At 68.1% G+C, this 111559-nt stretch carries 116 protein-coding genes, 2 tRNA genes and 2 pseudogenes (2 of these 120 only partly in view); 36 read left to right on the top strand and 84 right to left on the bottom strand.

Annotated elements, in window-relative coordinates:
- The 4 genes in view from GSI01S_RS20080 to GSI01S_RS07980 are tightly spaced (each overlapping or abutting the next) and all read right to left on the bottom strand, a layout consistent with a single transcriptional unit that may run on beyond the window.
- Nucleotides 1–713, bottom strand: the 5' portion of a protein-coding gene (locus GSI01S_RS20080; protein ID WP_006896010.1) for a hypothetical protein. It extends 103 nt beyond the left edge of the window; 713 of the gene's 816 nt are visible here — the first part of the coding sequence; its start codon is at nt 711–713; the stop codon falls past the left edge of the window.
- Nucleotides 713–1015 carry a hypothetical protein gene (locus GSI01S_RS07990; protein WP_006896009.1) on the bottom strand — a complete coding sequence of 101 codons (303 nt, stop codon included), beginning with the start codon at nt 1013–1015 and terminating at the stop codon, nt 713–715. The genes GSI01S_RS20080 and GSI01S_RS07990 overlap by 1 nt, the downstream gene beginning before the upstream one ends.
- Complete coding sequence (locus GSI01S_RS07985) at nt 1012–3573, bottom strand: DEAD/DEAH box helicase (RefSeq protein ID WP_006896008.1); 2562 nt, start codon at nt 3571–3573, stop codon at nt 1012–1014. The genes GSI01S_RS07990 and GSI01S_RS07985 overlap by 4 nt, the downstream gene beginning before the upstream one ends.
- Nucleotides 3570–4061 (bottom strand): hypothetical protein, encoded by a 492-nt coding sequence (locus GSI01S_RS07980; RefSeq protein WP_006896007.1) that lies wholly within the window; start codon nt 4059–4061, stop codon nt 3570–3572. Before GSI01S_RS07980 ends, GSI01S_RS07985 begins: the two co-directional genes overlap by 4 nt.
- A gap of 40 nt (nt 4062–4101) precedes the next feature.
- Here GSI01S_RS07980 and GSI01S_RS20075 point away from each other — a divergent pair, with 40 nt between their 5' ends.
- Nucleotides 4102–4338 carry a zinc ribbon domain-containing protein gene (locus GSI01S_RS20075; protein WP_157225321.1) on the top strand — a complete coding sequence of 79 codons (237 nt, stop codon included), beginning with the start codon at nt 4102–4104 and terminating at the stop codon, nt 4336–4338.
- Nucleotides 4339–4680: 342 nt separating this feature from the next.
- Here GSI01S_RS20075 and GSI01S_RS19505 read toward each other — a convergent pair whose 3' ends face one another.
- From GSI01S_RS19505 to GSI01S_RS07895, 18 genes are all read right to left on the bottom strand, one after another.
- Nucleotides 4681–5208: a hypothetical protein gene (locus tag GSI01S_RS19505; protein ID WP_006896005.1), complete on the bottom strand. Its 528-nt coding sequence runs from the start codon at nt 5206–5208 to the stop codon at nt 4681–4683.
- Nucleotides 5201–5515 (bottom strand): hypothetical protein, encoded by a 315-nt coding sequence (locus GSI01S_RS07965; protein ID WP_006896004.1) that lies wholly within the window; start codon nt 5513–5515, stop codon nt 5201–5203. Before GSI01S_RS07965 ends, GSI01S_RS19505 begins: the two co-directional genes overlap by 8 nt.
- Before the next feature lie 114 nt (nt 5516–5629).
- The gene (locus tag GSI01S_RS07960) at nt 5630–6022 is read right to left on the bottom strand and encodes a hypothetical protein (protein WP_006896003.1); all 393 of its coding nucleotides are present in this window, start codon (nt 6020–6022) and stop codon (nt 5630–5632) included.
- Entirely contained in the window at nt 6019–6348 is a 330-nt protein-coding gene (locus GSI01S_RS07955; protein ID WP_006896002.1) for a hypothetical protein, read from the bottom strand. The genes GSI01S_RS07960 and GSI01S_RS07955 overlap by 4 nt, the downstream gene beginning before the upstream one ends.
- Nucleotides 6345–6929 (bottom strand): pentapeptide repeat-containing protein, encoded by a 585-nt coding sequence (locus tag GSI01S_RS19500; RefSeq protein ID WP_244874920.1) that lies wholly within the window; start codon nt 6927–6929, stop codon nt 6345–6347. Before GSI01S_RS19500 ends, GSI01S_RS07955 begins: the two co-directional genes overlap by 4 nt.
- Nucleotides 6930–6958: 29 nt before the next feature.
- Nucleotides 6959–7102: a hypothetical protein gene (locus GSI01S_RS20070; protein ID WP_157225320.1), complete on the bottom strand. Its 144-nt coding sequence runs from the start codon at nt 7100–7102 to the stop codon at nt 6959–6961.
- Nucleotides 7099–7533, bottom strand: a complete 435-nt coding sequence (gene dut, locus GSI01S_RS07945) for a dUTP diphosphatase (protein WP_006896000.1) — start codon at nt 7531–7533, stop codon at nt 7099–7101. The genes GSI01S_RS20070 and dut overlap by 4 nt, the downstream gene beginning before the upstream one ends.
- A gap of 484 nt (nt 7534–8017) precedes the next feature.
- The gene (locus GSI01S_RS19495) at nt 8018–8629 is read right to left on the bottom strand and encodes a hypothetical protein (RefSeq protein ID WP_006895999.1); all 612 of its coding nucleotides are present in this window, start codon (nt 8627–8629) and stop codon (nt 8018–8020) included.
- Nucleotides 8626–9450 (bottom strand): YqaJ viral recombinase family protein, encoded by an 825-nt coding sequence (locus GSI01S_RS07935; protein WP_039867188.1) that lies wholly within the window; start codon nt 9448–9450, stop codon nt 8626–8628. The genes GSI01S_RS19495 and GSI01S_RS07935 overlap by 4 nt, the downstream gene beginning before the upstream one ends.
- A gap of 187 nt (nt 9451–9637) precedes the next feature.
- A complete protein-coding gene (locus GSI01S_RS20065) occupies nt 9638–9784 on the bottom strand; it encodes a hypothetical protein (protein WP_157225319.1) in 147 nt (48 codons plus the stop codon).
- Between the two features lie 66 nt (nt 9785–9850).
- Nucleotides 9851–10015: a hypothetical protein gene (locus tag GSI01S_RS20305; protein ID WP_006895997.1), complete on the bottom strand. Its 165-nt coding sequence runs from the start codon at nt 10013–10015 to the stop codon at nt 9851–9853.
- Nucleotides 10012–10248: a hypothetical protein gene (locus GSI01S_RS07930; RefSeq protein WP_006895996.1), complete on the bottom strand. Its 237-nt coding sequence runs from the start codon at nt 10246–10248 to the stop codon at nt 10012–10014. Before GSI01S_RS07930 ends, GSI01S_RS20305 begins: the two co-directional genes overlap by 4 nt.
- Nucleotides 10245–10550 (bottom strand): hypothetical protein, encoded by a 306-nt coding sequence (locus GSI01S_RS07925; RefSeq protein ID WP_006895995.1) that lies wholly within the window; start codon nt 10548–10550, stop codon nt 10245–10247. Before GSI01S_RS07925 ends, GSI01S_RS07930 begins: the two co-directional genes overlap by 4 nt.
- Entirely contained in the window at nt 10547–10951 is a 405-nt protein-coding gene (locus GSI01S_RS19490) for a DUF732 domain-containing protein (RefSeq protein WP_006895994.1), read from the bottom strand. The genes GSI01S_RS07925 and GSI01S_RS19490 overlap by 4 nt, the downstream gene beginning before the upstream one ends.
- Nucleotides 10952–10953: 2 nt before the next feature.
- Complete coding sequence (locus GSI01S_RS07915; RefSeq protein WP_157225318.1) at nt 10954–11160, bottom strand: hypothetical protein; 207 nt, start codon at nt 11158–11160, stop codon at nt 10954–10956.
- Nucleotides 11157–11852: a hypothetical protein gene (locus GSI01S_RS07910; protein WP_157225317.1), complete on the bottom strand. Its 696-nt coding sequence runs from the start codon at nt 11850–11852 to the stop codon at nt 11157–11159. Before GSI01S_RS07910 ends, GSI01S_RS07915 begins: the two co-directional genes overlap by 4 nt.
- A 125-nt stretch (nt 11853–11977) precedes the next feature.
- Complete coding sequence (locus tag GSI01S_RS19485; RefSeq protein WP_157225316.1) at nt 11978–12826, bottom strand: ParB/RepB/Spo0J family partition protein; 849 nt, start codon at nt 12824–12826, stop codon at nt 11978–11980.
- A gap of 17 nt (nt 12827–12843) precedes the next feature.
- Nucleotides 12844–13080: a helix-turn-helix domain-containing protein gene (locus GSI01S_RS07895; RefSeq protein WP_006895990.1), complete on the bottom strand. Its 237-nt coding sequence runs from the start codon at nt 13078–13080 to the stop codon at nt 12844–12846.
- A 158-nt stretch (nt 13081–13238) separates the two neighbouring features.
- On the opposite strand from GSI01S_RS07895, the gene GSI01S_RS07890 reads away from it, so the two are divergent.
- From GSI01S_RS07890 to GSI01S_RS20670, 6 genes and pseudogenes are all read left to right on the top strand, one after another.
- Entirely contained in the window at nt 13239–14282 is a 1044-nt protein-coding gene (locus GSI01S_RS07890; protein WP_006895989.1) for a hypothetical protein, read from the top strand.
- A complete protein-coding gene (locus GSI01S_RS07885; protein WP_006895988.1) occupies nt 14279–15058 on the top strand; it encodes a DUF3800 domain-containing protein in 780 nt (259 codons plus the stop codon). Before GSI01S_RS07890 ends, GSI01S_RS07885 begins: the two co-directional genes overlap by 4 nt.
- A 178-nt stretch (nt 15059–15236) precedes the next feature.
- Nucleotides 15237–15641: an ImmA/IrrE family metallo-endopeptidase gene (locus tag GSI01S_RS07880; RefSeq protein WP_006895987.1), complete on the top strand. Its 405-nt coding sequence runs from the start codon at nt 15237–15239 to the stop codon at nt 15639–15641.
- Nucleotides 15638–15817, top strand: a complete 180-nt coding sequence (locus tag GSI01S_RS07875; RefSeq protein WP_006895986.1) for a virulence RhuM family protein — start codon at nt 15638–15640, stop codon at nt 15815–15817. The genes GSI01S_RS07880 and GSI01S_RS07875 overlap by 4 nt, the downstream gene beginning before the upstream one ends.
- A gap of 39 nt (nt 15818–15856) precedes the next feature.
- A pseudogene (locus GSI01S_RS20765) lies at nt 15857–15925 on the top strand (RhuM family protein); the annotation flags it as partial.
- Nucleotides 15913–16128: a DUF3263 domain-containing protein gene (locus GSI01S_RS20670; RefSeq protein ID WP_081598089.1), complete on the top strand. Its 216-nt coding sequence runs from the start codon at nt 15913–15915 to the stop codon at nt 16126–16128. The pseudogene GSI01S_RS20765 and the gene GSI01S_RS20670, both read left to right, overlap by 13 nt.
- On the opposite strand, the gene GSI01S_RS07870 is transcribed toward GSI01S_RS20670, so the two are convergent.
- The 4 genes from GSI01S_RS07870 to GSI01S_RS07855 all read right to left on the bottom strand — a co-directional run bounded on the left by GSI01S_RS07870 (nt 16115) and on the right by GSI01S_RS07855 (nt 20329).
- Nucleotides 16115–17533, bottom strand: a complete 1419-nt coding sequence (locus GSI01S_RS07870) for a recombinase family protein (protein WP_039867185.1) — start codon at nt 17531–17533, stop codon at nt 16115–16117. The two genes, GSI01S_RS20670 and GSI01S_RS07870, sit on opposite strands and share 14 nt — an antisense overlap.
- A gap of 18 nt (nt 17534–17551) precedes the next feature.
- Nucleotides 17552–18301: a ComEC/Rec2 family competence protein gene (locus tag GSI01S_RS07865; protein ID WP_006895984.1), complete on the bottom strand. Its 750-nt coding sequence runs from the start codon at nt 18299–18301 to the stop codon at nt 17552–17554.
- Between the two features lie 4 nt (nt 18302–18305).
- Nucleotides 18306–19346, bottom strand: coding sequence for a helix-hairpin-helix domain-containing protein (locus GSI01S_RS07860; RefSeq protein WP_039867183.1), 1041 nt, complete (start codon nt 19344–19346; stop codon nt 18306–18308).
- A gap of 113 nt (nt 19347–19459) precedes the next feature.
- Complete coding sequence (locus tag GSI01S_RS07855) at nt 19460–20329, bottom strand: GntR family transcriptional regulator (protein ID WP_006895982.1); 870 nt, start codon at nt 20327–20329, stop codon at nt 19460–19462.
- 94 nt (nt 20330–20423) lie between these two features.
- On the opposite strand from GSI01S_RS07855, the gene GSI01S_RS07850 reads away from it, so the two are divergent.
- A complete protein-coding gene (locus GSI01S_RS07850) occupies nt 20424–21617 on the top strand; it encodes an FAD-dependent monooxygenase (RefSeq protein ID WP_006895981.1) in 1194 nt (397 codons plus the stop codon).
- Here the strand turns inward: GSI01S_RS07850 and GSI01S_RS07845 are convergent, their stop codons facing one another.
- The 10 genes from GSI01S_RS07845 to GSI01S_RS07800 all read right to left on the bottom strand — a co-directional run bounded on the left by GSI01S_RS07845 (nt 21618) and on the right by GSI01S_RS07800 (nt 30705).
- Nucleotides 21618–22466 carry a DegV family protein gene (locus GSI01S_RS07845; protein ID WP_039867181.1) on the bottom strand — a complete coding sequence of 283 codons (849 nt, stop codon included), beginning with the start codon at nt 22464–22466 and terminating at the stop codon, nt 21618–21620.
- 42 nt (nt 22467–22508) lie between these two features.
- Nucleotides 22509–23219: a diglucosylglycerate octanoyltransferase gene (octT, locus tag GSI01S_RS07840; protein WP_006895979.1), complete on the bottom strand. Its 711-nt coding sequence runs from the start codon at nt 23217–23219 to the stop codon at nt 22509–22511.
- Between the two features lie 6 nt (nt 23220–23225).
- Nucleotides 23226–23939 (bottom strand): histidine phosphatase family protein, encoded by a 714-nt coding sequence (locus GSI01S_RS07835; RefSeq protein ID WP_006895978.1) that lies wholly within the window; start codon nt 23937–23939, stop codon nt 23226–23228.
- Nucleotides 23936–24367, bottom strand: a complete 432-nt coding sequence (gene rsfS / locus GSI01S_RS07830; protein WP_006895977.1) for a ribosome silencing factor — start codon at nt 24365–24367, stop codon at nt 23936–23938. Before rsfS ends, GSI01S_RS07835 begins: the two co-directional genes overlap by 4 nt.
- On the bottom strand, nt 24364–25017 hold the full coding sequence (nadD, locus tag GSI01S_RS07825; RefSeq protein WP_006895976.1) for a nicotinate-nucleotide adenylyltransferase: 654 nt from the start codon (nt 25015–25017) through the stop codon (nt 24364–24366). The genes rsfS and nadD overlap by 4 nt, the downstream gene beginning before the upstream one ends.
- A 212-nt stretch (nt 25018–25229) precedes the next feature.
- A complete protein-coding gene (locus GSI01S_RS07820) occupies nt 25230–26633 on the bottom strand; it encodes a vWA domain-containing protein (protein WP_006895975.1) in 1404 nt (467 codons plus the stop codon).
- 34 nt (nt 26634–26667) lie between these two features.
- Complete coding sequence (locus GSI01S_RS07815; protein WP_006895974.1) at nt 26668–27597, bottom strand: AAA family ATPase; 930 nt, start codon at nt 27595–27597, stop codon at nt 26668–26670.
- Nucleotides 27594–28883 (bottom strand): glutamate-5-semialdehyde dehydrogenase, encoded by a 1290-nt coding sequence (locus GSI01S_RS07810; protein ID WP_006895973.1) that lies wholly within the window; start codon nt 28881–28883, stop codon nt 27594–27596. Before GSI01S_RS07810 ends, GSI01S_RS07815 begins: the two co-directional genes overlap by 4 nt.
- Before the next feature lie 26 nt (nt 28884–28909).
- Entirely contained in the window at nt 28910–30019 is a 1110-nt protein-coding gene (locus GSI01S_RS07805) for a sensor histidine kinase (protein WP_006895972.1), read from the bottom strand.
- A complete protein-coding gene (locus GSI01S_RS07800; protein ID WP_039867249.1) occupies nt 30016–30705 on the bottom strand; it encodes a response regulator in 690 nt (229 codons plus the stop codon). Before GSI01S_RS07800 ends, GSI01S_RS07805 begins: the two co-directional genes overlap by 4 nt.
- A gap of 165 nt (nt 30706–30870) precedes the next feature.
- Here GSI01S_RS07800 and GSI01S_RS07795 point away from each other — a divergent pair, with 165 nt between their 5' ends.
- On the top strand, nt 30871–31485 hold the full coding sequence (locus tag GSI01S_RS07795; protein ID WP_006895970.1) for a DUF305 domain-containing protein: 615 nt from the start codon (nt 30871–30873) through the stop codon (nt 31483–31485).
- Nucleotides 31486–31892: 407 nt separating this feature from the next.
- Here GSI01S_RS07795 and GSI01S_RS07790 read toward each other — a convergent pair whose 3' ends face one another.
- The 5 genes from GSI01S_RS07790 to GSI01S_RS07770 all read right to left on the bottom strand — a co-directional run bounded on the left by GSI01S_RS07790 (nt 31893) and on the right by GSI01S_RS07770 (nt 37812).
- The gene (locus GSI01S_RS07790) at nt 31893–32294 is read right to left on the bottom strand and encodes an NUDIX hydrolase (protein WP_280512903.1); all 402 of its coding nucleotides are present in this window, start codon (nt 32292–32294) and stop codon (nt 31893–31895) included.
- Between the two features lie 15 nt (nt 32295–32309).
- A complete protein-coding gene (locus GSI01S_RS07785) occupies nt 32310–33077 on the bottom strand; it encodes an HNH endonuclease family protein (RefSeq protein WP_006895968.1) in 768 nt (255 codons plus the stop codon).
- Between the two features lie 70 nt (nt 33078–33147).
- Entirely contained in the window at nt 33148–33576 is a 429-nt protein-coding gene (locus GSI01S_RS07780) for a CBS domain-containing protein (protein ID WP_006895967.1), read from the bottom strand.
- 310 nt (nt 33577–33886) lie between these two features.
- Complete coding sequence (gene recG, locus GSI01S_RS07775) at nt 33887–36157, bottom strand: ATP-dependent DNA helicase RecG (protein ID WP_039867178.1); 2271 nt, start codon at nt 36155–36157, stop codon at nt 33887–33889.
- Entirely contained in the window at nt 36157–37812 is a 1656-nt protein-coding gene (locus GSI01S_RS07770) for a DAK2 domain-containing protein (protein WP_039867245.1), read from the bottom strand. The genes recG and GSI01S_RS07770 overlap by 1 nt, the downstream gene beginning before the upstream one ends.
- A gap of 316 nt (nt 37813–38128) precedes the next feature.
- On the opposite strand from GSI01S_RS07770, the gene rpmB reads away from it, so the two are divergent.
- Together rpmB and GSI01S_RS07760 are read left to right on the top strand one after the other, a co-directional pair.
- Nucleotides 38129–38320 (top strand): 50S ribosomal protein L28, encoded by a 192-nt coding sequence (rpmB, locus tag GSI01S_RS07765; protein ID WP_006895964.1) that lies wholly within the window; start codon nt 38129–38131, stop codon nt 38318–38320.
- Between the two features lie 141 nt (nt 38321–38461).
- Entirely contained in the window at nt 38462–39253 is a 792-nt protein-coding gene (locus GSI01S_RS07760) for an enoyl-CoA hydratase/isomerase family protein (protein WP_006895963.1), read from the top strand.
- A gap of 10 nt (nt 39254–39263) precedes the next feature.
- On the opposite strand, the gene GSI01S_RS07755 is transcribed toward GSI01S_RS07760, so the two are convergent.
- Genes GSI01S_RS07755 through thiL form a run of 3 tightly spaced genes read right to left on the bottom strand, consistent with a single transcriptional unit; the run spans nt 39264 to nt 41457 of the window.
- Nucleotides 39264–39941, bottom strand: a complete 678-nt coding sequence (locus GSI01S_RS07755) for a uracil-DNA glycosylase (RefSeq protein ID WP_006895962.1) — start codon at nt 39939–39941, stop codon at nt 39264–39266.
- On the bottom strand, nt 39938–40462 hold the full coding sequence (locus tag GSI01S_RS07750) for a gamma carbonic anhydrase family protein (RefSeq protein ID WP_006895961.1): 525 nt from the start codon (nt 40460–40462) through the stop codon (nt 39938–39940). The genes GSI01S_RS07755 and GSI01S_RS07750 overlap by 4 nt, the downstream gene beginning before the upstream one ends.
- A gap of 17 nt (nt 40463–40479) precedes the next feature.
- Complete coding sequence (thiL, locus tag GSI01S_RS07745) at nt 40480–41457, bottom strand: thiamine-phosphate kinase (RefSeq protein WP_006895960.1); 978 nt, start codon at nt 41455–41457, stop codon at nt 40480–40482.
- Between the two features lie 79 nt (nt 41458–41536).
- Here thiL and GSI01S_RS07740 point away from each other — a divergent pair, with 79 nt between their 5' ends.
- Nucleotides 41537–42112: a DUF3515 domain-containing protein gene (locus GSI01S_RS07740; protein ID WP_006895959.1), complete on the top strand. Its 576-nt coding sequence runs from the start codon at nt 41537–41539 to the stop codon at nt 42110–42112.
- Between the two features lie 7 nt (nt 42113–42119).
- On the opposite strand, the gene GSI01S_RS07735 is transcribed toward GSI01S_RS07740, so the two are convergent.
- Nucleotides 42120–43130 carry an NAD(P)H-dependent glycerol-3-phosphate dehydrogenase gene (locus GSI01S_RS07735; protein ID WP_039867243.1) on the bottom strand — a complete coding sequence of 337 codons (1011 nt, stop codon included), beginning with the start codon at nt 43128–43130 and terminating at the stop codon, nt 42120–42122.
- A 126-nt stretch (nt 43131–43256) separates the two neighbouring features.
- Here GSI01S_RS07735 and cofC point away from each other — a divergent pair, with 126 nt between their 5' ends.
- From cofC to GSI01S_RS07720, 3 genes are read left to right on the top strand one after another with little or no spacing between them, the layout of a single operon-like run.
- Nucleotides 43257–43988, top strand: a complete 732-nt coding sequence (gene cofC, locus GSI01S_RS07730) for a 2-phospho-L-lactate guanylyltransferase (protein WP_006895957.1) — start codon at nt 43257–43259, stop codon at nt 43986–43988.
- A gap of 14 nt (nt 43989–44002) precedes the next feature.
- Complete coding sequence (locus GSI01S_RS07725; protein ID WP_006895956.1) at nt 44003–46186, top strand: RNA degradosome polyphosphate kinase; 2184 nt, start codon at nt 44003–44005, stop codon at nt 46184–46186.
- Nucleotides 46186–47091, top strand: coding sequence for an NUDIX hydrolase (locus tag GSI01S_RS07720; protein WP_006895955.1), 906 nt, complete (start codon nt 46186–46188; stop codon nt 47089–47091). Before GSI01S_RS07725 ends, GSI01S_RS07720 begins: the two co-directional genes overlap by 1 nt.
- An 85-nt stretch (nt 47092–47176) precedes the next feature.
- Here GSI01S_RS07720 and GSI01S_RS07715 read toward each other — a convergent pair whose 3' ends face one another.
- From GSI01S_RS07715 to leuC, 3 genes are all read right to left on the bottom strand, one after another.
- A complete protein-coding gene (locus GSI01S_RS07715) occupies nt 47177–47923 on the bottom strand; it encodes an HU family DNA-binding protein (RefSeq protein WP_006895954.1) in 747 nt (248 codons plus the stop codon).
- Nucleotides 47924–48106: 183 nt separating this feature from the next.
- Entirely contained in the window at nt 48107–48697 is a 591-nt protein-coding gene (gene leuD / locus GSI01S_RS07710) for a 3-isopropylmalate dehydratase small subunit (protein ID WP_006895953.1), read from the bottom strand.
- A 37-nt stretch (nt 48698–48734) separates the two neighbouring features.
- A complete protein-coding gene (gene leuC, locus GSI01S_RS07705; RefSeq protein WP_006895952.1) occupies nt 48735–50171 on the bottom strand; it encodes a 3-isopropylmalate dehydratase large subunit in 1437 nt (478 codons plus the stop codon).
- Nucleotides 50172–50306: 135 nt separating this feature from the next.
- Between leuC and GSI01S_RS07700 the strand changes: the two genes are divergently transcribed.
- Nucleotides 50307–51026, top strand: a complete 720-nt coding sequence (locus tag GSI01S_RS07700) for an IclR family transcriptional regulator (RefSeq protein WP_039867175.1) — start codon at nt 50307–50309, stop codon at nt 51024–51026.
- A 43-nt stretch (nt 51027–51069) separates the two neighbouring features.
- Nucleotides 51070–51570, top strand: a complete 501-nt coding sequence (locus GSI01S_RS07695; protein ID WP_006895950.1) for a pyridoxamine 5'-phosphate oxidase family protein — start codon at nt 51070–51072, stop codon at nt 51568–51570.
- Here the strand turns inward: GSI01S_RS07695 and GSI01S_RS07690 are convergent.
- From GSI01S_RS07690 to GSI01S_RS07645, 10 genes and pseudogenes are all read right to left on the bottom strand, one after another.
- Entirely contained in the window at nt 51552–52304 is a 753-nt protein-coding gene (locus GSI01S_RS07690; protein ID WP_006895949.1) for a MerR family transcriptional regulator, read from the bottom strand. The two genes, GSI01S_RS07695 and GSI01S_RS07690, sit on opposite strands and share 19 nt — an antisense overlap.
- 9 nt (nt 52305–52313) lie before the next feature.
- Entirely contained in the window at nt 52314–53882 is a 1569-nt protein-coding gene (locus GSI01S_RS07685) for a flavin-containing monooxygenase (protein ID WP_006895948.1), read from the bottom strand.
- A 12-nt stretch (nt 53883–53894) separates the two neighbouring features.
- Nucleotides 53895–54818 carry a reductase gene (locus tag GSI01S_RS07680; protein ID WP_039867238.1) on the bottom strand — a complete coding sequence of 308 codons (924 nt, stop codon included), beginning with the start codon at nt 54816–54818 and terminating at the stop codon, nt 53895–53897.
- A gap of 39 nt (nt 54819–54857) precedes the next feature.
- Nucleotides 54858–55712 (bottom strand): annotated as a pseudogene (locus GSI01S_RS07675) (SDR family NAD(P)-dependent oxidoreductase); the annotation flags it as partial.
- Nucleotides 55713–55930: 218 nt separating this feature from the next.
- Nucleotides 55931–56003 (bottom strand) — tRNA-Glu (locus tag GSI01S_RS07670).
- Nucleotides 56004–56057: 54 nt separating this feature from the next.
- Nucleotides 56058–56129 (bottom strand) — tRNA-Gln (locus GSI01S_RS07665).
- Between the two features lie 139 nt (nt 56130–56268).
- Entirely contained in the window at nt 56269–57768 is a 1500-nt protein-coding gene (gltX, locus tag GSI01S_RS07660) for a glutamate--tRNA ligase (protein WP_006895946.1), read from the bottom strand.
- A 14-nt stretch (nt 57769–57782) separates the two neighbouring features.
- On the bottom strand, nt 57783–59615 hold the full coding sequence (locus tag GSI01S_RS07655; RefSeq protein WP_006895945.1) for a glycosyltransferase: 1833 nt from the start codon (nt 59613–59615) through the stop codon (nt 57783–57785).
- Between the two features lie 33 nt (nt 59616–59648).
- Nucleotides 59649–60482 (bottom strand): alpha/beta fold hydrolase, encoded by an 834-nt coding sequence (locus tag GSI01S_RS07650; RefSeq protein WP_006895944.1) that lies wholly within the window; start codon nt 60480–60482, stop codon nt 59649–59651.
- A complete protein-coding gene (locus GSI01S_RS07645; RefSeq protein ID WP_006895943.1) occupies nt 60479–61249 on the bottom strand; it encodes a fumarylacetoacetate hydrolase family protein in 771 nt (256 codons plus the stop codon). Before GSI01S_RS07645 ends, GSI01S_RS07650 begins: the two co-directional genes overlap by 4 nt.
- A 112-nt stretch (nt 61250–61361) precedes the next feature.
- Between GSI01S_RS07645 and GSI01S_RS07640 the strand changes: the two genes are divergently transcribed.
- A complete protein-coding gene (locus GSI01S_RS07640) occupies nt 61362–62582 on the top strand; it encodes an MFS transporter (RefSeq protein WP_233500173.1) in 1221 nt (406 codons plus the stop codon).
- Here the strand turns inward: GSI01S_RS07640 and GSI01S_RS07635 are convergent.
- From GSI01S_RS07635 to serA, 3 genes are all read right to left on the bottom strand, one after another.
- Nucleotides 62560–63507, bottom strand: a complete 948-nt coding sequence (locus GSI01S_RS07635; protein WP_051999623.1) for a hypothetical protein — start codon at nt 63505–63507, stop codon at nt 62560–62562. The two genes, GSI01S_RS07640 and GSI01S_RS07635, sit on opposite strands and share 23 nt — an antisense overlap.
- Nucleotides 63508–63611: 104 nt before the next feature.
- Complete coding sequence (locus GSI01S_RS07630) at nt 63612–64622, bottom strand: 3-isopropylmalate dehydrogenase (protein WP_039867232.1); 1011 nt, start codon at nt 64620–64622, stop codon at nt 63612–63614.
- Nucleotides 64623–64636: 14 nt separating this feature from the next.
- Entirely contained in the window at nt 64637–66232 is a 1596-nt protein-coding gene (serA, locus tag GSI01S_RS07625) for a phosphoglycerate dehydrogenase (RefSeq protein WP_006895939.1), read from the bottom strand.
- A gap of 277 nt (nt 66233–66509) precedes the next feature.
- Between serA and GSI01S_RS07620 the strand changes: the two genes are divergently transcribed.
- The gene (locus GSI01S_RS07620; RefSeq protein ID WP_006895938.1) at nt 66510–67175 is read left to right on the top strand and encodes a trypsin-like serine protease; all 666 of its coding nucleotides are present in this window, start codon (nt 66510–66512) and stop codon (nt 67173–67175) included.
- 82 nt (nt 67176–67257) lie between these two features.
- Here the strand turns inward: GSI01S_RS07620 and GSI01S_RS07615 are convergent, their stop codons facing one another.
- From GSI01S_RS07615 to GSI01S_RS07595, 5 genes are all read right to left on the bottom strand, one after another.
- Nucleotides 67258–67707: an SRPBCC family protein gene (locus tag GSI01S_RS07615; RefSeq protein ID WP_006895937.1), complete on the bottom strand. Its 450-nt coding sequence runs from the start codon at nt 67705–67707 to the stop codon at nt 67258–67260.
- Between the two features lie 122 nt (nt 67708–67829).
- A complete protein-coding gene (locus tag GSI01S_RS07610; protein ID WP_006895936.1) occupies nt 67830–68270 on the bottom strand; it encodes an SRPBCC family protein in 441 nt (146 codons plus the stop codon).
- A 149-nt stretch (nt 68271–68419) separates the two neighbouring features.
- Nucleotides 68420–69421 (bottom strand): ketol-acid reductoisomerase, encoded by a 1002-nt coding sequence (gene ilvC, locus GSI01S_RS07605; RefSeq protein ID WP_174302284.1) that lies wholly within the window; start codon nt 69419–69421, stop codon nt 68420–68422.
- A 130-nt stretch (nt 69422–69551) separates the two neighbouring features.
- Nucleotides 69552–70052, bottom strand: coding sequence for an acetolactate synthase small subunit (ilvN, locus tag GSI01S_RS07600; RefSeq protein ID WP_006895934.1), 501 nt, complete (start codon nt 70050–70052; stop codon nt 69552–69554).
- Complete coding sequence (locus tag GSI01S_RS07595) at nt 70049–71956, bottom strand: acetolactate synthase large subunit (RefSeq protein ID WP_081598085.1); 1908 nt, start codon at nt 71954–71956, stop codon at nt 70049–70051. Before GSI01S_RS07595 ends, ilvN begins: the two co-directional genes overlap by 4 nt.
- Nucleotides 71957–72264: 308 nt before the next feature.
- On the opposite strand from GSI01S_RS07595, the gene GSI01S_RS07590 reads away from it, so the two are divergent.
- From GSI01S_RS07590 to ilvD, 3 genes are all read left to right on the top strand, one after another.
- Complete coding sequence (locus GSI01S_RS07590; RefSeq protein WP_006895932.1) at nt 72265–72672, top strand: PH domain-containing protein; 408 nt, start codon at nt 72265–72267, stop codon at nt 72670–72672.
- Nucleotides 72673–72722: 50 nt separating this feature from the next.
- Nucleotides 72723–74060, top strand: a complete 1338-nt coding sequence (gene mgtE / locus GSI01S_RS07585) for a magnesium transporter (RefSeq protein WP_006895931.1) — start codon at nt 72723–72725, stop codon at nt 74058–74060.
- A gap of 99 nt (nt 74061–74159) precedes the next feature.
- On the top strand, nt 74160–76004 hold the full coding sequence (ilvD, locus tag GSI01S_RS07580; RefSeq protein WP_006895930.1) for a dihydroxy-acid dehydratase: 1845 nt from the start codon (nt 74160–74162) through the stop codon (nt 76002–76004).
- Nucleotides 76005–76086: 82 nt separating this feature from the next.
- On the opposite strand, the gene GSI01S_RS07575 is transcribed toward ilvD, so the two are convergent.
- The gene (locus GSI01S_RS07575; protein ID WP_157225315.1) at nt 76087–77247 is read right to left on the bottom strand and encodes a DoxX family protein; all 1161 of its coding nucleotides are present in this window, start codon (nt 77245–77247) and stop codon (nt 76087–76089) included.
- An 81-nt stretch (nt 77248–77328) separates the two neighbouring features.
- Between GSI01S_RS07575 and GSI01S_RS07570 the strand changes: the two genes are divergently transcribed.
- On the top strand, nt 77329–78471 hold the full coding sequence (locus GSI01S_RS07570) for a PQQ-dependent sugar dehydrogenase (protein ID WP_006895928.1): 1143 nt from the start codon (nt 77329–77331) through the stop codon (nt 78469–78471).
- Nucleotides 78472–78483: 12 nt separating this feature from the next.
- Here GSI01S_RS07570 and gatB read toward each other — a convergent pair whose 3' ends face one another.
- Complete coding sequence (gene gatB / locus GSI01S_RS07565; protein WP_006895927.1) at nt 78484–79989, bottom strand: Asp-tRNA(Asn)/Glu-tRNA(Gln) amidotransferase subunit GatB; 1506 nt, start codon at nt 79987–79989, stop codon at nt 78484–78486.
- 126 nt (nt 79990–80115) lie between these two features.
- Between gatB and GSI01S_RS07560 the strand changes: the two genes are divergently transcribed.
- The gene (locus tag GSI01S_RS07560; RefSeq protein ID WP_006895926.1) at nt 80116–80358 is read left to right on the top strand and encodes a PspC domain-containing protein; all 243 of its coding nucleotides are present in this window, start codon (nt 80116–80118) and stop codon (nt 80356–80358) included.
- A 3-nt stretch (nt 80359–80361) separates the two neighbouring features.
- On the opposite strand, the gene GSI01S_RS07555 is transcribed toward GSI01S_RS07560, so the two are convergent.
- The 3 genes from GSI01S_RS07555 to GSI01S_RS07545 all read right to left on the bottom strand — a co-directional run bounded on the left by GSI01S_RS07555 (nt 80362) and on the right by GSI01S_RS07545 (nt 83475).
- Nucleotides 80362–81393 (bottom strand): ATP-dependent 6-phosphofructokinase, encoded by a 1032-nt coding sequence (locus GSI01S_RS07555; RefSeq protein ID WP_006895925.1) that lies wholly within the window; start codon nt 81391–81393, stop codon nt 80362–80364.
- Between the two features lie 110 nt (nt 81394–81503).
- Nucleotides 81504–82145: a response regulator gene (locus tag GSI01S_RS07550; protein ID WP_006895924.1), complete on the bottom strand. Its 642-nt coding sequence runs from the start codon at nt 82143–82145 to the stop codon at nt 81504–81506.
- A 52-nt stretch (nt 82146–82197) separates the two neighbouring features.
- On the bottom strand, nt 82198–83475 hold the full coding sequence (locus GSI01S_RS07545) for a sensor histidine kinase (protein WP_006895923.1): 1278 nt from the start codon (nt 83473–83475) through the stop codon (nt 82198–82200).
- Between the two features lie 167 nt (nt 83476–83642).
- Here GSI01S_RS07545 and GSI01S_RS07540 point away from each other — a divergent pair, with 167 nt between their 5' ends.
- Complete coding sequence (locus tag GSI01S_RS07540) at nt 83643–84278, top strand: hypothetical protein (RefSeq protein ID WP_081598084.1); 636 nt, start codon at nt 83643–83645, stop codon at nt 84276–84278.
- Nucleotides 84275–85507, top strand: a complete 1233-nt coding sequence (locus tag GSI01S_RS07535; RefSeq protein WP_006895921.1) for an alpha/beta-hydrolase family protein — start codon at nt 84275–84277, stop codon at nt 85505–85507. Before GSI01S_RS07540 ends, GSI01S_RS07535 begins: the two co-directional genes overlap by 4 nt.
- Here the strand turns inward: GSI01S_RS07535 and gatA are convergent.
- Both gatA and gatC read right to left on the bottom strand, forming a co-directional pair.
- Complete coding sequence (gene gatA / locus GSI01S_RS07530) at nt 85477–86970, bottom strand: Asp-tRNA(Asn)/Glu-tRNA(Gln) amidotransferase subunit GatA (RefSeq protein ID WP_006895920.1); 1494 nt, start codon at nt 86968–86970, stop codon at nt 85477–85479. The genes GSI01S_RS07535 and gatA overlap by 31 nt on opposite strands.
- A complete protein-coding gene (gene gatC / locus GSI01S_RS07525) occupies nt 86967–87278 on the bottom strand; it encodes an Asp-tRNA(Asn)/Glu-tRNA(Gln) amidotransferase subunit GatC (RefSeq protein ID WP_006895919.1) in 312 nt (103 codons plus the stop codon). The genes gatA and gatC overlap by 4 nt, the downstream gene beginning before the upstream one ends.
- Nucleotides 87279–87448: 170 nt before the next feature.
- Between gatC and GSI01S_RS07520 the strand changes: the two genes are divergently transcribed.
- Both GSI01S_RS07520 and GSI01S_RS07515 read left to right on the top strand, forming a co-directional pair.
- Nucleotides 87449–87787 (top strand): YbjQ family protein, encoded by a 339-nt coding sequence (locus tag GSI01S_RS07520; RefSeq protein WP_006895918.1) that lies wholly within the window; start codon nt 87449–87451, stop codon nt 87785–87787.
- A gap of 5 nt (nt 87788–87792) precedes the next feature.
- On the top strand, nt 87793–88467 hold the full coding sequence (locus GSI01S_RS07515) for an ACT domain-containing protein (protein ID WP_006895917.1): 675 nt from the start codon (nt 87793–87795) through the stop codon (nt 88465–88467).
- Between the two features lie 596 nt (nt 88468–89063).
- On the opposite strand, the gene ligA is transcribed toward GSI01S_RS07515, so the two are convergent.
- Nucleotides 89064–91172 (bottom strand): NAD-dependent DNA ligase LigA, encoded by a 2109-nt coding sequence (ligA, locus tag GSI01S_RS07510; RefSeq protein WP_006895916.1) that lies wholly within the window; start codon nt 91170–91172, stop codon nt 89064–89066.
- Nucleotides 91173–91239: 67 nt separating this feature from the next.
- Here ligA and GSI01S_RS07505 point away from each other — a divergent pair, with 67 nt between their 5' ends.
- Nucleotides 91240–91629 (top strand): MmcQ/YjbR family DNA-binding protein, encoded by a 390-nt coding sequence (locus GSI01S_RS07505; protein WP_006895915.1) that lies wholly within the window; start codon nt 91240–91242, stop codon nt 91627–91629.
- 42 nt (nt 91630–91671) lie between these two features.
- On the opposite strand, the gene GSI01S_RS07500 is transcribed toward GSI01S_RS07505, so the two are convergent.
- From GSI01S_RS07500 to GSI01S_RS07455, 10 genes are all read right to left on the bottom strand, one after another.
- On the bottom strand, nt 91672–92709 hold the full coding sequence (locus GSI01S_RS07500) for a uroporphyrinogen decarboxylase/cobalamine-independent methonine synthase family protein (protein ID WP_006895914.1): 1038 nt from the start codon (nt 92707–92709) through the stop codon (nt 91672–91674).
- Entirely contained in the window at nt 92706–93797 is a 1092-nt protein-coding gene (mnmA, locus tag GSI01S_RS07495; protein ID WP_006895913.1) for a tRNA 2-thiouridine(34) synthase MnmA, read from the bottom strand. The genes GSI01S_RS07500 and mnmA overlap by 4 nt, the downstream gene beginning before the upstream one ends.
- Entirely contained in the window at nt 93797–95020 is a 1224-nt protein-coding gene (locus GSI01S_RS07490; RefSeq protein ID WP_039867229.1) for a cysteine desulfurase family protein, read from the bottom strand. The genes mnmA and GSI01S_RS07490 overlap by 1 nt, the downstream gene beginning before the upstream one ends.
- A 40-nt stretch (nt 95021–95060) precedes the next feature.
- On the bottom strand, nt 95061–96431 hold the full coding sequence (locus GSI01S_RS07485) for an FAD-binding oxidoreductase (protein ID WP_006895911.1): 1371 nt from the start codon (nt 96429–96431) through the stop codon (nt 95061–95063).
- Nucleotides 96432–96487: 56 nt separating this feature from the next.
- Nucleotides 96488–100003: an ATP-binding protein gene (locus tag GSI01S_RS07480; protein ID WP_039867170.1), complete on the bottom strand. Its 3516-nt coding sequence runs from the start codon at nt 100001–100003 to the stop codon at nt 96488–96490.
- 26 nt (nt 100004–100029) lie between these two features.
- Nucleotides 100030–101478, bottom strand: coding sequence for an MFS transporter (locus GSI01S_RS07475; protein WP_006895909.1), 1449 nt, complete (start codon nt 101476–101478; stop codon nt 100030–100032).
- Between the two features lie 126 nt (nt 101479–101604).
- Nucleotides 101605–102453 carry a lysophospholipid acyltransferase family protein gene (locus GSI01S_RS07470; protein WP_233500170.1) on the bottom strand — a complete coding sequence of 283 codons (849 nt, stop codon included), beginning with the start codon at nt 102451–102453 and terminating at the stop codon, nt 101605–101607.
- A gap of 23 nt (nt 102454–102476) precedes the next feature.
- Nucleotides 102477–103307, bottom strand: a complete 831-nt coding sequence (locus tag GSI01S_RS07465; RefSeq protein ID WP_006895907.1) for a GNAT family N-acetyltransferase — start codon at nt 103305–103307, stop codon at nt 102477–102479.
- Nucleotides 103308–103472: 165 nt separating this feature from the next.
- Nucleotides 103473–104426 carry an electron transfer flavoprotein subunit alpha/FixB family protein gene (locus tag GSI01S_RS07460; protein WP_006895905.1) on the bottom strand — a complete coding sequence of 318 codons (954 nt, stop codon included), beginning with the start codon at nt 104424–104426 and terminating at the stop codon, nt 103473–103475.
- 51 nt (nt 104427–104477) lie between these two features.
- Entirely contained in the window at nt 104478–105263 is a 786-nt protein-coding gene (locus tag GSI01S_RS07455) for an electron transfer flavoprotein subunit beta/FixA family protein (protein WP_006895904.1), read from the bottom strand.
- Nucleotides 105264–105362: 99 nt separating this feature from the next.
- Between GSI01S_RS07455 and GSI01S_RS07450 the strand changes: the two genes are divergently transcribed.
- The 7 genes from GSI01S_RS07450 to GSI01S_RS07420 all read left to right on the top strand — a co-directional run.
- Nucleotides 105363–106235 carry a class I SAM-dependent methyltransferase gene (locus GSI01S_RS07450; protein ID WP_006895899.1) on the top strand — a complete coding sequence of 291 codons (873 nt, stop codon included), beginning with the start codon at nt 105363–105365 and terminating at the stop codon, nt 106233–106235.
- Between the two features lie 22 nt (nt 106236–106257).
- Complete coding sequence (locus GSI01S_RS07445) at nt 106258–107820, top strand: 1,4-alpha-glucan branching protein domain-containing protein (protein ID WP_006895898.1); 1563 nt, start codon at nt 106258–106260, stop codon at nt 107818–107820.
- Entirely contained in the window at nt 107820–109067 is a 1248-nt protein-coding gene (locus GSI01S_RS07440) for a glycosyltransferase family 4 protein (protein ID WP_006895893.1), read from the top strand. The genes GSI01S_RS07445 and GSI01S_RS07440 overlap by 1 nt, the downstream gene beginning before the upstream one ends.
- Before the next feature lie 174 nt (nt 109068–109241).
- Nucleotides 109242–109766 (top strand): alternate-type signal peptide domain-containing protein, encoded by a 525-nt coding sequence (locus GSI01S_RS07435; protein WP_006895892.1) that lies wholly within the window; start codon nt 109242–109244, stop codon nt 109764–109766.
- Between the two features lie 29 nt (nt 109767–109795).
- Complete coding sequence (locus GSI01S_RS07430; protein WP_006895891.1) at nt 109796–110383, top strand: hypothetical protein; 588 nt, start codon at nt 109796–109798, stop codon at nt 110381–110383.
- Nucleotides 110380–111114, top strand: coding sequence for a signal peptidase I (locus GSI01S_RS07425; RefSeq protein ID WP_006895890.1), 735 nt, complete (start codon nt 110380–110382; stop codon nt 111112–111114). Before GSI01S_RS07430 ends, GSI01S_RS07425 begins: the two co-directional genes overlap by 4 nt.
- On the top strand, nt 111111–111559 hold the 5' portion of the coding sequence (locus GSI01S_RS07420) for a hypothetical protein (protein WP_006895889.1). It continues 163 nt past the right edge of the window; the window shows 449 of its 612 coding nt (coding positions 1–449); its start codon is at nt 111111–111113; the stop codon falls past the right edge of the window. Before GSI01S_RS07425 ends, GSI01S_RS07420 begins: the two co-directional genes overlap by 4 nt.

The following is a 111559-nucleotide window of genomic DNA, read 5'->3' as shown; positions in this document are numbered from 1 at the left end:
TAGCCGCGGGTGTCGCACAGGTCGCAGTCGTTGATGGCTGCGCGTTCGGCGTCGGCTTGGGTGGCGCGGTGTTCACGTTCGGCTTCGATGTCGGCGCGTCGTTTCTCGGCTTGCCACGCTTCGAGGTCGCGTCGGGCTTGGGCGCACCCGCCGCACGCCGGCGGATTCTCGACCCCGACGTGTGCCGTGCATCGATCTGAGGGGCGGCCAGTCGCGCGTGCTGGGTCAGCACTTCCCTTCCCAACTTCTATAGATAGGTCGGGTCGGGTCGGGTCGGGTCGGGAAACCGTGGACGGACGGTTTTGTCCCCGGTCTCCGTGACCAACCTGTCCACCGTGGACATTTCCCTCTTCCTGCTGGTCGGCGGCTTTCTTGCTTTTCGCTTCGCGCCACTTTGCTTTCTTGTTGCGCTCGCGTTCGCGCGCATCGAGGACGCTGCTTTTCGTCGGTTGCGATTCAATCCAGTCGTGAAACGCGAACGATTCGCTTCCCGATCGCTCGCCAATCGCCCGCCACAGGCCCGCGTCGAGGAGCCCTCGAACCTGCGCCTTGGTGCCGCCGAGTGCCCGAATCTGCCGCCACGAGATCACGCCATCGGTGAGATGCCGGGAGCAGTACGAGCCAGCAGTCACCCACAATCCGCGTGACGCCATCGACACACCGACCAGCTTCGGATGGTCGTAGAAACCGTCATCCACCTTGAACCACGTCACTACGGCTCCTCCTCTCTCGATGTGTCGAACAGCGTCGGCTCGGGTGCTACCGGCGGACCTTCGTGGTCCCGGTACGCGTTGAGCGCGAGACGCACCAACTCCATCGGCTCGAGCGAGTCCGAGTGGAGGTCGTCGACGAAGCAGATTCCTTCGGGCATCGCCTTGTCGAGCACTGTTATTCGCCAGCGGTCGCCAGTTCGCGGCTCGACGATGACTCGGTAGTCGAGGGTGGATTCCTTGTAGCCGAGCAACGCGAAGTCCAGACTGTCGCCGGCCTTGCGCATCGCCGTCTTGTCGATCACGACGCGTCCTCAAAGTCGAACAGGGTTGGGAGGTTCTGTTCGCGTTCGGCCGCTTCGAGGTGCTTCACGCCGTCGAGCCAGTATCCGGGATTGAGCTCGACGGCACGGCCGCGGCGGCCGAGTCGCAGCGCGCGGTTCGGGACAGTCGCGAGACCTCCGAACGGGTCGAACACGAGGTCCCCCGGGTTCGAGTACCGCTCGATCAACCGGTCGACGATGTCGAACTGCAGCGGGCAGACGTGCATCTGCATCGCACGCCGCTTCTGCTCCCCGTTCAGCGTCAGCATCCGGTTCACGTCGTGCCACACATCGGGATGCCATGACGCCGGCGCGAGCGACATGAATGTCGCCGGGAGCGCACCCTGCCCGTCGAGTGCCTCCCCGACCTTGATGTGAGAGGTGTAGTCGTACACCTGCTTCAGGGTGTTCTCGGTGAAGGCCTTCGACCTCTGCTCGACAGGCATCGCTACGAGCTCGTCCGGCGTCAACGGCCGGTCTCCGGACGACCGCCAGAATGCGTGCGCATCGATCTGCCACCGCGCCCGCGTATAGGTGTCCTTGTCGTGAGCCACAGGAACGTCCGCGTAGCCCTTGGTGCGGTCAGTCTGAGGCTTGTGGAACAGCAGGATGTACTCGGGAGACCCGACGCCCATCTTCGTGCCGTCCTTCGCCATCTCGGACCATCCGAGCCGGTAGGTCTGGTTGTTCTCGCGGACCACATCGGTGACGACGGTGATCATGCCGAGGTAGTCGAACCCGTGCTTGATGCCGTGCTGCAGAGCTTCGGCGTGAAACGGGGAGACGGTTGGGACGCCGGCGCCGGTGACGTTGCCGAACAAGATCCGGTCTTTGACGTGGCAGGCGTAGATCCGGCCGGGCGCGAGGATCCGAAGTAGCTCCGGGGTGAGGTAGTCCATCTGCTGCCAGAAGTGATCGTTGTTATCGGTGTGCCCGAAGTCGTTGTAGCTCGGCGTGTACTCGTAGTGATTCGAGAACGGGATCGACGTGACGATCAGGTCGACTGAACCTTCATCCATGCCGCGGGTTTCGGCGACGCAGTCGTTGTTGGCGAACACCCAGCCGTCGCCGGACGCTTCGCAGCGGTCGATGCCCATCGAGCGGGTCAGTTCGGTGACCACAGACGCGGGATCGAGTCCGTGTTCTCGGATGATGTCAGTCATGGTTCCTGCCAGGTCATCGTGCCGCGACCACTTCTCGCGGATGGTCGCGATGACCTCCGACTCGGTGTTCGCATGGATCAGGTGGGTGTAAGTCGGCCGCGTCTGCCCGAACCGATGGATCCGGTGGACGGCCTGGATGATGTTGTTGAAGCTGTAGGTGACGCCGACGAAGATCGCGGTGTTGCACTGCTGCAGGTTCATGCCCTGTCCGAGCATCACCGGCTTCCCGATCAGCGCGTACGTGTCCCCGCGCTTCCACTCCGCGAGCCGCCGCTCGACCTCGTCCGGGTCCAGCGATCCCCGCACAGACGAGAACGTGAGTCCATGCTCGGCGAGGGCGTGCTCAATGGCGTCTTGCTCGGCGTTGAGGTCGCACCACACGAGAATCTGGTCGCCCGGATTCGCGCCGCGATGTGCCGTGACGATCTCCATCAGCTTGGCGATCCGCGCATCCATCGACAGGCGCTTCTCCGCTGCCGCCTCCTTGAGCCCGAGAGCGGCGTTGCGGAACAGCCCGCCCTGTCCGTCGCGGTCGACGTTGTCGTCGGTCATGTCGACGACGACCTCGTGCGTTTCGATGTGCCGTTCGGGGAGGTTGTACCCGGTCGCATCGCGGCCGAGGTCGGCCGGCGACTGCACGAACGCCGCCCACGATGCGAGCCACAGGTAGAACTCGCGCTCCTTGTGCGGGTACAGGGTGAGGTTGTTGGCCTTCGTGGAGTCGCGCTGGAAGAACCTCGTGAGTGCCTGCCCGGTGTCCATGACGCCGAGGAATCCAGCGTAGTGGATGAGTTCCTTGAACCTGTTTGGCGAAGGAGTGGCGGTAGCGACGAATTTGTATGGAACGGCGGCGAATCCGGCGAGGAACGTCTGGTACGTCTTCGACCCGAATGACCGCAGGACTGACGCCTCATCGAGGCTGACTGCGGTGAACTCGTTGACGTCGAGACGGCCGTCCCGAACCGATTCGTAGTTCGTGATGTAGATTCCGTCGCCGTCGACCTCAGATGTGCGCCGAATGAACCGAGTCGGGATGCCGAGCATGTCGGCGTCGTGCGCGAACTCGATACGGACGCCGAGCGGCGCGATGATGAGACCGCGACCGCCGCCGTGCTTCTCGAGCGTTATCCGCAGCGTTTCCAACTGCATCACCGACTTACCAAGTCCAAACGCCGCAAAGATAGCTCGGCGCCCGCCAGTCACAGCCCAAGCGACGATGTCGCGCTGGTGTGGTTTCAGGATCGGGTTGATGTCCGACCACTCGACCTTGTGACCGTACGTGCGATCGAACGCGACTTTCCCTTCAAGGAACCGCTCGTAGTCGTCCATCGTTTCGCGGCCCATGCGGCCGGCCGCCAGCATGTCTTGTGGTCTCATGCCGCTTCCGCCTTTCGTTTGGCGGGGTGTCCGTAGCCGGGGAACCGTTTCTGGATGGTGCGGCGTGCGACACCGATACGCTCGGCTACCCGGTTGTAGGAGGCGCCCTCACGCAGCATGCGTTCGGCGGTGGCAAGGTCAGCTGCACTCCACTCGTGGCGCGGCTTCATGCGGTTCAGTCGAGCCTGGCGATCCCTCTCAGCTTTCGCACGCCGCTGCTGCTCGAGTTCGTAGTCGCGGCCACGCTGCAACTCGGGCAGACCGGTGCGCTTGTTGAAGTACTTGCGTTCGGTTTCGGTGACCATCGCCGTCAACGACTGCCACTCCTTGAGTTGGGCTTTCGTGCCTTTCGCTTCGGGGTAGTGGCGGGTGATCCAGGCGGTCGGGACGCCGATGGTGGCGGCGATTTCGCCGGGTGGGCATTCGTCGGCGATCATCGCGAGGATCCGCTGATGCTCGTCGTCGGTGAACGTTCTCTTGCTGCTCATGCGGGTGGGTCCTGTCGGTGGTGGGCGCTACCGTGCGCGAGTGAGTGAGGTGTCGTGGTGCTGGTATTCGCCGGGCCTGGTTGAGGCGCCTGGTGGTGGGTGGGTGTCGACGATGCCGCTCGACTGCCACGGTTGCGGTCTGCGGTGGTCGGATCTGGGGTTGCAGATCGTGCGCGGGAACGTGGTCCGCTCGTGGGGTGCACCGCCCGGGTATCCGTCCGCGACCGTGTTCTACGAGTGCCTCGGGTGCGGGCACCGGACGTACTGCCGGTCATGACGCATCCCCGATCTGGTGTCCGCATGGGAGTGGTCCGCCGAGGTGGTATTCGTCGAGGTCGGTGGGACGTCCGTGGCCGTCGTCGGCGAAGCAGCAGTGGTCGGCGTGGTCGGCGACTGGTCCTGTGGTGCATGGGCATCCGGTGCTCATCCCTGCGCCTCCCGTGCGAGCTGTAGGCAGTGTGCTTCGGCCGCCCACGCCGTGTTCTGCATTTCGGGTGTGGCGCCGGTGGTGTGTGCGATCCGCTCGGCCACGTCAGCAAGGCGGCGCCAGATCCATCCGGGGGTTTCGGGGCAGCGCTGCGAGTGACCTCCAAGTCCTCCGCAGCCGCCGCAGTAGATGTCACCCACGGCCGGCCTTCCCGTCAAGTGCGCGGAGCAACGAAGTCGCACCGCAGTGGAGGCACTGCGAATCCGTGTCGTTGCCGTCGGGGATGCGATAGCCGCACACGCAAGGATCAGCTTCCCAACGCTCGGCCAACTTCCGCACCCGCTCCACCTCGGCGCGCAGCTCGTCACGCTCGATCTGCAAGTCGTCCTTGGCGACGTAGTGCTTGATCGCAAGGTCCTGGTTCTCCCGCTCGGATCGCCGCGTGGCTTCCAGCTCGTCGGCCAGCTCGCGCACGAGATCCGGCGCCGCGGCGATGAAGCGGGCATCGGCTTCGCCGGGATGCAGCAGAGCGGCGCACCGGATGATCTCACGCGCATCGGTGAGTTCGTGCTTGTCGTCACCGAGTGCGATGAGCCGCGCCCGGGTCTCCGCCGTCCACCACCACCTGCCTTCGGTGATGCCGTCGAGGGCTGCCCGTGCACGCTGCACGATGTCGGTGGTGTCAGGCAACTCTTTCAAGTTCTGAAACTGTTCAGTCATCGGAGTTCTCCTTGCTGGTGTGGGTGACGCGGACTGGCCCGAACCGGCGCAGCATGGTCTCCCAGTCGATGTACGTCTTGCCGCCGAGGTAGAACTTCCAGTAGCCGTCGATCGACGGTGCACTGGTCTTGCCGAAGTTGAGTAGTTCGGCCTCGGGGTCATCGTCGGCGGATTCGTCAGCGAGCGTCGGCCCATCGCCCCACCCGTAGTCCGCCCACGCCAGCGACTCGACGCCGATGACATTCGGCGGTTCGGGCGCGCCCATGTCGAGGACGTCACCCACCTTCGCGGGGTCAGTGCCGGTCATAGCGACCACCACCGCTTCGGCCCCCGAATCTGCATGCGCCCGCAGGTGTCGCAGTGTCGGTACTGACGGTGCGAGTCCCTGAACGTGACCCAGAATCCCCAGACGTGCCGGTGCCTAGTCATCGCCCTCACCCGCCTCGGCGTGAGCGGCGATCAGAGCAGTACCGACGTCCAGGGCTCGGTCTGCATCCCACGGTCCGTAGATCGGTATGTCACTGCCGTCCGGGTACGACACACAGATCGACGATCTGCGCGAGTCGTAGTCGACCTGAATCTCGTCGTCGCGGGACAGCCAGGCGACGTCGCGGTCGCAGCGATGAATCGGCTCGGGGAGCTTCACGATCGCGAAGCCGGCCGCGGTGAGCGCGTCGAGCTGGTGTGCGGCGTGCAGCACAGTCACGTCCCGCCCTCGGATGGGCTCTTCCCACCCGCACTTGCAGGTCGCCAGGCGCATCCCGTGGACCCGCTCGTGCGCGGCGATGACGTCCCGCGCGTCCTGCCCACTCATGCCGCACCATCCTCGGGAGTCCACAAGACAACAACAGGGAAGGGAACCATCGGCGGCGCGTGTAGGCGACCGAGTGCCACCCACTGCTCGCGGATGCGTTGCCAGACACGCCACGTAGGGTCGAGAACCATCGAGTTCCGTGGCAGCGCATCGAGTTCTTCGACGGTCCGCACCGTGCGGGCCTCACGCCAGGTCGCGGCGACGTGTGCGCGATGATCACCCTCGTCGTCGAACCAGGTGCCGCAATGGCAGAGGATGAGGTGGGCGTCCTCCTCGCCGGGATTGACGGATGCGTGCGCGGCTAGGTGCTTTTCGAGCGTGATCATGCTGCACCGCCGTCCGAATGTCCCCACTTTTCGATGACCGCATCCAAAGCCCACTGCCGGTCGGCGGCCCACACCTCGCACATGTCCGCGAGGGCCGCGAGCATCGGACGCCGGACTGCGATCTGATCACCTTCCGCCTCAGGCCAGCCGTCATCCTGTGCGATCAGTGTGCGGAGGCCGTCGATGGTGCCAGTCCAGCAGCCGACACGCAGCGCCCATCCGCTCACGGTGGGTGTGAGGATTGCATGTCCAGACGGGAGGCCAGTCACAGACAGGATGGGGTCCGCGTCCCGGAGGTCCGCGTCCCGGAGGTCCGCGTCCCAGAGGTTCGCGCCCCGGAGGTTCGCGTACCGGAAGTCCGCGCCCCGGAGGTTCGCGCACCGGAGGTCCGCGCCCCCGAGGTCCGCGCCCCCGAGGTCCGCGCCCCGGAGGTCCGCGCCCCCGAGTTCCGCGCCCCCGAGGTCCGCGTACCGGAGGTTCGCGTCCCGGAGGTCCGCGCACCGGAGGTCCGCGCCCCCGAGGTCCGCGCCCCCGAGGTCCGCGCCCCGATGCCCCTGTCGTGCAGCCTCAATCTCAGCCATTGCGTGAGCAGTGCGCTCTGCCACCGTACTCATGCCGCACCGCCGTCCAACTCCGGGGCGGACAGGTCAACGACAGCGCGGAGGCCGGTCATCGACGCCTCACCACTGCCGCTACTGCGGTAGCAGTCGTACTTGAGCGCTGCCTGCTGGTACAGGTCTTCGGTGGTGGTCATCGGCCGCTCGATCCGAAACCATCAGTGCCACGCCCATCACCAGACGGCGGGAGATCTTCGACCAGCTCGACTGCCGGCGTGGCGATCGGGACGATTAGGAGCTGCGCGATCCGCTCCCCTGCGTCGATGAGTTCCGGGGTCGGCTCCCACGTGGCGAGCGCGACTCTGATCTCGCCGCGGTATCCGGCGTCGATCACGCCGATTCCGTTCGCGAGTGCCAAGGACCGGCCGTAGGCGAGCGACGATCGCAGGGCGACGATCCCGACATGCCCCGCAGGGATCGCGACCCTGGCGCCGGTCGGGACGACAGTCACCTCGCCAGGCTCGATGTGGACGCGCTTGGCGGCGTAGAGGTCGATACCGGCATCATGCGCGTGAGAGCGGGCCGGGACAGGAGCACCACGAGGGATGCTGACGGGCAAGATAGTCATGCGGAAAGTCCTTCCAGGGCAGCACTGCCAGGGCAGGCAGTGAATCGGAGTTGGGGAATCGGAGACGCCGTAGCCGGCCGCAAATGCCAGTCACGGCCACACCCATGCGGGCACTCAACCGAGAGGCGTTTCCTCGGCGACGGAGGTCGATAGTCCGGTTCCGGTGCGCCACGACGACGAGCCTCGACAGTCCGCAGAATCCAGCGGTGACAAGGCGAACAGAAGCCGTCAGCGAACCGTCGTGGACGCGTGCACCACGATGTTTCGCACCGAGGTCGGGCCAGGATGTCGTAGTGATGGTGGCAGTAGTGCTTCGCGGCTACCCTCATGGTGCAGCCGGGGATCATGCACTCCTGGCCCGGTGCGTAGGTGGCGCGCTTCGGTGCTGGTGCTGTGCCATCGCGCATGGCCTGTGAGTAGTGCTTGGAGCACAGGCCGCGGGCGAGATGCCGCTGACCGCAGCCTGGCCGGTCGCAGGTCCGCATCATGATGCGGCCTCCTCGACAGTCTCGGCGCCGGAGGATAGGTCGGCGATGCGGTCATTGACGCGGGCGATCAGACCATCCACACGCTCACGAGGCTCGCCATGCAAACCGGAGAGCCAACCGACCATCTGCCCGAGCTTCTCGACGTCGTCCATGCCGTCGATGCGTGTCTCGATGTCGGCCGGAATCTTCGACGGCGACGGAGCATCCGGGAGCGGCCTCACAGTGAACGGAGCCCGCTTGCCGCGCGTGACGGTGAGTGCGACAGTCTGAGCTTCACCGATGTGCGAGGCGTGGCTGATACGGATTCCGCCGACAGCAACGCCACCGAACTTGACGTCCGGATCGCGGTAGATCGTCAGACGCCGGCCAACGTACGCAGCACCGTCCGGCCCCCAGATCGCAACAAGGATGCGACGCATACTCTTGCCTGGCCGGAAACTCTTTCGCGGCCCGAAAACGTCAGTGAACAGGTTGATCGGCTGCTCGGCGTTGCCACGAGTGACGTCCGTAATCGTCACAGTGACAGGTCCGGCGATCAGGTCCTCCGCGTTCACCTGATCCGATCTGGCTTCAATCATCGTGGACAGGTCGATGTTCTGGTCGGTCACAGCACGATCTCCTGGTCGAAGGTTTCGAGGATGCGTTCGGTGAGCGGGAAGCCTTCGACCCCTTCGGCGTACCGGCGCACAATCTCCTGAATGTTCTGCTCGGCCTGTCTCACGGCCTGCACGATGACCTGCTGCCATGCGGGATTCGGGTAGACGCGTCTCACCCACATGTGCATGCCGGCGGTGTAGTCGATGTAGTCGATCCACTTGCGGCCGGACACGAGTAGTCCGCACTGCAGCTGAGCCATGTTCTCGGCGGGAACTTCTCCGGCGAGAACGTTGCGGACGTGCGATCTCTGCGACCGTGACTTGACCTCGATGAGTCCGTCGTCGCCGACGACACCGTCAGGGCTGTATCCGAGCTTGAAGTCGCCGAAGTCGCGGACCATGAACCCGGTCTCGCGGACCTTGGCGAACTGTGTGCGGTAGACGTCGCGGGCGATCGGCTCATCGAAGACTCCGCGGTACATGGCGGCGGTCATCGGGGTGTCGTCAGTGAATCCCGAGAACCGTTCACCAGCCAACCCGAGGAGGATGCCGCGTGAGGTGTCGTTCGATGCGGGTTCGAGGATCGGCGTCGATGAGCCGGATCGTGCGGCGGCGGCACGTTCGGTGTGCATCGTCTTGATCGAGTCGCCGGTGCGCTTCGACACGCACGCCGCGTTCGCTGGTGCCTGACAGGTGGGGCACTCGTAGTCCTTGGCGGACAGTGTTCGTTGGGTGATGAGGTGGCCGACGATGCTCGCGGTGACGATGCCGCGCCGCTGCTCAAACCACTCCTCGGACCCCTGCTCGATCTGCGGGTACTCAGTGAAAGTCATGCGATATCTCTCTCGGGTGTGACAGCCCACGGATCGGGGTCCTGTGAGCGGTCGATGAAAACAGGTTTGCGGTCGCAGTGCCCGTGCCCGCACTTCGCGTGCCAGCTGGTCTTGCGGATATCCGGGCACTGTCCGGGACGGTGGCCGCAGCACATGAGCCCGGCCGGCGCCGTGGTCGTCGTGCGGATCATCGGTTGATCCAGCGGATCACCCACCGCAGCTGCGGCGGCATACGAGACGGATCGACATCCTCGGCTTCGAGACGACCCGCAACGACCCCGCACACCAAAACAGTCAGGCCGAGGAGGATCAAGATCATGCTGTTGGTGAGCATCAGGTGCTCCTTTCGGTGGGGTCCGGTCCCTGCCCCATCCCCTCTCAGGGCAGGGACCGGAAGTGTTTAGGCGGCGGTGGTGCGCCGTTCGGGGCGGGTGAGGATGCCGGTGACCTGCTCGCGGAGCGCGGTCGACGGTTCGGGCCAGCGCGCGGCCTCGGCAGTGAGGCGCTCCTCCACTTCGGGTGACGCGTTACCGGGAGCGAGCGGCCAACGGTCGGGATCAGTCATCGCCGCTCCCCCTGTGTCGTGGCATCGGTGATGACGTGCGCGTAGTGCAGGAGCTGCTGCGCGAGAGTCCGCGCATCTTGTGCTGTCATCTGCGCGGTGATGAGCGTCTGCCCGTCCGCTGCCGTCTCGATGAGGCGAACGACGCGACCGTGCGGCCCGTATCCGGCTTCGGTGTACAGTTCCCGCCCGGATGCGGCGTCGAAGCACCTGGTGTCGTACGTCGGGGCGCTCATGCCGGCACCGGGGTTTCGGTCTTGACGAAGTCCAGGAGCGCGGTCAGGACAGCTTCGGCGGACTCTTCGCGGGTGCCGGTCACGGAGATGGATGCGACCCACCCCGCTTTCGGGTCGTCGCGGTTGGCGACACGGATGCGGTCGAACACTGTGCCCTGCTCCTGGAAGATGTCGGCGGACACCGTGTTGATGTTCGCTTCCCACCTGCCGAGGTGGAACCGGAGGCTGATCGAGCTGCAGTCGTCCGGGTTGTCGACGAGCAGTCCGACGACCTGTCTGGTTAGGGTGTCGATGCTGATCATGCGGGGTCACCGCCGATCGAACCCATCGCGTCGGAGTACTGCGGGCAGTAGGCCTGGATACCAGCGCCGAGCAGTGCACCCGCCTGGTCGGTGTCGCCGTCGAAACCGTCGAGGACAACGAGCGCGACGGCTTCGGGGGTGTTGCCGGCGTCGAGTGCGTCGCAGATGGCGTGGGCGGTGTCGATCGCCTGCTGCCCGGTGATGCCTTCCTCGGCGACGACCTGCAGGAAGATGCGGTCCTTCTGCGTCTCGGTCAGCTCGGGCGTGGTGGGCGGGGTGGTCGACTGCGGTGCGGTGACACTCACATCAGCGACCGGCGCCGGATCAGGGGTGGTGCTGCACGCCGTGAGAGGTAGGGCGAACGCGGCCACGGCGGCCAGGATGGGCTTGCGGATGGTCATGGTCAGGAGTCCTTCATGCGTGAGTACGCGTCAGCGATGGCCTTGAGGTCGTCCATGTCGAAGACGACGATCGTGGGGAAGTCGGAGTCGATGTCGTGGCGGCCAAGGATGGTCACCGCGACGCACTGGTCGTCGGGGAAGTCCTGGGTGACGAGCACGGTGCCGTCGTGGACGTTGTCCTGGTCTCGGGTGGCGGTCGCCTTCATCACTTCGGCTCCGGGAAGTGCTCAGGGTTCCGTCCGCCAGGAACGAACCTCAGATAGCCGACCGTCTCGCCAGCTCGATACGCATTCCACGACTTGACCGTCACGGCCGCCAAGTAGGTGGACGAGAGCTTTCCGGTGGTGTTGGAGCGGTTCTTCTGGAGGAGCTTCGCCAGCGTGAAGATCGGCTGATCGACGTTCTGATCGATGCCGTGCGACAGCTTTTCGAAGAAGTCCGTTGCATCGTCAGGTTCGATGTTCGAGCACGCGTGGAAGATCGCCGCCGACACCTGGATCGGCAGAAAAGCGTTGTGGCTCACCCGCGTCAGGAGCGGCACGACGTCGCGCAGCCACGGGTTCCGATCCAGCTCGTGAAGGAGGACAGAGTTTGAAACCGAACTTCTCGAACCACCACCGAACGTGCGGAATCCCTGGTTCCAGAGATAGACGCCACGAACAGCGGCAGCGAGTCCGACGTAGTGCTCTTCGCCGCGCAACTTGAGGACGTCCGAGAACTTCCGGTTCGCACCGGTGTCCATCGTGTGCTGCGTGGACTTCGGGAGGTCGCGAATGACGAGCATCTGCACGGTGATTCCGGACCTGACGATTGCGTGCAGTCGGTGCTGCCCGTCGAGGAGGGTGCCGTCTTCTGCGAACTTGATCGCTTCGCCATTCCACTTCCAGTCGCCGTTCTCCATGTCTGCGGCGTAGGCATTGACTCGGACCTCGCGAACGTTGCGGTTGTGGGTGTTCTTGGTGAGGTAGCGTTCAGCGATCTCGGGCGTGATGGTCTCGATGGAGACGTTGGGTACGTTGGACACTGCTAGACTCCTTGTGAGTTGTTGATGCGATCGAGTACGGCTTGGAGGCTTTCGATCGCGTTGGTGAGGTGGCCCCGCAATTGCGGGGCCACTTTTTCTTTGGAGGATTCGAAGCGGTCATCCGCTGCGATCCGATTGAGACGTTCGATGACCTTGGTGAGGTCGATACCGGCGTCTCTGGCCTGGTCTGCGATGGGTCGACGCTTCGGCTTTGCCGGCGTCGACTCCGGATGCACTTGCATGTCGTCGATGTCGTCAGCGGTGAAGCCGGGAACGATCTCGTCGTCGTGGCATTCGTTGAGTGCGTCGGCGTCGTATGCGGCGTCGATCCAGTCCTGATCCGACATGGTGTCTGGGTCACGGCCGTCGACGATGCCGCCGATCTCGTCGCCCGACTCGTCGGTGAATGTGGCCTGGCGGCGCGGCTGGGTCGCGGGCCGTACCCGACCATCGCCCGAGACTCGACTGTCCAAGTTGGACACTTGCCCGGACTCTTCGAGGTCGCGACGCACTGCGCCAGCCGTCGACGGACTCGCGCCAGTCCGCTTTGCGTGCTCGCGGTCCGACAGATGCGGATCGGCCTTGATCGACTCGGCGACGATCTGGCGCTTCTGCTCCCGCGTCAGGTGACGGCGGTGCAGGTTCAGGCTGAACGCGAGGCCGCGCAGCTCCTGCTCACCCTTGTCGGAAACGGTTCGCGGACAGTGCAGGTTGTACTTCCGAGCGATCTCGTCACGGTGGTGGCCGTCGACGATGGTTCCGTCCGTCGACACGAGGATCGGAACCTGCACGCCGTTGATCCGGATCGACTCTTCGAGCTCTGCGCGTTCATCAGCCGTCAATGGCGGCATGACTTGAAAGCCGACCATTAGGCGACCTCGTCAACGGGGCGGGAGGTGGTAATGGCCGCGAGGGGGACGCCGAGTGTGGTCGCAATGCGCCGCGCCATGTCTGGCGTGCACCGTTTGCGTCCAGCCTCAATGTTCGAGAGGTGAGGGTGGGTGGTTCCGACTGCGACGGCGAACTTTCCGAGTTTCCAGCCGTACGCCTCGCGGAGGGCCTTGATCGTGGCTCCGGTACGAACCGGATCGTCGTTCTCGTTCATGCATCTCACTGTAGGAACGAACAGGAACCGTGTCAAGAATGGAACGGAAACTGGTTCCGCCACAGCGCATCAGCGCAGGTCAGAGTGGAACCACATTCTTGTTCTTTCACCTATGGGTTTCTGCGATTCCGTCCTGTTCCGCAGGTGCCGAGGAGTAGATGTTTCTCTTTGATTCCTGCACGATGAACGTCATGACCAGCACGGAGTGGAAACGAGTCGCCGCCGCAGTCGTCGCACGGAGGGCTGAACTCGGAATGAAGACCGCGAAGGAACTCGCGGAGCGCGCCCAGCTGACTCCCCGAGTGATCGGCGACGTTGAGAACGCACGACGGACGAACTACGGAGCCGGGACCAAGGCGCAGATCGAGCACGCGCTCGGCTGGATCCCCGGATCTATCGACCTAGTGCTGCAGGGGGAGCAACCACTCGCTGTGGGTGCCACTGAGAATGCCTTCAAGTTCGACAGGACTGGACGACGCGCTCAGCTTGGCTACCAAGATGCAGCTGCTGACCGCATCCTGAAGCTCTACCTATCCGCAGTGGGACTGACTCAGCTGATCAAGCAAGAACCGGCAACTCCTCAATCCGTACGAGACTTCGCCGACAGCCTCGCTGAGGAGATTCTGAAGGTTTTGGGCGAGACGGTCGGACCCGACGCTTTGCGAGCCTTGTCTGCAGGGTTCCTCCGATTCGCAGACATTGCCGAGAACCACTCTGACTACAACGAAGAAGGAGCCGACCATGACACTGACACCAAACCTGCCTCTGACGCTGATCGTCCGCCGGCCTCGGGAACACCGCGCGAAACGCGCGAAGGTGAGAAGACCTCGTTCGGGCGCGTCGGCCAAGCCCTCTCCGGCGTCCAAGACAAGCCGGACGGCTTGAACGAGCAGCAATCAAGCCTAGAGGCTGGAGAAGTTGTGCACATGGTCCCGCCTCCAGCCGGAACCGCACCATACACACTCGCCGCGTCTGCACACTGGCCCGATGGCGTCGACGTCGACGCCAGCGGCACCGCAGACGAATACCAAGCCTGGCTCGACGACGGCAGCCCTGATACCTGGCGCGTGTACCGCGAACGCCGCAACGCCGGACTACGACCAGCGGCACTCGACTACGGACCCGACGATGAAGGCGAGTCCGAGCGGGCAGCACGCGAGCAAGATGAAGCGGCCGAGGGATCGCAGGATGGCGAGGAGTGACCAACTACCACTTCTGGGAGGACTCGCCAGACTACGACGAGCCTCCCGAGGATGACCCGTGGGAAGAGCCGCTCGACCCGTGGGAAGAGGCCGAACTATTCGACCTGATGGAACGAGAGCGCGAAGCTGCATCGAAGCCCTCGATGCACGTGTTCATCGACGACTCCGGCGATGGCGGGTTCAAGCTCGACAAAGGATCATCCAGCCACCTTGTGATGGCGGCCTGCGTGTTCCGCGACCCAACCGAGATTGAGCACCTGGCAGACCGGATCGAGGCATGCCGGACGAAGTGCAAGCACCGCGGCGAGTTCAAGTATTCGAAAGGCACCAAACGCCAGCGTGATCACTTCTTCGAGTACATCGAACCGGTCAAGTTCGACATCCGCACGATAGTGATCGATAAGGCGATCATCTACAGCCCGACGCTCAGAAGCTCTGCGAGCAAGCTGAAGAGCTTCGCGATCCGCATGCTGCTAACCAAGAACTACGGTCAGATCAACAACGCGAAGGTGATCATCGACGGACTCGACATCAGAGGCTTCGGGATCCCCGACGCCGAGTACCTGATGCGCAAGGTGCACGAGGAACGACCGGGCGTCATCGACTCTGTGCGATTCGGAGACTCCACTCAGAACGTCGGGCTGCAACTCGCCGACATGGTCGCCGGAGCGATCAATGCGCACGTGAAGACACACGCAAAATCCGACAGCACACATTTCGACCTGATCCGCCCGCGGACGTATCAGCCCAGAGGATCACTGTGGAGGTACAAGTGATGACATGGGTCGGCCCCCATGCCTATCGCGTGAAGCGAACGCGCACCAAAGGGAGACTATTCGGCATGAGGGCCTCGGTAGCTACAGTGTTGCACATAGAACCTTGCAAGGGAATTACATCCACGTAATTCCTGGTCAGGATCGGTTTCTGTCGGAGGCTCGTGATTTGGTGTCCGCTATGTACCACCCATGGCGACACGCGCGAGACCTCGGCCTGGCGATCGAGTTCGTCAACGGACTACGACCCCGAGGCACCTATGCAGCCGGGCTCGTCCAGATCCGCGCCGGCCTCTCCCAACGCGAACGCCGCGTCGTCCTCGCCCACGAAATCGTGCACTGCGAGCGAGGCGACGACGGCATCGCCTGCTCCCGCTGGCACCTCCAGAAGCGCGAACGCGCCGTACACCTCACCGCCGCACGCCGACTACTCCCCATCGAGGAGATCATCGCCGCCCAGCACGAACCCGACCCGGCGATCGCACTATGGGTCGACGACTACACGCTCGCGCTCCGCATGCGGCACCTCGACCCGCACGAACGCCGCCAGCTCGACCTCGCCACCGACGAATGGCGAATCGCATGACCGACGACGACCGCACACTGCTCGACTTCGCGGCACGCATCTATCGAGACCGCGGTGCCCACGCTATGGCGACCCTCTTCGGAGTCACGACCCAAGCCATCTCCTCACACATTCTGGCGGTGACGCTAGAGGGTGAACTGAACGCCGAGGCTACTTTCAAGAAACTCTTGAAATAGCCTGGTCATGACAGGTCGATTAACCACTACAGCCTCGACATGATCCTGGCTGTCGGCTACCGCATCCGCGGTCCTCTCGGTGTCGAGTTCAGGCTCTGGGCTTCAACCGTCCTGCGCGAGTACCTCGTCAAGGGCTTCGCGATGAACGACTCACGACTCAAGCGGGCATCACGTACACCGCTGTCCGCACCGAACTCGGGCTCATCGTCACCCGCTACTGGCAACGACTCGGGAGACTCCTCGACGACCCCGATGCGATCGCCTACGCGCCCGTCGTTATCAATCGGCTGCGGCGGATCACCGCCAGATAAGCTCGATACCCTCACCGTCAGGATACGAGCGGCGACCACCACCAATCCGCCAGATCCGGACGTCCACGATCGACCGCACCAGATCGCGGCGATCACGGACATCAAGCGCCTCCCACCGCTGACGGGCACCCGCACCCATCATCGATGCCACCAACGGCGACGACATCATCGACCGGGCACGCTGCTCCGCCGCCTCAATCTGCGGCAGAAGCCTCGCCTCAATCCGCGCCAACGCCGCCGGAGACAAATCACCTTCGGCTGCCGCATCCGTGAAACCGTCGAGCCGCTGCCTGAGCGCCCGCACCTCACCAGCAGCCTCCGCATACCCAGTATCAGAGGCCGCGAGATTCTGCACCAAATCCTGCCCCTCGAGACGCCTGACGACAGCCTCAGACACGAACGGATCGACCCGGTGGATGACACGGGACACACAGAATCGTCCACCACCGACAGTCGGCTGAGAACCTCGGCACATGTACGAGTCGTATCCGCGGTTCTTGATGCGAATCATCGGACTGCCGCAGTGACCGCACAAGGCGATTCCGCTCAGCAGCCACCGCGGCTCACTCCCCCTTGGACGAGTCACCCTCGACGGATCGCTCAGGATCGCGATGACCCGCTCATGGTCCTCCACTGACACCAGAGGTTCCCACACGCCCTTCCCAACGATCTTCCCCCGATGAGTCAGCAAACCCGCGTAGGTGGGGTTCTTGGCGATCGCGCGGAACGTCTGCGAAATCCACTGCCCCGGCGTCCCATCCCGTTTGGGGCGCGGCGCGGGGATACCACGTTCGTTGAAGTCACGGCAGATGCTGTAGATGCTGTCCCCGGCGATGAGTCGCCGCACGATCTCGCGCACGTGGGGCGCAGTTTCCGGGTCTGGTACACGGGTGATGGATTGGCCGGTGTCAGGGTCGCGGAGAATGCGGTACCCGTATGCGAGCTTCCCGTGTGGTCGGCCGGCCTCGCGGTTGGCGCGCATCGACCTCATGATTCGTTCCCGAGTCTGCTCGACTTCTTTCTCGGCGAGGAGTGCGTCGAGGCCGGTGGTGAAGCGGTCGTCGCCGGATGCGAGGTCGTAGGTGCGGCCGGAGTAGGACCAGAGAACGCGGCGGCGTGAGCAGAGGTCTCGGAGGTCGATGTAGGCGCGGAGGTCGCGTTGTGCGCGGGACGCTTCCCAGGTGACGAGGACGTCTCCGGGTTGGAGGATTGAGTCGAGGCGGGCGTAGGCGGTGCGTTGGCCTCGGGAGTAGCGGGAGGCGCCGATGTCGTTGTCGGTGAGGACTTCGGCGACGGTCCAGCCTTCACGGGCGGCGACAGCGCGGCACTCTTTCTCCTGTTCGGAGACGGATTTGCCGTGTCCGCTGGTGTCGGAGGAGACTCGGCAATAGATGATCGCGCGCATGCTCACGGTATACAACCCCTATCGGACAATCAGACCGGAGACAGCGATGAGGTGTGCCAGACCGGCGGCCCGGAAGTCGGCGGCCGTGCGTTCGTCGAGTCCGCTCACATCGCCGAGGACGAGTCCCGGCAGCAATCCCGCCGACCGCTCGGGCAAGGCCCGCAGCGACACATCTCGCAACCGCTCCCGGACGGTACCGGCAGCGCGCTGCCACCACGGCGGTCCCCGCAGCCCGGTCATCGGACCGGTCGCGGTCAACTGCGCGGCCTGCAACCGGTCGGCCGCACGGTCACGCGGTGGCCGGACGCGGACTCGTACGCGGTACCGCTCGCCGGGCAGCACATCCGGGCCGTCCACCGGCGCGGTCAGCTGTGCCGCGACCGGTCGCTGGCGGAGGCCGCTCAGCGCACGGACGGTGACCGGAACGCGCATGCGTCCGCCGGTGAGGAACACCGGGTCGCCGGTGGTCTCCACCTCGACGGTCGGCTTGCCCTCAGCGGTTCGGATCGGTGCGGAGTCGACGGCGATCACTCGCAGGACGACGGCCAGCGCGGACGCCGCGATCAATCCGCACGCCGCTGCGGCCGAGACGCCGATCGCGCGACGCAGGCCCGCGTTCCGCCTGCTCCACACCGCTGTGGCGATTCCGGCAGCCCCGAATCCGGCGCTTATCGACACGCTCACCGCGACCGGCGCCGCGAGCGCCGTCGCCGCGGCCGCCCAGCATCCCGCGGCCGGTGCCGCGAGCCGCAGGTCGGACGTGCGCACCTCGCTAACCGACCGTCACCAGCGGCTTGAGCTTGGCCAGCCTGCCCGGTCCGATGCCGTCCACCTCCGCGAGCCGGTCAACCGAGTCGAACCGGCCGTGAGCCTGCCGCCAGGCCAGAATCGAGGCTGCCGTCACCGGGCCCACTCCGGGCAGCGCGTCCAACTGCTCGGCGGTGGCCGTATTCAGATCGACGAGGCCGGTGCCCGCCGCCGGCGCACTGCCGCCGGGAACCGATGGCGACTCCCCCGCCGGCGCCGAACCCGCCGCCACCACCGCGCTGCGGACCGTCGCCTCCTCCCCGCCCCTGCCGATGAGGATCTGGTCTCCGTCGTGCAGCGGCTGTGCCATGTTCAGGCTCAGCAGATCGGCGCCGGGCCGGGCCCCGCCTGCTCGCTTCAGCGCGTCCGCCACTCGCGCCGCACCGGTCAGTTCCACCAGACCCGGCCGATTGACCAGACCCACGACGCTCACCACGATCCGCGGAGACGACGGCGGCGGTACCGACGCGGAATCGCCGCCGGATGCGGCCGCCGGCGCGCGCGGGCCGGCGCTCGACTCGAAGGCCACCAGCGGCGCCGTCGGCTCGTTCTGTTTCAGCAGTGAGTACCCGGCGATCGCACACGCCACCAGACCGACGACGATCAGGCCGATCGCGGCCGGCGGCAGCATCGTGAACCGGCGACGCGGCGCATCCCATTCGTCGTCCCACGGCTCCTCATCGTCACCGTGCCGGGATCGGTCGCCGTCACCGAGCGACTCGATGCCCGCCGGCTCGTAGCGCTCCGGCTCATAACCTTCCTGCTCATAGCCTTCCTGCTCGTAGTCGTCGGGGCGGTCGGCGCCGTCCTCGTCCTCCGGTTCATCCGAGAGGCAGTCGAATTCAGCCCGCTGCGACCACGCCCGTCGGCCCTGGGGCGTATCGAGCCAGTTCGGCATGCCAGTGACACCCCACGGCGTGTCGGCCCGCGGGGCCGGCCCCGCCAGGCGTGCCAGTGGATCGGCCCCGGTTGCGCGGTCGCGGGCCACCCGCTTGTTCCTCCCCATGCCGGGAAGAGTAGGCAGCGCGCCCGCCGCGCGGCGGTGCCGATCCGGCGATCCCGGTCATCTGTGGACCGCTTCGCCGAACTCCACAGACGCGGCGCACGCGTCGAGCCCGCTCAGCTCACGGACGACTCGATGCCGTCGAGGAATCTCCGCAGCGCCGACGTCAACAGCACCTCGGGATCGTACGGGTACCCCACCTCCATGATCCGGCGCATGTTCGGGAACCGATCCGGTGGCGTCAGTCTGCGCAGCTCCGCCACCTGGGTGTCCATCCACTCGTCGTTGCTCATCCCCGTCTCCGCGGCGTCGGCCAGCTCCGGCTCGAGAGTCAGACCCACCGCCCGGATCAGATTCAGCAGGCCGAGATAGTCGGTGAACGCCTGCACCGGATCGAGTCCGGTGGCGTGAAGCGCGGACAGCATCGATTCGGCGAGCGGCATCGCCTGGGGCATGGCCGCGGGCCGGGTCATCGAGAGCGCGCCCGCCAGCCACGGGTGACGGACCATCGTCGCCCACATCGACGTCGCGGCCGCCTCCAGATCGGCGCGCCACTGTCCCGACGCGTTCGGTGCCCGCACTTCGCCGAGGACCCGGTCCACCATCGCGAACTCGAGTTGTTCCCGGCTCGGCACGTACCGGTAGACGGCCATCGTCGGAATCTCGAGCGCCGAGGCCAGCCGTCGCATCGACACCGCGGCGAGCGACTCGGCGTCGGCGATCGCGACGGCCGCGCTCACCACGCCGTCCGCGGTCAGCACGGCGGGGTCGCCGCCGTCCGGTGCGAGCACCACGCTGCCCCGTCCGGGCACCGACTCGATCAGACCGTCCGCCTGCAGCAGCGAGAGCACGCGGCTCGCCGTCGCCATCGCCACGTTGTGGTCGCGCATGATCGCCCGGGTGGATGGGACGGCGTCGCCCGGGCGCAATCGCCCGGTGACGATCCGCATTCGCAACTCGTCCGCGATCTGCTCCGCTCGGCTCATCTGACCGCCCTCCCCCAGTGCTCTAGTGCACTTTTACGAAAAGTACACGTGAACACCGTATCGCAGTGCACTCGATACGGCGTACGGTCGCACCATGAAGAAGTTGGAGATTCTCATCAGCGGCGCATCGATCGCCGGCCCCGCATCCGCTCTGCTCCTGGCCCGGCAGGGGCACCGGGTCACCGTGGTCGAACGGGCTCCCCGGCTCCGCCCCGGCGGCCAGACCGTCGATCTGCGCGGGGCCGGACGGACCGTGATCGACCGAATGGGACTGACGCCGGCCACCGACGCACGCCTGCTCGACCAGCGCGGGATCGCGACGGTCGACGCCCGCGGCCGACGACGCAGCGAACTGCCCGTGGAAGCCTTCGGCGGCAACGGCATCGTCTCGACTCACGAGATCCTGCGCGGCGATCTCGCCGAGGTGCTCGTCGGGGCCGTGCCGGAGTCCGTCGAGTACCTGTGGGACGACTCGGTACGCGCCATCGAACAGCACACCGGCTCGGTGACCGTCTCCTTCGAGCGCGCCCCAGACCGCTCGTTCGACCTGGTCGTCGGTGCCGACGGGCTGAGGTCCGCGGTGCGCCGCGCCGCCTTCGGCCCCGACGACCGCCATCTGCGGCCGATCGGGCTGCGGTACGCCTGGTTCACGGCGACCATCGATCAGCCGCTCGACGGCTGGTATCTGATGCACAACAGCCGCGGCGGCCGAGTGGTGTCGGCCCGCCCGTCACGCGTCGACGGGACGGTCAAGGCCTCGCTCGCCGTCCGCGGAAGCGACCCGGAGCCGCTGCACGACCGCGAGAGCCAGTGGCGCATGCTCGAGGAAGCGTTCGACGGCGTCGGATGGGTGGCGCCCCGATTGCTCGAGCAGATGCGCTCGGCGACCGACTGGGCCTACGCCGATCTCGCTCAGGTGCGGATGGAGCGTTTCGCCTCCGGGCGGGTGGCGCTGGTCGGCGACGCCGGCTACTGCCCGACGCCGCTGACGGGTCTGGGCACCACCCTGGCTCTGGTCGGGGCATACGTCCTGGCCGGTGAGCTCGGGCGTTCCGGCGGCGAGGTCGCGCCCGCGCTCACCGAGTACCAGGCGGTGATGCGGCCGTTCATCGCGCGTACTCAGCAGCTGCCGCCCGGCGGCGCATCAGGGTACGCGCCGTCGAGCCGTGCGGCCGTCGCCCTGAGCCGCTTCTCCTACTGGTCGATGGACAAGTGGCCGATGCGGTCGTTGCTCGCCGGCCAGTTCGCCAAGGCCGACGGCATCGATCTGCCCGACTACGGCGCGTGATCAGCGCAGGGGTCCGAGTCCGTGTCCGAGGCTGATGCCGACCGCCCCCGGCCCCACGTGGCTGCCGAGCACGGCGCCGAGATCGACGACGATGGTGGAGGTGATGTTCTCCAGGCGCCTGCTGATCTGCGCGAGCACCTCGGTCGCCAGGTCGGGGTTCTGACAATGCTGGATCCCGACTGTCACGGCGTCGTCGCCCGCGAGTTCCACGGCGGCGTCGAGCATCTTCGCGACCGCCTTGGTGGACGTGCGATGCCGTTCGCGCAGCGTCAGGAGTCCGTCGGACATGTGCAGGATCGGCTTGATCGCCAACGCCGAACCGAGCAGGTGTCCGGCGGCGCTGATCCGGCCGCTGCGCCGCAGATTGTCCAGCCCCTGCACGCAGAGCAGTGATTCGGCCGTCGCGGCCGCCCGGACCGCGGCCTCGTACACCTCGTCCCGAGACGCGCCGTTCTCGGCCGCCTGAACCGCGGCCATCGTCGTCAGGCCGAGCGAGATCCCGACCGAGCGCGAGTCGACGACGCGGACCTCACCGTCGGTCTGGTCCGCCGCCAGACGCGCGGCGCCCCACGTGCCCGACAGCCTGCGCGAGATGTGCACGGCCACCACCCCGTCGCCCTGGCTGGCCTCCCACGCCTGCGCGTACGCGCGCTTGAGATCGCCGAGGTTGGCACCGGACGTGGTGACCTTCTGGGAGCCGATGACGTCGGGCGGGATCTCGTCGACGCCTTCGGCGTACTGGGCACCGTCCTCGGTGTGCAAGTACAGCGGCACCTGGCCGATCCCGTGCTCGTCGAGGAGTGTCGCGGGCAACCGCGAGGACGAATCGGTGACGACGACGACTGGCACCCCTACACGGTAGCCGGTCGGTTTGGGTGATTCGACGGTGAGTCAGCCGAGAACGGCGCGGACCGCGGGCGTCATGAGCGCGGCGATCCGTCGGTGGGCCTCGAATCCCCAGTGGATGCCGTCCGGGTTCATCTCGACCGCCGGGTCGGCGAACGCCTCCGCCGTCACCGGATAGAAGTCCACGGTCGGCAGTCGGTGGCGTCGCGCCCACTCGCTGATCGCGGCCGTGGTCGGGATCCGGCCCGGGTGGACGTTTCCGTAGTACGGGCTGTCGTGGGTCGGAGGCAGCGCGACGACGACCGGCAGATCCGGACGCAGGTGCGCGAGCGCACCCCGGATCTTCTCGAAGTAGCGTGCGGTCTCCGCCGGCGGAATGGCCATGGGCCAGCCGATCGGCGACAACCGGGGCTGCAGCCAGCCGTAGGCGCCGCGCACCGCCTGGCGCAGCTTCGCCGGCCGCACGTATCGGATCTGCTCGCGCAGCGCGGTCGGCAGCGGCGACGGCAGCGAGTCCATCCCGCCGAACGCCAGCACGAGGACCTCAGCTTCCGGCACTGCGGCCCACACCCGCGGGTCCTGCGTGATCGCCCACCAGATGTCGCGGCTGGTCCAGCCGATACGCGCGAAGAGTTCGACGTCGCGGCCGGTGTCCGCACCCACCAGGTTGGGCCAGATCCGCGGATCGTCGGCGGCGAGCCCTCCAGTGGCTCCGTAGAAGGACAGGGAGTCGCCCAGCACCATGATCGAACCCATAGCGGTCTACTGCACCGTGCTCTCGGCCGACTCCGCGGAGGCGTTCCAGACGTCCAGACGCCACACCGGTTCCTCACCCGGCAGGGCGTGGCCGGACAACTGCACCCAGCTGGTGTTGGCGAGGCCTCCGAAAATGGGCCAGTTCTCCACCGGCAGCCCGAGCAGACCCGCGGTCAGCGCGGCGATCACCCCGCCGTGCGCCACCAGAACCACCGGCGCCTCGGCGTTCTCGCCCTGCCCCCAGTCGTCGAGACGGTCGACGAGTTCGGTGACCACCGGGACCGACCTGCCCGCCACCTCGACGCGTGACTCACCGTTCGGCGGCGCCCAGTGGGCGTCGTCGCGCCAGTGCCTGCGCGCACCGGGCGCGACGGTGTCCACCTCGGTGTGGGTCATACCCTGCCAGTCGCCCAGATGCGTCTCCCGCAACCGGACGTCGGTCTCCACCTCCTGGCCGGTCACCGCGGCCAGCGCGAGCGCCGTGTCGTAGGCGCGGCGCAGGTCGGAGGAGCGGATCAACCGGGGTCCACGAGTGGCGAGAGCCCGGCCGGCGACGGCCGCCTGCGCCACCCCGACCGGCGACAGCTCGGTGTCGAGTTGACCCTGCATCCGCCGTCCCGCGTTGTACTCGGTCTGTCCGTGGCGCAGCAGGATCAGCCTGCGGACGATCGGAGTCAGCCGTTCGACACTGGTGTCGCCGGCGTCGGGTTCACTTCTCATTCGCCCGTCGCGGATTCTGCGCCGGAGGGTTCACCGTCGTCCTCGGCGGCGCGATCGCGCGACGGCGGCTCGATGCCGTCGATCTCGATCGCCGGGCAGTCCTTCCAGAGCCGTTCGAGCCCGTAGAAGTCGCGCTCGTCGTCGTGCTGGACGTGCACGACGAGATCGCCGTAGTCGAGCAGCGCCCAACGGCCCTCACGCGTCCCCTCCCGGCGCAACGCCTTGTATCCGGCTTCGCGCAGCTTGTCCTCGATCTCTTCGACGATCGAGTTAACCTGCCGTTCGTTGTCCGCAGACGCGATGAAGAAGGCGTCGGTGATGACGAGCGTGTCGGAGACGTCGAGGGCGACGATGTCGGTCGCCACCTTGTCGGCGGCGGCCAGAGCCGCGATCGTCACCATCTGGCGGGCTTCGGGAGAAGCGGTCACGCGAGGTCCTTTCGGTACAAACCGTGCTTGGCGATGTACTGGACCACTCCGTCCGGTACCAGGTACCAGACCGGGCGTCCCGCGGCGGCGCGTGCACGGCAATCGGTCGAGGAGATCGCCAGCGCGGGGATCTCCAGCATCTGCAGGGCATCGGCCGGTTTGGCCGCCAGATGCTCCATCAGATGTGTGGCATTCAGTTCGTATCCGGGTCGCGAGACTCCGATGAAGTTCGCGAGCTCGAAGAGGTCTTCCCAATCATGCCAGGAGAGAATCGTCTCCAAGGCGTCCGCACCGGTGATGAAGTACAGTTCGTCGTCCGGATAGGTCTTCCGGAGGTCGCGGAGGGTGTCGACGGTATACGTCACGCCTTCGCGATCCACGTCCACCCGACTCACCGTGAACCGCGGGTTGGAGGCGGTGGCGATGACAGTCATCAGGTACCGGTGCTCGGCGGGCGAGACCAGCCGCGACGGGTCGGGCGCGTGGTCGCCCTCCTTCTGCCACGGTCGGCCCGTCGGGACGAAGACCACCTCGTCGAGTCCGAAGCGGTGGGCCACTTCGCTGCCCGCGACGAGGTGCCCGTTGTGGATCGGATCGAACGTCCCGCCCATCACGCCGATCCGGCGGGGCGCGCGTGCGGCCTGTGACATGCCGGTTGAGTCTACCGGGAGCGGTTCGGGCGGCGGTCGCGGGCCGGGGTGCGGGGTCGGGAGGGTTTCGACTCGCTCCGCTCGCTCAACAGGCCTGGGAAGAGTCGCTCAAACAAGCCTGGGGAACGGTCGCTCAACCAGCGTGCAGAAGGGGCGCTCAGCCGGCCTGGGAAGGGTCGCTCAGCAGGCCTGGGGAAGGACGTGCGGGAGTGTCAGACCGGGAGCAGGTCGGCGATCACTCTCGACAGTTGGTCGGCGTTGCGGCACTCGAACATCTCGATCACCTCTGCATACTTGCCGGCGTCCGAGTCGCCGGAGTCCCACGACGACCGGCGTTCCGGGTTGAGCCAGTAGGCGTTGCGGACACGGTCGCGCATCGCGGCGAGGGCGTCGGCGTGCGTCGGGCGGAAGTTGTTGCGCGCATCGCCCAGAATCAGCAGCGCGCTCTTGTGCGTGAGCGAATCACCGTAGCGGGCGTTGAACCCCTTGAGCATGTGACCGTAGTCGGAGTGGCCGTCGCGCGTGCTGATCGAGGCCTCGGTCAGCATGCGGTGCATCCGCTCGCCGAACTGCTCGTCACCGCTGCCGCGGTCGAAGAACTCGGTGACCTCGTCGACCGTGTCGACGAAGGCGAACACCCGCACATGGGAGAACTGCTGGCGAAGGGCGTACACCAGTTGCAGCGTGAACTGACTGAACCCCGCGACCGAACCGGAGACGTCGCAGATCACGACCAGTTCGGGTTTGCCGGGCCGCGGCTTGCGGCGGCGCAGCTCGATCGGCACGCCGCCGGTCGACATCGAGGCTCGCAGCGTGGCCCGCACGTCCACCTGGCCGTGATGGTTGCGCCTGCGCCGGAACTCGAGCTTCGCGGCCAGCAAGCGCGCGATCGGTGCGATCGTGCGCCGCATCTTGGCCAGATCCTGCGGATTGGCCGAGAAGAAGTCGATCATCTCCGGCAGCTTCGGCACCGCGTACTGGCCGACGGCGTCGCGCCCGCGCACCTCGGCCATGCGGCGCTGCGTCTCGGTCGTCACCGCGTCCCGCAGCCGTTCGGTCGCGTCCCGAGCCGCGCGACGGCTCATCGGATCCGTGCCAGGCCGCCCGCCCGACTCCGTCGGCTCCCCGCCGGCCATCGCCGCCGCGATACGGGCGATCAACGTCTGCGGCGAGATCGCCGTCATCGCCTGATAGGTCGAGTACGCCTCACCGCGCGCGGACTCGTACTGTCCCACCTCGCCGACGATCATCGCGACCAGCTGGTCGAACCGGCCGTCGCTCATCGCCTCAGCATCGGCGAGCACATCCGCGGTCAGCTCCCGCAGGGCCTGCACGTCGACGTTGCCGTCCGCGTCGCGCGGAACCTCCATGGCCGACCGCCGCGCCGCCGAGCCGAGCGGGAACCACAGCTCGAAACACAGATCGAAGGTGTCGCGGTGAGTGTGGTCGCCCAGCAGCGTCGCAGCGAGCCCTTCCCGCAGCGAGTCGCGGTCGAGCAGATCGAGCACGCTCATCGCCTGCCCCGCGTCGATCAGACTCGACGGCCCCACCGTGATGCCGCGGCTGCGCAGGTCGTCCACGAAACCGGTCAGGGTGTCGACGAGCGGCTCCGTCATCGACTGCGTGATCCCATCAGTGACATCCCACCGCTCATCTGTCACCGAGTTTGAGTTCGCGCAGTGCGGTCTTCACATCCGGGCGGTGTTTGAGCACCACTCCCAGAGTCCGCGCCACCAGTGAGTCGTCGATCCGACCCGACGCGACGTCGGCGCCCGCGGTCATCGCCAGAAGGGTGTTGCCCCAGTCGATGGTCTCCGCCACCGACGGCTTCTTCTTGATGTCGAGGGTCCGCAGCACCCCGACGATCCGCACGATCTCCTCCGCCAGCCGGGCAGGCAGCTCCGGCACGCGGGAGGCGAGGATCTCCCGTTCGAGTTGTGCGTCCGGGAAGTCGATGTACAGGTACAGGCAGCGGCGCTTGAGCGCCTCCGACAGTTCGCGATTCGCATTCGACGTCAGGAGCACGATCGGACGGCGGACCGCGGTCACCGTCCCCATCTCCGGAATCGTGATCGCGAAGTCGCTGAGCACCTCGAGCAGCAGACCCTCGATGTCCACGTCGGCCTTGTCGATCTCATCGATCAGCAGCACCGTGGGCTCGGTCCGCGAGATCGCCGTCAGCAGCGGCCGTGCGAGGAGGAACTCCTCGGAGAAGATGTCCCCCTTCGTCGCATCCCAGTCCCGATGACCCGCCGCCTGGATCGCGAGGATCTGCTTGGCGTGATTCCACTCGTACAGCGCCCGGGCCTCGTCGATGCCCTCATAGCACTGCAGCCTGACCAGCTCCGAGCCGGTCGCCTGCGCCAGCGCACGGGCCAGCTCCGTCTTGCCGACACCCGCGGGGCCCTCCACCAACAGCGGCTTTCCGAGCCGGTCGGCGAGGAAGGCCGTGGTGGACGTCGCGTCGTCGGCCAGATAGCCGGTCTGCTTGAGCCGTGACCGGACGTCGTCGACCCCGGTGAACGCGGGCCGCACATCGTCACGCACGACGGGACCGCCGAGGTTCTCCGCCGCGCTCATGCGGGACGGATCTGTCCGTCGCCCCACACCAGCCATTTGGTCGAGGTGAGTTCCGGAAGCCCCATCGGCCCACGCGCATGGAGCTTCTGCGTCGAGATGCCGATCTCGGCGCCGAAGCCGAACTGCTCGCCGTCGGTGAACGCCGTGGACGCGTTGACCATGACAGCGGCCGCGTCGACACGCGAGGTGAACTCGTTGGCCGCCGAGAGACTTCCGGTGATGATCGCTTCGGTGTGACCGGTGCCGTACGTCGCGATGTGCTCGATCGCGGCGTCGATGCCGTCGACCACCTTGAGCGCGATGTCGAGCGAGAGGTATTCGCGGTGCCAGTCGTCCTCCGTGGCGGGTTCCATTCCGGGTTCCTCACCGTGGATCACCACTCCCTGAGCCTGCAGCGCAGAGGTGATCGGAACCAATGCTCGGTCGGCGATCTCGCGGTCGATCAACACGGTCTCGACCGTGTTGCAGACGCTGGGCCGACGGGTCTTGGCGTTGAGCACGATCCGGGTCGCGACGTCGACATCGGCATCCCGGTGGACGAAGATGTGGCAGTTGCCGGTTCCGGTCTCGATGGTCGGGACCTTGGCGTTCTCGACGATCGCGTTGATCAGTCCGGCACCGCCGCGCGGGATCACCACGTCCACCAATCCGCGCGCCTGGATCAGCGCGGTGACGCTCTCGCGGCTCTCGCTCGGCAGCAACGACACCGCGTTCGGGTCGATCTGGTGGTCGCGCAGCACTCCGCGCAGCACCTCCACCAGCGCCGCGTTGGACGCCGCGGCCGACGACGACCCGCGCAGCAGGACCGCGTTTCCGGATTTGAAGGAGATGCCGAAGCCGTCGACCGTGACGTTGGGGCGGGCCTCGTACACGAATCCGACCACGCCCAGCGGCACCCGCACCTGACGCAGTTCGAGACCGTTGGGCAGGGTCTTCCCGGCCAGTACCTCGCCGATCGGATCGGGCAGCGCCGCCACCTGGCGCAGGCCGCCGGTGATGCCCGCCACGCGCTCCGGGGTCAGACGCAGTCGGTCGACCAGCGACGCCTCGGTGCCTGCTTCCTCGGCGCGACGCACATCGTCGGCATTGGCTGCGAGAACGTCCTCGGCTGCCGAGTCGATTGCATCGGCGGCCGCCAGCAGCACGGCGTTCTTCTGCGCGGTCGTCAGTGGCCCGAGCGTGCGGGCGGCCTTCTTGGCGGCGGTGGCGAGTTCGGTGACCGCGGCCGTGACGTCTGCCGTCACGCCGGCGGTCGCGTCGACCGAATCGGCGGTGGGTGCACTCATGACTCCAGGGTAGCCGCGACGGCCGGTCACACCCGCGGCAGCCGCACGGTGAACGTCGCTCCCCTGCCGGGCCCGTCGCTCGCGGCCGACAGGCTGCCGCCGTGCTGTTCGACCAGAGCCCGCGCGATGGTGAGCCCGATCCCGCTGCCACCGTGGTCCCGATCGCGGGCGGTGTCAGCACGATAGAACCGGTCGAAGACGTGGGAGAGATGGTCGGAGGCGATACCGTCGCCGGTGTCGGCGACCTCGATGACGGCGTCCGGATCGGCACAGCGCGTCCGCAGCGTCACCGCGCCACCGTCAGGAGTGTGCCGCAACGCGTTGGCCAGCAGATTTCCCAGGACTTGGCCTATCCGTGCGGGGTCGGCGCGGACGGCTGTCGCCGCATGCGCCTCCACCCGCAGCGTCACTCCCTTCGCCGCATACGCCTCCCCCGCCGCGGCGGCCGCCGACTCCGCGAGTTCACGATCGGTGGTCCGCACCGGCATCACCGACAGCACGCCCTCCTGCGCCTGCGACACCGCGGTCACGTCCTCGGCGAGACGGCGCAGCCGGCCGGTCGCCGCATGCAGGATGTCCATCGTGTCGGCGTCCGGCCGCCGGACACCGTCCTCGACGGCTTCGAGATACGAGTCGATGGTGGCGAGCGGGGTGCGCATCTCGTGGGCGAGGTCCGAGAGCATCCGGCGGCGCGTCGCCTCGGTCTCCGCCAGCCGTGCGGCGAGCCGGTTCACCGCTGCGGCGAGCGCGTCGAACTCCCGTCCCATTCCGCCGCCGTGCACCCGCACGTCGTACCCGCCGTCCGCGATCCGGGCGGTCGACGCCGCCACCGCCGTGACGGTCCGTTGCGCGCGTCCGGCGAGGTACCAGCTCACCGCGAGCGCGGACACCGTGGCGATCACGGCGGCCAGTCCCCACGACACACCCACGGCAGCGGCGAAGGCGCGTTCGACGTGCATCGCCTCGCTCGAATCGCGGTCGATTCCCGCTTGACGCAGATGCTCATGGAAGATCCTCGGAGCGACGAGCCACGCGATCATCAGTGCGCACGCGGTGGTGGCGACCACGACCGCCGCCATCACGAGCATCAGTCCGGTGCCGACCGCGAACCGGCTCGGCCGACCGGTCGCGGTCATCGCCCGGTGCCCATTCGATAGCCGACGCCGCGAACGGTGCGCACATATCGTCCGTGGGCCGCGTCGTCGCCGAGCTTGCGTCGCACGTGGCCGATGTGGACGTCGACGAGGTGGTCGTCGCCGACCCATTCCGGGCCCCATACGGCGTCGATGAGACGACTGCGCGAGAACACCGTTCCGGGGGCCGACGAGAGCACCTCGAGAACATCGAACTCGGTGCGGGTCAGATGGACCGGCGCGCCTGCCACCCGCACCTCTCGGCCGGGAACGTCGATGGACAGGTCACCGACCACGCGGACCGTGCCCGACCGGCCCGCCGCCGCTCCGGCGAAACCGTTGCGAGGACGCCTCATCCGCGCCTGGATCCGTGCCGACAGCTCGCGCGGACTGAACGGTTTGGTCACGTAGTCGTCCGCCCCGATCGACAGCCCCACCAGCGTGTCGACCTCGTCGGCGCGTGCGGTCAGCATCACCACGTAGGCGTCGGAGAAGGTGCGCAGCCGGCGGCACACCTCCACACCGTCGAGTCCGGGCAACCCCAGATCGAGGACCACCACGTCGGGGTCCACACTTCGCGCGCGGGCCACCGCCTCGCCCCCGTCGCCGGTCACTGTGACCTCGAACCCATCCCGCTCCAGGTACGACGCCACCAGCGCCGCGATCGCCGCCTCGTCCTCCACCACCATCGCCCGTGCCGACATGGCCTCCATCTTGACCGGAATCCGGCCGGGATCTCATCTACCCGGGTGCCGACGGTCCGGAGCTTGAGCAAACCTTCACAGAAGGGTCATCGAACGAGGCGAGTCCGTGCGGCAGACTGGCTCGAGACCACCACGGAAGGAACGCTCATCGTGAGAACCCGACTCGCCGCCACCACGATCGCCGCCGCAGCTGTCATCGTCGGCGCCGCCGCGTGCAGCCCGAACGAGGAGGCCTCGGACGCCACCCACGACATGTCGAGCATGTCGGCCTCGCACGAGGCTCCGCATTCGTCGCAGGCGTCCGCCGGCACCGAACACAACGAAGCCGACGTGATGTTCGCTCAGATGATGCTCCCGCACCACGAACAGGCACTGGTGATGAGCGACATCATTCTCGCCAAGCCGGGTGTCCCGGGCAATGTCACGGCCCTGGCCAAGCGGATCAAGGACGCGCAGGGGCCGGAGATCGACAAGCTCAAGTCCTGGCTCACGGCATGGAACGAGCCGACGCATTCGTCGATGGACCACGAGATGGACGGCATGCTGTCCGAGGACCAGATCGCTCAGCTGCGCGCCGCACAGGGCACCGACGCCGCCCGGCTCTTCCTCACGCAGATGATCGAGCATCACGAGGGCGCGGTCGACATGGCCAAGGAGGAGATCGCCGACGGCAAGAACACCGACGCGGTCGAGATGGCCCGCGACATCGCCGACTCCCAGCAGTCCGAGATCGATGAGATGAAGGCGATGCTGAAGGGCTTGTGAGTCACCCCCAGGGTCATTGAGTGAGCGCAGCACCCCCAGGCTCATGCAGCATTCCCAGGCTCATTGAGCGAGCGCAGCATCCCCACAGGCTCATTGAGCGAGCGCAGCGAGTCGAAATCCCCCACCCCCGGTTTCGACTCGCTGCGCTCGCTCAACCACCGAGCACGAGAGTTCGACCCGCCGCAGAGCGCACCCTCCCCCAGGCCTAATGAGGCGAGCACAACATCCGCTCGCTCAACCACCGAGCACCAGAGTTCAGCCCGCCGCCGAGCGCACCCTCCCCAGGCTTATTGAGCGAGGACGAGAGTTCAGCCCACCGCAGAGCGCCCTCCCCAGGCTTATTGAGCGAGCGCAGCGAGTCGAAATCACCACACCGACAGCCAAGCCGAGAGGAGTCGCTCGACCCTTCAATCGACGGGCGACAAGACGGGGAACACCGCGTCGCGCAACAGCGGTGCGATGTCGGCTCGGCTCCGGTCGGTGGGCTCGACCCACGCGATCTCGGCGATCTCCGCACTCGCCGCGGGAACGCCGACCACAGGGTGCTCGAAGACCTCCGCGACGACGACGTGACCGGGTTCGTTCGCGGCGTCGGCTTCGAACGTGCCGAGAGCACGCAGTGAACTCTCATCCAGGTGCACTCCGAGTTCCTCCCGCGCCTCGCGTACCGCGGCTGACGCGAAACTCTCCCCCGGATCGAGCTTTCCGCCGGGGAACATGAACAGCGACGACCCGCGTTTGCGCACTACGAGCACGCGGCCCACCCGGTCGCGCATCACCACGGCGCTCACCACGATTCGACGATCCACTGTTCTCCCACCCGCTCAGCACGACCTCAGGACCGCACCGAGGATATCTCTCGACGGAACGTCGATTGGGAGTCCGTACGCGGTGAGGACGGCCACGAACTGGACCGCGTACTGGCAGTGAAAGGCACGCAGCGGCGGCATCCAGCGAGCCGGTTCAGCATCCGACTTCGCCTGGTTGCTCGCACCGTCCACCGCGACGAGGTTCGCCGGGTCGTTGGCGAACGACCATCGGCGCGGCGCCGGCCACCTCGACGCCCCCAGGTCCCAGGCGTAAGAGAGCGGAACGATGTGATCGATCTGCACTGCCGCCGAACCGCGACCGCGCTGGAATCCGATCGTCCGGCCGGTGTACGGGCTGGTCAGCGTGCCTGAGGCGACAGCACTCGGGCACGACGACGTACCGGTTCGCGCCGAAACCACGAGGTCGCGGGCGAGGATGTCGTTGCGGGTGTCGCAGGCATTGCCGCCGCCCCGCACCGCCGCATCGTCTGTCCACGCCGGACCGAAGGCGTCCCGGTCGTACGACGAGTCGTGAGGCGGCCGTCGGCCGAGGACGGGAAGCGCAGACAACGCGGCGCGCGCCCGTACAACGGCAGCCGCCGGCACCTTCGAAGGCGTGTGCGGAAGACCTGCCCCGACCGCGACCACTGCGGACGTGACCGCGAAGACCACGACGATCGTCCACTGCCGGACGGTGAGCCGAATCCGCCCGGGTCTGCGCCGCGACCGACTCCACCGCCATCGCTGAGCGGCCGCACGCGGCAGGCCGAGAAGACGCCCCATGCTCCTTAGACGCAGCCGCGACGGTCGCGGTTCCGCGACACGCGCTCAGCGCTGGATGTAGCGCACGCGCTCAGTGCTGGATATAGCGCACCAGATGTTCACGCTCGGTCTCCAGCTCATCGATCGCGCTCTTGACCACGTCCCCGATACTGATGATCCCGACCAGCGCCCCGTCGTCGAGGACCGGGAGGTGACGGACGCGGTGTTCGGTCATCGTCTCCCGCAGGCCCTCGATCTCGTCGCCGGGAGAGCAGGTGTGCACGATGGGAGTCATGATCCGGCCCACCGGACCGTCGAGGATGTCCGCGCCGCCCGAATGCAGCCTGCGAACCACGTCGCGTTCGGAGACGATGCCGGCGAGTGCACCGCCCTCGTCGATCACCACCACCGCCCCGATGTTCCACTCGTCGAGCGTCGCCAGCAGACTGCGCACCGTGGATGCGGCGCACACGGTGATCACTCCGCTGCCCTTCTTGCTCAGGATCTGGGAAATCCGCATTTCGCCGTCCTCCACCCGTTCGGTGAGCTGAATTCGACATCTCCAGGGTCCGCCAAAACTCGCCGAAAGACCAGACCCTGTCGCACCGCTCCCGCGCCGGTTGACGAGCGGGTACGGGCGCGACGGGGTTCCCAGCCCGGGGATGCGGTGGTTTCGACTCGCTGCGCTCGCTCAACCAGCGGGAGGGGAGCCGCTCAACCAGCGCGGGAGGGGAGCCGCTCAACCAGCGGGAGGGGAGCCGCTCGACCAGCGCGGGCGGGAGCCGCTCAACCAGCGCGGGCGGGAGCCGCTCGACCAGCGGGCGAGACGGTCACGACTTGTCGAGGTACTCGGCGCGGGAGGGCAGCAGGATTGAATGCACGAGATCGGCGAGTGGTTGGTGCGCCACCAGATCCGGATCGTCGAGCACGATCTGCTCCGCGAGGTCGCGGGCATCCGCGATGACCTCGGTGTCGTCGAGCAGCGAGAGGAAGCTCAACGAACTCTTGCCGCCCGACTGCAACGATCCGAGGATGTCTCCCTCGCGTCGCTGTGCGAGGTCGACGCGGGCGAGCTCGAAGCCGTCGTTGCTGGCCTCGACAGCACGGAGACGCTCCATCGACGGCCCCACGTCGCTCGCCGTCGTCATCAGCAGGCACAGCCCGGCATGACGACCGCGTCCCACGCGACCGCGGAGCTGGTGCAACTGGCTCACGCCGAACCGTTCGGCATTGACGATCGCCATCATGGTGGCGTTCGGGACGTCGACGCCGACCTCGATCACGGTGGTCGCGACCAGCACGTCCACGTCTCCGCGGGTGAAGCCGTCCATGACGTCGTTCTTCTCGTCGGCGGGCAGCCGACCGTGCAGGATGCCGATGCGGCGGCCCGCGAGCGGTCCCGCCTCCAACTGTTCGGCGAGGTCCAGCACGGAGACGGTGTCGTCGTCGGGCTCCTGATCCTTGGCGGCCTTCTTCGACTTCTTCACGTTGGTCTGTTCGTCGCCGATCTTGGTGCACACCACATACACCTGTCGGCCGGCGTCGATCTCCTCATTGGCCCGTGCCCAGACCCGGTCCACCCACTTCTGGTTGCGCATCGGCACCACGCTGGTGGCGATGGGCTGCCGGCCTCGCGGCAGTTCGGTCATCACCGACGTCTCGAGATCACCGAAGGTGATCATCGCGACGGTGCGGGGAATCGGAGTCGCCGTCATCACCAGGAAGTGCGGCCGGGTCTCGTCGCGACCCTTGGACCGCAGGACGTCGCGCTGTTCGACACCGAAGCGGTGCTGTTCGTCGACCACGACCATCCCGAGATCGAAGAACTCCACATGTTCTTCCAGCAGTGCGTGCGTGCCGATGACGATGCCCGCCTCCCCGGTGACCGCGTCGAGCAGCGTCTGGCGTTTGGCCGCGGTCCCGAGCGATCCGGTCAGCAGTCCGACGCGGGTCGCACCGTCGGCGGCGCCCAGTTCACCCGCTCGCGCGAGGTCTCCGAGCATCGTCATCACGGTGCGGTAGTGCTGGGCGGCGAGGACCTCGGTGGGTGCGAGGATCGCGCACTGGTGGCCGTTGTCGACCACTCGGAGCATCGCGAGCAGAGAGACGAGGGTCTTGCCGGAACCGACCTCGCCCTGCAGCAGCCTGCTCATCGGGTGCTCGCCGGCGAGGTCCTCGCCGATCTCCGCGAGAACGTCGCGCTGGCCGCCGGTGAGTTCGAACGGCAACCGTTCCAGGAGCCGATCCTCCAGGCCGCCGGGAACGTGCGGGCACGAGCGCGCCGACTCCGAGACCGCGCTCAAACGCCTGCGGGCGAGCTCGGTCTGCACGGCCAGCGCTTCGTCGAACTTCAGCCGAGCGCGTGCGGCCTCGATGTCGTCGAGGCTGTCGGGCAGGTGGATGCGGCTGATCGCCTCGTCGGCCGTGATCAGACCGCGTTCGGCGCGCTGCGCCTCCGTGAGCGGGTCCTCGGCGGGCACCGTGTCCGCCAGCACCTGCCGCACCGCACGCCAGATCTCCCAGGTCTGAACGTCTTTGGTGGCCGGATACATCGGGATGATGTCGCGCGAGAAGTTCGCGACGTCGTCGGGCGACGCCGTGGATCCATGCGAGCCCTTGCCCTCCAACTCTGCTTCCTCGGCGGCCAACTCGCCGATCATGGCGGCGTTCCCCACGACCTCGATGCCGTCGTCCTCGGGCAGCACCATCCAGTCCGGATGCGACAGCTGGATCTGGTCGCGGAAGAGCTTCACGGTGCCGGCGAGCGCGACACGGGTACCCGGTCGCAGCACCTTCTGGATCCATCGGGCGTTGAAGAAGCTCGCCTCGTAATCGGCGCGGCCGTCGTTGACCACGATCTTGAGAAACTGTCCGTACCTGCGCTTCATCTGGATCATCTGCGCCTTCTTGATGCGCCCGATCACAGTGATCCACTCGCCCGCCTCCGGGCGCTCGGACTCCGACAGATGACCGCGCCGCAGGTACCGGCGCGGCACGTAGCGGAGCAGTTCACCGACCGTGGTCAGTTCCAGTCCGGCCAGTTTCTTCAGCAGCGCCGGGTCCACCGACGAGTCGGTCAGCGGCGAGGCGGCGGTCAGCATCATTCGACGCCGACCTGCAACAGGTGCGACGACTGTCCGGTCTCGTACAGCGCCAGTTCGATGCCCGGGTAGTGCGCGTGCAGATGCTCGGCAATAGCCTCCCGCGTCCGTTCGTCAAGGTCGCGGCCCGCGAGCCCGGTCACCAGCTCGCCGCCGGTCGCGAGCATCAGATCGAGCAGCGCGGTGGCCGCCTGCCGCTGCTCGGGTGCGATGACCAGCACATCGGAGCCGATGAGTCCGAGGGTGTCGCCGATCTCGCAGGTGCCTGCGAGAGTCATCATCTTGGTGTTGGAGTGCATCAATGAGCCCCAGCGCGTGTTCGCGGCCGCCTCGGCCATAGCGAAGGCGTCCACGTCGGGCTCTTCGACCGGATCGTGCACGGCCAGGGCGGACAGGCACTGCACCATCGACAGCGTCGGCAGGAAGACCACCGACCGTTGGGGCGAACGCGCCTGCGCGCCCACCTGTACCAGATCCTGCGAGGACATCATCCCGTTCCCCATCACGATGACGTGGGCGCTGTCGGTCGCGCGGATCGCCTTCGAGAGCGTCGCCGGATGGACGCCGTGATCGGCCCGGACCACTGCCGCTCCCGCCTCGGCGAAGAGTTGTTCGGCGCCGTCGCCGGTGACCAGGACGACGACGGCCCGTTTGAACCGCGGCGGCGGCTCGTTGGCCCCCGGCGCGGCACGGATGGCGTCGAGCGCGAAGCAGCTGATCCGGATGTCGGTGAGCCGACCCAGTTCGATCCCGGCTTCAACCGCGGCCCCGGGGTCGTCGGTGTGCACATGCACGGAGAACCGCTCGCCGTCGGCGGAGCTGTCGCCGACGATCACGACCGAGTCGCCGAGTTGTCCGAGCCGGTCGCGGAGCCCGCCGATCTGCGCTCCTTCGGCGCCGTCGAGCAGATACATCACCTCGAAGTCGGTGTCGCCGGCACCGCCGCACTCTCCGGTCTCGTGGCCCGTACCGTGCACACTCGAGGTGAGGATGCCGCGGTAGGCGCGGCGCTTGTTGGCGACGCCGGTGACGACCAGCACGAGCGCGTCGGCCATCGCCAGGAAGCCTCGTGCACCGGCGTCCACCACACCCGCGCTCGCGAGTTCGGGCATCTGCTCGGGCGTGTGCTCGAGTGCTTCGGCGCAGTCGTCGGCCACCGCGCGCGCCAGATCCGCCGGTGATCCGGCGACATTGGCCGCAGCCGAATCCGCCGCGACCTGCAGCAGAGTGAGAACAGTTCCCTCCCTCGGCTCGCTGACGGCACGCCGGGCCGCGAGGGCGCCGAGGCGCAGCCCGTTCTTGCACAGTCGATTGAAACTGTGGTCGTTCTCGGCCATCGCGAGATCGACCGCGTCGGCGATCCCGACCAGGACCTGCGAGAGAATGACGCCGGAGTTGCCGCGAGCGCATCCGACGGCCGCCTCCGCGAGAGTGCGGGTCACCGCGGGCAGATCGGCCGCGCCGTCGAGGTCGTCGAGGACCGCGAGCGCGCCGGTCATCGTCTGCGCCATGTTGCTTCCGGTGTCCGAATCGGGGATCGGGAAGACGTTGAGGTCGTTGATCTCCGGACGCAGAGCCTCGAGGCCGTCGGCGCAGGCACGTGCCCAGTCCCTGATGAGCTGAGGATTGACCGCGGTACTGCTGTCTCCGGTCATCAACCGCACGACCACCCCGCCTTCCCGTCGCTCTCCGCCGGCCCGTCGCGATCCTCGTGCGCGGTCGCCGAACCGCCGGTGAACCTCGAATGTGCCCCGAGGTTACCGCCCGCCCCCGACACTCGGACAGGTACTGTCGCGGCGTCTGGTCCGGGCCCCTCGCCGAGGTCGCCGGGACTCTCGCGTTCCGGCGCCGATTTGGACACCCGAGGTCTGCGCGGTTATTCTATTCGGGTTGCCGATCGTCGCGGCGCGCACCGCAGCGCCCGCTATCGGCTGACCACTGACCCAAGTTTTCTACCAAGGGAGTTCGATCATGGCTGCCGTTTGTGACGTTTGTGGCAAGGGCCCCGGCTTCGGCAAGTCGGTCTCGCACTCGCATCGGCGCACCAACCGCCGCTGGAACCCGAACATCCAGTCTGTGCGCGTCGAGGTCGCCCCGGGCAACAAGAAGCGCAAGAACGTGTGCACCTCGTGCCTCAAGGCGGGCAAGACCGTCAAGGCCTGAGCGCACCACGCGTCAGGAGATCGCCGTCCGGCAGTGCCGGGCGGCGATTTCGTCGTCTCCGGAGTCGCCGAGTGCACCTGTCCGGCGCGGACGGCAACCACCCGGACCGGCCGGCGACGAGCGTTCCGTAGAGTACTCGCCATGGCCTCTGATCTGATCCGCGTCGACGACGACGGCGTTCTGAACCTCACCATCTCGACCGGCGATGCGGGAACCGCTCTCGATCACGCTCTGGTCCTGGAGTCGCGCGAGGCGCTGCGCGCTGTCACCCGGGGAAAGCTCGAGGCGGGTGCGGTGCTGCTCCGCGGCGCGGGCAAGAACTTCTGCGCGGGTGGCAATGTCGCGGCGTTCGCGGCGGCCGACGACCGCAGCGACTACCTGCGGGGCCTGGCCGACGATCTGCATTCGACGATCGAGTTCCTCTACGAGACGGAGCTTCCGGTGGTCGCCGCGGTGAAGGGCTGGGCCGCCGGCGCAGGCATGAGCCTCGTTCTGCACGCGGACATCGCGATCGGCGGTCGCGCCACCAAGATGCGTCCCGCCTATCCCGGAATCGGACTGTCGCCCGACGGCGGCATGTCATGGCTGCTCCCCCGCGTCGTGGGCGCGGCCCGCGCACGGCACATCATCATGACCGACCAGATCCTGGACGCCGACCGCGCGCTGGACCTCGGCATCCTGTCGGAGATCGTCGACGACGCTTCCGTCGAGCAGACCGCCCACGACGTCGCGGCCGGGCTCGCCTCCGGACCGCGCGGCTCCTACCGCGCGATCCGCCGTCTGCTGCACCACAGCGCCACCAGCACCCTCGGCGATCAGCTCACCGCGGAGTCGGCCTCGATCGCAGCCCTCGGATCCACGCCCGAGGGCGTCGAGGGAGTCGACGCCTTCGTCGCCAAGCGCGCGCCGGACTACGCCGCCGCCCGCCGGTAGTCCGACCGGATCAGGGCAGACGCCAGTCCACCGGATCGCCGCCGAGATCGAGCAGTTCCTCGTTGGCGCGGGAGAAGGGTCGCGAACCGAAGAACCCGCGCGACGCCGAGAGCGGCGACGGGTGGGGCGATTCGATGACCGGGACGTCGGGCAACCACTTCACCAGCTGCCGGGCGTCGTTGCCCCACAGGATCGCCACCATGGGCTCGTCGCGCGCGGCCAGCGCTTTGATCGCGCACTCGGTCACCTCTTCCCACCCCTTGTTGCGGTGGGACGCCGGTTCGCCCGGGCGCACCGTCAGAACTCTGTTGAGAAGGAGAACGCCCTGCCGCGCCCACGGCGTCAGATCGCCGTTGGCCGGACGGGGATAACCGAGGTCTTCGCAGTACTCCTGGTAGATGTTCTGCAGCGATCGCGGAATCGGGCGGACGTCCGGCGCCACGGAGAAGCTCAGTCCCACAGCGTGCCCCGGCGTGGGATAGGGATCCTGTCCGACGATGAGAACCCGGACGTCATCGAAGGGCTGCGCGAACGCGCGCAGCACGTTCTCTCCGGCGGGCAGGTAGCGACGGCCGACCGCGATCTCCTCGCGCAGGAATCGGCCCATCCGTGCGACCGTCTCCTCGACCGGCGCCAGTGCCTGAGCCCAGCCGGGATCGATCAGCTCGGCCAACGGCTTGGCGCTCACGCGTCGAGCCTCCGGAGGCTCTTCCGGTAGTACTGGGCGTTCTGGTAGTAGAGCTCGGTGTTCTGCTGCAGATGGCCCTCCGGAACCTGATAGCCCTCGCGGAGGCGGGCCGGGACGCCGAGCACCATCGACCGCTCGGGAACCGTGAAGCCGTACGACACCACCGCACCGGCGCCGACCACCGAGCCCGCGCCGATCACCGAACGGTTCAGGACCACCGAACCCGAAGCGATCAGGCATTCGTCGCCGATCGTCGATCCCTCGATATGCGCGTTGTGCCCGACGACGCAACCGGCGCCGATCACGGTGGGCTCGGTGAAGGTGCAGTGCACCACCGTGCCGTCCTGGATGTTGGTGCGGTCGCCGACGGTGATGGTCCCGTAGTCGCCGCGGAGCACCGCTCCCGGCCAGATCGAGACCCCGTCGCCGAGCGTCACCGCACCGATGACGGTCGCGTCGGGATGAATGAAAACGTCTGTGCCGAGAACCGGCTCACGATCGCCGAGTGCGTAGACAGCCATACGTCGATCTAATCAGGTCAGGTCTCGGTGAACGATTGCCACCCGCGGATCTCTCCGACGGCCGCGCCGTCGATGCGGGCATCGGGCTCGCCGTCGGACACCGTCCCGATCACCGTCCAGCCCGCGGGGACCGCCGAGGGATCGAAGGCCGCGAGCAGCTCGTGTTCCTCGCCGCCCGCGAGGGCCCATCGCGCGGGGTCGACGCCGAGCGCAGCCCCGAGTTCGGCGAGCCCGCGGACCTGGGGAACCGACGCCGAATCGATGTCGATCCGTACCTGCGAAGCCTCCGCCATCGTGATGATCTCCTCCACGAGGCCGTCGGAGACGTCGGTCATCGCCCGGGCGCCCGCCAGCGCCGCCACGCGCCCTTGCCCCAGATCCGGCCGCGGGAGGCGGTAGGCCTCGACCAGATCGGAGAACTGCTCCAGCAGAAGGGGATCCGCCCCGTGCTCGACGGCGGACAGAGCCGCCAGACCGCCTGCCGGACCGCCGAGCGGACCGCTGAGCGCGAGCACCTCGCCGCCGCGCGCACCCGACAGCGCCACCGCCTGCGTGCCGTCGAGAACACCGAGGGAGGTGACGGTCAGCACCACCTCCGACGAGGACACGAGGTCGCCGCCGAGCACCCGCGCCCGGTACCTGTGGGTCTGGTCGACGATGCCGGCGTTGAGCTCGAGCACGCGCTCCACCGGCGTCTGCGGCGGGCAGCCGATCGACACGACGACGCCGGTGAGAACCCCGCCCATCGCCGCGATGTCGGCGGCGCTCTGGACCACCGCCCGTGCCCCGATCTGCCGCGGAGTCGACCAGTCGAACCGGAAGTGCCTGCCCGCGACCGCTGTGTCGGTGCTGACCACCACCGGTCCGGTGGGCGCGAACACCGCTGCATCGTCGCCCGACCCGATCACCAGATCGTCGGTGTCACCGCCCGACGCCGCGGCAGTGGTGAACATCGCGACCAGCGCGCGTTCTCCGACTTCACCCACTGTCTTCATCGGGCCGATGCTACCGCCGGCGCACCGCGAACGGTCGCACCGATTTCCACGGACGCAGTCCATCGATCACACTGGCAGCATGAGCGACGGCACCGGGAACACTCCAACGGAGAAGGCTCAGGACGGCCAGACCGCGGCCGATGAGGGACCGCGATTCAGTCCGGCGATGATCGCCACCCTGGTGGCCGTCCCGGTCATGGTGATCGCCGGCTTCATCACGTACGCGGCGCTGCACTTCTCCGCCGACGACACCCCGCCGTCACCGGTCGAGTCGTACACGACCACCGCCGCCGACGCCGCCGGCTGCGCCGAGTTCATCAAGAAACTGCCCGATGAGCTCGGCGACTTCGAGGGCAAGTCGGTCGACGGGACCACCGTCCGATGGACCAGAGCCGACTCCGACCCGGTTGTGGTGCGCTGCGGTGTCGAGCGGCCCGACGAACTCGCGCCGACGAGTTCACTGCAGGTGATCAACCCGGTCCAGTGGTTCATGACCGACACGATCGAGGGCCGCGGTCAGGCGTACGTGAGCGTCGACCACCGCCCCTACGTGGCCGTGTGGGTGCCCGCGGGTGCCGGCAACGCGCCGATCACCGACGTCTCGGCGTTGATCGAGAAGAATCTGCAGCGAGCCCCGCTCGACTTCGGCCGCTGACGCCGGTTCAGGCCCGCCCGTACACCTCCGGTTTGGTGCTGCGCCCGAGCAGGGAACTGACCATGTCCGACACCGACACGCCCTCGTGGCACACCTGATGGACGGCCTCGGTCAGCGGCATCTCCACCCCGTGCGCCTTCGCCAGCGCCAGCACCGACGAGCACGATTTGACGCCCTCGGCCACCTGCCCGTTGGTCGCCGCCTGAGCCTCGGCCAGGCTCGCGCCCTCGCCCAGGCGGGCACCGAAGGTTCGGTTGCGCGACAGCGGCGATGAGCACGTCGCCACGAGGTCGCCGATGCCCGCGAGACCGGCGAGGGTGGTGATGTCGGCGCCCAGTGCCACTCCCAGCCGAATGGTCTCGGCGAGACCGCGCGTGATGATCGTCGCCAGCGTGTTCTCGCCGAAGCCCATCCCGGACGCCATGCCGCACGCGAGCGCGATCACGTTCTTCGCTGCTCCGCCGATCTCGCAGCCGACGACGTCGACGTTGGTGTACGGACGGAAGTATCCGGTGGCGAACGCCTCCTGCACACGAACCGCCTGGGCCTCGTCGACGCATGCGATCACGGTGGCGGCGGGCTGTCCCTGCGCCACCTCTTTCGCGAGGTTGGGTCCGGTCAGCACCGCGATCTGCCGAGCCGGGAACCCGGTGACCTCGGCGATCACTTCGCTCATCCGCTTACCGGAACTCGTCTCGACGCCCTTGGCGAGGGACAGCAGGATCGCATCGGCGGGCAGATGCGGTCGCCAGATCTCGAGGTTGGCACGCAACGACTGCGAGGGCACCGCACACACCACCAGTTCGGCGCCGGCCAGCGCCTCCTCCACGGAGCCGACGGCCCGCAGACTCTCGGGCAGCGCGATACCCGAGAGGTAATCGCGATTCTCGTGGGCGGTGTTGATCTGCTCCACCAGCTCCGGACGGCGAGCCCAGATCTTCACCTCGTTGCCCGCATCGGCGAGCACCTTCGCCACCGCGGTGCCCCACGACCCAGCACCCATCACTACTGCACGCACTCGCGACTCCTCCACCCACGACCGGTAACTGCGGTCCACCCTAGCGCCACCTCGCCACGGCTCAGCGCCGATCGCCGGGGTCGGCTCGACGGCCCGGCAAGCGGCCCGGCCCGTCGGTGCTGCACCATGGTGAACATGCGCGACCCGCTCCCGATAGCCGTCGTCCTGGCCGTGAAACGGCTGGACCACGCGAAGTCACGGCTGGCCGGGGCCCTGCCCTCCGACGAGCAGCGCCGGAGCCTGGTGACCGCGATGCTCGGCGACACGCTCGAGGCGGTCCGGGAGGCGGGCGTCGCGCAGGCGGCTGTCGTCACTCCCGACCCCGCCGTGCACGTCGCCGTCCGCGAGCACGGTGTCCGGGTACTCGACGAGCCCGAGGAGGCCGGCGCCGCGCCGCGCCGATCACCGTTGAACGCAGCGCTGGCGCATGCGATCGCGGCCGTCTCCCCGACCGCCGCGCTGATCGCCGCGTTGCAGGCCGACCTCGCCGCGCTCGACGCGCTCACGCTCGCCGAGGTACTGGACGAGGCGGCCGCAGCCATCGCCGGAGGCGCCCCCGCCGCCTTCGTCGCCGACCGCTCCGGAGAGGGCACGGCGCTGCTGGTGGTGCGCGCCCAGCACCCCGTCGAACCGCGATTCGGTGCGCGGTCGGCGTCGGCGCACCGAGCGGCCGGAGCGGTTGAGCTCGATCCCGGGCGGCTGCGGTGGGCCCGGCTGCGCACCGACGTCGACACGCCCGCGGATCTGGCCGCCGCGGTCGAACTCGGCGTCGGGAGACGCACGGGCGCGGCACTCCGGGCGTCCCGACACTCCGGTGAACCAAACCGTCCGGCTGACAGGACAGCGTCGGACCGATAGTCCACAATTGACGCGTGAGTGCCACGGAAGAGATCGAGAACGAGTCCCAGACCGCCCTGCCCGCCGCACTGCCGGCCGAGACCGTGGATCCCGACGAGGCGGCGGACCTGCCCGCCGACCGGTACTTCAACCGTGAGCTGAGCTGGCTCGACTTCAACTCTCGCGTCCTCGCACTGGCCGAGGACGTCTCCCGCCCGCTGCTGGAGCGCGCCAAGTTCCTGGCCATCTTCGCGTCGAATCTCGACGAGTTCTTCATGGTGCGCGTCGCGGGCCTCAAGCGCCGCGACGAGACCGGCCTCTCGGTGCGCTCGGCGGACGGCCGTTCCCCGCGCGAGCAACTGCATATGATCGCTGTCCGCACCCAGAAGATCGCCGACCGGCATGCGCGCGTCTTCCGTGACTCGGTGCTCCCGGCGCTCTCCGGCGAGAACATCAAGATCATCGGCTGGGACGATCTCACGGCCGCCGAGCGGGTGCGGATGCAGACGCACTTCCACAACGAACTGTTCCCGATCCTGACCCCGCTGGCCGTCGATCCGGCGCATCCGTTCCCCTACATCTCGGGTCTGAGCCTGAACCTCGCGGTGACGGTGAAGGACCGCGCCGAGGGCGGCGAGCACTTCGCGCGTGTGAAGGTGCCCGACAACGTCAACCGGTTCGTCCGGGTCGACCGTCTCGTCCAGCCGCAGGGCCCCGACGACGGGCCGCGCACCGCGCTCTTCCTGCCCGTGGAGAATCTGATCGCGGCCAATCTGCCGGAACTGTTCCCCGGCATGGAGATCGTGGAGCACCACGTCTTCCGGGTCACGCGCAACGCCGACTTCGAGGTCGACGAGGACCGTGACGAGGACCTGCTCCAGGCGCTCGAACGCGAACTGGCGCGCAGGCGGTTCGGTTCACCGGTCCGGCTCGAGGTCGGCGACGACATGACCGAGCACATGCTCGAACTCCTGCTCCGCGAGTTGGACGTCGACCCGGGCGACGTCATCCAAGTGCCTGGACTGCTCGATCTGACCTGTCTCTGGCAGATCTACGGGATCGACCGGCCGCAGTTGAAGGAGCGTCCGTTCGTGCCGGCCACCCACCCGGCGTTCGGTGAGCGGGAGACGCCGAAGAGCATCTTCTCGACCCTGCGCGACGGCGACGTGCTGGTGCATCACCCCTACGACTCGTTCTCCACCAGCGTCCAGCGATTCATCGAGCAGGCGGCCGCCGATCCGCACGTGCTGGCCATCAAGCAGACCCTCTACCGCACCTCGGGCGACTCGCCCATCGTCAACGCGCTGATCGACGCCGCGGCCGCGGGCAAACAGGTGGTGGCGCTGGTGGAACTCAAGGCACGGTTCGACGAACAGGCCAACATCCGCTGGGCGCGCACTCTGGAACAGGCCGGGGTGCACGTCGTCTACGGGCTCGTCGGTCTCAAGACGCATTGCAAGACCTGCCTGGTGATCCGTCGCGAGGGCTCGACCCTTCGCCGCTACTGCCACATCGGCACGGGCAACTACAACCCGAAGACGGCACGGCTGTACGAAGACGTCGGTCTGTTCACCGCCGCACCGGAGATCGGCTCGGACCTCACCGACCTGTTCAACACGCTCACCGGCTACTCGCGCAAGCAGGAGTACCGGAATCTGCTGGTGGCGCCCCACGGCATCCGCACCGGCATCATCGAGCGGATCGAGGGCGAGATCGCGGCCCACCGGTCCGGAGATCCGGGGGCACTCATCCGGCTCAAGGCCAACGCGCTGGTCGACGAGCAGGTGATCGACGCGCTGTACCGGGCCTCACAGGCGGGCGTTCGCGTCGACGTGGTGGTGCGGGGCATCTGCGCGCTGCGACCGGGTGTGGAGGGACTCAGCGAGAACATCGTCGTCCGGTCGATTCTCGGCGAGTTCCTGGAGCATTCACGGATCCTGCAGTTCGGTGCCCAGAACGAGTACTGGATCGGCAGCGCCGACATGATGCACCGCAACCTCGATCGACGTGTCGAGGTGATGGTGCAGGTCCGTGACCGCAGGCTGGCCGCCGATCTGGAGGACATCTTCGAGTCGGCGCTCGATCCCCGGACCCGCTGCTGGGAACTGCAGCCGGACGGCACCTGGCGGGCCCAGCCGGCGGCCGGTGAGCAGGTCCGCGACCACCAGCGACAGATGATGACCCGTCAACGCCACCACGCCGACCCGACTGGATCCTGATGAGCCGGCCGACCCGTACCGTGTGGGCCGGAGGCGGCGTCCTCTGGAAGCCGAGCAAGTCGGCCGGCGTGAAGGTGGCGCTGGTTCACCGGCGGCGCTACGACGACTGGTCGCTGCCCAAGGGAAAGGCCGAACGCGGCGAGATCCTGCCGGTGACGGCCGCGCGGGAACTCGTCGAAGAGACCGGCTACGAGGTGCGGTTGGGACACCGGCTGCGCACTGTCGGCTACCGTCTGGCCTCGGGGGTGCCGAAACGGGTCTCCTATTGGGCGGTGGAGGCCGTCGGCGGAGGGTTCCACGCCAACCGCGAATGCGACGATCTGAAGTGGCTTCCGGTGGCCGACGCGATCGACGCGGTCAGCTACGACGCCGATCGCGATGTGCTGCACACCTTCGCCTCCCGGCCGGTGCGAGAGCTGCATACACTGATCGTTCTCCGGCATGCGTCGGCGGGGAGCCGCAGGGACTTTACCGGCGACGATCGCCTGCGGCCGCTCGACACGTGCGGGGTGGCCCAGGCCGCGGCGATCCGTGAGCTGCTCCCCCTCTTCGGCGCGCACCGCCTGCACGCCGCCGACCGGACACGGTGCGTCGACACTCTCGCGCCGCTGGCCGAATCGCTGCGCACCGAGGTGAAGCTGGAACCCGCACTGTCGGAGGAGTCCTTCGAGGCGGCTCCGGACGAGGCCTACCGCAGGATTCGACGACTGGCGAGCAAGACCGGGTCGGTGCACGCGGTGTGCAGTCAGGGCGGAGTCATCGCACCGTTGCTGCACCGGTGGGCCGAGGCCGACGGTGTTGAGTTGCCCGAAGCGGACAACCGCAAGGGCAGCGTATGGGTGCTGACCACGCGCGACGGCGATCTCGTCGCCGCCGATCACATCCCGAGTCCGCTCGCCGACTGACACACCGGACGCACTTCGGCCCCCGTCCACATCGTGCGGACAGGGGCCGAAGTGCGCAATACCCTTTGGCGGCAGGTGGATTCGGTCAGTCGTCGGCGCCCTTCGTCGGTGCGGACTTCTTGGCGGCGGCCTTCTTCGCCGGAGCGGACTTCTTGGCCGCCGTCGTCTTCTTGGCAGCAGAGGTCTTCTTGGCTGTCGCCTTCTTCGCCGGTGCCGTCTTCTCGGCCGCGGCGCTCGTGGCCGTCGCACCCGCGCCGGCGGTCTTCGCCGGAGCCGTCTTCTTGGCCGCGGTCTTCTTCGCGGGCGCCTTCTTCGCGGCGGCGGTCTTCTTCGCCGGAGCCGTCTTCTTCGTGGCGGCCGTCTTCTTCGCGGCCGTGGTCTTCGTGGCCGTCGTCTTCGTGGCCGTCGTCTTCTTGGCCGTCGTCTTCTTCGCCGCGGTGGTCTTCTTCGCCGCAGCGGTGGACTTAGCCGGTGCGGCCTTCTTGGCGGTTCCGGAACCGGCGGCCGGTGTCGCCGACGCGCGCTTCACCGCGGGCTGCCCCGACTTGAGCTTCTGCTTGCCGGAGACGATCGCCTTGAACTGAGCACCCGGCCGGAAGGCCGGGATCGACGTGGCCTTCACCTTCACCGTTTCTCCGGTGCGGGGATTGCGTGCCACGCGTGCTGCACGACGGCGCTTCTCGAAGACGCCGAAACCGGTGATCGTGACGCTCTCACCCTTGTTCACGGCGCGAACGATGGTGTCGATCGCCTGCTCGACGAAGTTGGTGGCTGTCTTCCTGTCCGCATCGAGTCTTTTGGTGAGTTCCTCGATGAGTTCTGCCTTGTTCATCCGTACCTCCGCAGGATTCACACTGGCCGGGCGTGCCAGCTAATCCACACGGTAAACGGATCGTGGCGCAAAATAAGCCAACCAGCGCAAATTCACATGAGAAGTTCGGCCGCAGAACGCAAGCCTCACGGCGAGCGTCGAAATCGATTCTCGCCGTGAGGCTTCAGCGCCCGCGATCGCAGGTCAGGGCAGGGTGGTCGGCTTGAACGACGGACGCCGCGACTCGTACTCAGCGATCGCATCCGTCTGGCGGAGGGTCAGCCCGATGTCGTCGAGTCCCTCCATCAGGCGCCAGCGCGTGTAATCGTCGATCTGCAGCGGCACCACGAGATCGCCCGCGGTGACGGTCTTGTCCTCCAGACTGACCGTCAGCTCCAGTCCCGGCTCGGCCTCGAGCCGCTTCCACAGCAGCTCGACGTCGGACTGGGCCACCTGTGCGGCCACCAGCCCGGCCTTGCCGGAATTGCCGCGGAAGATATCGGCGAAGCGCGACGAGATGACGACGCGGAAGCCGAAGTCCATGAGTGCCCAGACGGCGTGCTCACGCGAGGAGCCGGTGCCGAAATCCGGTCCGGCGACGAGCACCGACCCCTTGCTCCAGGGCTCGTTGTTGAGAATGAAGTCGGGGTCGCCTCGCCATCCGGCGAACAGGCCGTCCTCGAATCCGGTGCGTGTGACGCGCTTGAGGTAGACGGCGGGGATGATCTGATCGGTGTCGACGTTGCTGCGCTGCAACGGAACTCCGACACCGGTGTGGGTGATGAACGGTTCCATCGTGTTTGACTCCTAGTCAGGCCTTGGAGAGGCTCGGTCAGTCCAGATCGGCGGGGGCGGCGAGCGTGCCGCGCACGGCGGTCGCGGCGGCGACGGCCGGCGACACCAGATGCGTGCGGCCGCCCTTGCCCTGGCGACCCTCGAAGTTGCGGTTCGACGTCGACGCGCAGCGTTCGCCCGGCGAGAGCTGGTCCGGGTTCATTCCCAGGCACATCGAGCAACCCGCCATCCGCCATTCGGCGCCGGCTGCCTCGAAGATCTCGCCGAGTCCCTCCGCGTCGGCCTGCGCACGGACCTTCATGGAACCGGGCACCACCAGCATCCGCATTCCGTCGGCCACCTTGCGGCCCTTGAGGACCTCCGCGACCGCCCGCAGATCTTCGATGCGTCCGTTGGTGCAGGAGCCGACGAAGACGGTGTCGACCTTGACTTCGCGCAGCGGCATGCCGGGCGTCAAGTCCATGTACTCGAGCGCCCGAGCGGCCGCCTGCGCCTCGGTCTCGTCGGTGATGTCGGCCGGATCCGGCACGTTCGCCCCCAACGGCAGACCCTGGCCGGGGTTGGTACCCCAGGTGACGAAGGGCGTCAGGGCGGAGGCGTCGATGTGGACCTCGCGGTCGAAGACCGCACCCTCGTCGGTCCGCAGCGAGTTCCAGTACTCCACGGCCGCATCCCAGTCGTCGCCGGTCGGTGCATGCGGACGGCCCTTGAGGAACTCGTAGGTCACCTCGTCCGGCGCGATCATGCCGGCCCGGGCACCCGCCTCGATCGACATGTTGCAGATCGTCATCCGGGCCTCCATCGAGAGCTTCTCGATCGCCGGACCGCGGTACTCCAGCACGTGTCCCTGTCCCCCGCCGGTGCCGATCTCCGCGATCACGGCCAGGATCAGATCCTTGCTCGTGACGCCGGGCGGCAGTTCGCCGTCGACGGTGATCGCCATCGTCTTGAACGGCCGCAGCGACAGCGTCTGGGTGGCCATCACATGCTCCACCTCGGAGGTGCCGATCCCCATCGCCAGCGCGCCGAAGGCGCCGTGAGTGGAGGTGTGGCTGTCGCCGCAGACGACGGTCATGCCGGGCTGGGTCAGTCCCAGCTGGGGACCGACGACGTGCACGATGCCCTGTTCCGCGTCGCCCATCGGGTAGAGGCGGACGCCGAACTCCTCGCAATTCTTACGCAGCGTCTCCACCTGCAGGGCCGAGACCTGATCGGCGATCGGGCTGAAGATGTCGACGGTCGGGACGTTGTGGTCCTCGGTGGCGATGGTGAGGTCCGGTCGACGCAGCTTCCGGCCGGCCATCCGGAGGCCGTCGAAGGCCTGCGGACTGGTCACCTCGTGCACGAGGTGCAGGTCGATGTAGATCAGGTCGGGGTTGGTGTTGCCGCTCGCATCGGCCTCTCCCGGAACGACGACGTGGTCGTCCCAGACCTTCTCGGCCAGCGTGCGCGGATTTCCGGCGCTCTGCGTCATGAGCTCACTCGCATCTTCTAGTAGTTCCGCTTCGAGTCGGGAGACGCGACCGAGAGGTCCGGGCTGTGGACCACCTCGGCCGGGCCTGCGCCCCTCGACTTTCAATCTCAGTATTTGGACGGTTAATATCGTCCTATGGGAAAGGATAGCGGAATCGGCGTGCTGGACAAATCCGTGATGATTCTGCACACGGTGTCGGAGCAGCCGTGCAACTTGGGCGAGCTGTGCGACGCGACCGGGCTGCCCCGGGCCACCGCCCACCGGCTGGCCGTCGGGCTCGAAGTGCACCAGTTGGTCGCGCGCGACGACAGCGGCCGGTGGATTCCCGGTCCCACTCTCGGCAGGCTCGCCGCGACCGCCCGCGATACCGTCCGCGAAGCCGCCCTGATGGTGCTCCCCCGCCTGCAGGAGTCCACCGGCGAGTCGGTGCAGCTCTATCGCCGAGAGGGCGCCGATCGCGTCTGCATCGCGGCCGTGGAGCCGCCGACCGGTCTGCGCGACACCGTTCCGGAGGGCACGCGGCTGCCGATGTCCGCGGGCTCGGCGGCCAAGGTGCTCGCCGCCTGGTCCGATCCCGACACTCTCCGCAGTCTCCTCGCCGACGCCGTCTACTCCGAGCGGACGCTCGCCGAGATCCGCAGGCGAGGATGGGCGCAGAGCGTCGCCGAACGCGCTGCGGGCGTGGCGAGCATCTCCGCACCCGTGCGCGACGCCTCCGGCGCCGTCGTGGCCGCGGTGTCGGTGTCCGGACCCGTCGACCGGATGGGCCGCCGTCCCGGCGACCGGCTGGCCACCGATCTGGTGGCGGCCGCCGACGCCATCAGCGCGAAACTCAAGACACCGGCACAGATCTGAGTCGACCGCGGCAGCCCGACGGGCGAGACGATAACGTCGGATCATGGGAATCAACCAACGCGCGGCGATCGTCATGAGCGACGACGAGATCGAGGAATTCATCAACCGCCACCGGGTCGCCACTCTCGGAACGCACGGCAAGGACGCGATCCACCTCACCGCCATGTGGTACGGCGTGATCGACGGCGAGATCTGGTTCGAGACCAAGGCGAAGTCGCAGAAGGTGGTCAATCTCCGCCGCGACCCGCACGCGACGGTCCTGATCGAGGACGGCGACACCTACGACACTCTGCGCGGCGTCAGCATCGAAGGCACGGTCGAGGTCTACGACGACGCCGAGAGCTGCCTCAAGGTCGGCATCAGCGTGTGGGAGCGGTACACCGGGCCGTACAGCGACGACCTCCAGCCCGCCGTCGAAGCGATGATGAACAAGAGGGTCGCGGTGCGCCTGGTGCCGTCAAGGATCCGCTCGTGGGATCACCGGAAGCTGAACCTCCCGTCGATGCCCGTGGCGGGGTCGACGGCTCAGTGGCTCGACGACTGAGACTCGCGTTCCCCGGCCGCGTGCTGATGGACTCTGAGTTCGTGGTCGAGCGCTCCGTCGAGGCACCGGTCGAGGGTGGCGTGTGCATTCTGCGTACCGACCGCACGCATCGTCCCCAGCAGTGAGGCCGCCCAGGACGCCTCGTCCTGGTCGGCAGGCACCCATCCCGGGCCGCGCCTGCGGTCCACCTCTTCCCGTGCGGAGACCATCAGGATCTCGGCGGCCTCGGCGACCTTCTCGGCGAACCGACGGTGCACGTCGGCCAGCACCGTCAGTCGCATTCCCTGTTCGACCAGCCGCGCGAGATTGCGGAGGCTCCGAGGATCTCCGGTCTCATAGGCCGCGCCGTCGGCAGTCTCCTCCAGCAGGCCCGCGCCGAGCAACGCCTGCACGTCTGCGTCGTCGACGGTTCCGAACAGACGCTCGAGCGCCGGGCGGTCGAACACGGTCCGTTCCGTACTCGCCCACGGCTCGTCGAGGATCTCGGTCAGCTCCAGAGCCTCGCCGACGAGTGCCCGCGGATTCGTCAGGAAGGTCGCGATGTGCTTGAGCGTGAACCCGTTACGCAGCAGTTTGTCGATCGCGCGGAGTCTGCTCAGGTGCTTCTCCGTGTAGATCGCCACCCTGCCTCGACGCACCGGACGCGGCAGGAGGCCGTGCTCTTGATAGCCGCGGATGTTGCGGGTGGTGACCCCGGATATGCGAGCGAGGTCGTCGATCCGGTACTCGGTCATGCGCAGATGTTATCCGGCGCCCACGGGTCGCCTCCGACCCCGCAGACCGGGATCGACCGCACGGGCGGCATCGGAGCCTCCCCCGCGGCCGCCCGCCATCTCGGCATCGGCGCCCCGCCCCGACGCGTGCACCAGGATTCGGTAGTCGCGTAGATCCACCCTGCGGAGCTGACGGACGTACTGGGTCGCGAATCCCGGATACATCGTCGCGTTGAAGCCGTCATCTGTGAGATACCAGCTCCGACAACCGGAGTTCCACGTGGTGGCGCCCAGCCGCCGCTGAATGTCGTCGTTGTAGGCCCGCTGGACGTCGGCCCGGACGTCGAGTGCCTTCCAGTCGGCCGCCAGCAGTCGCCCGATGGCGTCGGTGATGTATTCGATCTGGGCCTCCATGTACACCAACGCGGAGTTGTGGCCCGGGCCGGAGTTGGGTCCGAACGTGAAGAACAGATTGGGGTACCCCGACACCGCGACGCTGCGGTACGCGTACGCACCGCCTCGCCATTCGTCGGCGAGGACCCGTCCGTCCAGACCCGTCACCGGTATCGGCGTGCCCGCCTTCGCCACGTCGAACCCGGTCGCGAAGACGATGCAGTCGGCCTGGTGCTCGATACCCTCGACCGTCCGGATCCCCTGGGGTGCGATCCGGGCGATCGGCCAGGTGACCAGCTTGCAATTGTCCTGCTGAAGCGCCGAGTAGTAGTCGGTGGTCATCAACAGCCGCTTGCAGCCGGCTGCGAAGTCCGGCGTGAGTTGGCGCCGGAGCCACGGGTCGGACACCTGCGACCGCAGGTACAGCTTGCTCGCCGCTTCCACCGCGCGGGTGAGCGGAGTGTTCCAGACCACGCCGAGCGCGATGGATTCGTGTCCCCAGAACCATGCCGAACGGACCAGCTTCTGGGCTCCGGGAATCGATCGGTATGCGGTCTTGGTCAGCCTGCCGGTCTTGACGTCGACGCGCGGCAGAACCCAGCCGGGGGTCCGCTGGAAGACCTTCACCGAAGCCGCCTGTTTCACCAACTCGGACACGATCTGGACGGCGCTGGCCCCGGTGCCCACCACCGCCACCCGTTTGCCGGTGAAGTCGTAGTCGTGGTCCCATCGGGCACTGTGGATCCGATGACCTTCGTAGTCGTCTATTCCGCGGATGTCCGGGAACGAGGGATTGGCGAGCGGGCCGGACGCCAGGATCACCGACCGCGCCCGAACAGGTGCGAGGTGCTCGAAGGAGATCGTCCATTCACCCGAGGCCGCATCGTAGTCCAGGCCGCAGACGGTGTGCTCGAACCGGATGTGTTCGCGCACTCGGGCGGCGTCGGCCATCTCTTCGATGTAGTCGAGGATCTCGCGGCTGCCGGAATAGGTGTGCGACCACTCCGGATTGGGAGCGAAGCTGTACGAGTACAGCTGGGACGGAATATCGCACGCGGCACCGGGATAGGTGTTGTCGCGCCACGTCCCGCCGATCGCGGTGTCCCGTTCGAACACGACGAAGTCGTCGATGCCCTTGTCTTTGAGTCTGATCGCGGCGCCGATACCGGCGAATCCGGCTCCGATGACGGCCACTGAGAGTGTCATGGTGGTCTCCCGTCAGGCCGTGGGCTCGTAGGTCAACTCCCGCGACCACGTCGGTGTTCGCCGCACGAGCGACACGGGAATCCAGTTCGTCACCGTCACCAGCGAATCGGCGACCGCGTGATAGGCGACGTTGTCACGATTGGTCACCAGAGCGCCGTGTGTGGCGACGAAACGGAACATCGGCAGTCTGCGGGTGTACTCGCTGCGCCGCCCGACCGAGCGGTAGCGCTTCATCGCGCTGTAGAGACGTTGCTCGTCGACGCCCATCGCGACGATGTTGTCGCGCATCTTGTTCAGCAGCGGAAGGTATGTCAGCAGTCCGACGAGAAGAGAGGGCTGCGCCCATCCGCCGACGAAGTCGATCGTGCGCCGACGCAGACTGGCGTGGCCCAACATGTCCATCACCTCGAAATCCACTGCCAGGTGGCGTGATTCGTCGGAGTTGATCCGCTTGAACACCTCCTGCGCCACCGGGTCCTTCACCTCGTCGGTGATGAACTTGATGAGCGCACCGTCGAGCGCCACCTCCAGCATCGGAATCACCGTGCCCAGGAACGACAGCGACAGTCCGTCGGAGTAACGATCGAGCCAGTTGATCACCAGCTGAACGTTCACGTTGGGCGACGGGATCTCATCGTCGTCGAGCATCCCCCAGCGCCGCATCAGCGCCAGCTCGGCGTTCGCGTGCTTCTGTTCCTCCGCGTGGAAGTGCTCGTAGATGCTCTTGAGGGTGGCGTCGGGAGCCTTCTTCGCCATCGCCGCGAATCCGCGCGCACCGACGTTCTCGATCCACATCAGATCGGAGATGAACGGCTTGAGCTTCGCATGCAGTTCCGGCTCGATCAGTTCGGCACCCGGTGCGTCCCAGTCGATGTCGGCGAGCGCCCACTGCCGGTCTTTGATCTTCTGGAGCATGCTGTCGAAGTCCATGGCCATGGCCGGTCCTTTCGTTGGATGCGATGAGACTGTCGCCCAGGCGGCCGGCAGGAAGCGGCCCAGCACGCCGAGACCGCGGGCGTACGGGACGGGGAGAAAACGCTTGAGACGCCAGATCACGTTGGCGTCGAGTTGCGGGAGCACGTACAGCCGTCCGAGATCGTGGGCATCCAGGGTCATGGCGGCGACGGACTGCGGCGAGGTTCCGGTCAGTTCCATCAGCCGGCCGGCCAGATTCTGTCCGGCCTCGGTGATCCGGCCGTCCCGCGCGACATTGGTCTTGACGAACGTCGGGCAGAGCACCGTGACTCCGACGCCCGACCCCGCGAGCTCGGCTGCGAGGGTCTCCGACAGCGACATGACGCCGGCTTTGGAGACGTTGTACGGCCCCATCGACGGTGCCGCGGCGAACCCCGCCGCGGACGCGACGTTGATGATTCCGCCGCGGCCGGCCGCGCGGAGTATGGGGGCGAAGAGTTCGCATCCGTGGATCACGCCCCAGAGATTGATTCCCAGCGCCCAGTCCCAGTCGTCGAGGCCCACCTGCCCCACCGGTTCGCCGCCGATTCCGACTCCGGCGTTGTTGACGACGAGTGTCGGCGCCCCGGAGAAGACATCGCAGACGACGGTCACCAGCGCCTCGACATCGGCCCGATCGGCCACATCGCATCGGACCGCGTGGGCGCTGCGGCCGGTCTCGGCGGCGATGAGCGCGACGGTCTCGGCGGCGCGCTCGGCGTCGATGTCGGCACAGACCACATCACCGCCCCGGCGGGCGAGTTCGAGTGCGAAGGCCCTCCCGATCCCGCTGCCCGCACCGGTGACGACCGCGTCGGCACCGACTGAGCGCGGGTCGCGGACCAGACGATGAAGAAGCCGGTCGACGCCGTACATCAGTGCGCCCCCGTCGCGCTGTCGAGGCTCCCCGAGCGCCGAGCGGTGATTCCAGACACCGGATCCGGACCTGAGTGATTCGCGCAACTTCCCATCTCTGAACAACATCACCCACTGCGCCAGTTGTCAATGGCACAGTGAAGGATGGTGTATCGAGGGCGCCGAAAGAGAAGACCCCCGGTCATGAATTCCACTTCATGACCGGGGGTCTTCTTCTGTAGCCCCGACGGGATTCGAACCCGCGCTACCGCCTTGAGAGGGCGGCGTCCTAGGCCGCTAGACGACGGGGCCCTAGAACAACTCTGTTGAATTGTGAGGCACACAGAATAACATCCGTGTACTTCGCTGGGGTACCAGGACTCGAACCTAGAATGGCTGAACCAGAATCAGCTGTGTTGCCAATTACACCATACCCCAAGGGTTTGAACCGGAATCCGTAGGGCTTAGCGCTGCCGTTCCGCTTTCCGGGCCGGGAAGAACAATACCAACAACACCCACCCTAAACACAAATCGGCTGGTCAGGGGCCCGTTCAGGGCGCCCGACCAGCCGAGGTGATCAGAGCGAAGCCGACAGTTCGCGCGCCTGGCGGAGTCGAGCCAGCGACTTCTCTCGCCCCAGCAACTCCATCGATTCGTACAGCGGCGGGCTCACCGCGGCACCGGTGACACCGACGCGCACGGGCCCGAAGGCCTTGCGCGGCTTGAGCTCCAGACCGTCGACGAGAGCCTCCTTGAGAGCCGACTCGAGGGCCGCGGTCTCCCAGAGATCTACCGCCTCGCACGCCGCGATCGCCGCGTCGAGCACACCGGTGGCCTCCCCGCCGAGGTTCTTCTTCACCGATTTCTCGTCGTAGGCGAAGTCATCGTCGGACACGAACAGGAATTTGATGAGATCCCACGCGTCGCCGAGCACTTGAATGCGCGTCTGGACGAGGTCGGCGATCACCGCCCACCGGTCGGCGTCGACCGGCCCGGACAACCGGCCCCCGTCGATCAGGAACTTCTGCAGTCGGTCGGCGAAGTCGGCGGAGTCGAGCCGGCGGATGTGCTCGGCATTGATGGAGTCGGCCTTCTTCTGGTCGAAGCGAGCGGGATTCGAATTCACGTTGCGGACGTCGAATGCCTCGACCATCTCGTCGAGCGTGAAGATGTCGTGGTCGGCGGAGATTCCCCACCCCAGCAGGGCCAGGTAGTTGAGCAGACCCTCGGGGATGAATCCCCGATCACGGTGGTGGAACAGACTCGACTCGGGGTCGCGCTTGGAGAGCTTCTTGTTGCCCTCACCCATGACGAAGGGCAGGTGCCCGAACTCGGGAACGCGGTCGGCCACGCCGAGTCTCATCAGTGCGCGGTACAGCGCGATCTGCCGGGGCGTCGACGGAAGGAGGTCTTCGCCGCGCAGGACGTGGGTGATCTTCATCATCGCGTCGTCCACCGGGTTCACCAGCGTGTACAGCGGATCGCCGATCTCGTCGTCCCCGCGGGCGGCGCGAGTGAGCGCGAAGTCGGGCACCGTCCCCGCCTTGATCGTGGTGGTGCCGCGAACCAGGTCGTCCCACGTCAGGTCCTCGTCGGGCATCCGCAGCCGGATCACCGGCTTGCGGCCCTGCGCACGGAACTCCGCGCGCTGCGCGTCGGTGAGATCACGGTCGAAGTTGTCGTAGCCGAGCTTGGGGTCGCGACCGGCCGCCTTGTGCCGCGCCTCCACCTCCTCGTTGGTGGAGTAGGCCTCGTACGCCTCCCCCGCCTCGAGCAGCCGGGCGACCACATCGCGGTGAATCTGCTTACGCTCCGACTGCCGGTACGGTCCGTAGGGGCCGCCGACCTCGGGTCCCTCGTCCCACTCCAATCCGAGCCAGCGCAGGGCGTCGAGGATGGCGTCGTACGACTCCTGGCTGTCACGCGCCGCGTCGGTGTCCTCGATCCGGAAGACGAAGGTGCCGCCGACGTGACGCGCCTGAGCGAAGTTGAACAGCGCGGTCCGGGCGAGTCCGACGTGCGGAGTTCCGGTTGGGGAGGGACAGAAGCGGACGCGGACGTTCTCGGCACTGGTCATGGCCGTAATGGTAGTCAGTCCGTTGCGAACAGTCGTTCCCAGTTCTCCCTGCTCGTGAGCTGCGGCACTGCTTCGCGCCAGGCGCGCTGGAGTTCCGGGGCCTGCCGCCGCAGTCGCCAGCACAGCGTGGCGAGCTCCCTGCCCTGCGCCACACTGGTCGCGCGATCGTATGTGCGAACCCGCACGCCGGTCTGCGAGGCGTCGGTGACCACCGCTGAGGTGAACCGTCCGACGTGCCACCAGGCTCCGTCGTCGGCGCCTATCGCCACCCGCCCGGGCGCCCGCCGACCGAGCAACTGCTGCGCGGCGCGCTTCACCAGCACCCGCCGTTCCCACTTCTTCGCGGGCGCCGGCGGCCGCGGGATCACCGGCAGGTCCGCGATCTCAGACGCGGGCCGCAGCCTGGTGTCGTCGTACTCGCTACGCAGCGCGTTGATCTCGGCGAGCTTGGCTCGGCCGCCGTCGGCGAGCACGTACGGCCCGGCGAGGAAGTCACGGACCGCCCGCAGTTCGATCGCCGCCTGCCCGTACTTGAGGCCGACGATCAACTCGCCGATGTGCTCCGCGACGGTCGCGGAGATCGTCTTGCCGTCGAACCGCGAATGGATGGCCGCCGAGATAAGTACATTGCGCTGACCGAAGTACGACGACCAGTCGTCGACGTCTTTGAGATGGAAGTCGGCGTGCCAGACGCCGGCGTTGGGCAGCGTGACCGTGGGAAAGCCCGCTCGACGGCACCGTACGCCGTACTCGATGTCGTCCCACTTGATGAAGTACGGCATCGGCAGACCCACCGCGTCGATCGCCTCCCGCGGGATCAGGCACGACCACCAGGCGTTGTACCCGGCGATCACACGCACGTCCTGCCGGAACTCGAGCGCGTTGACACCGCGGCGGGCGTTGGGCGGCGGGTCGGCACAGGTCAGGTGATCGAGATCGTCGGTCTCCGCCGTCATGTGGATGCGCGTCGTCTCCGACAGCAGCAGCATCTGCGCACCGACCAGCATCGGTTCCCGCGCGAATCGCGCGAACGAGGTCATCCGCAGGATCGACTCCGACTCGCAGAGGATGTCGTCGTCCATCACCAGCACGTCGGTCAGCGGTCGGCCGGCCGCGGTCGCCTCGTAGATTCCCCGCGAGAAACCGCCGCTGCCACCGAGATTGGCCTGGTTGAGATAGTCGAGCCGGCTGCCGAGGTCGGCCCTCAGATCGTCGAAGCCCGCGGCGTCGGCGACCCGGCGTGTGCCCTGGTCGACGAGGTGAACCGTCTCGACGCGCTCGGCGAGATCGGCGTCACGAGCGACGGCGCCGACCGTGGCGACAGCGTCGTCGGGACGGTTGAACGTGCAGATCACCACACTGACCCGGCGGTCGCGGACCGGCTCGACCGCCGTAGTCCACCGGGCGTTCCACACGCGCGCTCGGCCACCGACGACCGCGAGGTCGAACCACGCGGCACCGCCGTCGAGGTAGCGATCGATCTGCACCTCCACCACGGCGCGGCCCGCACCGGTGAGACCGACCACGGTCAGCGGCCGTATCCGCCCGCTGATGTCGGAGGCACGGGTGGCGACGGTGAGTTCGGCGCCGTCGTCGCATGAGTAGTCGAACTCGACGGCGACCGTCCCGACGTCGGTGTACCGCTGCCAGTACGCGGCGGCGAACCGACCGAAGTAGGTGTCGGTGCTCAGCCGCGAACCGTCGGACAGGACCGCACAGTCACGCTCCACCCGGACCGGTGTTCCGCCTGCATCGGCGTACAGGGCGGGGTCGACGCGAGCGGTTTCACTCGCGAAGAAGGTCCGCTGGAGAAGGTGGCCGGTCCCACCCGGCTGACTGTGGGGCATGAGCGACTCCCTGTGCACGCACCGATCCCGCCATCATCTGTGGCGGCTGAGGAACTCGAGGATAAGCGAATTCACCTCGTCGGGCTGCTCGATGTATCCGTAGTGACCGGCTCGCGCCACCTCACGGTACTCGGCGTCCGGAATCGCCTCGGATACCTCTTTGGCCAGGTAGGCCGGAAGCGTCCGGTCGTCGGCGAACCCCACGACGAGGCACGGCGCCGCGATGTCGCGGTACGCGGAAAGGCGGTTCTGCTCGCGGTCGTGCAACGCGAGCTGGGCGCGGACGCCGGGCGCGCGCGTCTGGCCGCTGAAGCCGATGATGTCGAGCCAGTCGCGCGCCGAGCGGTCGTCGGCGAGCGTGTGCGGCGAGAGATTCATATGTGCCGTGAGCGCGGCGTGGTACGAATCGGGCAGTATGATGTTCTTGTCGAACAGTTCCCGCTCCCCCGCCGAGAAGGCCTCGAGCATCGGGGTCGGACGCCCGTAGGTGGCGAGCATCACCGCCGCAGTCACCAGATCCGGCCGGGCGAGCGCCAGTTCCTGGGCGATCCGAGCGCCCAGCGACGTCCCGACCACCCGCGCGGGACCGCCCAGATGCTCGATCAGGGCGGCGGTGTCGGCGACCATGTCGGCGAGCGAGAAGCCCTCGGCACATTCGCTGGAGGGCGCGATACCCCGGTTGTCGAAGGTGACGACGCGGTAGCCCGCCTTGAGGAGTGCCGGCTGCTGGTGCGCATGCCACACGCGTCCGGGACTCCCAGTACCCATCACCATGACCACCAGAGGCCCCGACCCGGCATCGGTGTACGACACATTGATCCCGTTGACGCGCACTGTCTGAGGCCGTGCCGGCGCGGGCCGGGTCACTTGTCGACCACCGGGTTGCTCAGCGTCCCGATACCCTCCACGGAGACCGAGACGCGCTGACCGGCGGTCATCGGCCCGATCCCCTCCGGGGTGCCCGTGAGAATGACGTCGCCCGGCAGCAGCGTCATCACACGCGACACCCATTCGACGATCTCTCCGACACTGTGCAGCATCAGCGAGGTCCGGCTCGACTGCTTCACCTCACCGTCGAGCTCGGTCTTGATCTGGACGTCGGAGGGGTCGAAGTCGGTGACGATCCACGGCCCCAGCGGACAGAAGGTGTCGTAGCCCTTGCCCCTCGTCCACTGGCCGTCGTGCTGCTGCTGGTCGCGGGCGGTCACATCGTTCGCCACCGTGTAACCGAGGATCACCTCGCCCGCCTTGGCCGCCGGGACGTCTTTGCACGGGCGCCCGATCACGATCGCGAATTCGCCCTCGTAATCGACGCGCTCGGACGACGGCGGGCGGACGATGGGCGCCTCCGGACCGATGATCGAGGTGTTCGGCTTCATGAAGATGACCGGATCCGCCGGCGCCTCGCCGCCCATCTCGGCTGCGTGCGCGGCGTAGTTCTTGCCGATGGCGATGATCTTGGTCGCGAGGATCGGCGCGAGGATGCGCGTCTGCGACAACTGCCATGAGCGCCCCGTGAACGTGGGCGTTCCGAAGGGATGTTCAGCGATCTCCCGGGCCGTCTCCTGCCCGGGCTCACCTTCGACGGCGACGAAAGCGACGCCGTCAGGACTGGCTACACGACCCAATTTCATAGCCCCAAGGCTAACGCACGAGTCGGACAGTTCTAGAATGTGAAACGGATATATCACTATGTGAGACGCTAGCGCAAAGGCGCAGCGTCTCACCCGATCGACCGGGAGGCCGATGATGCCGGGACGCACCGAATCCATCTCCGATGTCAGAGCGTGGACGATGCTCGCCTGCTCGCTCCTGGCGGCGATGACTACGACGTGCGCCACATCCGGAGTGGCCTATGTGATTCCGGAACTGCATCGGTCGCAGGGAATGTCGCTCTCGTCGGCGGCCACGCTCGCGGCGATCCCGACGATCGGCCTGACCCTCACGATCATCGTCTGGGGTGCGGCGCTGGACCGCTTCGGCGAGCGCCGAGTCCTGACGGTCTCCCTGCTGATCACTCTGGCCGGAACGATCGGCGCACTGGCCGCCGCGGCGGCGGGCGCGGGTTTCACCGCGCTGGCCGCGGCCCTGCTGGTGGGCGGGCTGGGCGCGGGCGCGGCGAACGGTGCGAGTGGACGGATCGTGGTCGGATGGTTCCCGGCCTCCTCGCGCGGCACCGCGATGGGCATCCGGCAGATGGCGCAGCCGCTGGGCATCGCCGTCTGCGCGCTCACCATGCCGGTGCTCGCCGCACGGGCCGGACTGACGGCGGCCTTCGCGGTGCCGGTCGCCGTCACCGCGCTCGGGCTGATCGCCGTGATCTTCGGGATCATCGATCCGCCGATCGGACGCGGCGCCGGTTCGGACTCGTCGGCGAATCCGTATCGCGGGGCGACATTTCTGCAGCGGGTCCACGCGGTGAGCGTCCTGCTGGTGATCCCGCAGTCGATGCTGTGGACCTTCGTTCCGGCATGGTTGATCGTCGGGCACGGGTGGTCGCCTCTGAGCGCCGGAGTCCTGGTCACCGCCACGCAGGTGGTCGGCGCGCTGGGACGCATCGCAGCCGGCCGGATATCCGACGTCTGGGGATCGAGGATGCGACCGATCCGGGTGATCGCCGTGGCCGCGGGAGCCGGAACCGCGCTGCTGGCGCTGACCGACTGGATCGGTTCTCCGCTGGCCGCGGCGGTGATGGTGGTCGCGACGGTGAGTTCGGTGGCCGACAACGGACTGGCGTTCACGGCGATCGCCGAGTTCGCCGGGCCGTCGTGGAGCGGCCGCGCCCTCGGGGTGCAGAACACCGCCCAGTACGTCACGACCGCGGCGAGCACGCCCGTGCTCGGCGCGCTGATCGAGGCAGCGGGCTACTCGGCCGCCTTCGCCGTCGCGGCGATCGCACCCGTCATCGCGATCCCCCTCGTGCCCCGCGACCGCACTCCCCGGATCAGCGAGACACCAGTGCGTTGAGGACGCCCGCGGCGTCGGCGGCGCCGTCGACCACGACCACCTCGCGACGGTCGTCACCGACCACCAGCAGCGCCTGACCTGACCGCAGCACGAACCCCTTGGCACCGCGCAGATTCCGCCGACCCGAGACCCGGTAACCCCAGCCGCCGAAGTCACGGAGCGCGTTGACCTCCACGACCTCGGCGCGCCGGATCTCCGAGATCGGCATGGCGATCACCGGCCAGCCGATCCGACTCGCCGCCCTGAAGCCGTCCTCGGACACGCTCACCTGTATCGAACCGGTCAATGCCAGCCCGACGGCGGCGACCAGCACCGCCACACCGAGCAGATACCAGTTCGCCATCACCACGCCCAGCCCGCACAGCACGGCGACGGCCGCTCCGACGGTCACCAGGCCACCCGCGCCCACGGACGCCGTTCCCGTCCAGCTGCGCTGCCCGTCGTGGGCGACCGGCACCTCGCCCACGGGGGCCGTGCGACCGTATCCGACCGGCCGGACCGGCGTGGCGAAGGCGACGGCGACCGCGAGAACCAAGGCACCGACGCCGCAGACCGCCGTCAGCCAGACCGGTGACGTCGCCGACGATGCGTCGTCGAGCCCTCGCTGGCGGCCGGTGATCCAGATCGTCACCGCGATCACGAAGGTCGCGGTTCCGGTTCCGATCCCGGTCACGATCCGCGAGGTGACCGGCTCCTTCACCACGAAGGCGCCGACCCCCGCGATCACGGCGCCGACCACGGCGGTCGCCGCCGTGAGCACGATCAACTCGGTGATCGACGAGAATCCGTCGGCGCCGTCGGCGCCGAAGTGCGAGGCCACCCGATCCGGCAGATCCGAGGACCAGATCGCGAGCAGTGCGCACCCGACGACACCCACCAGCAGCACAACCAGCGGTCCGATCGTCCGCCGGGCAGATTCACTCATACTCGTCACGGTAGCCGAGCGATCGCCGGAACCCGGTACCTGACCCGCGAGAGAGGAACGGCCCCGACGCGCAGGCGCCGGGGCCGTTCGCAGACGGATCGTCGTCAGACGCCGGCGAGGATGCGGTCGCCGACCTCCGAGGTGGAACCGCGGGAGGATCCGCGGGTCGCCACATCGGCCGCGACGGCCTTCTCCACGCGTGCCGCGCCCTCATCGTCGCCCAGGTGGCGGAGCAGCAGTGCCACGGACAGAATGGCCGCGGTGGGGTCCGCGATGTTCTGTCCGGCGATGTCGGGCGCGCTGCCGTGCACCGGCTCGAACATCGACGGGTTGGCGCGAGTGGCGTCGATGTTGCCCGACGCCGCCAGGCCGATGCCGCCGGACACCGCCGCCGCCAGGTCGGTGATGATGTCGCCGAAGAGGTTGTCGGTGACGATCACGTCGAAGCGCCCCGGGTCGGTGACCATGTAGATGGTCGCCGCGTCGACGTGAATGTAGTCCGTCGCGACCTCGGGGAACTCCTTGCCGATCTCCTCGACCGCACGGGTCCACATGCCGCCGGCGAAGGTGAGCACGTTGTTCTTGTGCACCAGCGTCAGCTTCTTGCGCCGGGACTGCGCGCGAGCGAAGGCGTCGCGGATCACGCGCTCGATGCCGAACCGGGTGTTGACACTGACCTCGGTCGCCACCTCGTGCGGTGTGCCCACCCGGATCGCGCCGCCGTTGCCCGTGTACGGCCCCTCGGTGCCTTCGCGGACCACGACGAAATCGATCTTCGGATCGCCTGCGAGCGGCGAGGCGACGCCCTCGTAGAGCACCGACGGCCGCAGGTTGACGTGATGATCGAGAATGAACCGCATCTTCAGCAGGAAGCCGCGTTCCAGCGTGCCCGACGGGACCGACGGGTCACCGATGGCGCCCAGCAGGATCGCATCGTGCTCACGCAGCGAGGCGATGTCCTCGTCGGTGAGCAGTTCACCGGTCGCGTGGTAGCGGCGTGCACCGAAGTCGTATTCGGTGGTCTCGACGTCGGGGTGCAGCTTGCGCAGCACGCGAAGCGCCTGGTCGACCACCTCGGGTCCGATCCCGTCACCGGGGATGACAGCGAGTCTCATCGGCTTGCCCTGGCTCACGACAGGTCCACCTGCTTGATGAGGGTGGCCGAGACGGCGTCGCCGACCGCCGCGACCAGCGCGTCGTCGAGTTCGCGGTCGAGCCGCAGGATCATGGTCGCGCCGTTGCCCTCCACGTCCTGGGCCAGGGCGGCGGCGATGATGTCGACACCGGCGTCACCGAGCACGGTGCCGATCTTGCCGAGCGAACCGGGCTGGTCGGCGTAGCTCACGAGCAGGTTGCGGCCCTCGGCGCGGAGGTCGAAGTTACGGCCGTTGATGTTCACGATCTTCTGAACCTGCTGCGGTCCGGTCAGCGTTCCGGCGACGTTGACGATGCTGCCGTCGGCGAAGACCGCGCGCACGTCCACCTGGCTGCGGTGGTTGGGGCTCTCGGTCTCGGTGACGACGTCGTGGCTCACGCCGCGCTCACCGGCGACTGCCGGGGCGTTCACGAAGGTGACCGGCTCGTCGACGACGGCCGAGAACAGTCCGCGCAGCGCCGAGAGGCCGAGCACGTCGACCGGGCTGGCGGCGAGTTCGCCGCGCACCTCGACGGTCAGGTTGGTCGGCATGCCGCCCGCGACGACGCCGGCCAGGACGCCGAGCTTGCGCGACAGCTCCAGCCACGGCGCCACCTCGTCGTCGACCGGACCGCCCGTGATGTTCACCGCGTCCGGCACGAAGTGTCCGGCCAGCGCCAGCTTCACACTGGCGGCGACGTCGGTGCCCGCGCGGTCCTGGGCCTCGGCGGTGGAGGCGCCGAGATGCGGCGTCACGACGACCTGGTCGAGGTCGAACAGCGGGGAGTCGGTGCAGGGCTCGGAGTCGAAGACGTCCAGGCCCGCGCCGCGGACCCTGCCGGCCTTGATGGCGTCGGCCAGGGCCTGCTCGTCGATCAGCCCGCCGCGAGCGGCATTGACGATGATGACGCCGTCCTTGACCTTGGCGAGCTGCTCGGCGCCGATGAGGCCAGCGGTCTCCTTGGTCTTGGGCAGGTGGATGGTGATGAAGTCGGCGCGTTCGAGGAGTTCGTCGAGGCCGACCAGCTCGATGCCCAGCTGTGCCGCACGGGCCGCCGAGGCGTAGGGGTCGTACGCGATGATCTTGGCCTCGAAGGCGGCCAGTCGCTGGGCGACCAGCTGACCGATGCGGCCGAGCCCGATGACGCCGACGGTCTTGTCGAAGACCTCCACGCCGGAGAACGACGAGCGCTTCCAGGTGTGTTCCTTGAGCGTGGCGTCGGCGGCCGGGACCTGACGAGCAGTCGACATCAGCAGGGCGATCGCATGCTCGGCCGCCGAATGGATGTTGGACGTGGGAGCGTTGACGACCATGACGCCGCGCTCAGTGGCCGACGGCACGTCGACGTTGTCCAGGCCGACGCCTGCGCGAGCGATGATCTTCAGATTCTTACCCGCATCGAGGACTTCGGCGTCCACGGTGGTCGCCGAACGCACCAGAATGGCGTCGGCGTCGACCACTGCTTCGAGCAGCTTCGGGCGATCAGGGCCGTCTACCCAGCGCACCTCGACGTCGGAGCCGAGGGCTTCCACCGTCGAGGGGGCGAGCTTGTCAGCGATGAGGACAACTGGACGGCCGCTTTCGGTCACTGCATTCTCCAGGTTTCTTCCGGTGAAGAGTGCCAGGTCCGGCACCCAAGACTTGCCCCGCCATCGTAATTCCCCGGCGCCGCGCGGGCACATCCGCCCCGATGCGAATGTGGTGCCCGACACCTGGGCGCGTGTACATTGCTGACGTCGTCTCATTTCCGTCACAACTGCAGCGGTATCTGAGGCGGGCATTGGGCGTTGCCCCGGAGGGCACTTAAGGTAGGCACGTCGCCCGTGAAGACATACGCGGCCTCGACAAGTACTGAGCGGAGATGCAATGAAGAAGTTGACGGTGCTGCTCGCGGTTCTCGCCGCCGGCCTGTTGTCACTGGTCGGAGTCGGTACCGCCGATGCCGCACCCAAGGTTCCGCTCGGCGGCGGGTCCGGGATCCTCGTCCTCAAGGGAGGGAACAGCGCGGCGGCGTGCACGGTGACCACCGTGGGCCGTCCGACCACCGGGCCGCGAAAGGGACAGCTCATCGCCGTCACCGCCGGCCACTGCGGCAAGCCCGGTCAGCGAGTGATCTCGGAGAGCTTCCAGAGCCGCGGCCAGATCGGCACGGTCGTCTACTCGGCGTCGGACATCGACGTCGCGGTGATCGCGCTCAACTCGAACGTCGCTCCGACGCGCACCGTGCGCGGTGTCACGATCCGCAAGGTCAACACCACCCCGGTCCAGTTCCCGACCATCCTGTGCAAGGAAGGTCGCACCACCGGCAACACCTGCGGCGTCACCTGGTTCTCCGACGGCACCTCGCACTTCAGCCAGATGTGCGTCATCGAGGGCGATTCGGGCAGCCCCGTGGTGGTCGGAGATCAGCTGGTCGGCATGGTCAACGCCTACTACTTCCTGTCGTGCCTGGGACCGGAGACCGGGACCAACGCCAAGACGATCCTGAACCGGCTCAACAAGATCGGCTACAACAACTTCAAGCCGGTGTAGCCCGAAGCAGCCGACGAAACGACGCCGGGCCCCGAGACCTTCCGTCTCGGGGCCCGACGTCTGTCTGTGCCGGTGCGCGCGCTCAGGCGGCGTCGCTGCTCTCCACCGCGGCCCGGAGCGCCGCCTCGGTCTGCCTCACCGCCTGGCCGACGACGGGCTCGATGATCGCACCGAGCGCCCTGCCCGCCAGGCCGCCCGGCAGGTCGTAGTCGAAGTTCACATCCACCACGGTCTGCCCGTCGGCGCCGTCGGCGAACCGCCAGCCGGTCCGCACGTCGAAGCCGGCGATGGAGGTGAGGACGACGCACTCGTTCTCCACCCACTCGGTGACCCGAAGGGTGGATGTGAGGTTCTTCGGACCGATCTTCATGCAGGCCTCGTACGTGGCGCCGAGCCCGGACGTGTGGTCGGTGACGGGTGTGAACCGGGTGACGCCGAACATCCAGCTCGGAACGTTTCGGTAATCGTCGACGTACGCGAACACGCGGTCGCGCGACGCCTCGGTGGTCACGGTCTGGCGAACTCCCGGCATTGGTGACTCCTGGGGATCGATCGGTTGCGGTCGAACGGGCATTGCGGTGTGCCCGATGTTGTGCACACCACAATGCCATGCGCCGATGGCAAGGTTGATCCGCCCCCCGGGATCGCCGCCGGTCAGTCCTCGACGGCCGCCCTGATCTTCGCCTCCGTATGCTTCACGCCCTGTTCGGCGAAGGGGCCGATCAGTCCGCCGAGCACCTTGCCCGCGAGCCCGCCGGGCAGCGTGTACCCGAACACGACCCGGAGGACGGTGGTACCCGGCTCGTCACCGTCGGCGAACGTCCACGCGGTGTCGGCGCCGAAGCCCTTCACCGACTCGAGCCTGATCAGTTGTCCGTCGATCCATTCGGTACAGCGCACCGTCGACGTCAATTCCTTCGGGCCGACCCGGATGGCCGTCTCGAACTCGGAGTCCTGGCCGTGTGTCACCTCGGTGGTCGGCGTGAACCGACCGACCCCGAACATGTACTCGGGCACGTTCCGGTAGTCGTCCACGTACGAGAACACCGCCTCGCGTGGGGCCCCGATGACTGCCTCATGCCGGACTTCGCCCATCTGTTCTCCCCTTCTCGTCGCCGCGCGCGGTCGCCGCAGCACTGCGCAGCATGGTAGCGAGGGCATCCCGCCGGCGAACGCGGACGACCCCGCACCCGGGATCGGGTGCGGGGTCGTCGAAGAGGTGCGCCGGCGGTGGCCGCTGAGACTCAGGCGGTCTCGGTGATGGGGCGGTCGACCCAGCTCATCAGGTCGCGCAGCTTCTGGCCGGTGACCTCGATCGGGTGCTCGGCGTTCTGCTTGCGCAGCGCCTCGAGTTCCTTGTTGCCGCCCTCGACGTTGGCGACGAGACGCTTGACGAAGGTGCCGTCCTGAATGTCCTTCAGGATGGCGCGCATGCGCTCCTTGGTGTCGGCGTCGATGACGCGCGGGCCCGACAGGTAGCCGCCGAACTCAGCGGTGTCCGAGACCGAGTAGTTCATGCGGGCGATGCCGCCCTCGTACATGAGGTCGACGATCAGCTTGAGCTCGTGCAGGACCTCGAAGTAGGCCATCTCCGGTGCGTAGCCGGCCTCCACCATGACCTCGAAACCGGTCTTGACCAGCTCCTCGGTGCCGCCGCAGAGCACGGCCTGCTCACCGAAGAGGTCGGTCTCGGTCTCTTCCTTGAAGGTGGTCTTGATGACGCCGGCGCGGGTACCGCCGATGCCCTTGGCGTAGCTCAGCGCCAGCGCCTGGGCCTCGCCCTTCGGGTCCTGATCGACGGCGATGAGCGCCGGGACGCCCTTGCCGTCGACGAACTGACGGCGGACCAGGTGGCCCGGTCCCTTCGGCGCGACCATCGCGACGGTCACGTTGGCCGGCGGCTTGATCAGGTCGAAGTGGATGTTGAGGCCGTGCCCGAAGAACAGCGCGTCGCCGTCGTTCAGGTTCGGTGCGATGTCATCGGTGAAGATCTGCGCCTGGCTGGTGTCCGGAGCCAGCAGCATGATGACGTCGGCCCAGGCGGCGGCCTCCGCCGCGGTCATGACCTTCAGCCCCTGCTCGGCCGCCTTCTCGCGGGACTTGGAGCCCTCGCGCAGACCGATGGCGACCTCGACACCCGAGTCGCGCAGCGACAGCGAGTGTGCGTGGCCCTGGCTGCCGTAACCGATCACGGCCACCTTACGGCCCTGGATGATCGACAGGTCGGCGTCATCGTCGTAGAACATCTCGACTGCCACAGTGGAATCCCTTCAATACGAAATATTTGTGTTGTGTGTCGTGACCATTCAACCCGTCGGTGTGACGGTGGCCGCGACCGGGGTCTGACGCTTCACTCGGCGAACCGAGCTCGAGATGTCAGCGGTTGGCGGACATGCTCTTGGGGCCGCGGCCGAGCGTGACACCGCCCGACTGCGCGATCTCCCGGATGCCGTACGGGTCCAGCATCCGCAGGAGCGCCTCGAGCTTGTCCGAGGTTCCGGTGGCCTCGACGGTCACCGACTCCGGTGAGACGTCGACGACCTTGGCGCGGAACAGATTCACCACGTCGATCACTTCGCTCCGGTTGGACGCGTCGGCGCGGACCTTGATCAGCATCAGTTCGCGGGAGACCGAGTTCGCCGGCTCCTGCTCCACGATCTTGATCACGTTGACGAGCTTGTTGAGCTGCTTGGTGACCTGCTCCAGCGGGAAGTCCTCCACCGAGACCATGATGGTCATCCGCGAGATGCCCTTCAGCTCGGTGGGACCGACGGCGAGGGACTCGATGTTGAATCCGCGCCGGGAGAACAGGCCCGAGACGCGGGCGAGCACGCCCGGACGGTCTTCGACCAGAACGCTCAGAGTATGGGTGCTCACTGCTGGTTCCCTTCGCTCGTGGCCTGCTCACGAATCATGGCGTCGTGGATCTCCGCCGGGTCGGCGGCCGACTCCTCGTCGTCGAACAGCGGCCGGATGTCGCGCGCGGCCATGATCTCGTCGTTGCCGGTGCCCGCGGCGACCATCGGCCACACCTGGGCGTCCTTGCCGACGATGAAGTCGATGACCACCGGGCGGTCGTTGATCTCCTGGGCCTTCGCGATCGTCGGTGCGACGTCCTCTTCGCGCTCCACGCGGAAAGCGACACAGCCCAGCGCCTCGGCGAGCTTGAGGAAGTCCGGGATCATCCGCGAGTGCGTCGCCAGATCGGTGTTCGAGTACCGTTCGTCGTAGAACAGCGTCTGCCACTGACGGACCATGCCGAGATTGCCGTTGTTGATCAGTGCGACCTTGATCGGGAAGCCCTCGATGGCGCAGGTGGCCAGCTCCTGATTGGTCATCTGAAAACATCCGTCGCCGTCGACCGCCCAGACCTCCTTGTCCGGAGCCGCGGCCTTGGCGCCCATCGCCGCCGGAACCGAGTAGCCCATCGTTCCCAGGCCGCCCGAGTTGAGCCAGGTGCGCGGCTTCTCGTACTTGACGAACTGCGCGGCCCACATCTGGTGCTGGCCGACGCCCGCGACGTACACGGCGTCGGGGCCGGCGGCCTTGCCGAGCTGCTCGATGACGTACTCCGGCGACAACGAGCCGTCGGACTGCTTGTCGTAGCTCAGCGGGTAGGTGTTGCGGATGTCCCGCAGGTACTCCCACCAGTCGACCATGTCCGGCTTGGCCCCGCCCGCGGCGAGGTCGGCGCGGATGGCCTCGATCAAGTCGGCGATGACGGCCTTGGCGTCACCGACGATCGGGACGTCGACCTCGCGGTTCTTGCCGATCTCCGCCGGATCGACGTCGGCGTGGATCACCTTGGCCTCCGGAGCGAAGGACGAGAGCTGTCCGGTGACCCGGTCGTCGAAGCGGGCGCCGAGGGTGATCAGCAGATCGCTGCGCTGCAGGGCGGCGACGGCGCCGACCGCGCCGTGCATGCCGGGCATGCCCATGTGCAGATCGTGGCTGTCGGGGAACGCGCCGCGCGCCATCAGCGTCGTGACGACGGGGATGCCGGTCAGTTCGGCGAGTTCACGCAGCTCCTCGGAGGCCTCGGCCTTGATGACGCCGCCGCCGACGTACAGCACGGGACGCTTCGACTGCGCGATCATCCGCGCGGCCTCACGGATCTGCTTGCCGTGCGGCTTGGTGACCGGACGGTAGCCGGGCAGTTCGAACTGCGGCGGCCACGAGAACGTGGTCTGCGCCTGCAGGATGTCCTTCGGGATGTCGACGAGCACCGCGCCGGGCCGGCCCGACTCCGCGATGTAGAAGGCCTCGGCGATGATCCGGGGGATCTCCGCCGCGCTGCTGACCAGGAAGTTGTGCTTGGTGATCGGCATCGTGATTCCGGAGATGTCGGCTTCCTGGAAGCCGTCGGTGCCGATGAGCGAGCGCCCGACCTGGCCGGTGATCGCGACCACCGGGACCGAGTCCATCTGGGCGTCGGCCAACGGCGTCACCAGGTTGGTGGCGCCCGGGCCGGACGTCGCCATCATGACGCCGGCACGGCCGGCGACCTGTGCGTAGCCGGTGGCCGCGTGTCCGGCGCCCTGCTCGTGACGGACGAGCACGTGCCGGACCCGCTGCGAGTCGAGCAGGGGGTCGTAGACCGGGAGCACGGCGCCGCCGGGAATGCCGAACACGACCTCCACGCCGAGCTCTTCGAGCGACCGGACCACGGACTGCGCGCCCGTGACCCGTTCGGGTGCGACGACGGCGCCCGGTGAGCGCATGCCCTCGGTGGACGGCGACTGCGGTCGGGTCGACGACCCGCGTGCTGTTGGAGTACTCACTGCACGATCCTCATCCTCTTGTGTTCTGCTCTTCCACGCGATTCCCGATCAGGCCGGAGGGACTTCTCGTCCGGCTCCCGACAAGAAAAAACCCCCGCCAGCGAGGCTGTGCGAGGGGCGCGTCGTAATTGGTATCTGAAGGTCTACGAAGTGACCGATCAGGCGTCGACGCGCCGACCGATTACTACGAGAAGCTTCTGATTCATCACGTGGACAAAGTAGGCCAGTTCCGGGTCTCGCGTCAAATCATTCCCTCTCGCCCGAAGCTGTGACCTGCGCCCGGCGCGGTGCGTGAGACAATGGGGAATATGAGTGAGTCGTCCAAGGTCTTCTCCATCTCGCGCATCGCTTACTTCGCGGTGCCGGTCGCGTTTCTGCTCGTCATCATGCTGATGGGGATCTCGGTCGCCGGCTTCGCCTGGACTGTCATCGTGCCGATCGCGCTGGCGTGGTGGATTCACCGGCTCCGCACCATCGTCGACGAGCAGGGCGTCACCGCCGTCGGCACCTTCGGCACCAGCCGCCTCCCGTGGCACGACGTCGACGGCATCCGGTTCCCGCGCTGGGGCGCGGTGCGCCTGGTGGCCCGAGACGGATCGAGCGTGCGTCTGCCCGCGGTCGGCTTCTCCGATCTGCCCGCGCTGTCGAACGCCAGCGGCGGCCGCATCCCCGATCCGTTCGCCGCCGAGCGGGACGCCCGACTGTCCGCTCGCTGACCGGGGCGCTCGCCGCGCCCGCATCCGCCAACGACGCCGACACGGAGCCCATGACGACACTCACCGCCAAGGCCCTGCAGAGCGCCATCGACGACGGCCGGCTGGCGTTCGTGGGCCGCGAACTCTCGCAACTGGCCCCGCAGGACGCCGCCGCGATCCTCGACGCGATGGACGAGGGCGACCGGACCATCGCCTTCCGGCTGCTCGCCAAGGACGACGCCGTGCAGGTCTTCGACGACCTCAGCTCCACCGCGCAGGCCGCGTTGATCAGTTCGCTCGGGACCGCGGAGGTGGCCGACGCCTTCGACCATCTGGACCCCGACGACCGCGCGGAGCTGCTCGACGAGCTCCCCGCGAACGTCGCCAAGGCGCTGATCCGCTCCCTCTCCCCCGCCGAGCGCGAGACGACGGCGGTGGTCCTGGGGTTCCGGCGCGGGTCGGTGGGACGCCGGATGAGTCCGGAGTTCGTGCACGTCTTCCCCGACGACGACTGCCGCACGGCGATCGAGCGGATCAAGGCGCGCGGGCGGCACGCCGAGACCATCTACACGGTGCCCGTGGTGGACCACCAGCGCCGCCTGATCGGCGTGGCGAGCCTGCGCGATCTGCTGCTCTCGGATCCGGACACCGATGTCGCCGAGCACACGAAGGCGCCGATCTTCGCCTACGCCGCCGAACCGGCCGAGTCGGCCGCCCAGCGCTGTATCGACCGGTCGATCATGGCGATGCCCGTGGTCGACAACGAGGACCGACTGCTCGGCGTCCTGACCCTCGACGACGCCGCCGAGGTGGTAGAAGCGGCCCGCGACGAGGACGAGGCGCGCGCCGGCGCCCGCGAGATGCTGAAGACGCCGTACCTGCAGGCCTCGACGTTCGCGATCACCCGCGCGCGAGTGGTGTGGCTGTTCGTGCTGGCGATCTCGGCGATCCTCACGGTGAACGTCCTGGAGATCTTCGAGGGCACTCTGGAGCAGAAGGTGGCCCTCGCACTGTTCATTCCGCTCCTGACCGGCATCGGCGGCAACACCGGCTCGCAGGCGGCGACCACGGTGACCCGTGCGCTCGCCACCGACGAGGTGACCACCTCCGACGTGGTCCGAGTCGCGGGCAAGGAGATGAGCGTCGGCGTCACCATGGGCGCCGCCCTCGGCGTCGTCGGATTCCTCGTCGCAGGACTGGTCTACGACATCGGCATCGGTACCGTCATCGGGCTGACCATCCTCTCGGTCTGCACGGTCGCGGCGACCGTCGGCGGCATCATGCCGCTGGTGGCGCGCTCCATCCACGTCGATCCCGCAGTGTTCTCCACCCCGTTCATCTCCACCTTCTGCGATGCGACGGGTCTGATCATCTACTTCTCGATCGCCAAGGCGGTCCTGCAGATCTGACGCCGGGAATAACTCTGGACAGCTGAGCGTAAAGTTGAAGGACATCCCGGATCGTCAGCCCGTCCGGGTCCAGTTCAGCGATTTCTAGCGAGGAATTCCATGCCAGCCCTGCGGTCTCGCACCACAACCGTCGGCCGTGAAGCCGCCGGCGCCCGCGCCCTCTGGCGCGCCACCGGTATGACCGACGACGATTTCGGGAAGCCGATCATCGCGATCGCCAACTCGTACACCCAGTTCGTCCCGGGTCACGTGCATCTGAAGAACGTCGGCGAGATCGTCGCCGACGCCGTGCGCGAGGCCGGCGGCGTGGCCAAGGAGTTCCACACCATCGCCGTCGACGACGGCATCGCGATGGGTCACGGCGGCATGCTGTACTCGCTGCCGAGCCGCGAGATCATCGCCGACTCCGTCGAGTACATGGTGAACGCGCACACCGCCGACGCCCTGGTCTGCATCTCGAACTGCGACAAGATCACGCCGGGCATGCTCAACGCCGCGATGCGTCTCAACATCCCCACCGTGTTCGTCTCCGGCGGACCGATGGAGGCGGGCACATCGGTCGTCATCAACGGCGTCGTGCGCCCGGGCACCGACCTGATCGACGCGATCTCGGCGTCCGCCGACAGCAACGTCGACGACAAGGAACTGCTGGAGGTGGAGCGGTCCGCCTGTCCGACGTGCGGGTCGTGCTCCGGCATGTTCACCGCCAACTCGATGAACTGCCTCACCGAAGCGCTCGGGCTGTCGCTGCCCGGCAACGGATCGACGCTGGCCACCCAGGTCGCACGCCGCGACCTGTTCACGCGCGCCGGCGAGCTGATCGTCGACATCGCGAAGCGCTACTACCAGGACGACGATGAGTCGGTGCTGCCGCGCAACGTCGCCACCCGCCAGGCCTTCGAGAACGCCATGGCGCTCGACGTGGCGATGGGCGGATCCACCAACACCGTTCTGCACATCCTGGCCGCGGCCCAGGAGGGCGAGGTGGAGTTCGATCTGAAGGACATCGACCGCATCTCACGTAACGTTCCGTGCCTGGCCAAGGTGGCGCCCAATTCACCGAAGTACTACATGGAGCACGTGCATCGCGCCGGCGGCATCCCCGCGATCCTCGGTGAGCTGAACCGCGCCGGTCTGCTCAACACCGACGTCCATCCCGTTCACGCGCCGTCGCTCGAGAGCTACCTCGCCGACTGGGACATCCGTGGCGGCACGGCCACCGATCAGGCGATCGAACTGTTCCACGCGGCCCCGGGCGGCGTCCGCACCACCGAACCCTTCTCCACCTCCAACCGCTGGGAGTCGCTCGACACCGATGCCGCCGACGGCTGCATCCGCGACAAGGAGCACGCCTACACCGTCGAAGGCGGACTGTGCGTGCTGCACGGCAACCTGGCCCGCGACGGCGCCATCCTGAAGACCGCCGGCGTCGACGAGTCGCTGTGGCACTTCCAGGGCCCGGCGCGCGTCGTCGAGAGCCAGGAGGACGCGGTGCACGCCATCCTGTCGAAGGAACTGCAGGCGGGCGAGGTGCTGGTGATCCGTTACGAGGGGCCCGCCGGCGGGCCCGGCATGCAGGAGATGCTGCATCCGACGGCCTTCATGAAGGGCACCGGCATGGGGAAGAAGTGCGGTCTGGTCACCGACGGCCGCTTCTCGGGCGGATCGTCGGGCCTGGTGATCGGCCACGCCTCCCCGGAGGCGGCGGCCGGCGGCGACATCGGTCTGGTGGAGAACGGCGACGAGATCCTCATCGATGTGAAATCCCGCACCCTCAAGGTCCTCGTCGACGACGAGACCCTGGCGGAGCGTCGCGCCAAGATGGAAGCCTCCGAGCACCCGTGGACGCCGCGCGACCGCCAGCGTCCGGTCACCAAGGCGCTTCGCGCGTACGCGAAGCTCGCGGCCTCCGCCGACAAGGGCGCCGTCCGCGTCGTCGACTGAACACTGTCGGCTGAAAGCACTCATGCCGTATTCCGTGACCCGATTCGGGCCACGGAATACGGCATATGAGTTCAGGAGTACGTCAGGACGTCGGGTTCCCCGGCGAATCGAGCGGATTGGTGCCGTTGAAAACGATCCAGACGGCCACGGCGACGCCGACGCCGACGATGAACCAGGCGGCCGAACCCCAGGCCGGCCTGCGCGACCATCCCCAGCGACGGTCGAAGGAGTAGGTGCCGGGCCCGGTGAGGATCAGCGCCGCCGCCGCGGCGGCCAGCACGATCTCCAGTTCGAGCCCGTTGCCTCCGCCGTCGGCCGAGAAGAACCAGAGGCCGCCGGCGAGCGTCGCCTTGTAGGTGCCTGCCACCAGGATGCTGCTCAGCACCGCCGCCCCGGCGATCGGCGTCAGCAGCCCCAGGATCAGCAGGATGCCGCCCGCGGTCTCACTGACTCCGGCGACGAGTGAGAGCGCCGTCGTGGCGTTGTCGTGGAACCCGATGCCGGGATTCGGCTTGTTGGCGAGGAACTGCGCGAAGCCGTCCGGCCCGGGTCCGTTCAACCAGCCGGTGAGCTTCTGGAGACCGTGCAGGGTGAACGTCACGCCCACCACCACGCGCAGAATGAGCAAGCCGAGATCGAGCGTTCCGCGCCGGATCACCGGCTCCGGAGCCTGGGCGACGTACTCCTCTTCGTCGCGCGGCTGCGGTGCCCCCACGTAGTCGTCTTCGGGCTCGAGCAGCGGTGCGGTGGGCTGCGGCTCGATGTAAGGCAGCGGCGGTTCGGTGAGATGCTCCGCGTATCCCCTGCGCTCGCCGGGGTCCTCACCGTCGTCCTCGTCGTCGACGAAGGGCTCGGTGTGCACCGGCTCGTCCGACGAGCTCTTCTTGATCGGGCTCTCCGTGGCTGCGGCACCCCCCGAACTGATGATCACCGCGGTCTTCGCGTCATCGTCCGGCGGTGAACCGTCGGGCAGCGTGGCTACGGGTTCGGTCGGCTCGGTGACCGGCAGCGTCTCAGTGGGCGACTCGTCGAGTTCGACGGCCTCCTCGCGTGCGGCCTTCTCGTCGATCGCATCCTGAACCGCGGGCTCCGGCCGGCGGCCGTGCCTGTCGAAGAAGCTGTCGTTGTCGGGCTTCGGCCGACGCACCCGAGGTCGCTCGATGGCGTCGGTCGGTTCATCGTACGGACTGCCCGCAGCCGACGGATCCCCTCCGGTCCCTGGCTTGTCATCGGAACTACTCACGGTTACCGACTCTATGGCCGTGCGCCCGCGTGAGGGCCGAGCGGCACCCGACGATTTGGTAACGATCGTTAGAGTGGTGGAATGCCATCACACTCCCGGACTGCCGGCCGCGCGCTGCTCGCCGCGGCGTCCGCGGTGGCCGTCGTATTGGCGTCGACGTCGTGTGTGAACTTCAGCGAAGAGGACCAGGCCGCCGACCAGGGTTCCTTCACTGCGCCGCCCACGATGCAGCAGGCCCCCGAGCAGCCTCCGGCGCCTCCGTCGGACGATCAGGGCGGCGGTCCCCCGCCGACCGGGCCCTGCGTCGACCCGGATCCGGCGGTGATCGCCACGTGTCTGGCGTCCACCGGAGGTGTGCGGCCCGCGGACTCGTCGGGACGCAGTACGTACGTCGCCGAACGGACCACCGGCAAGATCATTCTGTCCAAGCGGTACGGTCCGCAGCGTGCGGTCGCCGGCGTGGAGGTGGACGCCTCCGGCGACGGCGGGCTCGTCGACTTCGAGATGTCGCCCACGTACGCCGAGGATCAGCTGATCTACGCGCTGATCACCACCGGGTCCGACAATCGCGTGGTCCGGATCGCCCCCACCGGGTCGGTGAAGCCGATTCTCACCGGTATCCCGAAGGGCGCGACCGGCAACATGGGATCGATCTCGTTCGCGTCGCCGACCGAGCTCATCGTCGCGACCGGCGATGCGGGCGATCCGGCCGCCGCGTCGAACCCGGCCTCGCTCGCGGGCAAGATCTTCTCGATCGACCCGAACGTCGCGGACCCGAAGCCCGACATCCGTGCGTCGGGGCTCGGGTCGAACGTCGCGCTCTGCCCGTCACCGGGCTCCGACGGCCAGCTGTACGTCGCCGACAGCGGCGCGCCGGGCGATCGGCTCTCCCTGGTCGGCCCTCGCGGTCTGCAGACGCTGTGGAGCTGGCCCGATCGGCCGGGGGTGAGCGGCTGCGCCGTCGGCAAGGACTGGATAGCGGTGTCGATCGCCAAGGCACAGCGGCTCGACACGTTCATGCGGCCGGCCGCCGGAAGCACATCGGTCGGCAAGCCGAGCCCGCAGGACTTCCGCAAGTCGTACGGAGCGGTGGGCCGCATGACCAGTGTCGCGGGGGCGGCGCAGATGGCCACCGTCAACAAGGCCACCCGAGGTGCGGACGTGAAGAGCTACGACGATCGCGTCGCGATCTACCTCCCGAAGGCCGGCGAAGACCTCACCTGAGCGCGCGCATCATCACTCGCACGCGGCGAGGACCAGTTCCTTGACGCGGGCCGGGTCGGCCTGACCGCGGGTCGCCTTCATGACATCGCCGACGATCTTGCCTGCCGCCTGCACCTTGCCGCTGCGAATCTTGTCGGCGATATCGGGGTTCGCGGCGAGTGCCTCGTCGACCGCCTTCTGCAGCGCGGAATCGTCCCGGACCACCTCGAGACCGCGATCGGCGACGATCTGCGCGGGCTCGCCCTCACCGTCGAGCACGGCGACGACCACCTGCTGGGCCAGTTTGTTGGTCAGCTTGCCCTCGTCGACCATGCCGATCACCTCGGCGACCTGCTTGGGAGTGATGGCGAGTTCCGCCAGCTCCATCTCGCGGGTGTTGGCCTGCTGGGCCAGGAACGACACCCACCAGCTGCGGGCGGCGTCGGGTGAGGCACCCGCTTCGGCCGTCTCGATGATGAGGTCGACGGCGCCGACGTTCACCAGATCGCGCATCACCTCGTCGGACACGCCCCACTCCTCCTGGATGCGGGCGCGGCGGATCCACGGCAACTCCGGCAGAGTGGCGCGCAGCGAATCCACCCACTCCGGGCTCGCGAGCACCGGGGGCAGGTCCGGCTCCGGGAAGTAACGGTAGTCCTCGGCGGTCTCCTTGCGACGGCCCGCCGACGTGGTTCCGTCCGACTCGTGGAAGTGCCTGGTCTCCTGGATGATCTCGCCGCCGGCCGACAGGATCGCGGCCTGCCGGCTCATCTCGAACCGGACCGCGGCCTCGACCGACTTGAGCGAGTTGACGTTCTTGGTCTCGGTGCGGGTGCCGAACTCGGCGGCGCCCTTGGGCATCAGCGACAGGTTCACGTCGCAGCGCATCGATCCCTGGTCCATGCGGACGTCGGACACGTCGAGCGACTTGAGCAGATCGCGCAGGGCGGTCACGTACGCGCGGGCCACCTCCGGTGCGCGCTCGCCCGCACCCTCGATGGGGCGGGTCACGATCTCGACGAGCGGGACGCCCGCGCGGTTGTAGTCGAGCAACGAGTGACTGGCACCGTGGATGCGCCCGGTGGCGCCGCCGATGTGCAGCGACTTACCGGTGTCCTCCTCCATGTGGGCGCGCTCGATCTCCACCCGCCAGGTGGTGCCGTCGCTCAGCAGCACGTCGAGGTAGCCGTCGTAGGCGATCGGCTCGTCGTACTGACTGATCTGATAGTTCTTCGGCTGGTCCGGGTAGAAGTAGTTCTTCCGCGCGAACACGCTCGACTCCCGGATCGAGCAGTTCAGCGCCAAGCCGATGCGCGCGGCGGATTCGACGGCCTTCGCGTTGGCGACCGGAAGCGCCCCCGGCAGACCCAGGCAGGCGGGGCACACCTGGGTGTTCGGCTCGCCGCCGAACGTGGTCGGGCAACCGCAGAACATCTTGGTCGCCGTGCCGAGCTCGACGTGGACCTCCATGCCCATGACCGGGTCGTAAGTCTCGATGACGTCGTCGAAGTCCATCAGTTCGTCGATAGCGGCACTCATGCGTCCCATCGTATCTGGGGGCCGAAGTCAGGGTGCTTCCCGATGCCCGATAGCGCCGCCGGGGCCTACGTTCGAGTCATCGGGCGGACGCCCGAACCGAGACCGATCCGAACCGAGGAGAACACCATGACCGATCCAGCCCTTCCGGGAGCCGGCGACGCGTACGACGCCGAGCCCGTCCGCCCCGCCAAACGACTCACCCGCTCGACCACCGACAAGATGATCGGCGGTGTCGCGGGCGGCATCGCCGAGTACTTCGGAATCGACTCCACTTGGGTCCGCGTCGCCTTCGTCGCGTCGATCATCCTCCCGGGCCCGCAGGTGCTTCTGTACCTGCTGCTCTGGGCGATCATCCCGAAGAACCGCTAGCCCTCAGCCGAAGATCGCGCGCGCTCCGCGGTAGTACTCGAGCGGCACCGTCTTGGTGTGGCCCACGGCCTCCTCGAAGGGGACCCGGACGATGTCGGTGCCGCGCAGTGCCACCATGGACCCCCACCCCGCGTCCGCGACGAGGTCGCTCACCGCCTGGCCGAAGCGGGTGCCGAGGACCCGGTCCCATGCGCTGGGCACACCGCCGCGCTGGATGTAGCCGAGCACCGTGGCGCGTGTGGCGATCCCGGTCCGTTCCTCGATGAGCGGCGCGAGGATCTCGCCGATCCCGCCCAGCCGCGGCCGGTTGAACTCGTCCATGCCCTTGTACGAGTGCGCCTGCTCCATCTCCGGCAGCATGAAGCCCTCGGCGACGACGACCATCGGCGAACGACCACGGTCGCGGACGCTGACCACCCACTCGCAGATCTGCTCGAGCGACTCCTGCTGCTCCGGAATGAGGATCGCGTGGGCGCCGGCCGCGACACCCGCGTACATCGCGATCCATCCGGCGTGCCTGCCCATCACCTCCAGAACCATGCACCGCTTGTGCGAATTGCCGGTGGTGCGCAGCCGGTCGACGGCCTCGGTCGCGATCTCGACCGCGGTGTTGAAACCGAAAGTGTAGTCCGTCGCCTGCAGGTCGTTGTCGATCGTCTTGGGCACGCCGACGATCGGAATGCCGTCGCCGAGCAGTCTGTTGGCGGCCGCCATGGTCCCGTCGCCGCCGACGGCGATGACGCCGTCCACCCCGATCCGCTGGAGTGCCCGCTTGATGTTCTCCGGCCCGCCGTCGGGTTCGGTGTACGGACCGAAGCGGCTGGTTCCCAGAATGGTGCCGCCCTGCTGGGAGATGCCTCGCACCACGGATCGGTCGAGGTCGATCGCCTCGCCGTACACCAGCCCCCAGAACCCGTCTCTGAATCCCACGAACTCCTGATCGTGGACCGTGCTGCCCTGCAGGACGGTTCCGCGGATCACCGCGTTGAGACCGGGGCAGTCTCCGCCGGATGTCAGAATGCCGAAGCGCGCCATCGGGTGCGACCCCTCTCTGAAAGGAAACCGGGTTCGCGTCCATCACAACACGATCCGTGCCCGGTGGCAGCACGTCGGCCAGTTCCGGACCGGTGCGCGGCATCGACCTCCTACTTCAGGCCGTTCTCGTAGGCGAAGACCACCGCTTGCGCGCGGTCGCGCAGACCCAGCTTGGCCAGCATGTTGCTCACATGGGTCTTCACCGTCTGTTCGGAGACGAACAGTTCGGCGGCGATCTCACCGTTCGACTTGCCGTCGGCGACGGTCAGGAGCACCTCGAGTTCCCGCGGGGTGAGCGAGTCGGCGGCCGCGGTGGCCTTGCGCGTGGTCCGGGAGGTGACCTGCTCGATCAGGCGTCTGGTGACCGAGGGCGCCAACAGCGCGTCGCCAGCGGCCACCACTCGGACCGCGCGCACGAGCTCGTCTGCCGGCGCGTCCTTGAGCAGGAAGCCCGACGCACCGATCCGCAGGGCGGCGTACACGTAATCGTCGATGTCGAAGGTCGTCAGCATCAGGACTCTGGTGGCCGACCCGCTGGAGATGATCTGCTCCGCGGCCCACAAGCCGTCGCGTCGCGGCATCCGGACGTCCATCAGGACCACATCGGGTTTGAGGCGGCGCACCTGGTCGACGGCGACCTGCCCGTCCTCGGCGTCCCCGAGCACGGTGATGTCGTCGGCGGCGCCCAGCAGTGCCGCGAAACCGGCGCGGACCATCGCTTGGTCGTCGGCGATGAGGACAGTGGTCGGCACGAGGGTCAGCCTAGTGCGCCGGGCCGCGGCGCGGCGCTCACGCCCGGGCGCTTCACGCGACCGCCCTCACCGACGGACCGATCGGCAGAGATGCGCGGACGGCGAAACCGCCGCCCGGCCGCGCCGCCGCGGTGAGACTCCCGCCGACGGCGTGGGCGCGTTCGGTCATTCCCAGGATGCCGTGCCCGCCGCCGACGGTCGCGCCGAGCGGCTGCGTCGCCAACCCGTTCACGATCTCGACGTCGAGTCTCCCCTCGTGCACGGGATCCTCCTCGATGCGGACCGCGATCGCCGCCCCGGGCGCATGGCGGGTGGCGTTCGTGACCGCCTCCTGAACGATCCGATACACGGCAGCGCCGACCGTCTGCGCCACCGACGAATGGTCGGAGGTGTCGGTCAGTTCCACATCCACGCCCACCGCCTGCACGCCCTCGATGAGTTCGGGGACGTCGCCGAGGCCCTGGACCGGAGCGAGCGCCGCGGTGTCCGCGGCGTCGCCGTGCGGGCGAAGCACGCCCAGCAGCTGGCGCACCTCGTCGAGCGATTCGCGGGCGGCGTCGGCGATCGCGTCGAACTCCGCCTTGGCCCCGGGCCCCACCTCCTCGGCATCGGCGGCCGCGGCCAGCCGGTAGGGTGCGGTCTGCGCCATCACCACCACCATCGACATGCGGTGCGCGACGATATCGTGCAGGTCGCGCGCGATGCGTGAGCGTTCGGCGAGTACGGCCTCTCGGGCTCGCAGCACCTCGGTCTCCTCGGTCTGCTCCGCGATCTCGCGCTGCGAGCGAGCACGGTAGCGCAGGAACGCGACGGCCATGCCGACGACGACCAGCCCGAAGATCCAGCCCACCAGCGCATCGAAGGGCAAGCCGACGACGAAGGCGCCCGCGACGGCGGCCAGCACCACTGGCAGCCGCTTGAGCGGCTGGGTCCACAGCGCCGCGACGGTCATCGCCAGCAGCGCCAGGAACAACGGGATCGGCATCGGCCACGGTCCGTCGTTGGGAACCAACGACGCGACGGCCGAGGTGATGACCGTTGACGCCCAGCCGTACCTGACCGCCTCCTCGCCGGCGAACACGAGCGCGATGCCGCCGCAGCCGAGGATCGCGAAGGCGGGCAGGAGGAACGCGGGCAGGCGAGTGACCTCGCCGAGCACCGGCCAGCACACCGAGATCATGCTGACCGCGGCCAGGGCGGCGAGCCAGTTGCGCCAGTGCGACAGGTATCGGTGCAGCGCCGGGTCGCTGATGCGGTCGAGCGCGATCCGGTCACGGACCCGCCCGACCGCGGCGGCGGTCCGGCGACGGACGGCAGAGGGAGACTTCACAGTTCGACGATAGGAGCCCGAGCCGGGTCGCCACCTCCCCCGCGAGAGTGAGATCCGACCGGTTCCCCAGTCGCAGGGTTCCCTGCGGTCTCACTCTCGCGCGCGGGGTGCAAGACCCCCGTTGCGAGCGATCCGGTGTGGTGCCACCCGGCCATAGCGTTCGGGACATGACCTCGAACACCTCCGCTGACTCAGCCGATTCCCCTGGGCGACAAGGTATCCGCCGGTGGGTCGTCCGGCTCTCGACCGGCGCGGCGTTGACCGTCGGAGTCCTCGGGCTGCTGCCGATCAGCTCGGCGCTGGCGGACTCGCATCGGGCCGCTCCCCCGGCCCGGCCGGCCACAGCCGCCGAACGCGCCATCGCGGACCTGGTCGGCGACCGTCCGCTCGACGCCATGCGCGATCTGCCCGCCGACTTCTCCCGACGACTCGGGTATCGACCGGTGGTGATCGACGGCCGCCCCCTCAACCCGGCCGGAGACTGTTCCTCGCCGGTCCCGTTGCCGGACCGATTCACCGACGCCTGCCGTGCGCACGATCTCGGATACGACCTGCTCCGGTACTCCGATTCCACCGGCCGGCCCGCGGGAGCCTGGGCTCGCACCGCCCTCGACGGCCGACTGATCGACGACATGCACGCCGTCTGCGACGATCCGCTGTGCCACGCCGCCGCCGAGACCGCGCGGACCGGCCTGGCGGTGAACACCTGGCGGCAGCATTCGGGCCCGCCGGTGCGCGAGTCGGGCGGCACGATCGTCCTCGGCTATCTCTCCCGAACCGCAGAGACAGTGGGGTTGCGATGAACCGCCTGCGGGTGCGTCCCGCGGTGGCCGCCGGCGCTCTCGCCGGTCGCCTGCTGGCTCTCGCCCCCGGCATGCTCCCCCGCTCCGCGCTGGTCGCCGCCGTCGCCGGCCTCGCGTTGACTCTTCTCGGGATGGCCGTCGGTGCCGGCGTCGGCGCGCTTCGAGACCGGATCGGTGACCGTCCACCTGCCCCGGTCTCTGGGGGCGTCCTCGCCGCCGGGCTCGTGGTCGCCGGTGCGGCCGTCGGGCTCGCGGCGCGTCACGAGTCGGCGGTCCGGGCCGCGGTGGGTGCCCCGCCGATCGGCCCCGGGTGGGTCCTGGCCGTGTGCGCGATCCCGGTCGCCGCCGCGGCCGCGGTCGTCGCGATCCCAGGACGGGTGTGGGCCGGCTTCGGAATGGTCGCGGTGGTCGCGGCGGCGTCGATCGGGCTGCCCGCGCCCGCACAGGCGTCGGGACCGGATGTTCCCGAGCGCCCCGTGATGCTCTACAGCCCGCTGAGCGAACCCGGCTCGGTCCGGGACCGCGCCGAGCGCCTGGCCGATCGCTGGGTGGCCGACGGCGGTCGCGAGGCACGCGCGGTCGTGGTGGCCGTGCCAACCGGCTCGGGATGGATCGACGCCGGAACGGTGGACGGCTTCACCGGGTACTTCGGCGGATCGGTCCGGGTCGTCGCCCTGCAGTACGACGACGTCGCGTCGTGGCGGGCGTTCATCTCCTCCCCGGATCGTGCGGGGACCTCCGCGTCCGCGGTCCTCGACGCCGTCTGGTCCCGTATCTCGGGCCTGCCCGAAGCGCGGCGGCCCCGCGTGTACCTCGCCGGGCAGAGCCTGGGAGCGGTGGGAGCCGACGCCGCGCGCCGCTGGGCGAACGACTCCGGGGTCGAACTCGCCGGGACAGTGCTCGCCGGGCCGCCGGCGGGGTCGGTCGACCGGGTCGCACCGTGCGAGCGGCGGGTGGTGCTGGCCAACGCCGACGATCCCGTCCCCGGGTTCGCTCCGTCGCTGCTGTGGCATCCGATCGACCGCATTCCCGGAGACGGCGACGACCGGCACCACAGCGAGTCTCCGCCGTGGCTGCCGGTCGTGTCGATGGTCGGTACCGTCCTCGACCTCGCGGGCTCACTGAAGGTTCCCGCGGGACACGGGCACCGTTACGGCGTCGAGCAGGGGCTCGCCGCCGGGAACATGCCGGCAGGCTGTCAGCCGACCGGCCCGCGGGCCGCCTCGTAGGCCGCACCGACCCGGTACAGCCGGTCGTCGGCCAGTGCCGGTGCCATGATCTGCAGGCCGACCGGGAGTCCGTCGTCGGAGGAGACCCCCGACGGAACCGACATCGCCGCGGTGCCCGCCAGGTTCACCGGCAGCGTGCACAGGTCGAACAGATACATCGACAGCGGATCGTCGACCTTCTCTCCGAGCTTGAACGGCGTGGTGGGGGTGGTCGGGGAGATCAGCACGTCGACGTCCTCGTATGCCGCGGCGAAGTCGCGAGCGATGAGCGTGCGCACCTTCTGCGCCTGACCGTAGAACGCGTCGTAGTAACCGGAGCTCAGCGCGTACGTCCCGATCATGATGCGGCGCTTGACCTCCGGGCCGAAGCCGGCCTCGCGGGTCAGTGCCATGACCTCGTCGGCGCTGTGCGAACCGTCGTCGCCGACCCGGAGCCCGTACCGCATCGCATCGAAGCGGGCCAGGTTGCTCGACACCTCCGACGGCAGGATCAGGTAGTAGGCGCCGAGCGCGTACGAGAAGTGCGGGCAGTCGACCTCGACGATCGTCGCGCCGAGATCGGTCAGCTGCTTGCACGCCGCCTGGAACGACTCCAGCACACCGGCTTGGTAGCCCTCGCCCTGTAACTGCTTCACCACGCCTATGCGCACACCCGACAGGTCGCCGGACGCGCCGGCGCGCGCGGCGCCGACGACATCGGGAATCGCCGCGTCGATGGAGGTGGAGTCGCGCGGATCGTGCCCGGCGATCACCTCGTGCAGCAGCGCCGTGTCGAGCACGGTGCGTCCGCAGGGGCCGCCCTGATCGAGCGACGACGCGCACGCCACGAGTCCGTAGCGCGACACGGTTCCGTAGGTCGGCTTGACGCCGACGGTCGCGGTGACCGAGGCCGGCTGTCGGATCGAGCCGCCGGTGTCGGTGCCGATGGCCAGCGGCGCCTGGTACGAGGCGAGTGCCGCGGCGCTGCCGCCGCCCGAACCGCCCGGAATACGCGTGGTGTCCCACGGATTCCGGGTCACCTGGTAGGCCGAGTTCTCGGTCGACGAGCCCATCGCGAACTCGTCCATGTTCGTCTTGCCGAGGATCGGGATGCCCGCGGCACGGAGCTTGGCCGTGACGGTCGCGTCGTACGGCGAGACCCATCCTTCGAGGATCTTGGACCCACAGGTGGTCGGGGCGTCGACGGTGGTGAAGACGTCCTTGAGCGCGATCGGGACGCCGGCCAGAGCGGACGGCGCCTCACCCGAAGCGATCGCCTGGTCGGCCGCCTCCGCCGCGGCGAGCGCTTCGTCGCCGCCGACGTGCAGGAATGCGCCCAGCTGTCCGTCGATCTGCTCGATGCGGTCGAGGTGTGCCCGGGTTACCTCGACCGACGACAGTTCGCGAGCGGCGATCTTGCCCGCGAGGTCGGCTGCGGACAGGCCTGTGATCTCGTTCGCGCTGCGGGTGTCGCTCACGCTCATTCCTCTCCCAGAATCTGCGGAACGGCGAAGCGCTCCTGTTCGACGGCGGGCGCCCCCGACAACGCCTGTTCTGCGGTCAGGCTCGGGACGACGACGTCCTCGCGCAGCACGTCGCGCAACTCGGCGGGATGTGCGGTGGGCGGCACGTCGTCGGCGGCCACCTCGGAGATCTGCGCGACGTGGCTCAGGATCGAGTCGAGCTGCGCCGCGTATCGGTCGAGTTCGTCGTCGTCGAGCGCCAAGCGGGACAGTCGCGCGAGATGCGCGACCTCGTCCCGGCTGATCGCCGGCTGGGAATCGGTGGACATCGTCGACCTCTCTACACACGCACTCGTCACGGAACACCGCACGAGCTCAGGACAGTGGGACTTGCCTACCAGGATATGCGGCCGCTTCGGACCGAGCCCGCGCGGGAGGTGTGCTCCGGGTGAATGATCGCGGAGTGGCCGGAGTGCACCGCACCGGTTAACTTGGACACATGATCATCGTCACCACCAACGAACTGCCGGGCTACCGGATCGAGCACGTGTTCGGCGAGGTGTTCGGCCTCACGGTGCGGTCGCGACACATCGGTTCCAACATCGGCGCCAGCTTCAAGTCGATCGCCGGTGGCGAACTCAAGGGCATCACCCAGTTGCTGCACGAGGCGCGTCATGAAGCGTTGAGTCGCTTGGCCGCCGAAGCTCAGAGCAAGGGGGCCAACGCGGTTCTCGCATTCCGCTTCGAGACGAATGAGTACGCCGGATCCGGCGGCGTCGAGGTGTGCGCGTACGGCACGGCTGTGGGTGTGCGTCCGCTCGAGCAGCAGCCGCGCTGACTCCGGTGTCGTATCTGCTTCGCGTTCTGCTGAACGACCGTCCCGGCAGTCTCGGCATGCTCGCCGTTCAACTCGGCGCCGTCGGTGCCGACATCCGCTCGCTCGAGGTGATCGAGCGAGGCGAGGGCTACGCCGTCGACGACCTGGTGGTCGACCTGCCCTCGGGTGCGCTACCCGACACCCTCATCACCGCCGCGGAGAAGGTCGCGGGCGTGCACGTCGACTCTCTCCGTCCGCACGACGGGGTCCTCGACACGCATCAGGAACTCGAGTTGATCGACCTCGTCGCCGCGGGCGGCAAGGACCGCCTGCAGGTGCTGGCCGACTACGCGCCCCGTGTGCTCCGCGTGTCGTGGGCGATGGTGATCTCCCGCCCCGGTCCGGACGTGCTGCGCCTCTACGGCAGTTCGGGAGCCCCCGAGACGGCCCTGGAGACGGCCGACTGGTTGCCCCTCGACCGTGCGGTGGCGTTCGACTCCGAAGCCGAATGGATCCCTCAGGGATGGCGTGACATGGGGACCAGGCTGGCCGCCGCCCCCTTGGGCGACGACGGCAAGGCCCTGCTCCTCGGCCGGATCGGCGGTCCCGACTTCCGCCCCGCGGAAGTCGCGCGCCTGGGCTACCTGACCGGCATCATCGCCACCGTCCTGAAGAGAAAGCCGAACACTCAGGGCGGTTGAGCGAGCGCTCCAAGGCTGGTTGAGCGAGCGCTCCAAGGCTGGTTGAGCGAGCGCAGCGAGTCGAAACGACACGCGCAGTCTCGATACGCCTGCTCGCTACGCTCACACGCTCACTCGACGAACCTGGGTCTTCCCCGGCCAGCTGAGCGAGCACCTCCCAGGCCAGTTGAGCGAGCGCAGCGAGTCGAAACAGTACGCGCAGTCTCGATACGCGCGCTCGCTACGCTCACACGCTCACTCGACGAACCTGGGTCTTCCCCGGCCAGCTGAGCGAGCACCTCCCAGGCCAGTTGAGCGAGCGCAGCGAGTCGAAACAGCGTGCGCAGTCTCGATACGCCTGCTCGCTACGCTCACACGCTCACTCGACGAACCTCGGCTAATCCCCAGGCTGGTTGAGCGAGCGCAGCGAGTCGAAACAGCGTGCGCAGTCTCGATACGCGCGCTCGCTACGCTCACACGCTCACTCGACGAACCTAGAAACTTCCGCGAGCGCAGCGAGTCGAAACAGCATGCGCAGTCTCGATGCGCCTGCTCGCTACGCTCACCGGCTCACTCGACGGACCTGGGGTCTTCCGCGAGTCGAAACGGCGCACGCATCAATCGTCCTCCGACTCCGACTCTCCCGCAGACCCGGTCGCCAGCAATTGTTTGAAGCCGTCCTCGTCGAGGATCGGAACGCCTAATTCTTCGGCCTTGGCGGCTTTGCTGCCGGGCGAGTCGCCGACCACGACGTAGTCGGTCTTCTTCGACACCGAGCCCGACGCCTTGCCGCCGCGCACGATGATCGCCTCTTTGGCTCCGTCGCGGGAGAAGTCGACGAGCGAACCGGTGACCACGATCGTCTTGCCGTCGAGCGTCCGCTCGATCGACTCGTCCCGCTCATCGGCCATGGCCACCCCCGCGGCACGCCATTTGGCGACGATCTCGCGGTGCCAGTCGACGGCGAACCAGTCGTGCACGCTCGCCGCCCGCGTGGGGCCGAGACCGTCCACCTGCGCCAACTCGTCGACGGAGGCGTTCTGGATGCTTTCGAGGTCGCCGAAAGCGGTGGCCAGAGCCCGCGCCGGGGTGGGCCCGACGTGGCGGATCGACAGCGCGACGATCACCCGCCACAGCGGGACCCGCTTGGCCTTGTCGAGGTTGTCCAGGAATCGCCGACCGTTGGCCGAGAGCGCACCCGACTTCGTGGTGTACAGGTCGGTCTTGACCAGATCGTCGGCAGTGAGCGAGAACAGGTCGCCTTCGTCGGTCAGCACGCCGCTCGACAGAAGTGCTTGCGCCCCTTCGTATCCGAGCGCTTCGATGTCGAATGCGCCGCGGCCCGCGAGATAGAACAGCCGTTCGCGCAGTTGTCCCGGGCAGTAGCGCTGGTTGGGACAGCGGATGTCCTTGTCGCCCTCCTTCGCGGGGGCCAGTTCGGTTCCGCACTCGGGGCATCGAGTCGGCATCACGAACTCGCGTTCGGTACCGTCGCGCAGTTCGACGACCGGACCGAGCACCTCGGGAATCACGTCGCCGGCCTTGCGAATGGTGATGGTGTCGCCGATCAGGACGCCTTTACGCTTCACCTCGAAGGCGTTGTGGAGTGTCGCGCGGGAGACGGTCGATCCCGCGACCAGCACCGGTTCCATCAGCGCCCACGGCGTGACGCGGCCCGTCCGTCCGACGCCGACCATGATGTCGAGCAGTTTGGTCGTGACCTCTTCCGGCGGGTACTTGTACGCGATCGCCCAGCGCGGTGCGCGTGAAGTCGCACCCAGCCGGCGCTGGCGCGTCACATCGTCCACCTTGACGACGAGGCCGTCGATCTCGTGTTCCACCGAGTGCCGGTTCTCGCCCCAGTACGCGATCGCCTCGATGATCTCGTCGGCCCCGGTCACCTTCTTCGTGTGGTCGGAGACTGGCAGCCCCCACTCGCCCAGCGCGAGGTAGGCCTCGTGCAGCGACTCGGGCCTCCAGCCCTCCACCTTCCCGATCCCGTGACAGATCATCCGGAGTCGGCGCCGCGCGGTGACCTGCGGATTCTTCTGGCGCAGAGAGCCGGCGGCCGAGTTGCGCGGATTCGCGAACGGCGGCTTCCCCTCTTCGACGAGGGAGGCGTTCAGATTCTGGAAGTCTTCGACTCGGAAGAACACCTCACCGCGGACCTCCAGGAGTTCAGGCACCGGGCGCACCGAATCGTCGAGATCGTGCGGAACGTCGGTGATGGTGCGCGCGTTGAGTGTCACGTCCTCGCCGGTGCGGCCGTCGCCCCGGGTCACTCCCCGGACCAGCGTGCCCTTCTCGTACACCAGCGAGAGCGCTACCCCGTCGATCTTGAGTTCGCACAGGAACTCGGTCCCGGCGCCGATCTCGGCTTCGGTACGCGAGACCCAGGTGCGCATCTCGTCGTAATCGAAGACGTTGTCGAGCGACATCATCCGTTCGAGATGGTCGACCGAGGTGAAGTCGGTCGAGAAGCCGCCGCCGACCAGCTTCGTCGGCGAATCGGGCACCGCCAGTTCGGGATGCTCGTCCTCGAGTGCCTGCAGCCGGCGCAACAGCGAGTCGAACTCTCCGTCGCTGATCACAGGCGCGTCCTGGACGTAGTAGCGGAACTGATGCCCGCGAACCTCCTCGGCGAGCAGCGCCCACTCCCGCGCCCAATCGGCGCCCGCCTCCGCTGCGGCCGATCCCGCCGTGTCTGTCCCCTCGCCCTCACTCACGCGTTCAGGTTAACCGAGCCCTGCGACATGGCCGCGTCCGACGAACGCCGACACTACGCTTACCGGCATGCCGCACCCCATCATGTTCTCCGACGACGATCCGATCCTGCAACGACTCCGAACCGTGGCACTGGCACTCCCGGAAGCCACCGAGAAGGTTGCGCACGGCCGTCCGACCTTTCGCTGCGGCAAGATGTTCGCCATGTACGGCGGCGGTGAGAAGGGCTCCAAGATCCGCCGCGACACCGCGCTCCTGTTCATCCCCGACCCGCTCGAGCGAGAGGCGCTCATCCAGGACGCCCGCTTCTTCGTCCCCGCGTACGTCGGCGCCTACGGATGGCTCGGCATCGACCTGACCGCCGACTCGGACTGGGACGAGGTGGCCGAACTGCTCGACGCCAGCTTCCGGCAGGTGGCGCCCAAGCGCGCGGTCGCACAGTTGGAGAGCGACGTCTGAGACGTCCGGAACGGGCGCCGATCGGCCGGGGCCGCGACGACGCTACGAGGAGCGGTAGTCCGGATCCGCGGCCAGTCCCGCGGCGATCTCCGACGACAGCGACAGGGCCCGCGTCGCCCACGATCCCGTGGCCCCCGCGAGGCCGCATACGGGTGTGACCAGGATGTTGTCGCGCAAGACCCGACGCGGCAGGCCGATCCGGTCGATCAGTTCGGTGAGACGACCGGCGAGCGTCTCGGCGTCGACCGGGGCCTCCGGCTCGGTGGCCGGAACCAGCCCCGCAGCGAGCACTCCGTCGCTGTCGACGAAGGCTCCGAGCCGGTCGTAGTCGGCGTCCGGTCGCAGTCTCGTCAGATCGATCGACAGCGCGACCCGCTCGAGTCGATCGGTCAGGTCCCACCGCGGGCGTCGACACGAATGCAGAAGAACGGGCACGTCGAGGCCGTCGACGACGCCCTGCATCAACTCGGCGGCGTCGGGCGCCGGGATCGGCCGAATCGGGTCGAGGCGGGTCAGCGGGGTGACGGTGCCATCGATCACCCGCCCCACGTCGGGTTCGTCGAGCTGCACCAGCACCTTCGCGCCGAGCCGTCGCGTCACCTCGGCGACGTGCCCGCGCAGTCCCTCGGTCAGCGACGCCGCGATGTCACGAACCGCACCGCGGTCCTTGACGATCTTGTGGCCTCCGCGCAGCTCGGCGTTCGCGGCGAAGGTCAGCGGCCCGCACGCCTGCACCTTCACGGTTCGTCCGGAGCCGACGAGCCCGGAGGCTTCCCAATGCTCCTCGAGAGCATCGAGGTCCCAGCGCAGCCAGTCCCGCGCGCGCCGCGTGGTGGTGTTGGGGTGATCGGTGAGCCGGTAGGCGTGATGCACCATGTCGAGCGGCAGGTCGACGAGCAACGCGCCGGTCCGGCCGATCATGTCGGCTCCCACTCCCCGCGCGGGGAGTTCGGGAAGGAACGGCAGATCGAGTTCGCCGCTCGCGATGCGCACCGCCTCGGACGGATCGGTGCCGGGCATGGAGCCGACGCCGGTGCCGACTCCGGCCGGCAGCCCCGTCCCGGCCGCCTGCGCTGTCACTCCGAGCCGGTGATCCGGCCGCAGCCGATCACCAGGTCGCCTTCGACCTCGTCCGGAGCGTAGAGCACGGCCGCCTGTCCACGCGCCACACCGCGAAGCGGCTCGCGCAGATCGATCCGGATGCCGGGGCCGTCGGGGCCCTCGACCGGCGTCGCGACTGCGGGCGCGAGTCCGCCGTGCGCGCGCACCTGCACCACGCACTCCACCGGGCCGTCCGGGGTGCGGCCGGAGGTCCACACCGCCTTACCCGCGGTGATCGCGGTGACCTCGAGATCGGCCGCGGCGCCCACCGTCACCGTCCCGCTCTCCGGATCGATCCCCGTCACGTAGCGCGGACGGCCGTCGGCGGCGGGCGCCTCGATCCCGAGGCCCTTGCGCTGACCGATGGTGAATCCGTGGACGCCGTCGTGCTCGGCCAGCCTCTCGCCCGTCGCCGAGTCGACAACGGCCCCGGGCCGCACGCCGATCCGCGCGCCGAGGAAGGCTCGCGTGTCGCCACTCGGAATGAAGCAGATGTCGTGGGAGTCGGGCTTATCGGCGACCGCGAGCCCGCGGCGTTCGGCCTCCTCCCGGATCTGCGGCTTCGGGGTGTCACCGACCGGGAACATGGCACGCGAGAGCTGCTCGTGGTCCAGGACGGCCAGCACGTACGACTGATCCTTGTCGGCGTCGACGGCACGGCGCAGTTCGCCGTCGGCCAACCGTGCGTAGTGCCCGGTGGCGAGCGCGTCGAAGCCCAGCGCGACCGCGCGTTCGGCCAAGGCCGCGAACTTGATCTTCTCGTTGCACGACAGGCAGGGGTTCGGCGTCTCACCGGCCGCGTACGAGGCGACGAACTCGTCGATCACATCTTCTTTGAAACGGTCGGCGAAGTCCCACACGTAGAACGGGATGCCGAGCAGGTCGGCCGCGCGCCGGGCGTCGTCGGCGTCCTCGCGCGAACAGCAGCCGCGCGAACCAGTGCGCAGGGCACCGGGCGCCGTCGACAACGCCAGATGGACTCCGACCACCTCATGACCGGCGTCCACCGCACGCGCAGCGGCGACCGCCGAGTCGACCCCTCCGCTCATCGCTGCGAGTACCCGCATCAGCTCTCACCTCCAGCCCACGCTCCGACCGCCGACAGCAGTCCGGCGGCCCGGGCACGATCGACCACCTCGCCGATCACCTCGCCGACCAGGTCGACGTCGTCCTCCGTATTGCCGGTTCCCAGCGAGAACCGGAGCGATCCGCGGGCGGTCGCAGTGTCGAAACCCATCGCCAGCAGCACGTGGCTGGCCGCCGCGACACCCGCGGTGCAGGCCGATCCGGTGGAGCACTCCACTCCCTTCGCGTCGAGGAGCATGAGCAGCGAATCACCCTCGCACCCGTCGATGGACACGTGCAGCACGCCCGGCAGCGCGAGGTCGGGCTCGATGGGCAGCGCACCGTTGATCCGCACACCGTCGACGGCGCCCAGCACTCCCGCGAGCCGGTCGCGCAAGGCGGCGACGCGCCGGGAATCGGTGTCGCATCCAGCGACCGCCGTCCGCAGGGCCGCCGCCATTCCCGCGGCCGACGCGACATCCGGGGTCCCCGACCGGAGGTCACGCTCGTGACCGCCGCCGTGGAGCAGCGGCACGCAGGCCACGTCACGGCCGATCACCAGCACTCCGGTCCCCTGCGGACCGCCGAACTTGTGTGCCGCGACAGTCATCGCCGACAACCCGCTCGCCGCGAAGTCGACCGGCAGGTGGCCGACGGCGGCTACGGCGTCCGAGTGGACCGGAATCCCGGCTTCGGCGCCGAGCCGGGCGATCTCGGCGATCGGCTGCACCGTCCCGACCTCGTTGTTGGCCCACATCACCGAGATCAGCGCCACCTCGCCGGCGTGCTCCTCGAGCGCCGCGCGCACCGAGTCGGGACTGACGAACCCGTGACCGTCGACCGGCAGCACGACGAGTTCGGCGCCGGCCTCGTCGGCGAGCCACTGCGCCGGATCGAGAACCGCGTGGTGTTCGATCGCCGAGATGACGATCTTGCGGCGCCGAGGGTCCTCACGGCGGCGCGCCTCGAAGATCCCCTTCACCGCGAGATTGTCGGATTCGGTGCCGCCGCCGGTGAAGATCACCTCGGACGGACGGGCTCCCAGGTCGCGGGCGATCGACTCGCGCGATTCCTCCAGCATCCGTCGGGCCGCCCGGCCGGAGCCGTGCAGCGAGGAGGCGTTCCCCGGGTGTGCCCACGCCGCCGCCATCGCCGCGGCGGCTTCGGGTACTAGCGCGGTGGACGCGGCGTTGTCGAGGTAGACGGGAGGGTAGGGCAGCGACATGACGCGCTCCACGATAGTCGCACGTCGCACTGCCCGGAAATCACCGGGCCAGTTGTCCGACTCGGAGCACGCCGCGCGGATCGTATTGGCCGGCGAGCGCACGCAGCCAGGCGCGTGTCTGCTCGTCATAACAACGCGCCGTCACGCCGGCGTCGGAGGTCGCCGTGAAGTTCGGCAGCCGGTATCCGTCGGAGTACGCCGACATGGTCTCCACCAGTCCCGCGACCGCGACCGGAACCTGTTCCGCGATCGGCGGCGCCAGAATCCCGACCGTGTACAGATGCAGGGGCGCCGATCGGTGACAGAGTGCGCTGTCGACCTGCGGCGTCCGCGCGAACCGGCCGCCGAGCAGTCGCAGTTCCACCATGAGGAGAGGCGATTCGACGTCCGGTCCGGCGGAGGCCAGGATCGCGTCGACCGCTTCTTCGGGGAGTTCTCGCAGCAGGCAGCCGTCCTCAGCGACCGGCATCGGGTCTGCGGGATCGGCGTGGATCGCGCCGATCGCCGCGTAGGGCATCGTGCCGACCGCATCGAGCAGCGGGGGCGCGACCGCACGTATGGGCGCGAAAAGCCGCTGCGCCTCATCGCGCGAAGTCAACGCGGCGTAGCGGACGGCGACCGTCATGCGGCCGGCGAGCACCGGCGGCACCGTCGGCAGCTCTGGCAGTCGCAGCAGTGCCACGGAAGTGTTCGCCTCGACCGGCAGCGAGGCACTCCATGTCCGCCATTCGCGCAGAACCGCGGGTGCGTCGGCGCCGTCGAAGTACATCGCACCGGCGTACAGTTCCGGGATCGGCAGCAGATCGATCACCGCCTCGGTGACCAGACCGAGAGTCGCTTTGCCGCCCCGCAGCCCCCAGAACAACTCGGCGTTCTCATCGGGCGAGGCCCGGACCACCCGTCCGGCACCGGTCACGACCTCGAACGAACGGACGTGGTCGCTGGAGGATCCGACAGTTCGCACCAGCGGACCGATGCCGCCGCCCGTCAGGAATCCGATCACGCCGACAGATGGTGCCGACCCGCACAGCGGGGCCAGACCGTGCGGTGCGGACTCGTCGAGGACCCGCTGCCACCGCACCCCGGCGCCGACGCGCGCGGTACGCCCTGCGGGATCGATCTCCAGGGTGTCGAGACCGCCGGTGCGTACAAGCAGCGACCGCCCGTCGATGGGAATCGCGCCATGCCCGGTCGAGTGGACGGCGACAGTCATCCCGTTGTCTCCCGCGAACGTCATCACCGCGGCGATGTCCGCGGCGTCGGCAGCGTCGACGACCGCCCAGGGGCGGCGTGACACGGCGACGTTGAATCCGATCGTCTCGTACCCGTCGTCCGACGGCCGGTGCACCGCTCCGCGTACCCGCGTTCGTAGGTCGGCGATGTCGGCGCGATCGATGGCGTGTGAGGTCATGGCATGTCTCCCGGTTCACGGCGGCGCGGAGATCCGCACCTGTCCCGAACCGACTGTCACTCAGTGCGCTTGCATCCTTCTTGGACTGCCCTTGGCACACTCGTCCGCCGCTCGGCGGCGTGCGCGACGTCGACTACTGCCTGGAGGCCCAGCGCACGGGCCTGCGCGGCGATCGCCGCGATCTCCCTCGCACGGTCGGCCGAGTCAGGTGCCCGCAGAGCTTCGAAGAGGCGGCAGCGCAGCAGCCCGGGCCGGCTGTCCCCGGCGATCGAGAGCGCTCGTGCGCGACCCAGCGCCGCGTCCGCGGCCGCATCGTCACCGATCAGGTCGTAGAGGCCGGCGAGCGCCAGGTCGACGGGGCCGACGCAACCGACCTGACCGACCGTGGCGATATGCCCCGCGTAGGGGGCGAGCACATCGATGAACGCCCGCGCGTCGTCGACGAAGCGCTCCTCGACCACGAGATTCGCCAGCACCACGGCCTGCGCGAGCGACGTCCAGATCATCGGGCGGTCGTCCGCGCGCCAGAGATCGATCATCGACTGGACCAGCGCGGCGTCGCCGTGCTCGACGGCCACGGTCGCCACACCCGCGGCCAGCAGCGTCGATACCCGATTGTCGGGCGCCGCGGACATCACGGTCCGCACCCATTCCATGCGGTCCCCGCCGCCGGTGCCGAGCACCTCATCGACGACGTCGTCGAACACGCCCCGCTGATTCGCCGTCGCCATCAGCGCGAGCGCCCCGGAGCCCGCAACATACAGTTCCGTCTGCCGATGGACCGCGAGGGCGGTCCGGAAGTGCTCTTCGGCAAGCGCGAAGTCGCCGTGCCAGACCGCCAGCGCGGCCTCCATCCAGCGCAGTTGCGCGCGCAGGACCGGCAGTCGCATGCGCTCACTGCCTGCGATCGCCGCACGCAGACGAGCCTTCGTCTGCGGGATGTCGCCGAGCGTCATCGCGGCCATCGTCACGACCGAACCCGCGATCACCTCGTCGAGTTCGGCATCCGCGTGAGGCAGCGCGGTCAGGTCATCGGCCAGCGAGATCAGCTCGGCCGCGCGTCCGGAGACCCCGGAGTAGGTGATGAGGCGCGCGAGAATCGCGTCGGCCATCACATCGGGATCGCCGACCGCAGCGGCCACCTCGGCGGCTCGCTCCAGAAGCCCGGCAGGCACCGAGGCGTCCCGGTGATAGCAGTGTCCGATCGCGAGCGCTCCCAGCACTCGAACCAATGCTATGGAGTCGCCGTCGACGATGTCGACCGCTGCGGTGAGGACCTCGTGCAGCGACCCGGTCTCGGCGGTCGGCGAGATCCACGGCCAACCACCGCCCGCACGCAGTAGAACACCCGCGAGACGCCCTACCGTGACAGTGCTCCCGTCACGCATCGCCCGCACCAGCATGGCCTCGACCGTGTCCAGGACGAGCTGAGCCCGTCCGGCGCGGACCTGCGCGTGCAGCATGCCCGTAAGCAGCGCGTCCCGCTCGTCGACCGACGCTTCCGGACCCGCCAGTGTCTCGTGTGTCCGGAGCGCGCGGCTGAGCCAGTGCGCTGCGCTCTCCGAGTCCCAGCGGACCGCCGCATCGTGCGCCGCCTCCCGGCAGGCGGCGACCACGTCGGGCACCTCGGCCACCGGCAACGCGTCGAGCAGGTGCGCTGCGCGGCGGGCGCTCATCTCCGGGCCGCTCCGCGCCGCGAGCAGTTCGGCGGCCCGCAGATGGATCCGGCAACGGCGCAGCGGCGCGAACATCGTCTCGGCCTCGTCGCGCAGAAGTGCGTGGGCGAAGGTCAGTCCACCGCTGCTCGGCAAGGGGACGACGATCCGCTCGTCCGCGGCTTCGTCGAGACAGTCGGCGACCGCGTCGACGCTGCGGGAGGTCAGTTCCGACAACATCGCTATGTCGATCTCCTCGCCGATCACCGCGGCGTGGCCGATGACCTCGCGGACGGTCGGATCGAGTGTCGCCAGCCGGCGACCGAGCACCGATCTGACCGCCGCCGGGATCACGTCGCGGCGCTGTTCCTCCGGCAGCCGGGCATACTCGGTCACATACAGCGGATTGCCACCGGTCCGGGCCACCAGCTGGTCGAGTTCGGCGGCCGACAAATCGGTGTCCGCCACCGCCCGCACCAGCTCACCGACCGCCTCGCGCGACAGCTCCGGCACGTCGAGCAGTCGGCCGCCGGATCGTGCGACGGCCTCGCGGAGCGACTGCGCGGCGTCGGTCGCCTCCTCCTCCCGCAGTGTCAGGACGACGGTGACCGGCGCATCCCGAAGTACCGGCGCAAGGTAGCGGAGCAGTCCCAGCGACATCGCATCGGCCCACTGGACATCGTCCACGACGATCGTCAGCGGTTTCGTCGCGCTCTCGTGTTCGAGGAGGGCTTGCACGCGGTCGTAGACCTCGAAACGGGCCGCGTCGGCGTCGGCGCCGTCGGAGACCGTCAGCAGATCCGTGTCCGCGTTCAACGCGCGGCAGAGCTGGCGCAGGGGCCACCATGCCGGAACGCCCTCGGTGTCCGGGCAGCGCACCCACACAGCCCGATCCCCCGCCGCCTCGGCGAGGTGGACCGCCTCCTCGGCCAGACGAGTCTTGCCGATGCCGGCGGGTCCGGACAGGATCAGCCAGCGGGTGCCGGTGCCCGCCGTACGCAATTCGCGGAGCACGCGCACCGCATCCTCCCTCCCGACGAGCGGCGCCCCGATATCGCGGGCCACCTCGCCCGCGAGCTCTTGCGTCTCGACGGGCTGGACGGCTCGCGGTTCCGGGGACGACACCGGCCGGGCGCCGGTCCAGCGAGGAGTCAGCGGCCAGGCTGCCAGCTCGGGGTCGTGCCTGAGCACCGCACCCTGCAGCTCACGCAGTTCAGCGCTCGGGTCGAGGCCGAGTTCCACGTCGAGATCGCGGACATACGCCGCGTACGCTTCGAGAGCGCTCCCGGCCCGACCGTCGCGATACAGTGCGACCATCCGCAGCCAGACGCTCCGCTCCCGGAGCGGGTCCTGGCGGCACAACTCAGTCGCGGCGACGAGTGCGGTCGCCACATCGCCGTGCGCAAGGAGCGCCGCGATCTGAGCCTCGGTGGCCGCACGCCGCAGCTCGGTCGGCGCCGTCGACTCCACTTCGATCCAATCGCGGTCCTCGAACTCCTCCAGCAACGGCCCCCTCCAGAGCGCCAGAGCGGCTGTCGAGGCAGACAGCGCGGTCTCCCAGTCAAACGCGTCGACCGCATCGCGCGCCTCGCCGGCCAGTCGCCCGAACTCCAGCAGATCGAACCGATCCTGGCCCACCGCCAACCGGTAGCCGGGACTGACCCGCTCGATCGGAGACGCACCGGATGCGTCACGCAGCAGTCTGCGGAGATTCGAGATGTAAGCCTGCAGACTGGTCGCCACCGCCGCGGGCGGATCGTCTCCCCAGACCGCGTGCACCAGCCGATCGGTCGAAACGACGGCGCCACGGGCCAGCAGCAGCGCCGCGAGGACCGCGCGCTGCTTGGGCGACCCGGGGTCGACGGGCATGCCGTCACGCCGAACGACGAGTGGCCCCAGCACCCGGTACTCAAGCATCACAGCCCCAGCTCATCCCGTCGATTCTAGAATGCGACGCGCGGGCGGTCGTCGGCTTCGGCAGGCGTCGCATCCGATCGCGCCTGCCTGATCCACACTGCGGCCGCTGCCGCTCCCACGAGAGCCGTCCCACAGCTCACCCACAGTGCCAGCCGCAGACCGTCGACGAATTCCGCCGGGGATCCGCCCGCCAGGACGGACCGCGCGGGGAACAGGGCTCCCAGCGCAGCGACACCCAGTGCGATCCCGGACTGCCGAAAGGCGTCGTTGATTCCCGCGGCCAGTCCGGCATCGTCACCGTGGCTCTCACTGAGCACGACACCGCTCATCACCGGATTGAACACCCCGGCGCCGATGCACGCGACGACGAATCCGGGAACCATCACCAGACCGCTGCTGTGCACACCGCCGAGCGTCATCATCGCCATCCCGACCGCGACCGCCACCAGCGAGAGCGCGAGGGCCCGGCCGGGCGGAACAGAGGTCAGGAAACGGTCCGTGACACCGGCGACGGCCAGCATGACCACAGTTCCCGGCAGATACACGAGCCCGGCGCCGATCGGCGACATGCCGAGGACACCCTGCAAGTAGACAGTGACGTACACGAAGACCGCGAACATCGACGCCGAGATCGCGAAGACCGCGACCTGTGCGCCGGCGAATGAGCGATTCGCGAACATCGCCAGGGGCAGCATCGGCTGGTCTACTCTCCTTTCGACACTGATGAATCCTGCGAGAGCCGCTACCGCGACGGCGAAGGCGGCCACCGTCGCGCGATCGGTCCAGCCCCGCTCGTTCGCCTCGACGAGGCCGTAGGTGAGCGCGGCCAGTCCGATCACCACTGCGAGTTGTCCCCGGCGGTCGCCGCGTCGGGGCGCGCTGCTGCGCGACTCCGCGACGTGGCGCACCCCCGCCAGGATGACGAGGCCGACCGGCACGTTGATGAGAAAGATCGATCGCCAGGCGAGCAATTCGGTGAGGAGACCGCCGAGCAGCGGACCGACCGCGAACGACGCGCCGATGGTCGCGCCGTACACCGCGAGCGGCCGCGCCCGATCGGACCGCCGGGGAAACGCGCCGGCGAGCAGAGCGAGCGACGAGGCGAACAACAGCGCGGCGGCCAGCCCCTGCACCACCCTGGCGACGATCAGCATCGGCATGCCGACAGCGGCCGCACAGAGGATCGACGCCCCGGTGAATCCCACGGTGCCGAGGATGAACACCCGTCGTCGCCCGTAGCGGTCCGACCATGCACCGGCGCTGAGCACGATAGTCGCGAGTGCGAGCGTATAGCCGTCGACCACCCACTTGAGCGAGGCCATGCCGGCATCGAACTCGCGCGCCATCGCGGGAAGGGCGGTGTTCACCACGGCGATGTCGAGCATCAGCATCGCGGTGGCGGCGCAGACCACCGCGGTCGTCATCGTCTGGGAGAGGTCCCGGCCGCGCCGGGAAACTCGATCAATGTGTTCCATTAGTCCTGACCTCGTTCGTTGAGATTGACGAGAACAGGTTCCGGGGCGGTCCTTGGAAGCGCCTTGCCGCGCCCATGGCCCCGCGGTCACAGTGCGTCCGGCGATGCGGCTGCCGACCCGTCGGCGTCAGGCCGCGGTCGGCACCGGCGGCTGACCGGACAGATCCACGTCCAGTTCCCGCATCGCCGAGATCGGCTCCGCCGGCAGAATCAGTCGCTGGGCCGCGGCCGCCAGACCGCGTCGATCCCCTGCAGGCATCTGCAGGTCGAAGATCGTGATCGTGACGGTGAGATGGCGCGATCGCACGATACGTGACAGCGTGCTTGCGACGGTGTCTTCGCCCAGGAATCCCGGCATGGTGGTCCGTGAACCGCGATCGGTGTACGAGAGTCGGACCGGCAGGATCGGAACCCCGGCATCGACGGCCGCTTGGAAGAACGCCGGACGGAATCGGCCGGACGCGGTTCCGCACCAGGTGGTGCCCTCGGGGAACACGGCCACACGGCGCCCGGCGTCGAGAATGCCGCCGACCCTGTCAATCATCGGCCGCAGCCGGCGCAGATCGCCGCGCCGATGCGCCAGTACTCCGAACAGGCGGGCGATCGGGCCGAAGCCCGGCATCGCCAGCACCTCGCTCTTGGCGACGAAACGCGCGGGCGCCACACATGCGATCGCGACGATGTCCAGATAAGAGATGTGGTTCGCGACGATCAGCGCGCCGCGCAACCGGGGCGCATGTGACGGACGGCGATCGTCGATCTCGAGCAGCACCCCCATCGAGCGCAGCGTCACTCGGGCGCCGGCGCGCCAGTACCGGTGGCGCAGCCCGCGCGGGCACGCCACGGTCAGCAGTCCGAAGAGCAGGATCGTCACGCCGACGACAGCGAACGACGTGAGCCGCACGCTCGCTCGCAGCCGGGACACCGGGGGCGTGTGCGTGTGCACGCAGTGCACACCGCACGGACTGACGGGCATCCACGGACTGGACTCCACTGCGCCTACTTCCCGTCGGCGCCGAGCCGGGTCATCGCACCCCGGAGACGGTCGGTGTACCGCTGGTCGCCGTTGTGGCGATCCAGGACGGTGAGGAAGTCACCGACGTCGAACACCTCGTCGAACGCCGGCTCCCCGCACACGCGGGCACCGAGGCGGACATAGCCGCGCAACAGTGCGGGCAGCCGGTTGACGGCGGGAGGCTCCAGATCGTCGAGCCTGGCTCCGTCGACCTCCACGTGCCGGTACGGGTACACCTGCCAGGGCGCCCGGTGCCTGTCGCGGGCGAGGTCGCGGATCCCGCGCAGTTCCCGACCGCGGCCGATCGCCGATTCCAGGGGCACCGATACGCAACCCATCAGATACCGGTAACCGCCCGCCTCGAGGTAGTTCAGGACGGCCGCCCACAGCATCGCCGTCACCGAACCGCTGCGGTGACCCGGATCGACCACCGCGCGGCCCATCTCGACCGTCTCGCCGCGGATCTCCGAGAGCTCTCCGAGATCGAATTCACCGGCCGAGTACCAGCCGCCGGCTGCGATCGCCCTGGGCGGCGGCAGCACCCGGGCGCAGCCGACGAGTGCCCCGGTCGGCATGTGACGGACCAGCATGTGGTCGCAGAACTCGTCGAAAGCGTCGGCGTCGCGGCCCGAATCGGCGTCGCCGATGGCGTCGGAGTAGCCGGGCTCGCCGTTGAATACCTCGTATCGGAGTCGTTGCGCGTCGTCGATGTCGTAGGGGTTCTCGGAGATCAGGACCTGGTAGTCGCCCCCGGCGAGGACCGGTCGCGCGAGGATCGGAGACGGGAATCCGGTGGAGACGTCCGTTACTGTCATGCCTCGCAGTCAAGGCGCGTCGTTGAACGTCCCCGGCAATGCGACGTGACGTGTCCGGACACTGCGGGTGAACTCCTGTCGTGCTCGGCTCACGCGGAAATGCGGATCGCCCCGCCGCACGGGGTGCGGCGGGGCGATCTCGACGCTTACGCGAAGATCAGCGCATCACTTGCGCTTGTTGATCTCCTCGGTCAGCTGCGGGGCGACGTTGAACAGGTCGCCGACGATGCCGAAGTCGCTGATCTCGAAGATCGGGGCCTCTTCGTCCTTGTTGACGGCCACGATGGTCTTCGAGGTCTGCATGCCGGCACGGTGCTGGATCGCGCCCGAGATGCCGAGGGCGATGTACAGCTGCGGCGACACGGTCTTGCCGGTCTGACCCACCTGGAACTGGCCCGGGTAGTAGCCCGAGTCGACGGCGGCACGCGATGCGCCGACAGCGGCACCGAGCGAGTCGGCCAGTGCCTCGACCACCGAGAAGCTCTCGGCCGAACCGACACCGCGGCCACCGGAGACGACGATCGACGCCTCGGTGAGCTCGGGGCGGTCGCCGCCGACGTTCGGCGCGAAGCCGGTGATCTTCACACCGCCTTCCTGAGCCGGAACCTCGACCTCGACGACCTCGCCCGCACCGGCGGCCGGCGCGGCCTCGACGGCGCCGGGGCGCACCGAGATGACCGGGGTATCGCCGCCGGCCTGCGCGTCGACGGTGAACGCGCCACCGAAGATCGAGTGCACGCCTGCGCCGCCCTCCTTGACCTCGATGACGTCGGTCAGCAGACCCGAGCCCAGACGCACGGCCAGACGGCCGGCGATCTCCTTGCCGTCCGCGGTGGCGGCGACGAGGACGCCTGCGGCGCCGTTCGCCTCGGCCAGCTGCGACAGCACGTCGACCTTGGGGGTGATGAGGTAGTTCGCGACGTCGTCCGACTCGGCGACGTAGATCTTCTCGGCGCCGGCCTCGGTGAGACCCGCGGTGACGCCGGCAGCCGAGCCCGGCTTGCCGACGACGACAGCGGACGGGGTGCCGAGGGCGCGCGCCGCGGTGATGAGCTCGCTGGTGACCTTCTTCAGCCCACCTTCGGCGTCCTGCTCAACGAGCACGAGTACTTCAGCCATGATTGTTCTCCTGAATGTCTATGGGTTCGCCAGATGAAGTGGTGGGCGCGATCAGATGATCTTCGCCGCGACCAGGAACTCGGCGACCTTGACGCCACCGTCGCCCTCGTCCGTGACGCGCTCGCCGGCCGTCTTCTCGGCCTTCGGGGTGACGCCGGTGACGGTGCTGCCCGCGTTGGCCAGACCGACGGTGTCGGCCTCGACGCCGATCTCCGCGAGGGTCACGACATTCACTTCCTTCTTCTTGGCGGCCATGATGCCCTTGAAGGACGGGAAGCGCGGCTCGTTGATCTTCTCGTTGACCGAGACGATCGCCGGCAGGGCGGCCTCGACGTTGAAGATGCCTTCGTCGGTCTCCCGCTCACCGCGCAGGGTCTCGCCGTCGATCTCCAGCTTGCGCAGGTGGGTCAGGTGCGGCAGCTCGAGGTACTCGGCGATCATCGCCGGCACAGCGCCGCTGCGACCGTCGGTGGCCTCGTTGCCCGCGATGACCATCTCGACGCCCTCGATGGTGCCCAGCGCCGACGCCAGAACGTAGGCGGTCTGGACCGCGTCGCTGCCGTGCATCAGGTCGTCCTTGATGTGGATGGCCTTGTCCGCACCCATCGACAGAGCCTTGCGGATGGCGTCGGTGGCGCGCTCGGGACCGGCGCACACCAGCGTCACCTCGCCGCCGTTGGCTTCCTTGATCTGCAGCGCCTCTTCCACAGCGCGCTCGTTGATCTCGTCGAGCACTGCGTCGGCGGCTTCCCGGTCGAGCGTGAAATCGCCATCGGCGAGCTTGCGCTCGGACCACGTGTCGGGAACCTGCTTGATCAGAACGACAATATTCGTCATGGGTCTACGTCGACCTCCTGCATCGGGTTCGGCAACTTACCGGCCGGTAAGGCCATGGTTCACTCATCACTTTAGCGGCTGGTACTCGGCGACGAGAACATGGCACCGATCACTTCCCGCATGCAGGCGCCCACCCGCACGGGTACTAAGGTCGTGGCGGTGACCGATTACCAGGCGACACCGCAGTCCGATCAGCTCGCGCTCACCGGTGAACGCACCGTACCCGGAATCGCCGCGGAGAACTACTGGTTCCGCAGGCACGAGGTGGCCTACGAGTACATCCTCGACCACTGCGCGGGCCGCGACGTCCTCGAAGCCGGATCGGGTGAGGGCTACGGCGCGTCGATGATCGCCGCGCGCGCGAAGTCGGTGACATGCGTCGACTACGACGAGCAGGCCGTCGATCACACACGCCGCCGGTACCCCGAACTGGTCGTCCACCGGGGCAATCTGATCGACCTCCCGCTGGCCGACGGATCGGTGGATGTGGTCGTCAACTTCCAGGTGATCGAACATCTGTGGGACCAGAGTGCCTTCGTCGCCGAGTGCCACCGCGTTCTCCGCCCGGGCGGGGTGCTTCTGATGAGCACCCCGAACCGCATCACCTTCTCCCCCGGCCGCGACACTCCGCTGAACCCGTTCCACACCCGGGAGCTCAGCGCGGCCGAACTGACCGAACTGCTGACCGGAGCGGCCGCGCCGAACGGGCCCGACGACGCCGGCCCGGCGGCCTTCGACGTCCGGCAGATGCTCGGCGTCCACCACGGCCCGGCGCTGCGCGACCTCGACGAGAAATGGGGTGGATCGATCATCGACGCCCAGATCGACCGCGCACTCGCCGGAGACGAGTGGCCCGCCGACCTGGCCGCGGACGTCGCCGCGGTGGCGACCTCCGATTTCGACATCCTCTCCGCCGACGACGCCGACATCGACGCGAGTCTCGACCTGCTCGCCGTGGCCGTGCGCCGCTGACGACCCTCGATCTGGAGCCGTGATGAGCACGACCGCCGCTGCACCGCGCGCCGAGAAGGTACCCGGCCAGTTCACCCTGGTGCTGCATTCGCATCTGCCGTGGCTGGCCAATCACGGCCGCTGGCCGGTCGGCGAGGAATGGCTGTACCAGTCGTGGGCACACTGCTACCAGCCCGTCTTCGCCGCCCTGCGACGCCTCGCCGACGACGGATACACCGACCTGATCTCCTTGGGCATCACCCCGGTGCTGGCCGCCCAGCTCGACGACCCGCACTGCGCCACGTCGATGTACGAGTGGCTGGCCGACTGGCAGTTGCGCGCGATGGAGGCCGCGACCTCACCGGACGCCGACCGTCGTGCGATGGGCCACCGCGAGTTCCGTGCGGCCGCCGGAGCACTGGCCGATTTCGAGTCGCAGTGGCGGCACGGCGGCAGCCCGCAGATCCGTCCGCTCGTCTCCGCCGGGGTGATCGAACTGCTCGGCGGACCGCTCGCCCATCCCTTCCAGCCGCTGCTCGACCGACGACTCCGGCAGTTCTCCCTCCGGGAGGGTCTCGCCGACGCGCGGTTGCGCTGGGGCACGCAGCCGTCGGGCATCTGGGCGCCGGAGTGCGCGTACACGCCGGGCATGGAGCAGGAGTACGCCGCTGCCGGCGTAGGCCACTTCATGGTCGACGGCCCCACATTGCACGGCGACACGGCGCTCGGCCGCCCGGTGGGCGACTCCGACGTCGTCGCGTTCGGACGCGATCTGACCGTCAGCTACCGCGTGTGGTCGCCGAAGTCCGGCTACCCCGGGCACGCGAACTACCGCGACTTCCACACCTACGATCACCTGACCGGTTTCAAACCCGTTCGGGTCACCGGCAAGAACGTGCCGGGTGACGCCAAGAAGCCCTACGATCCGGCTCTCGTGGACCCCGTGATCGACAAGCACGTCGACGACTTCATCGACTGCGTGCGCTCACGGCTCATCGCCGAGTCGGACCGGATCGGCCGTCCCGCACACGTGGTCGCGGCCTTCGACACCGAGTTGTTCGGCCACTGGTGGTACGAGGGACCGGTATGGCTCGAGCGGCTCATGCGCAGGCTGCCCGAGTCGGGGATCACGGTCGGATCGCTCGCCACCGCCCGCCGGAACGGATTCGTCGGCGACCCGGTCCGGATCGACGACTCGTCGTGGGGCTCGGGCAAGGACTGGCGCGTCTGGGAGGGTCCGCAGGTGCAGCACCTGGTGCGGCTCAACGAGGAGGTCACCGCGACCGCGCTCGATTGCCTCGACAAGCGGCTCGACGGCGGTCACGGGATTCCGGACGTGCGGGACGAGGTAGCCGACCAGATTCTGCGCGAGACGCTGCTGACGGTGCAGTCCGACTGGCCGTTCATGATCTCGAAGGACACCGCCGCCGGCTACGCCCAGGACCGCGCGTACAAGCATGCGCACGCCACGCGAGAGATCTGCGAGGCCTCCGATGCGGGCAAGGAGCAGCGGGCCGCCGGGCTGGCCGCCGGGTGGCGCCGCGCCGACAATCTGTTCGGCGCACTCGACGCCCGCCGTCTGCCGAGCCGCGAAGGCGGGTTCTGATGCGCGTGCTGATCGTCTCCTGGGAGTACCCGCCAGTGGTGGTCGGGGGCCTCGGCCGCCACGTCCACCATCTCACCGAGGCCGTCGCCGGCCTGGGCCACGAGGTGACGGTGCTGACCCGCCGACCGTCGGGCACCGACGCCCGGACCCATCCCACCACCGACACCGTCGTGAACGGCGTCCGTGTGATCGCGGTGGCCGAAGACCCGCCGGCGTTCGATTTCGGCGCCGACATGATGGCGTGGACGCTGGCGATGGGCCACGGCTTCGTCCGCGCCGGCCTGCGCCTCCTGCGTGACGGCCCACCGCCGGACGTGGTGCATGCGCACGACTGGCTGGTGGCCCACCCCGCGGTTGCGCTGGCCGAGTACTTCGACGTTCCGCTGGTCTCGACTCTTCACGCCACCGAAGCCGGGCGGCACAGCGGATGGGTGGCCGGCCACATCAACCGGCAGGTTCACTCGGTCGAATGGTGGCTGGCCAATGCCTCCGACGCGCTGATCACCTGTTCGGCGTCCATGCGCGAGGAGGTGGCGACTCTCTTCGGCCCCGACCTGGCGCCGATCACCGTGATCCACAACGGAATCGACGTCGGCACCTGGCGGTTCGTGGATCGACGCCCGCGCAGCGGTCCGCCCGAGTTGCTCTTCGCCGGTCGGCTCGAGTTCGAGAAGGGCGTGCAGGATCTGCTCGAGGCACTCCCGGTGATCCGGCGGGCGCACCCCGGCACGCACCTCACGGTTGCGGGCGACGGCACCCAGATCGGCTGGCTGCGCCAGCTGGCCCTCGAACATCAGGTGACGGCCGCGGTCGACTTCGTCGGACGGCAGGACCACGACGGCCTGCTGAAACTGATGCACCGCTGCGACGCGATCGTCCTGCCGAGCCGTTACGAACCGTTCGGCATCGTCGCCCTCGAGGCAGCCGCCACCGGCATCCCGTTGATCACGTCCACGGCGGGTGGGCTCGGCGAAGCGGTGACCGACGGCGAGACGGGCTGGACCTTCGACCCCTTCGATCCGGAGGGACTCGCCGTCGCCGTCTGCGAGGCCCTGGACGACCCGGCGGCGACGCAGCAGCGCGCCCGTCGCGCCCGTACCCGGCTGGGCGAGGAATTCACCTGGCAGTCGATCGCCAAGCGCACCGCATCGGTGTACGCGGCTGCGCGCAGGCGCCCGCCGCGTGACCTCGGCCGTCCGGACATTCCGATGCGCCCGATGCCCGATCGAGACCCGTCGCAGCCCTGATCGAGGCCTTTCGGCCCATGCGCCTGTGGACGACATGCCCGATGCACATAACGGTTCGATAACAGAAGGTAACGGCCTATTCGGACGTCTGCGATTACTTGGTCAGTGGCACAACGTCACGATTTTCGAGTTCGGTGGCGTCGACGATGACCACCGCGACCAGAGGTAAGAGATATGAACCGTAAGACCAAAGGTGCACTGGCCGTCGGCGCGGGGGCGATCCTCCTGCTCGGCGGAGTCGGATCGTACGCACTGTGGAACGACACCGAGGACATCGTCGGCGGCAACATCACGACCGGCGACTTCGGGCTCGACTGCGGCACCGGCGGCACCTGGACCGACGTCTCGCCGACCATGATCGGCGGCAGCGCGATCAATCCCCTCGAAGACCTGATGGTTCCCGGCGACGTCTGGAAGTACTCCGGTGACTGCACTGTCACGGCGACCGGTAAGAACATGAAGGCCACGCTCGGCGTGAACCTCGGCACCACCAACGTGCCGTCTGACAACTTCGTCGTGACCACCTCGGTCAACGGCACCGACACCACCACCACGCCGATCGACGTCACGAACGGGCAGGAGCTCCCCGTGACCGTCCAGGTCGAGTTCAAGGAATCGACACCGGGTACCGAGGACACCAACGCCTCGGTGCAGGTCAGCAATATGAAGATCACACTCAACCAGGTCCGGCCGTCCTGACGGAGAATCGCTGAGCGAAACCCCGGACCGTGACCCAGCGCAGACTGCTGCTCGGAGCCCTCGGAGTCCTGGTGGTGGCACTGATCTTCGGATCGGTGTACACCACCGGGGCTCTGTGGGCCGATGAGGAGACTCGGAATCCAGGCACCATCGAGACGGGCACCATCGGCCTCGATGCACATGGCGACGGAGCGTCGTCCCACACCTTCCCCGCACTGCAGGGAACGAACATCGCGGTCGGCAACGTCACGCAGGCGCCGCTGAAGATCAAGAACACCGGTTCCACGCGGATCAAGTTCCTGCTCGCGAGCGCCGGGCCGTCGATCACGTCCTCCGGTTCGGCGGTCACGGTACGGCTGTCGGGTTCGGTCGGTGGCTGCCCCGGCGGCACGGGGGATCTGAGCGGGGCCTTTCCCGCCACCGACACCACGGGTCCGCACACGGCGATCGCGCCGACGTCCCCGTCGTCATCGGATTGGAAGGTGCTCGACGTCGGCGCCGAGACCACCTGGTGCGTGCAGGCCCAGCTGAAGTCCGTCACCGGCACCCAGCCCGCCCAGTATCAGATCAACTTCGACTTCTCCGTCGGACAGCTGCGGCCGGGACAGAACCCGTGACCGGCGACGAATCGGCTCGGACCGAGACCGGCGGCTCGGCGGAGGTGGAGCGCACACCGCGTCAGCGAGCACTGCACATTCTGTGGCAGACGGTCAGCTGGATTCTTCTCATCGCGGCATTCGCCGTGCTGTTCACGACCATCGTGATACCGAAGGTCGCCGGGACGCGGCCGTACTCCGTACTCACCGGGTCCATGCGGCCGGATTATCCGCCGGGAACGCTGATCGTGGTGAAGCCGCGTCCGTTCTCGTCGATCGAGGTCGGCGATGTGGTCACCTATCAGGTGAAGTCGGGACAGCCCGGTGTGGTGACCCACCGAGTGGTCGGATTCGACAAGTCGCCGTCCGGTCAGCCGCGGCTGATCACCAAGGGCGACGCCAACAGCGCCGTCGACCCACCGGTCCGGCCGGTGCAGGTCCGCGGAGTGCTCTGGTACTCGGTTCCGCTTCTGGGCTATGTCAACACCTGGTTCAGCGGCGCCAAACGCACCCTGACGGTGTTCGTCCTCGCCGGACTGCTCTTCGCTTACGGCGCGTGGCAGTTCTACACCGACTGGAGACAGGAGCGCCGTGACAGAGCCGCCGCCGAAGCGGCCGCGGGGCCGGCGGACGACACTCCGACCGAGACGTTCGCCGCCGTGCACAGCGACGCGCAGACCCAGCCGATCGCCGACGCCAGTGCCGACGATCCCCTTCCCGAGCGACCTTCCTCGAAGGAGCCAGAATCGTGAGACCCGGATGGAAGACGGCGGTCACCTCGAAGAGGGTCCGCGCGCTGCTCGCGTGCGGCGTGCTCCTGGGTACCGGCGCGATAGGTACCTCGGCGCTGTGGTCCACCACCTCCCAGACACTGTCGGGAACGTTCACGACCGGGGTCCTCAAGATCGAGGCGAACGGGTCACACACCGCGACCCTCACCTTCCCGGGAACACTGCTCCCGGCCTACACGACTGCTGCAATGGTGGACGTCCAGAATGTCGGCTCGGTCGCGCTCACGTACGTCCCCTCGGTGCAGGCGACCGGCACTTCCGGCACACCGCCCACCGACGTCGGCCGGTGGACGACACTGAAATCAACAGTCGTCGCCGCGAACGCCACCGTCGGCAGCACGTCGACCGGCACGGTGTGTCCGTCGGGATCGGCCACCCTCGTCTCGGCACAGAACGTCTCCACGGC

Source organism: Gordonia sihwensis NBRC 108236 (genome assembly GCF_000333035.1).
Taxonomy (GTDB): domain Bacteria; phylum Actinomycetota; class Actinomycetes; order Mycobacteriales; family Mycobacteriaceae; genus Gordonia; species Gordonia sihwensis.
The sequence above is the reverse complement of the archived record's forward strand: the minus strand, read 5'-3'. Positions and strand labels throughout refer to the sequence as shown.

Coding starts and splice junctions, on each gene's coding strand:
- GSI01S_RS07985 (WP_006896008.1), bottom strand. CDS start 3,573: ATGAGACCACAAGACATGCTGGCGGCCGGCCGCATGGGCCGCGAAACG.
- GSI01S_RS07980 (WP_006896007.1), bottom strand. CDS start 4,061: ATGAGCAGCAAGAGAACGTTCACCGACGACGAGCATCAGCGGATCCTC.
- GSI01S_RS19505 (WP_006896005.1), bottom strand. CDS start 5,208: ATGACTGAACAGTTTCAGAACTTGAAAGAGTTGCCTGACACCACCGAC.
- GSI01S_RS07965 (WP_006896004.1), bottom strand. CDS start 5,515: ATGACCGGCACTGACCCCGCGAAGGTGGGTGACGTCCTCGACATGGGC.
- GSI01S_RS07960 (WP_006896003.1), bottom strand. CDS start 6,022: ATGAGTGGGCAGGACGCGCGGGACGTCATCGCCGCGCACGAGCGGGTC.
- GSI01S_RS07955 (WP_006896002.1), bottom strand. CDS start 6,348: ATGATCACGCTCGAAAAGCACCTAGCCGCGCACGCATCCGTCAATCCC.
- GSI01S_RS19500 (WP_244874920.1), bottom strand. CDS start 6,929: ATGGCTGAGATTGAGGCTGCACGACAGGGGCATCGGGGCGCGGACCTC.
- GSI01S_RS20070 (WP_157225320.1), bottom strand. CDS start 7,102: ATGACCACCACCGAAGACCTGTACCAGCAGGCAGCGCTCAAGTACGAC.
- dut (WP_006896000.1), bottom strand. CDS start 7,533: ATGACTATCTTGCCCGTCAGCATCCCTCGTGGTGCTCCTGTCCCGGCC.
- GSI01S_RS07935 (WP_039867188.1), bottom strand. CDS start 9,450: ATGACTTTCACTGAGTACCCGCAGATCGAGCAGGGGTCCGAGGAGTGG.
- GSI01S_RS20065 (WP_157225319.1), bottom strand. CDS start 9,784: ATGCTCACCAACAGCATGATCTTGATCCTCCTCGGCCTGACTGTTTTG.
- GSI01S_RS20305 (WP_006895997.1), bottom strand. CDS start 10,015: ATGACTGATCCCGACCGTTGGCCGCTCGCTCCCGGTAACGCGTCACCC.
- GSI01S_RS07930 (WP_006895996.1), bottom strand. CDS start 10,248: ATGAGCGCCCCGACGTACGACACCAGGTGCTTCGACGCCGCATCCGGG.
- GSI01S_RS07925 (WP_006895995.1), bottom strand. CDS start 10,550: ATGATCAGCATCGACACCCTAACCAGACAGGTCGTCGGACTGCTCGTC.
- GSI01S_RS19490 (WP_006895994.1), bottom strand. CDS start 10,951: ATGACCATCCGCAAGCCCATCCTGGCCGCCGTGGCCGCGTTCGCCCTA.
- GSI01S_RS07910 (WP_157225317.1), bottom strand. CDS start 11,852: ATGGAGAACGGCGACTGGAAGTGGAATGGCGAAGCGATCAAGTTCGCA.
- GSI01S_RS19485 (WP_157225316.1), bottom strand. CDS start 12,826: ATGCCGCCATTGACGGCTGATGAACGCGCAGAGCTCGAAGAGTCGATC.
- GSI01S_RS07895 (WP_006895990.1), bottom strand. CDS start 13,080: ATGAACGAGAACGACGATCCGGTTCGTACCGGAGCCACGATCAAGGCC.
- GSI01S_RS07890 (WP_006895989.1), top strand. CDS start 13,239: ATGTTTCTCTTTGATTCCTGCACGATGAACGTCATGACCAGCACGGAG.
- GSI01S_RS07880 (WP_006895987.1), top strand. CDS start 15,237: ATGTACCACCCATGGCGACACGCGCGAGACCTCGGCCTGGCGATCGAG.
- GSI01S_RS07875 (WP_006895986.1), top strand. CDS start 15,638: ATGACCGACGACGACCGCACACTGCTCGACTTCGCGGCACGCATCTAT.
- GSI01S_RS07870 (WP_039867185.1), bottom strand. CDS start 17,533: ATGCGCGCGATCATCTATTGCCGAGTCTCCTCCGACACCAGCGGACAC.
- GSI01S_RS07860 (WP_039867183.1), bottom strand. CDS start 19,346: ATGGGGAGGAACAAGCGGGTGGCCCGCGACCGCGCAACCGGGGCCGAT.
- GSI01S_RS07855 (WP_006895982.1), bottom strand. CDS start 20,329: ATGAGCCGAGCGGAGCAGATCGCGGACGAGTTGCGAATGCGGATCGTC.
- GSI01S_RS07850 (WP_006895981.1), top strand. CDS start 20,424: ATGAAGAAGTTGGAGATTCTCATCAGCGGCGCATCGATCGCCGGCCCC.
- octT (WP_006895979.1), bottom strand. CDS start 23,219: ATGGGTTCGATCATGGTGCTGGGCGACTCCCTGTCCTTCTACGGAGCC.
- GSI01S_RS07835 (WP_006895978.1), bottom strand. CDS start 23,939: ATGAGAAGTGAACCCGACGCCGGCGACACCAGTGTCGAACGGCTGACT.
- nadD (WP_006895976.1), bottom strand. CDS start 25,017: ATGTCACAGGCCGCACGCGCGCCCCGCCGGATCGGCGTGATGGGCGGG.
- GSI01S_RS07820 (WP_006895975.1), bottom strand. CDS start 26,633: ATGACGGAGCCGCTCGTCGACACCCTGACCGGTTTCGTGGACGACCTG.
- GSI01S_RS07815 (WP_006895974.1), bottom strand. CDS start 27,597: ATGAGCGCGGCGGAGAACCTCGGCGGTCCCGTCGTGCGTGACGATGTG.
- GSI01S_RS07810 (WP_006895973.1), bottom strand. CDS start 28,883: ATGAGTGCACCCACCGCCGATTCGGTCGACGCGACCGCCGGCGTGACG.
- GSI01S_RS07805 (WP_006895972.1), bottom strand. CDS start 30,019: ATGACCGCGACCGGTCGGCCGAGCCGGTTCGCGGTCGGCACCGGACTG.
- GSI01S_RS07800 (WP_039867249.1), bottom strand. CDS start 30,705: ATGGTGGTGGAGGACGAGGCGGCGATCGCGGCGCTGGTGGCGTCGTAC.
- GSI01S_RS07785 (WP_006895968.1), bottom strand. CDS start 33,077: ATGGGGCGTCTTCTCGGCCTGCCGCGTGCGGCCGCTCAGCGATGGCGG.
- GSI01S_RS07780 (WP_006895967.1), bottom strand. CDS start 33,576: ATGCGGATTTCCCAGATCCTGAGCAAGAAGGGCAGCGGAGTGATCACC.
- recG (WP_039867178.1), bottom strand. CDS start 36,157: ATGCTGACCGCCGCCTCGCCGCTGACCGACTCGTCGGTGGACCCGGCG.
- GSI01S_RS07770 (WP_039867245.1), bottom strand. CDS start 37,812: ATGACCGGAGACAGCAGTACCGCGGTCAATCCTCAGCTCATCAGGGAC.
- rpmB (WP_006895964.1), top strand. CDS start 38,129: ATGGCTGCCGTTTGTGACGTTTGTGGCAAGGGCCCCGGCTTCGGCAAG.
- GSI01S_RS07760 (WP_006895963.1), top strand. CDS start 38,462: ATGGCCTCTGATCTGATCCGCGTCGACGACGACGGCGTTCTGAACCTC.
- GSI01S_RS07750 (WP_006895961.1), bottom strand. CDS start 40,462: ATGGCTGTCTACGCACTCGGCGATCGTGAGCCGGTTCTCGGCACAGAC.
- thiL (WP_006895960.1), bottom strand. CDS start 41,457: ATGAAGACAGTGGGTGAAGTCGGAGAACGCGCGCTGGTCGCGATGTTC.
- GSI01S_RS07740 (WP_006895959.1), top strand. CDS start 41,537: ATGAGCGACGGCACCGGGAACACTCCAACGGAGAAGGCTCAGGACGGC.
- cofC (WP_006895957.1), top strand. CDS start 43,257: ATGGTGAACATGCGCGACCCGCTCCCGATAGCCGTCGTCCTGGCCGTG.
- GSI01S_RS07720 (WP_006895955.1), top strand. CDS start 46,186: ATGAGCCGGCCGACCCGTACCGTGTGGGCCGGAGGCGGCGTCCTCTGG.
- GSI01S_RS07715 (WP_006895954.1), bottom strand. CDS start 47,923: ATGAACAAGGCAGAACTCATCGAGGAACTCACCAAAAGACTCGATGCG.
- leuD (WP_006895953.1), bottom strand. CDS start 48,697: ATGGAACCGTTCATCACCCACACCGGTGTCGGAGTTCCGTTGCAGCGC.
- leuC (WP_006895952.1), bottom strand. CDS start 50,171: ATGACGCAGAGCGCCGGAAATCCGCGCACGCTGGCCGAGAAGGTCTGG.
- GSI01S_RS07700 (WP_039867175.1), top strand. CDS start 50,307: ATGGGAAAGGATAGCGGAATCGGCGTGCTGGACAAATCCGTGATGATT.
- GSI01S_RS07695 (WP_006895950.1), top strand. CDS start 51,070: ATGGGAATCAACCAACGCGCGGCGATCGTCATGAGCGACGACGAGATC.
- GSI01S_RS07690 (WP_006895949.1), bottom strand. CDS start 52,304: ATGACCGAGTACCGGATCGACGACCTCGCTCGCATATCCGGGGTCACC.
- GSI01S_RS07685 (WP_006895948.1), bottom strand. CDS start 53,882: ATGACACTCTCAGTGGCCGTCATCGGAGCCGGATTCGCCGGTATCGGC.
- GSI01S_RS07680 (WP_039867238.1), bottom strand. CDS start 54,818: ATGGCCATGGACTTCGACAGCATGCTCCAGAAGATCAAAGACCGGCAG.
- gltX (WP_006895946.1), bottom strand. CDS start 57,768: ATGACCAGTGCCGAGAACGTCCGCGTCCGCTTCTGTCCCTCCCCAACC.
- GSI01S_RS07655 (WP_006895945.1), bottom strand. CDS start 59,615: ATGCCCCACAGTCAGCCGGGTGGGACCGGCCACCTTCTCCAGCGGACC.
- GSI01S_RS07645 (WP_006895943.1), bottom strand. CDS start 61,249: ATGAAATTGGGTCGTGTAGCCAGTCCTGACGGCGTCGCTTTCGTCGCC.
- GSI01S_RS07640 (WP_233500173.1), top strand. CDS start 61,362: ATGATGCCGGGACGCACCGAATCCATCTCCGATGTCAGAGCGTGGACG.
- GSI01S_RS07635 (WP_051999623.1), bottom strand. CDS start 63,507: ATGAGTGAATCTGCCCGGCGGACGATCGGACCGCTGGTTGTGCTGCTG.
- GSI01S_RS07630 (WP_039867232.1), bottom strand. CDS start 64,622: ATGAGACTCGCTGTCATCCCCGGTGACGGGATCGGACCCGAGGTGGTC.
- GSI01S_RS07620 (WP_006895938.1), top strand. CDS start 66,510: ATGAAGAAGTTGACGGTGCTGCTCGCGGTTCTCGCCGCCGGCCTGTTG.
- GSI01S_RS07615 (WP_006895937.1), bottom strand. CDS start 67,707: ATGCCGGGAGTTCGCCAGACCGTGACCACCGAGGCGTCGCGCGACCGC.
- GSI01S_RS07610 (WP_006895936.1), bottom strand. CDS start 68,270: ATGGGCGAAGTCCGGCATGAGGCAGTCATCGGGGCCCCACGCGAGGCG.
- ilvC (WP_174302284.1), bottom strand. CDS start 69,421: ATGTTCTACGACGATGACGCCGACCTGTCGATCATCCAGGGCCGTAAG.
- GSI01S_RS07590 (WP_006895932.1), top strand. CDS start 72,265: ATGAGTGAGTCGTCCAAGGTCTTCTCCATCTCGCGCATCGCTTACTTC.
- mgtE (WP_006895931.1), top strand. CDS start 72,723: ATGACGACACTCACCGCCAAGGCCCTGCAGAGCGCCATCGACGACGGC.
- ilvD (WP_006895930.1), top strand. CDS start 74,160: ATGCCAGCCCTGCGGTCTCGCACCACAACCGTCGGCCGTGAAGCCGCC.
- GSI01S_RS07570 (WP_006895928.1), top strand. CDS start 77,329: ATGCCATCACACTCCCGGACTGCCGGCCGCGCGCTGCTCGCCGCGGCG.
- gatB (WP_006895927.1), bottom strand. CDS start 79,989: ATGAGTGCCGCTATCGACGAACTGATGGACTTCGACGACGTCATCGAG.
- GSI01S_RS07560 (WP_006895926.1), top strand. CDS start 80,116: ATGACCGATCCAGCCCTTCCGGGAGCCGGCGACGCGTACGACGCCGAG.
- GSI01S_RS07555 (WP_006895925.1), bottom strand. CDS start 81,393: ATGGCGCGCTTCGGCATTCTGACATCCGGCGGAGACTGCCCCGGTCTC.
- GSI01S_RS07540 (WP_081598084.1), top strand. CDS start 83,643: ATGACCTCGAACACCTCCGCTGACTCAGCCGATTCCCCTGGGCGACAA.
- GSI01S_RS07535 (WP_006895921.1), top strand. CDS start 84,275: ATGAACCGCCTGCGGGTGCGTCCCGCGGTGGCCGCCGGCGCTCTCGCC.
- gatA (WP_006895920.1), bottom strand. CDS start 86,970: ATGAGCGTGAGCGACACCCGCAGCGCGAACGAGATCACAGGCCTGTCC.
- gatC (WP_006895919.1), bottom strand. CDS start 87,278: ATGTCCACCGATTCCCAGCCGGCGATCAGCCGGGACGAGGTCGCGCAT.
- GSI01S_RS07520 (WP_006895918.1), top strand. CDS start 87,449: ATGATCATCGTCACCACCAACGAACTGCCGGGCTACCGGATCGAGCAC.
- GSI01S_RS07505 (WP_006895915.1), top strand. CDS start 91,240: ATGCCGCACCCCATCATGTTCTCCGACGACGATCCGATCCTGCAACGA.
- mnmA (WP_006895913.1), bottom strand. CDS start 93,797: ATGCGGGTACTCGCAGCGATGAGCGGAGGGGTCGACTCGGCGGTCGCC.
- GSI01S_RS07490 (WP_039867229.1), bottom strand. CDS start 95,020: ATGTCGCTGCCCTACCCTCCCGTCTACCTCGACAACGCCGCGTCCACC.
- GSI01S_RS07485 (WP_006895911.1), bottom strand. CDS start 96,431: ATGACCTCACACGCCATCGATCGCGCCGACATCGCCGACCTACGAACG.
- GSI01S_RS07480 (WP_039867170.1), bottom strand. CDS start 100,003: ATGCTTGAGTACCGGGTGCTGGGGCCACTCGTCGTTCGGCGTGACGGC.
- GSI01S_RS07475 (WP_006895909.1), bottom strand. CDS start 101,478: ATGGAACACATTGATCGAGTTTCCCGGCGCGGCCGGGACCTCTCCCAG.
- GSI01S_RS07470 (WP_233500170.1), bottom strand. CDS start 102,453: ATGCCCGTCAGTCCGTGCGGTGTGCACTGCGTGCACACGCACACGCCC.
- GSI01S_RS07465 (WP_006895907.1), bottom strand. CDS start 103,307: ATGACAGTAACGGACGTCTCCACCGGATTCCCGTCTCCGATCCTCGCG.
- GSI01S_RS07460 (WP_006895905.1), bottom strand. CDS start 104,426: ATGGCTGAAGTACTCGTGCTCGTTGAGCAGGACGCCGAAGGTGGGCTG.
- GSI01S_RS07455 (WP_006895904.1), bottom strand. CDS start 105,263: ATGACGAATATTGTCGTTCTGATCAAGCAGGTTCCCGACACGTGGTCC.
- GSI01S_RS07450 (WP_006895899.1), top strand. CDS start 105,363: ATGGCACCGATCACTTCCCGCATGCAGGCGCCCACCCGCACGGGTACT.
- GSI01S_RS07445 (WP_006895898.1), top strand. CDS start 106,258: ATGAGCACGACCGCCGCTGCACCGCGCGCCGAGAAGGTACCCGGCCAG.
- GSI01S_RS07440 (WP_006895893.1), top strand. CDS start 107,820: ATGCGCGTGCTGATCGTCTCCTGGGAGTACCCGCCAGTGGTGGTCGGG.
- GSI01S_RS07435 (WP_006895892.1), top strand. CDS start 109,242: ATGAACCGTAAGACCAAAGGTGCACTGGCCGTCGGCGCGGGGGCGATC.